Origin of the sequence: Agrobacterium sp. OT33 (assembly GCF_017313365.1) — a bacterium.
GTDB classification, from domain to species: Bacteria; Pseudomonadota; Alphaproteobacteria; order Rhizobiales; family Rhizobiaceae; genus Agrobacterium; species Agrobacterium rhizogenes_A.
In genome coordinates, this window is record NZ_JAFLMZ010000011.1 from 57,672 (window position 1) to 173,014 (window position 115,343).

Genomic DNA, 115,343 nt, shown 5'->3' on the forward strand with positions numbered 1-115,343 from the left:
GGCTTCTTCACTTCCATGAGATACATGTCGTGGATCATGCGGCCATTGGCGGCCACATGGCCATCCTTCGAGAAGACGTCGTTGACGGGCATTTCCTTCATGGCCTTGGCGACGGCATCGGCATCGTCGGTGCCGGCCTTTTCGATGGCCTTCAGGTAGTGCAGCACGGCGGAATAGGTGCCTGCATGAACCATGTTCGGCATGGCGCCGGTGCGTTCCTTGAAGCGTTCGCCGAACTTGCGCGATTCATCGTCGCGGTCCCAGTAAAAACCTTCCGTCAGCGTCAGGCCTTGAGCCGCCTCAAGGCCGAGGCCGTGGACTTCGGCGAGCGTGAAGAGGAGAGCGGCAAGCCGCTGGCCGCCGGCGACGATGCCGAATTCGGCCGCCTGCTTGATGGCGTTGGAGGTATCGAGACCGGCATTGGCAAGGCCGATGACCTTCGCGCCCGAAGACTGCGCCTGCAGCAGGAAGGAGGAATAATCCGTCGTGGCCAGCGGATGGCGCACGGAACCCAGAACCTTGCCGCCATTGGCCTTGACGAAATTGGCGGTGTTTTCTTCCAGCGAATAACCGAAGGCATAATCGGCGGTCAGGAAGAACCAGCTGTCGCCACCCTGCTTGACGAGCGCGCCGCCGGTGCCGACCGCCAGCGAATAGGTGTCATAGGCCCAGTGGAAACCATAGGGGCTGCACTGCTTGCCGGTCAGTTCGGTGGTTGCCGCACCGGTATTGATGGTGATCTTCTTTTTGTCCTTGGACAGCGCCTGCACGGCAAGGCCCACCGAAGACGAGGTCAATTCCATGATCGAATCGACCTGTTCGGTGTCGTACCATTGCCGGGCGATGTTGGAGGCGACGTCCGCCTTGTTCTGGTGGTCGGCGGTCACCACTTCCACCGGCGCGTCCAGCACCTTGCCGCCAAAATCCTCGACCGCCATCTTCGCGGCTTCATAAGAGTATTTGCCGCCGAAATTGGCGTAGACGCCCGACTGGTCGTTCAGAATGCCGATCTTGACCTTGCCGTCCGAAATCTCGGCGGCATAAGCGGCGGTGCCGGCGGCCAGTGCCATGGCCGTGGATAAAACGATACTCCTGCGCATGACTTCTCCTCCCAGAGATGATTGCGAGCCTCAGATTGTCTGTGCAGGGGTGAACGAAACCCCGTAGCGGGCTTCTTCATCCTTGCAGCGAAACGGTCACGCCGCCCTCCTCAAAGCGGCGCATCCTGAGCCTAGACTTCTCGAATTCGGCCGTTGACACAAGAGCGGGGCATCATCAAATTGCGAACAGGAACTGTTCATTTTTGAACAGAACTTGTGACGGAGACGGAAATGGCCACGCCTTTTACCTGGGACGACCTGCAATATTTCCTGGCCGTGGCCCGCACGGGACAACTTTCATCTGCGGCGAGAAGCCTGCGCACCAGCCACGCCACCGTCTCCCGCCATATCGACCGGCTGGAATTCTCGCTTAAAACCAAGCTGTTCGAGCGCAACCCGCGCGGTTACGAACTGACGACGGTGGGACGGCGGCTGGTCGATACGGTCGAGCGCATAGAGGCGGAAGCCGAAAGGCTGCAATCGGATATTTCCGAAAGCGGCAGCCTGCTGCGCGGCGTGGTGCGCTTAAGCGCCCCTGAAGGTTTTTCCAATTTTTTCTTTGTGGAAAGGCTGAAAGACTTCGCCGTGACCCATCCCCACATCATGGTGGAAATGGTGACGATCCAGCAAATCATGGCGCTGTCCAAAAAGGAGGCGGATGTGGCGGTAACGCTCGATCCGCCAAAGGCCGGTCCCTACATCAATGAACAGATCATCGATTACACGCTGCATATCTATGCCTCGCGTTCCTATCTCGCCGGGCGGCCGAAAATCGTAAAGCGCGAGGACCTGCTCGACCACTTCTTCATCGGCTACGTACAGGACCTGATCTTCTCACCGGGCCTCGATTATATGCGTGACGTGCTGCCGGGTCTGCGGCCGAGTTTCCAGTCCTCAAGCATTTTTGCGCAGCTGACCGCAACGCTGAGCGGCAGGGGGCTGTGCATCTTGCCGAATTTCATCGCCGCCCGCTTTCCGGATCTGCAAATGGTGCTTCCCGGTGAAGTGGAGCTGCGGCGAGGCTATTGGCTGACGAGCCACCAGGACCTTGCCAACGTGCCGCGGGTGCGCTCGCTCATGGATTTCATTCTCACCACGGCCCGCGCCCACCAAAATCTCTTCGTTCTCGACCGAAAGACGACCGCCTGAGCGGCATCGTTCACATTTCGGCGACACCGTGTTTACGGGTGGCCGATTGGAGGATGCGCCCGGTTGCCTATATGAATGACAACAACGAAGCCGGTTTGTGAAAGCCGGCATCCTCCGACATCTGGAAGGTCATCATGAAAAAGATCGGATTCCTGTCCTTCGGCCACTGGACACCCTCACCCCAGTCGCAGACCCGTTCGGCGGCCGACACGCTGCTGCAATCGATAGACCTCGCCGTGGCCGCCGAAGAACTGGGCGCCGACGGCGCCTATTTTCGCGTGCATCATTTCGCCCGCCAGCTTGCCTCACCCTTTCCGCTTCTGGCCGCCATCGGCGCCAGAACGAAAAAGATCGAGATCGGCACCGGCGTCATCGACATGCGTTATGAAAACCCGTTCTACATGGCGGAGGATGCCGGTTCGGCCGACCTCATCGCCGGTGGGCGCCTGCAACTCGGCATCAGCCGTGGTTCACCGGAACAGGTGATCGATGGCTGGCGTTATTTCGGCTTCCGCCCGGCCGAGGGCGAGAGCGAAGAAGACATGGCGCGGCAGCATACCGAGGTCTTCCTGGAGCTTCTGAAGGGCGACGGTTTCGCCCAGCCGAACCCGAGACCGATGTTCCCCAACCCGCCCGGCCTTTTGCGGCTGGAACCCCATTCCGAAGGGCTGCGTGAGCGCATCTGGTGGGGTTCAAGTTCCAACGCGACAGCGGTATGGGCGGCAAAGCTTGGCATGAACCTGCAAAGCTCCACCCTGAAGACGGATGAAACGGGCGAGCCTTTCCACGTCCAGCAGGCGCAGCAGATCCGTATCTTCCGGGAAGCCTGGAAGGAAGCCGGACATGCCCGCGAGCCGCGTGTATCCGTCAGCCGCAGCATCTTCGCCCTCGTCAGCGACCGTGACCGGGCCTATTTCGGTTACGGCAATGAAGGCGACGACAAGATCGGTTATATCGACGACAAGACGCGCGCGATCTTCGGGCGCAGCTATGCCGCCGAGCCTGAAGCGCTGATCGAACAGCTGAAAGCCGATGAAGCCATTGCCGAGGCCGACACGCTGCTCCTGACCGTGCCGAACCAGCTGGGTGTCGACTACAACGCCCATGTCATCGAGACGATCCTGAAGCAGGTGGCGCCGGCTCTTGGCTGGCGCTAACGGCTGGTCCTGAAAATGAGCAAGGCGGCGCAGTCTCTGCGCCGCCTTTTTTATTTCACCGCCTTGCCATAACGGGAAAAGCTTTCCGCCAGCGGCGTCGTGCTGGCGCCCGGCTGCTCCGGCCTCCTGTAAACACCATCCCGCACATGGATCGGCTCTTCGAAATGATCCTTGATCCACGGAATATATTCGAGAATGGTCGAAGCCGGATGCCAGTAGCTCAGATGCACATGCACCTGGCTCATCTCACCCGCATGCGGCACCACCGGCAGGCGATGGGCGAGTGCAAGATCAGCCACCTGAATATATTCGGTGATGCCGCCAAGCCGGGTCACATCCGGCTGGACATAAGCGACCGCGCCGGCATCGATGAATGAGCGGAATGCATCCACCGTATAAAGCTGCTCGCCCAGTGCAATGGGAATGGATGTATTGCGCGCCAGCCGGGCGTGACTGGTGACATCGTCGTACCACAGCGGTTCCTCGAACCAGTAGATATCCAGATCCTTCGCCGCGGCGCAGAAGCGCTGGCATGTCGGCAAATCCCACTTGCCATTGCCGTCAATGGCGATGCGGATGGAGGAGCCGACGCGCTGGCGGACGGCGGCAAGCCGGGCAATGTCGATATTCGGATCATCATGACCGACCTTGAGCTTCAGGCGGGTGAAGCCATCCTCCTCCACGGCCTTTGCACTGCCGGCCAGCAGGTTTTCCAGCGTAAAGGAAAGCCAGCCAATATCGGTGTTATAGGCTTCCACGCCTGCCGTGCGCGCACCGCCGAGATATTGCCAGAGCGGCACGCCCGCCTTTTTCGCCTTCAAATCCCATAGCGCCACGTCGATGGCGGCAAGCGCCAGATGGGTGATGCCGGCCCGGCCGACCCATTGCAGCGAGGGGTAACGGGCAAGTTTCATCCAGAGCCGTGAATGGTCGGACGCATCCTCACCCAGCAACAGGGGAGTATAACAATCGCTGATGCAGGAGGTGATCAGCCTGTCGGACGGCAGATGCGCGTGGGTGCCGGTGAAACCATAACCCTCAATGCCGTCACTCGTCGTGATTTTTGCCCCGACGACGCCCCAATGGGTGATGCTGTGGGTGGAATCGGAGATAGAATCCGACGTGAGCGGCAAATGCAGGATGAAAGGTTCGACAGCGGTAATTTTCATGATCGGTCATTCCTCGATGCTTGAACGCTTCTGGGGAGGAAAGGCGGAAGTCCCTTTTCTGAGCGGCGCTTCGCCGATTGGCGGGTGAAGTCGCGTCATTGTCCCGCGCCCAATGGTTGCGGAAATTGAACCGTCAGGGGATCGCCGGACCACCCTCCTCCGGCAGCCGGCTTCCGATGGCAGATAGAGCTAACGGAAAAACGGATTTTGTAAAATAAAAAATTTTTTATTTTTAATATTTGATCATTGCCTGCTTCACAAAGCTGAGCAATGATACGGCCATGAACACACTCGTCAAAGTCACGCTCGCCGAACAGGCGCACCGGGAACTGCGCGCGCGCATCGTCAGCGGCAAATTGCGCGGCGGCGAAAGGCTGCTGCCCAACGAGCTTGCCGCCGATCTCGGCATCAGCCCCACCCCGGTCAAGGAAGCCTGCGTGAAACTCGAGGCCGACGGGCTGGTGGTCAATTCCTCAAGGCGCGGCATGGTGGTGCGCGATTTCACGGTGGAGGATGTGGAAGAGCTCTACGCCGCCAGAATGCTGCTCGAAAAGGGCGCCGTCGAAGTGGCTTTCGATGCCGGGCAACTGGACGGAACGCTGCATGCGCAGCTGCTGGAAAGCCTTGCCAAACATCGCGAATTCGCCAAAGGCCCGACGCTCGACGAATTGTCGAAAGCGCTTTTTTACGACCGCAACTTTCACACGACACTGGTTTCAGCCGCCCGCATTCCGGTCATCTCCGGCTCGCATGAACGTATCCTCGACCAGACCCATACGGTTTTCGTATCGATTCTCGGTGATTACGCCCGTTCGGTGGAAGAGCACCAGAATATTGCCGACGCCATCGCCGCCGGCAGCAAGGCCCAAATCGTCGATGCCCTGTGGCGGCATCTCGAGCGCAGCCGCCAGAACACGCTGCGTCAGGTCCGGCTGCTCAAAGAAGCCGGTGCCTGATCCATTCAGAAAGCAGGGGAGGAACTGACATGCGCGAAAACCCGAGCGCCGTAAGTCCGGCGGGGTGAACCACAACTGGCTCGTTCCAGACGGAGATTTCGCATCGATGACAGACCGCCCTTCCGCTGCCGCCCTTCCTCGCCTGCCGCAATCTGTGGCAAGGCCCGCCTATGACCGCCAGATGGTCACACCCGGCATCGTGCATCTCGGCGTCGGAGCGTTTCACCGGGCACACCAGGCGGTTTTCATTGATGACTGCCTCAATCGCGGCGAGACGCAATGGGGCATCGTCGCCGCATCGCTGCGCAGCCCGGAGACGCGCGACGCCATCGAGCCACAGGACAATCTCTACACGTTCTGCCTGCGCGACGGAAAGAGCGAGCGCCTGCGCATCATCGGCTCCATCATGGAAACCATCGTCGCACCGGAAAATCCCGAACGGCTTGTGGACAGGATGTCCGATCCGCGCGTTCTCATCGTTACCCTGACCGTGACGGAGAAGGGTTATGTCACCAATCTCGCCTCCCGCAGCCTGCTGCGCGATCACCCCGATATCGTCCACGATCTTGAAAACCCGGACCGGCCACGCTCCATCTTCGGTTTCATTCTGGCTGCCACACGGCGCAGGCGCAAGGAAGGCTCCCTGCCGCTAACGCTTCTTTCCTGCGACAACCTGCCCGCCAACGGACATGTGTTGCGAAAGCTGCTGCTGGAATTCGCCGCACTTACCGATCCCGAACTGGCCCCGTTCATCGAAGCCAATATCGCCTGCCCCTGCTCCATGGTGGACCGCATCGTTCCCGCAACCACCGACGCGGATCGGGACGCGATATCGGCAGCACTTGGGGTGCGCGATGCCTGGCCCGTGGTGGCGGAGCCCTACTTCCGCTTCGTCATCGAGGACAATTTTCCGCATGGAAGACCGGCGCTCGAGAGATCGGGCGTGGAGTTCGTCAGCAACGTCGAGCCATATGAACATATGAAGCTCCGAATGCTGAACGGCTCCCACAGCGCCATCGCCGCCATAGGCCAGATCGCCGGCCTTGCGACGGTTGCCGACGCATGGGGCGAAAAAACCGTGCGTGATTTCATCGATGCCTATTGGCGCGAAGTCGACCGGACGCTCGATCCCGCCGTCGACGGCACCGAATTTGCAGCCGGTCTCAGGGAGCGCTTCGCCAACCCCTCCCTGCAACACAAGACGATGCAGATCGCTTCCGATGCCTCGCAGAAGGTGCCGCTGCGTATTCTTGGCCCCTTGCGCGAATTGCTGGAAGAAGAGGCCGCCAGTCGCGCCGTTATTTTTGCCGTCGCTTTATGGATCAGATCCTGCGCAGACCGGGATGAAAAGGATCAGCCGATCACCATACTCGACCCCGCTTTCAAGGAATGGGATGCGCCGGACCAGCTGGCAATGGCGCCGGATGCTGTCGTGGACCGGTTCCTCACCTTCAGGCGCACATTCGGCGATGACCTGCCGGGCAACGAAAACTTCGTGTCGACACTGAAAGCCGCTTATCGCGACATTCGGGAACTTACTGCGCTGGGCGCCATTGAGCGTTTTTTGAAGTCCTGAAAATGAGTGGGCGAGAAACGCTCCATCGTCATGCTCGGGCCTGTCCCGAGCATCTGCGCCGTTCCGATTTACGATACGTGCGTGGATCCTCGGGACAAGCCCGAGGATGACGTCGCGTGTGAGGGAAGTCTGTCAGCAGCCTAAGCCGGGAGGCTTAGCCTGCAACTACAATCCCGCCGCTCAGGCCGTGGCGGCCTGCCGCGCCGCCTTGCGGCGCTCCACACGGGCGCGGATGGCATCGACATCCGTGATCGGTGTCGCCGCAAAGAGCTGGCGCGTATAGGGGTGCTTCGGATCGGCGAAGAGTTGCTCGCGCGTTCCCTGTTCGACTGCCTCACCCTTGGAAATGACCATCACATCGTCGGCGATGTAACGGACCACCGAGAGATCGTGGCTGACGAAGACATAGGTCAGCTCGAATTCCTCCTGCAGATCCCGGAGCAGGTTCAAGACCTGCGCCTGCACCGAAAGATCGAGCGCGGAAACCGGCTCGTCCAGCACCAGCAGCGCCGGATTGAGCATCAGCGCGCGCGCAATGGCGATGCGCTGGCGCTGGCCGCCGGAGAACATGTGCGGATAACGGTTGAAATGTTCAGGACCGAGGCCGACCTTCACCAGCATGGCTTCGGCCCGCTCGCGGCGCTCGGAGGCTGGTATTTTCGTGTTGATGACCAACGGTTCCATCAGCACGTCACCCACCTTCTGGCGCGGATTGAGGCTGCCATAGGGATTCTGGAACACCATCTGCACCTTGGAGCGCATCTGCGTGTCCGGACGTCGCCTGGCGATATCGACCGGCTGGCCGTCGATCTTCAGCTCACCGCCGGATGCCGGGTCGATCAGGGCGATGATGCGGGCAAGCGTCGACTTGCCCGAACCGGATTCGCCGACAATCGCCAAAGTCTTGCCCCGCTCGACGGCAAAATCGATGCCCTTCAGGGCCTGAACAGTCTTGGCGCCGCCGAACAGGCCGCCGGGAACGTGATAGTCGCGGGTGATGCCCTTGCCTTCGACAACGATACTCATTGAACGCCCTCCTTGCCGAAGAAATCGGAAACCGTGGGCAGGCGGTCGCCGGTGGCGTTTTCCGGCAGGGCCGAAAGCAATGCCTTGGTATAGGGATGCTGCGGAGCTTCAAAGAGGCTCAAGACATCCGCCTCCTCCATCTTGCGGCCCTTATATTGCACCACGACGCGGTCTGCGGTTTCCGCCACCACGCCCATGTCATGGGTGATGAGGATCAGCGCCATGCCGTATTCCGCCTGCAGGTTCATCAGGAGATCGAGGATCTGCTTCTGAATCGTTACATCGAGCGCGGTTGTCGGCTCGTCGGCAATCAGGAGACGCGGTTTGGAAGCAATCGCAATCGCGATCATCACACGCTGGCACTGGCCACCGGACATCTGGTGCGGATAGGCCTTGAGCTTGGCTTCCGGCTCGGGAATGCCGACCGCGCGGAACAGTTCCAGCGCCCGCGCCCGGGCGGCCGAGCCGCTCATGCCGAGATTGAGGCGCAGCACCTCCTCGATCTGGAACCCGACCGTGAAGGACGGGTTGAGCGAGGCGACCGGTTCCTGGAAGATCATGGTGATCTCGCGGCCGATCACCCTGCGGCGCTCCTGCGGCGACATGGTCAGCAGGTTCTTGCCGTCGAAGGTCATCTCATCGGCGGTAATCGTTGCCGTATCGGGCAGAAGCCCCATGACGGCGAGCATCGATACCGACTTGCCGGAACCGGATTCGCCGACAATGGCCAAGACTTCGTGCTTGTCGACGGAGACATCGATGCCGTTGACGGCGGTGAAGGCGCCGGTGGCGGTGGCGAATTTAACCGTGAGGTTCTTGATTTTCAGCAGGCTCATCGCTCAGCTCCGCTTCAGTTTGGGATCGAGCGCATCGCGCAGGCCGTCGCCCATCAGGTTGATGGCGAGCACCGAGATCAAGATCGTCAGGCCGGGAAGGGTGACAACCCACCAGGCGCGCAGAATGAACTCACGCGCTTCGGCCAGCATCGTTCCCCATTCGGAGGCGGGCGGCTGGGCGCCCATGCCGAGGAAGCCGAGGGCGGCCGCATCGAGGACCGCGGACGAGAAGGACAGCGTTGCCTGAACGATCAGCGGCGCAAGGCAGTTCGGCAGGATGGTCTTGAACATCAGCCGGAAATTGCCGGCACCCGCGACGCGCGCAGCGGTGACATATTCGCGCCTGAGCTCACTCATGACAGCAGCACGCGTCAGACGCGCGAAATGCGGCTGGTAAACGATGGCGATGGCGATCATGGCATTGGTGAGCCCCGGCCCGAGGATCGCGACCAGCACCAGCGCCAGCAGCAGCGACGGAAACGCCAGGATGACGTCCATCACGCGCATGATGACGGTATCCACCCAGCCGCCGAAAAAGCCGGCGACGAGGCCGATGACGATGCCGCCGACAAGGGCGATGGAAACAACGACGATGCCGATGAACAGCGAATATTGCGCGCCGTAGATCAGGCGGGACAGCATGTCGCGACCGACGGCATCGGTGCCGAAGAAGAAGCCGGCGCGGCCGCCTTCCTGCCAGACCGGCGGGACGAGCAGCGCATCGCGATATTGCTGTGTCGGATCATGTGGCGCGATCAGCGGCGCGAAAACCGCCACCAGCACCAGGAGAATGAAGACGGCAAGGCCGATGACGGCACCGCGGTTCTGACGGAAGTAGAACCAGAAATCGGCGAGCATCCGGCGGCGGATGGCGGCGTCCGAAAGGCGGACGCCGGGGGTGGTGGTCACATCGCTCATTTGTGACGGATCCTCGGATTGATGAGGCCATAGGTCAGATCGACAAGCAGGTTGACGACCATTACCAGACCCGCGATCAGCAGCAGGCCGCTCTGCACGACCGGATAGTCGCGGCGCGAGATGGAATCGATCATCCACTTGCCGATGCCCGGCCAGGAAAAGATGGTTTCGGTCAGGATGGCACCCGCCATCAGCACGCCGATCTGCAGGCCGATGGTGGTGATGACCGGGATCATGGCGTTGCGCAGCGCGTGTACGCCGACGACGCGGGAGGCCGACATGCCTTTTGCCCGTGCCGTGCGCACATAATCCTCACCCAGGACTTCCAGCATGGCCGAGCGCGTCTGGCGCGCGATGACGGCAAGCGGAATGGTGGCAAGCACCACCGACGGCAGGATGAGATGCGACAGGGCCGAGACGAAAGCGCCCTTCTGCCCCGAAATCAGGCTGTCGATCAGCATGAAGCCGGTGACGGAGGGGAAGAAATACATCAGCGAGATGCGTCCCGACACCGGCGTCCACTGCAGGATGCCGGAGAACATGATGATCAGCAGCAGGCCCCACCAGAAGATCGGCATGGAGAAACCCACCAGCGCCGTCGTCATGGAAATCTGGTCGAACCACGACCCACGGCGGATGGCGGCGATGATGATGGCAACAAGACCAAGCTCGACCGTCGCGGGGAAGAGCGACAGGAACTCGGTCAGAACAGGTTTCTTGGTGACCAGCGAATTGCCGAGATCGCCCTGAAGCAGCCGTCCGAGGAAATGAAGATATTGCTGCCAGACAGGCTGGGCAAAGCCGAGCTGTTCGGCAAGCTGCGCATGCCTTTCAGGCGATATGCCGCGTTCACCCGCCATCAGCAGCACGGGATCGCCCGGCAGGACGCGCACGAAGGCGAAGGCGACAATGGTGATCCCGAGGAATGTCGGAACGAGATAAAGAAGTTTGCCGAGAATGAACCGGATCATGGTTTTTTCCTGAAAAGACGCGCGGAAGAACAGGGTTCTTCCGCGCGTCCGGTTGTTCGGGATTACTCCGCGATGTCGACGTTTTCGAAGGTGAAGTCGCCAAGCGGGCTCATGGTGAAGCCGGAAACCTTGGCGGACATCGGAACGAACTGGGTGGAGTGCGCAAGCGTCGCCCACGGAGCCTGTTCCTTGAAGATCACCTGCGCCTGCTCATAAAGCTTGGTGCGCTCGGCAACATCAGTGGTCTGCTTTGCCTTGGAAAGCAGCTCGGAGAACTCCTTGTTGCACCACTGCGCACGGTTCGCACCGCCTTCGCCGGTTGCGGCGCAGGAGAGCAGAACGCCCATGAAGTTGTCCGGGTCACCGTTGTCGCCGGTCCAGCCGAGGATGACGGCGCCGTCGCGGTTCACTTCGGTCGACTTCTTGAGGTACTCACCCCACTCGAAGGAGACGATCTCGGCCTTGACGCCAACCTTGGCGAAATCCGACTGGATCAACTCGGCCGTGCGGCGTGCGTTCGGCATGTAGGGACGCTGAACCGGCATCGCCCAGATCTTCATCGACAGATCCTTGACGCCAGCGGCTTCGAGAGCCTTCTTGGCGGCTTCCGGATCGTACGGATCGTCCTTGATGCTGTCGTTATAGGACCACATTGTCGGCGGGATCGGGTTCTTGGCAACCTGGCCGGCGCCCTGGAACACGGCGTCGATGATCGCCTGCTTGTTCATCGCCATGTTCAGCGCCTTGCGGACTTCCGGCTTGTCGAAAGGCGCAACGGTCGTGTTGTAGGCGAAGTAGGCGACGTTCAGACCCGGCTGCTCATCGAGCTTGAGGTTGGAATCGGCGCGGATGGCGGCAAGGTCAGCCGGGGCCGGGTAAGGCATCAGGTGGCATTCGCCGGCCTTCAGCTTCTGCAGGCGCACGGCGGCGTCAGGCGTGATCGCGAAGATCAGATCGTCGATCTTCGGCGCTTCGCCCCAATAGTCGGCGTTCTTCTGGTAGCGGATGACCGCGTCCTTCTGATAGGCGACGAACTTGAACGGACCCGTACCGATCGGCAGGTTGTTGAAGTCTTCCTTGGTGCCGGCCTTATCAAGCGTATCGGCATATTCCTTCGATACGATCGATGCGAAAGGCATGGCGATATTGGCGAGGAACGGCGCTTCCGGGCGCGTCAGCACGAACTTGACGGTGTAATCGTCGACCTTGACGATTTCCTTGATCAGCGACGGCATTTCCATGGAATTGTAATATTCGTAGGTGATGCCTGCGATATACTGGTTCCACGGGTTTTTCGCGTCGCCCTGGCGGTTGTAGCTGAAGATCACGTCATCAGCGTTGAAATCGCGGCTCGGCGTGAACTTCTCGTTGGAGTGCCACTTCACACCCTTGCGCAGGTGGAACGTATATTCGAGACCATCGCTCGAAACATCCCATTTCTCGGCAAGGCCCGGCTCAACTTCGGTCGTGCCCTTCTTGAACTCGGTCAGACGGTTGTAGACCGGATGCGCGGAAGCGTCGAAGGTGCCGCCGGCGGTGTAGGGCGACGGATCGAAGCCTTCCGGCGATGCCTCGGAGCAATAAACGAAGGTCTTCGCCATGGCAGGCATGGCGGAAGTGATCGCAATCGCAGAGGCGATAAGCAAACTGCGGGTCAGCGTTTTCATCTGGTGGTCCTTTCCCTCTTTTTCTGAGTTCCTGCGGCCCCGTTCGGGGGCCTACCTCTTCTGGTCAGCGGCGACGCGCAACCCGTGTCGCCGTTCGGTCCTTTGCCTCCCGACCAATTACCCGGCGACCGGCTGAAACAGCCGGTCGAGGTTCGTTTCCGGCGGGCAGAACCAGCGCGGTCCCGCCTCCGTCATATATACGATATCTTCGAGACGGACGCCGCATTCGCCATAAACGCACAGCATCGGCTCGATGGAAAAGCACATGCCCGGTTGAAGAGCCGTGGCATTTCCAGCAACGATATAGGGTTCTTCGTGAATATCCAGCCCAAGCCCGTGGCCTGTGCGATGCGGCAGGCCGGGAAGCTGGTAATCCGGGCCGAAACCGGCCGCTTTCAGGCTGTCGCGCGCGGCCCTGTCCACATCGGAACAGGCAGCGCCGATACGGGCCGCCGCGAAGGCCGCCGCCTGCGCGTCGCGCTCGGCGTTCCAGAGGAAACGCTGACGCTCGGTCGGTTTGCCGAAGACATAGGTTCGGGTGATATCGGAACGATAGCCGTGAAGAATGGCGCCGAGATCGACCAGCACCATATCGCCTTCGTTCAGCGTCTGCGCATAGGGCACGCCGTGCGGATAGGCCGTCGCCTCGCCGAACTGCACCGCCACGAAAAGCGGTTTCAGGCCAAGCGCGATATGGGCGGCGTTGACGAAATCCGCCACTTCAGTGGTGGAAATGCCCGGGCGCAGCCCTTCGAACACCGCCTTCTGCACGCCGTAGCTTGCATCCATCGCCGTCTGGATGAGGGCGATTTCAGCGGCGGACTTGACCTGCCGCTGGGCAACGATCAGCGGCTGGGCGGAAATGATCCGCCCTTCCAGACGCTGCATCAGGGCCGATGCGAAAACGAAGGGCGTTGCGGGATCGATGGCGACAAGATGACCGGGACAGGCAAGAGAGCCGATACGCCCCGCCATCAGATCGAAAGGACTTTCATCCTCTTCCCAGACAGCGACCTCGCCCGGAATACGGATCAGGGTCTGGAGTTTCGGCTCTTCAAAAGTCGGGCTGATATAGACCGGCGCGCCTTCGGCCGGCACTAGGGCGCCATGAATGCGCTCCGAAAGGCCAAGCGACAGGCCGGTATAATAGGTCAGCGACGATGATGCATCGAGCCAGACCGCCTTCACATTCTGCTGGATCATCCGCGCCTGAAGTCCGCGCAGCCGCAAACTGAATTCGTCTTCAGCGATCGATGAAACCGCGATCGGCTGAAACCGCTTCAGCGCCTCTTGAAAGTCTGCCATTCTCTCCCCGCCGCTTTCGGGCGCACAGGCACAACGTGCCGGCAACCTCCCAAGCGTTCTTTTGCCCATGCTTAACCACAGGCCGGAGGCTAAGCAATGGGCCTGCACCTTCCACCGCCACAAAACTGTGCATATTTATCTAGACATAACGAAATCGTGATCGACGCGCGTCCGATTCCCGCACTCGTCACCTTGACGGAGGAATCCAAAATCCCCCGGAAATCCAAGGGGAAGACGCCGGAGTCCCCGCGACGCATATCCGGCGCGCGGAAACGTGCGGATGAAAACACTTCAAAAAAAGGCCCTGAAAAGGAAAAAGCCTGCCGCGGGAGGAGGTGCGGCAGGCTTCAAACTTGATCGGCGACTGGGAGGAGGAGTGTCACCGATCCACATCGAGCGACGCTGGGAGGAGGAGTGCGTCGCTTCGATGATTGGAATATAGCGACATCGGCGATTTTTAACAGAGCAAGTCTCGCAATGCAGCATTGCATTTCTGCATAGCTTGAGAATTCCTGCTTGGTTTTTCAGCACTCCCGCCAAACCCGAAGGAGATCAGCTTTCCCGGTGCACCTGAAAACCGGCAAAGGACTGGTTGACCGGCATGAGTTCGAGACTGTTGATGTTGATATGTTTGGGCTGCGAGGCGACCCAATAGATCGTGTTGGCGATGTCGTCGGCCGTGATCGGGTTCACGCCCTTATAGAGATTGTCCGACACATCCTGATTGCCGCCGGTGCGCACCAGCGTGAACTCCGTTTCGCACATGCCGGGTTCGATCGAGGTTACCCGCACACCCTTGCCATGCAGGTCGGAGCGGAGGCCAAGCGAGAATTGCCGCAGGAAGGCTTTTGTCCCGCCATACACATTACCGCCGGTATAGGGCCAATGCGCCGCAACCGACGAAAGGTTGACGACAATGCCCCGGCGTTTGATCAGCGTCGGCAGAAGATGATGGGTGATATTCAGGAGACCGGTGATATTGGTGTTCACCATGGTCTGCCAGTCCTTGAGCGGCACCTGCGGTGCAGGCGCGGTGCCAAGCGCTAGGCCGGCATTGTTGACGAGAATATCGATATCCCGGAAACCTTCCGGCAAAGCGGAAAGCGCCTTTTCGGTCGCGGCCTCATCCGTGATATCGAAGGCGGCGCCATAAAAGGCCGAACCGAGTTCAGCCGCCAGCGCCTCCAGCCGTTCCGCGCGCCGGCCCGTGCCGATGACCTTCCAGCCTTCCTTGACGAAACGCCGCGCCGTGGCCTGTCCGAAACCGGACGTCGCGCCTGTGATAAGGATGGTGCCGCTCATGATGATGCCTCCGCTAGCTTCGTTCTGTCAGAATCAGTCTGTCCCAATAATCTTTCCGCTGCCGCCGCAAGACAGCGCCTGTAGGCGTCGAGATCCGTATACAGGGCCTCTTCAGGCGCATTGCCGACAATGATCACGCCGCCGCGCCGCAGGATACCGCCGTGCAGCATCAGATTGTCGACCATGTCGAAATTCTCGATCGACAGCCCGTCCGGCCCGCGATAGCGGCCCGTCTCATCCATGGCGGCAACGCCGCCGTAATGCGCCTTGATACGGGCGAAATGATTGGCCGCGACATTGGTGTAGGCGAAAACCGGCTTGCCCAGAGCGCACATGAAGCCCAGCTCGTAACTCGTTCCGGTATCGGCGGCGATGCCGCGAAACGGCGTGAGATTGGCGATCACCGCATCCGCCTCCAGCATCATCCGTTCATCGACTTCATTGATGTTGCAGCCATGGCCGATCCGGGTGTCTGCCGGCGGAATCTGCAAATCGCCCGGCGAAAGCGGCGTAAAACCGGCTTCCCGCGCAAGCGATGCCTTGAGATCGAGCATTTCCCGCGCGTTCGGGAGGAAGACTTCCGGTCCGGCGAGATAGATTTTCTTTGTCATCGGGAATTCATGCAATCTGGAAGAATGGAATTTCCCGAACCTAACCCGGGGGCTTTCGCAAAGGCAAGCCGAAGCAGCACGGAAACAACCTATAAAAGCGGTATCGTCCGGCCGCTCTTTCCGTTATAGCCGGAGCAACGAACTGGAATTCCTGGAGCAAGACATGGCCGCACCCATCCGTTACCACGAAGGCGATATTTCCGCCGAAGACGCCGCGCGTTACACCGGCGCCATCGCAATCGATACGGAAACCCTGGGGCTGGTACCACGCCGCGACCGTCTGTGCGTCGTCCAGCTTTCGCCGGGTGACGGCACGGCGGATGTCATCCGCATTGCCGCCGGCCAGAAGGAGGCCCCCAACCTCGTTCGCATGCTTGCCGATCCCGCGCGCCAGAAGATCTTTCATTACGGCCGTTTCGATATCGCCGTTCTGTTTCACACATTCGGCGTGACGACCACGCCGGTTTTCTGCACCAAGATCGCCTCGCGCCTCACCCGCACCTATACCGACCGGCACGGGCTGAAAGACAATCTGAAGGAAATGCTGGAGGTCGATATCTCCAAGGCGCAGCAATCATCCGACTGGGCGGCGGAGACGCTGTCGCCCGCGCAGCTCGAATATGCCGCCTCCGACGTGCTCTACCTGCACGCGCTGCGCGACAGGCTGACCCAGCGCCTTGTGCGCGACGGTCGCCTCGAGCACGCCGACGCCTGTTTCGCGTTTCTGCCGACCCGCGCGAAGCTCGATCTTCTCGGCTGGGAAGAAACCGACATTTTCGCCCATAGCTGAGCGTTTTCACGCTTCGTTTAAGCTCTGATTTACCGAAATTGCCTATTCTCGGCCGCAACTTTGGGCGGCCGGGGACTTTCCAGATGATTACTCCGCTACAGCAGACGGCGGGCATAGCAGTCAGCGATCTCATGCGGTCGATGGTGCAAGCCATCGAGGAACGCCAGCGCGAAGAGCAGGAAAAGGCGAACGGCACCAAAAAGGACGATGCGGTCAAGACACAGCCGCAACCCGACCAAAGCCAGCGGGTCGCCAATGAAAAGATAAGCGCCTATCTGTTCGGCTTCATGAAGCAGGACCCCGATGCCTTCGTCTCGCTTGTCTTCCGTTTCTCGTCTGCCCTCGGCATCACCCAGGAAGCGGACGAATCGAGCTTCTCCTTCGCACGGAGGCTTCAGGACGCGCTGACCCTGACCGAAAGTTTCGGAAAGACCGACGCACAGGGAAAAGCCACGACGATCTCCCTGACATCCTTCGGTGTTTCGGAAGCGCAGGTCGTGGACGTGCTGAACAACGGAGCAACCGCCAAAACCGATCCCATGGCCGCCCTTGCAGCCCGCATCGCCCAGAGCGCCGGCCTGACGGGCAAGGAAGAGGATTTCGGCGGCGAGATGTCAAAAGCCATCATGGACATGCGCGCGACCGCGCCGAAAAACGTGACCGAACTCGAAAAAGCCACCGGCCTCAAGGAACTCGGCATTTCAGCGCAACAGATGATCGCCGCCATCGCCAATCCCTTCGGTGACGCGGCGCGTGCGGTCAAGGATGCGCTGAACGATCAGGCGCAGGGCACCCGCTTCATGACGCGCGAGGCCCTGAAGGTCATCCAGCGGCTGGAAGATGTCGCTGACCCCAAGACCAAGGAAGAATTGCAGGCCGAACGCGGCGAGGATCGCATCGGCGAAATCAACGATGCCGAAGTAAAGGCCGAGCGGGAACAGGATATCCAGACCCGCGATGCGCAGGGCAAACTCGAGGATGTGCAGGAACTTCAGGACGTCGTGAAGGAGCATGTCGACACTTCCGCCGATGACAAAACGGATGGTGCCGAAGGGCAGGGCCCGGTCGATATCTCATCGGAAATCACCCTCATCTCCGTGCTTGCCGCCGCACCGGCCGAGGAAGCCGTCCCGGCTAAAAACGATAACACCCCATCCAAGGCAGACGCAGCCGCCACGCCGGCCGAGGCGGAGGATGACGCAGAAAAGCTGCTCGATGCGCTGGCGGTTGTCGATGACGCCCGCAACGCCATCGTGCCGATCTCTATCGATGACAATGGTCTTTATGAACTGCTGAAGAAAAAGGCGGCATGATTGCCGCTTCCAACAGTCTTTGAGCGAAACATGATGTGAGTTCAGACATGTCCGATATTTCCGCCCTATCCGGCAACACCGGCCTCGATGCCGAACCGAATGCAGCACAGGCGCTGCTCTCCATGGCCGCCCCGCCGCTCGCCCCGGATAACGCTGCCTTCCTTACTTCCGGCGAGGACGACAATCCCGTCGATCCCGTGGAAACCCGCCCGGAGAGAAGCTTTCCCAAGGCAAGCTGGCTCGATGCCATGCCGCCGGAGGCCCTGGAAGTGACAGTCAGTGAACCCGATCACATTTCCTCGGTCAATTCCGACGATAACGGGCTTTACCGCATGTTCATCGGCGTTTCGCCCTGAGCGAGATGCGCCGGCGCGACTTTATGGTTAGCCAAATATTAATATCTGCACGGCAAGCTGCGACTTGATGATTCTGTATGTGCGGAAAGCCCGGCATTCGCGCCAGCGGCACATACAGGCGCTCCCGCATGAGCGGGCGAGATGACACCTGTACATCACCGGCGCGGCAACCTCCCAACAGACGGGCCAGATACGGATCAAAGAGCCAGCGGAAATGGCCCTTTCGCAGCCAGCGGCGGTAATCGATAGGAATGGAGCGCACCCATGTTACCGCCTGTACCGAAAATTCCGGCAGCCGATGCCACCTATGGAGCCATGGTTCCGCCGGCGCCGCGCGGGCAGCCGAAAGAAGCCGCAGCGCCGCAGACGGCCAATCCCGCTCCCGACCATAACGGCAGCATTTTTGCCAGAGCGGCGGTCGCTTCCCTGACCAGCGAATTCCAGCTTTCCCGCGGCACCGCCGTCCTTGCGGAAACGCTCGGCAAATTGATGAACCTGCCACGGCGCGACGGCGAGGCGATTGAAACCTATGTGGTACGCCTGACGGATGCCCTGCGCGCCATGCCCGCCGCACAGCGTCTGGCGCTGGAACAGCAGGTCGGCAAGGCCCTGCAGGGGCTGAGCCTTGCGATGCTGGCCGAAATCCTGAAACAGCCCACCGGACCGGAAGCGGCTCGTCTCGCGCTGCTGATCGAGCTTTCCCGCTACAAGGGCACGGATCTCGCGGCAAAGGCGGTGGTTTCTTCCTACCAGCATAATAATCCGGCCAGCCCTGCACCAGCGCAACCGAGACCGCAAAACGCCCAAAACCAGAATGCCACGAGCCAGCCGAATGCGACAGCGACCGCTGCTGCGCAACCGGCAAACGCCGCAACGGCCAACCGGCTTCTGCCGCTGCTCACCAGCCCGCTTGCCCTCGGTGGCGCGGCGATAAAGAGCGTCATCGCGGCGCAGGTGCCGCTACCGGATCTGCCGGCAAACCTTCCCGCCCCGGCCGCAGGCAAACCCGGTTCTTCGCCCCAAACCACAAGGCCGGATGGAAAAGCAGAAGGCACGGCGCCGCAGCCGCAGCCGGCCGCAGGCAGCGTGGCGAAAGATGTTCCGGCGGAAGCGCGCCCGGTGAATTCATCTCGGGTCGAAAACAGCGATATGCGCACCGCACTCCCGCATCGGGAGATGATGAAGGCGGAACAGAAGGAGATGCGTGCCGTCCTGACCTCCCCTTCAGGCCAGCCCGCAGGTGATGCCAAGACCGTGGAAAACCTGCTTCTTGCCACCCTTGCCGGAAAGCTTCCCTCCAGAGCCGCAACCGGTGCACAGCCATTCGCCGCTCCTCAAGCCATACCACCGCAACAGACAGAGCTTCGGCCGGCCGAAAAAACCCCGATGGCGACGCCTGCCCCCGCATCCGGCGAGGAAACGGAAGCGACCGCCGCTCGCCCCGAACCGCTGCCCCTCCCCCGCACCGCGGCCGATCCGGAAACGAGGATGGCGATGCTCGAACAATCGGCTTCGCAATCGCTGGCCGCCGCCGCGCTCGTCAAAGACGGCACGCCGCTGCCGCTCGTCGCCTATCCGCCGGCGGACGAAGACTATGAATCGGAAACACCGCCGCGCGGAGGCGGCCCTTTTTCCGAAGACGAGGCAGAAAGCGAGGCGGAGGGCGAAAATGCCGAAAGCCCGGAAGAGGCGGAGGAACGGGTGGAGGCCGATGGCGAGCCCGGCGAGCCGGAAACCCTTCTGCACGTGGCTGCCGACGACGACAATGCGGAAAATTACTACCTCAAAATGAGCGGGATGCCCTGAATTCCAGAGGGCTGCGCCGCGCCATGCGGTCAAAATCGACGCAAATAAAAAACCCGCCGGAAAATTCCGGCGGGTTCTTCATTTCGAATGATCGAGCGATTATTCGCCGCGGTTCTTCAGAGCCGCGCCGAGGATGTCGCCGAGCGAAGCGCCCGAGTCGGAAGAACCGAACTGTGCGACGGCTTCCTTCTCTTCAGCGATTTCCAGAGCCTTGATCGAAAGCATGACCTTGCGGTCCTTCTTCGAGAAGTTGACGACGCGGGCGTCGACAACCTGGCCAACCGAGAAGCGCTCGGGGCGCTGCTCGTCGCGGTCACGGGAAAGGTCAGCGCGACGGATGAACGAGGTGAGGTCTTCGTGGTTGACGAGCTTCACTTCGATGCCGCCATCGTTGACGCCGATGACTTCAGCGGAAACGACTGCGTTCTTGCGCAGATCGCCGGAAGAAGCGGCTTCGCCGACAGCATCCTTGCCGAGCTGCTTGATGCCGAGCGAGATGCGTTCCTTCTCGACGTCAACGTCGAGAACGACGGCCTTGACGACGTCACCCTTGTTGTACTCTTCGATGACCTGCTCGCCCGGACGGTTCCAGTCGAGATCCGACAGGTGAACCATGCCGTCGACATCGCCCTCGAGGCCGATGAACAGACCGAATTCGGTCTTGTTCTTGACTTCGCCTTCAACTTCAGTGCCGGCCGGATGGCTGTAGGCAAATGCCTGCCACGGGTTTTCCAGCGTCTGCTTGAGGCCGAGCGAGATACGGCGCTTGGACGGATCGACTTCGAGAACGACAACGTCGACTTCCTGGCTCGTGGACAGGATCTTGCCGGGATGTACGTTCTTCTTGGTCCAGGACATTTCGGAAATGTGGATCAGGCCTTCGATGCCCGGCTCCAGCTCGACGAATGCACCGTAGTCGGTGATGTTTGTGACCGTACCGGAGATCTTCTTGCCAACCGGGTACTTGGCGGAGATGCCATCCCACGGATCGGACTCGAGCTGCTTCATGCCGAGCGAGATACGGTGGGTTTCCTGGTTGATGCGGATGATCTGAACCTTGACCTGCTGGCCAATGTTGAGGATTTCCGAAGGATGGTTGACGCGGCGCCATGCCATGTCGGTAACGTGCAGCAGGCCGTCGATGCCGCCGAGGTCAACGAACGCACCGTAATCGGTGATGTTCTTGACGACGCCGTCAACAACCTGGCCTTCTTCGAGGTTCTGAACGATTTCAGAACGCTGCTCGGCACGCGACTCTTCGAGAACCGTGCGGCGCGAAACAACGATGTTGCCGCGACGCTTGTCCATCTTGAGGATTTCGAAGGGCTGCGGGTTGTGCATCAGCGGGGTCACGTCGCGGATCGGACGGATGTCGACCTGCGAACGCGGAAGGAAGGCAACAGCGCCGTCCAGATCGACGGTGAAACCACCCTTGACCTGGTTGAAGATGACGCCTTCGACGCGCTCGCCAGCTTCGAACTTGGCTTCGAGCTTGACCCAGCTTTCTTCGCGGCGAGCCTTCTCGCGCGACAGAACGGCTTCGCCGAGAGCGTTTTCGATGCGCTCGACGTAAACTTCGACTTCGTCGCCGACCTTCAGCGTGCCGTCCTTGGACTTCGCGCCGAATTCCTTCAACGGTACGCGGCCTTCAACCTTGAGGCCGACGTCGACGATGGCAACGTCCTTCTCGATTGCCGTTACGATACCCTTGGCAACATAGCCTTCGGCAAGATCGTTAGAGGCAAAGGATTCTTCGAGAAGCGCTGCGAAATCTTCGCGCGTGGGGGTAGATACTGACATGAAATCTCCTGATTGCATCCGCACGAGGGCGAATACAAAAGCGCCGGTGGGCTGGTGTTGTTGATACCCGAACCCATGCCCGCCTTTTCAAAAAGGCTTTCCGGCGCAAGGACATGTCTTCGGGCAATTCCGGACTAAACGCGGACCGGATGAACGGGTTCCGCGAAAAACCTATTTCTCCAGGGCGGCGTCGATGATCGCCCGCGCGGCCTGAAACGCCGCCTCTATACTCATTTCCGACGTATCTAGCAAGTGCGCGTCTTCCGCGGGCTTCAGCGGGCTGTCGGCGCGGCCCATGTCACGCTCGTCGCGCTTCTTCACCTCGGCGAAGATGGCCTCGTAATCGGCTTCCCCGCCATTGGCGAGAATCTCGTCATAACGGCGTCGCGCCCGCACGTCAGGCGAAGCGGTGACGTAAAGCTTCACCGGCGCATCCGGGCAGACCACCGTTCCGATATCGCGGCCATCCAGCACCGTGCCCGGCTCCTTTGCGGCAAAACGCTGCTGGGCCTTGACGAGCGCGCGTCTTACCGGCGTCATCACCGCAATCCTCGAGGCGGCCTCGCCGATATCATGCCGGGCAAGCACCGAACGGTCGAGGCCGGCAAGGTTCAGCTCCAGCGCCACCTTTTCGGCGACCGCCTCGTCATCGAGCGGCAATCCCGCATCCAGAAGGGCCTTGGCCGTGGCCCTGTAGGTCAAGCCGGTATCGAGATGGTGAAACCCGTAGGTCTGCGCTATCTTGCGCGACAGGGTTCCTTTACCCGCCGCAGCAGGTCCGTCTATGGCGATCGTAAATGTCATTAAGCTTTCTGCCCGTGTGTCTGTCGATTCATATAATATGGCGCGAGAGGGTCTTCCAATCTTTATCAGCAGCCCGGCATATAAGCGCAGCAGCCGGGGCCAACGGCCGAAGTTTGTCTTTGACACGAAAGACCGCAACGATTAAGGGGACCGGCTAGAAATTTTACAGTCTATGCCGGTTTCACGGCGTACACACCGAAACTCATTCGACAATTTGAGGCTTAGACAGTGGCAAAAGCGGAACTTGGTACCAAGCGCACAGACCCCGATACCGGCAAGAAGTTCTACGATCTGAACCGGGACCCGGTCGTTTCTCCCTACACCGGCAAGTCCTGGCCGCTCTCCTTCTTCGAGGAAAGCACGGCGCAGGCAAAGCTCGAGCAGGCTGAAGAAGAGGATGTGGCGGAAGTCGATACCGAAAACACGGAAGTCGAACTCGTATCGCTGGAAGATGCCGATGGCGACAACAGCGGCGACGAGATTCCGGATATGGGCGATGACGACGACGTTGAAATCGACGACGATGACGACACCTTCCTTGAAGCCGACGACGAAGATGACGACGACGACATGTCCGGCATCATCGGCGTAACGGGCGACGACGAAGAAGCTTGATCTTATTGAATAATTCAGCCCGGCGACAAAAAAATGACGCCGGGCTGTTTTTTATGCTTGCACTCGTCGGAAAGCCGCAGTAGTAAGCCGCCACCGAACGGAACAACAACCGCTTCGGTTCCCGGAACCGGACGAAATGCCGGAACCCTTATGGGGCTATAGCTCAGCTGGGAGAGCCCTTGCATGGCATGCAAGAGGTCAGCGGTTCGATCCCGCTTAGCTCCACCAAATCTTCCCGGACAACGACAATCATTCACAGACAGACATCCCCGGACGCCCTATCGGCCGGCTACCGGCATGACCGTCTCCTGCAATAGCGCCCGCACGTCCTGCCCCCTGATCAGGCACTCTACCGCACGAACGCCATTACCCTCCTCCGCCACCCGGCATTCGAGATATTTGCCACGCAACCGGTTCTCCAGTGCCTTGAAGGCATTCAGGCCGCAGGCATAGCGGCGGCCATCGGTGCCGGTGCAGACGCGGTTGCGATCGACATCTTCCACCCCGGCGAGACGGAATTCCTGCCCCTTGAAGGTGAAGCGGTTGCTGGCGATCACGCGCAGGCGCTGATCCGCATGCATTTTGAGCGGATAGGGATCGGGCGGGGTCGGGATGCGTTCATAATTCTGGCGGCGGACATCGATCCTTACCGGGGATGTCGTCCACAGCATCTCTGTGTTCGCCGCAAGGCCGGAGGTTTCGTAGGCATTCTCGCCGTTGAAAAACGAGGCGATGCTTATGCCGGCAATGCCAAGCCCCGTGACCAGCACGATCTGAAACAGCAAAATTGCAATCTGCCGGACCATGTCACCGAAACATAAAAGAGCTGAAACAGGACCCTGCCGCGCGCCGGAGCAGGAGAGGGATGCATTACATCAACAGAAGCCTGCGCGCACTGACATCACGCACCGTACCCATGGCCATGACCGGAACGCCGTCACGATCGTTGATGACCCTTCCCGTCGTCCTCAGCCAGCGAAAGCCGCCGGCCTTGAGCCCGATGCGGTATTCCTGATCATAAAAATCACCGCTTGTCAGCGAATTATGCACCGCCCTTGCCACGCGAGCCCGGTAACAACCGTCCACCTGGGCGATAATGGCCTCCACCGGCATGCCGCGAGACGCCTCCTCAAAGGAAAAATCGCGCAGACGCGACGCCACGGCATCCAGATAGACCAGATTCTGCCCGATGTTCCACGTATAATAACCAACAAGCGTCTCTTCTAGAGATATATCTTCCAACATCGGCTTTCTACACTATATGAGTGCTTATAACGTTTTTATAACATAACAAAAGATGCATGACTAACCACAAGAATTCATGCTTTTGTCTGACGAAGCCCTACTTTAGATTTTACGCAGATATTGAAAGCACTTTCACCGCCCCTTGTTGGCGAAGCGGTTTTCCTGTGCCAAAGAAGGTTGATATCGCCACCGAAGACAGGAGTCGCCGTGACCATCGGGCTTGCCCATGCCGAACTCATCGCCGTCGTCACAGCCATTACCGGAGACGAACCGCGGGTGATGACCGTGCGGGCGGGCGCGGCGCTTCCCTCGGGCCCGTTCGAATTCGGCCACAGGACGCTGCAAAGCGGGCTGCGGGAATGGATCCATGAACAGACCCATCACCCGGTCGGTTATCTCGAACAGCTCTACACATTCGCGGATCGTGACCGGAACAACGACATTCCCGGCGGCAGAACCATCTCCATCGGTTATCTCGGGCTGGTCCGCGAGCAGGAATCCTCCGGCAATGCGCATGCGCTGTGGCACGGCTGGTATGAATATTTCCCCTGGGAGGATCATCGGCAGGGCCGCCCGGCGGTTCTCGGCACCATCATCGACAGGCTGCGCGCCTGGGCGGATTCCGACCCCGCCTGCAGGAACCAGCGCCACCTGCGCGCCGATTTCACCTTCGGCCTCGATGGCGGCGGCTGGAACGAGGAGCTGACCCTGCAGCGTTATGAGCTGCTGTATGAAGCCGGGCTGGTCGAGGAGGCACAGAACGAAAACCGGATCAATTTCGGCCGGCCGATGTTCGCCGATCACCGCCGCATCCTCGCCACCGGCATCGCGCGTCTGCGGGCCAAGATCAAATATCGCCCCGTGGTGTTCGAACTGATGGCGGATGCCTTCACGCTGCTGCAGCTGCAGCGCGCCATCGAGGCGCTGGCCGGACTGACCCTGCACAAGCAGAATTTCCGCCGGCTGATCGAACAGCAGCAGCTGGTGGAAGAAACCGGCGACATGGCGACCGAAACCGGCGGCCGCCCGGCGAAGCTTTTCCGCTTCCGCCAGACCGTCCTTGATGAGCGCGCCCTTTCCGGAACGAAACTGCCCCTCTCCCGCAATTGACATATACTCACAATGAGAATATGCCTTTGCCTTAGATATACTCAAAAAGAGTATAAATGGGAGAGCGCCGTGAACGAACAGATTTCCGCAGCAAGCCTTTATGATCGGGTCAGCCGCGTCATTCCAAAAGCGGAGTGGATGGGTTTTCAGGACGATGTGGAGGCGATCCTCGAGCTCAAACGCAGGCGCAACGCCGTCATCCTCGCCCATAATTACCAGACGCCGGAAATCTTCCATGGCGTCGCCGATATCGTCGGCGACAGCCTCGCCCTTGCCCGCAAGGCAATGGAGGTGGAAGCGGATGTCATCGTTCTGGCCGGTGTGCATTTCATGGCCGAGACGGCAAAGCTGCTCAATCCGGAAAAGACCGTGCTCATTCCGGATATGGGTGCGGGCTGCTCGCTGGCCGATTCCATCACACCCGAGGACATCGCTCTTCTGCGCAAGGCCTATCCCGGCGTTCCCGTCGTCACCTATGTGAACACGTCTGCGGCAGTAAAAGCGGCGTCCGACATCTGCTGCACGTCGGGCAATGCCCGCCAGGTGGTGGAATCGCTCGGCGTGCCGCGCGTTTTGATGCTGCCGGACGAATATCTGGCAAAGAACGTGGCGCGTGAAACCAATGTCGAGCTGATCGCCTGGCGCGGCCATTGCGAGGTGCACGAGCTTTTCACCGCCGACGACATTCGCGAATTGCGCGAAAGCCATCCCGGCGTCACCGTTCTCGCACATCCCGAATGTCCGCCCGATGTCGTGGAAGCTGCGGATTTCTCCGGCTCCACCGCCGTCATGTCGGATTATGTCGGCCGCGAACGCCCTGCCCGCGTGGTACTTTTGACAGAATGCTCGATGAGCGACAATGTCGCCGTGCATCACCCGGATGTCGAATTCATCCGCCCCTGCAATCTCTGCCCGCATATGAAGCGCATCACGCTCGGCAATATCCGCGCGGCGCTGGAGGAAAACCGCCATGAAGTGACGGTGGATCCAGCCATTGCCGTCGCCGCCCGCCGCGCCGTGGAAAGGATGCTGCAGATATGAGCGAGCGTCTTCCCCCGCCGCAGGACTGGACGGTCATTGTCGGCAGCGGCATTGCAGGCCTGATGGCGGCGCTGACGCTTGCGCCGCAACCCGTACTGCTTCTGACACGCGGGGCGCTCGGCGGTGAAACCTCAAGCGCCTGGGCGCAGGGCGGCATTGCCGCAAGTCTCGGCCCTGACGACAGCGTTGCACTGCATCTTGCCGATACGCTCGCCGCGGGCGACGGCCTCTGCGATGCGGAAATGGCTGCGGATATCGTCTCCGCCGCCCCCGCCGTCATCGATGCGCTGGAGCGGGCCGGCGTGCGCTTCGACCGCGATGCCGAGGGAAAGCCCGTCTTCGGGCTGGAAGCGGCCCATAACCGCCGGCGCATACTGCATGCGGAAGGCGATGGCTCTGGCGCGGCCATCGTCAGGGCTCTCGCAGCCGCCGTTCTTCGCACGCCGTCCATTACGGTTCTGGAAGGCACGGAGGCACGCCGCCTGCTGACGGAAGACGGCGCGATCACCGGCCTCGTCTGCATCGGCCCCAAGGGCTGCTTCACCCTGCCGGCCACACAGGTGGTTCTCGCCACCGGCGGTCTTGGCGGGCTTTACGAGGCAACGACCAATCCATCCGGCAATTATGGACAGGGCATCATGCTCGCCGCGCGCGCCGGTGCCGTCCTTGCCGACATGGAATTCGTCCAGTTTCACCCGACGGCGCTTTCCTCGCCCAGACGGCCGCTGGCGCTGGTCAGCGAGGCGGTGCGGGGCGAAGGCGCGCTGCTTCTCAACGAAAACGGCGAGCGTTTCATGGCAGCCGTCCCGGGCGCGGAGCTTGCGTCGCGCGATATTGTCGCCCGCGCCATCGACCGCGAAATCCTGCGCGGCGGCGCGGTCTTTCTCGATGCCCGCAAGGCGCTAGGCCCCGGCTTTTCCAGCCGTTTCCCCTCGATAGACCTGCTCTGCCGCGAGGCCGGAATAGACCCCGCCCGGGAACTCGTGCCGGTTCGCCCCGCCGTGCATTACCATATGGGTGGCGTCGCCACGGATGGCAGAGGCCGAAGTTCGGTGCCGGGCCTCTGGGTTGCCGGCGAAACCGCCTGCACGGGTCTTCACGGTGCCAACCGGCTTGCCAGCAACTCCCTGCTGGAAGCCGCCGCGCTGGGCATGCGCGCCGCACAGGATATCGCCGGCACACAGCCACCCACCACAAGACCGGCAGCTGCGGCGTCGCGAACAGCCCCCGGTTTCGCGGCCGCCGATCCTGCCATCGTCCGCCCCATCGTTTCCCGCCATCTCGGCATTGCGAGACATGCCGCAGGGTTGAGCGAAGCGATCCGGGATCTGCTGCCGTTTGCCGAACAGGAAGGCCCGGCATCCGATCCCGCCCTTGTCGGCCTCGCCATCGCCGTCTTCGCGTTCCTGCGCGCGGAATCACGCGGTGCGCATTTCCGCGACGATTTTCCCGGAAAAAACACGACAGCCGCACGGCGCAGGCTGGACCTGACCGAAGTGATCGCCATTGCCCATGACCTGTCCTCATCCAGCCTTTCCCCTTCCAGCATTGCGCGGAGCGCCTGACATGACCCCTGCCCCCCTGCCACACCTCGTCATCGAACCGCTCGTGCGCAACGCGCTTCTGGAAGATCTGGGACTTGCGGGCGACATCACCTCCGCCGCCGTCATCCCCGCCGATCATCGCTCAGTCGTCGTCATGGCGGCGCGGGAACCGGGTATCATCGCCGGTCTCGATGCCGCGGAACTTGCCTTCCGGCTGGTAGACCCGGCGATCGTCATGAAACGGCATGTGAAGGATGGCGCCGCCGTGGCGCCCGGCGATATCATCGCAACGATCGAAGGTCCCTCGCGCGGGCTTCTGACAGGGGAGCGAACGGCGCTGAATTTCCTCAGCCACCTGTCGGGCATCGCCTCCGTCACCGCCAGAATCGTTGCAGCCATCGCCGGCACCGAAACCTCGGTCGCCTGCACCCGCAAGACGACACCCGGCCTCAGGGCGCTGGAAAAATATGCCGTGCGCGCCGGCGGCGGCATGAACCATCGTTTCGCGCTTTACGATGCGGTTCTCATCAAGGACAACCATATAGCCGTGGCCGGCGGCGTGCGTGAAGCCATCCGCCGCGCAAGGCAGGGCGTGGGCCATCTCGTCAAGATCGAGGTGGAGGTCGATACGCTCACTCAATTGCGCGAGGCCATGGACGAAGGGGTGGACGCGGTTCTTCTCGACAACATGACACCGGAACAGTTGCGCGAGGCGGTAGGAATCGTTGCGGGCCGTGCCATCACCGAAGCTTCCGGCCGCATCAATCCGCAGACGGCGGCGGCCATCGCCGCAAGCGGTGTCGATCTCATCTCCGTCGGCTGGCTGACCCACAGCGCGCCGGTTCTGGATATCGGACTGGATTTTCAAAGTCAGCGCTAAAGAATAGAAGGCCCGGCCCACCCGCACGGAACCAATCGCCCGCATCTTCGTTATCAACCCGCCTGGGGTCTATTCAAGGCGGGGGGATCAGTGCGCGCAAAAGCCTGTCCATATGCCTTTGACCTCTCTCACAAAGGAAAGGCCTGTTATGGAAGACGCACAAGTTGGCTGGATTGCAGCAATCATCATCGGCGGCGTAGCCGGTTGGCTCGCCGAACAGTTCATGAAAAGCAATATGGGTGTTTTCATGAACATCATCCTCGGTATAGTCGGCGCCATCGTCGCCAATTTCCTTCTGGGGCTCGTGGGCATCTCGCTCGGAGGCTGGATTGGCTATCTCATCGCCGGTTTCATCGGCGCCTGCATTCTCATCGCCGTAGGGCGTGCATTTCGCCGATAAGGAGAGGACACAATGAGCTTTTTCGACAAGATCAAAAACGCGATTTTCGGCAAGGCCGAGGCCGCTCCGCAGACTTCTGCTCCGGCCGGGACACCGACGACCACCGCAAGCCCGGCCGCACCGGCCGAACCCGCAGCACCTGCTCCGACAGCCGGCGCCGCACCATCCGCCGGCAGCGTCGACGTCGCCTCCATTCTGGATGCGGCTGTCAAAAAGAACGGCCAGAAGCTCGACTGGAAACATTCGATCGTCGACCTTCTGAAAGCGCTCGATCTCGACAGCAGCCTCAATGCCAGAAAGGAACTGGCGGGCGAGCTCGGCTATACCGGCGACACCTCGGATTCGGCGACCATGAACATCTGGCTGCACAAGGCCGTCATCAAGAAGCTGTCGGAAAATGGCGGCAAGGTTCCAGCCGAACTGCTGCATTGACCATCGGACCGGGAGAGCCGCAATGGACGACTATTCGAGCTTGAGAGAACAGATCGGACAGGATCTCGACACCCTGCAGGGCACCGAGAATCCGAAGTCGATTTTCGAGATTGCCGACGATTATCTTCTGGGAAATCCAAATCTCAAGAGAGCCATCGTCGAAGACATCATCAAGGAAGAAGCGGACAGGCGCGGCATCGCGATCCACTGAACCGCCCTCGTAAGCGCGGTAACTTTATCAAGGGGCGGCGTCTGGTTCAGACGCCGCCCCTTGATTGTCTGAAGCCCTATTTTTCCAGCTTTGCTTCGGCCTTTCTGGCATTTTCCTCCATCAGCTCATACCACATGGCGTTCATGACGGCGAAGATGGCGGCGAGAGGCAGGCCGAGCAGCCAGGCGAAATACCACATGTCGATCTCCTTCTATCGATGTCCTGTTTTTTCGGACGCAGTTGCGGATGAAAAACCGCGTCCTGCTCTTTTGCAGTTGCTTCAGTATGCATGACCGCTGTCGTCGCGGATCGCCTTTTCATCCACCTTGCCCCACAGCACGCGATAGACCCACGAGGTATAGGCAACAATGATGGGGACGAAGATGAGGGCGACGACCAGCATGATGAACAGCGTCATATGGCTGGACGAGGCATCCCACACCGTCAGGCTCGACTTCGGATCGACCGAGGACGGCAGGATGAAGGGAAACATCGAAAGCCCGACGGTGGCGATGATGCCGAAAATGGCGAGCGAGCTGGACAGCAGCGCCAGCACCTCCCGGCGAGCCCTGAACAACAGGAGGGCGACGAGCGGGAAGGCAAGACCAAGCGCCGGCGCCAGCATCATCCACGGATGCGCGGCATAATTCGAGAACCAGACGCCGGTTGCGACTTCGACCGTTTTCGACAAGGGATTGGACGGCCCGTCGGTTACGATTTCCGAGGTGAAACGATAACCATCGACACCGAGCCACAGCAGGATGCCGCCCAGCGCGAAGAGAAGGGTGGTGGCAAGTGCCGCGATGCTGCCGAAGTTGCGGGCGCGGGCGGCCACGGGGCCTTCGGTTTTAAGCACCAGCCAGGCCGCACCGTGCATCACCAGCATGGCGACGGAAACGAGGCCGCACAGAAGGGCATAGGGATTGAGAAGCTCGAACAGCGTCGTGCCGTCATAGAAAATCCTGAGGTCGTCGTTGAAGTAGAAGGGGACGCCCTGCAGCACATTGCCGATCGCCACGCCGAAAATCAGCGCCGGCACGAAGCCGCCGACGAACAGGGCCCAGTCCCAGCCGCTGCGCCATGCCGCACTTTCACGCTTGGAACGGTATTTGAAACCGACCGGCCGCAGGATCAGCGCGAACATGATCGCCGCCATCGCCAGGTAGAATCCTGAAAACGACACCGCATAGAGCGGCGGCCAGGCGGCAAAGATCGCACCGGCACCAAGGATGAGCCAGACCTGGTTGCCCTCCCAGACCGGGCCGACCGCATTGATGACGACACGCCGCTCTATGTCGGTCTTTGCCACGAAAGGCAGCAGCGCGCCCGTGCCGAGATCGAAACCGCCGGTAATGGCAAAACCGATGAGCAGAACGCCAAGCAGCAGCCACCAGATGATGCGGAGGATTTCATAGTCGATGAGTTGGTGCAGGATCATGATGATTTACTCCGCAGCGACGAGTTTTTCAGGAACGAGGGGCGCTTCCGGCTCATGGTCCGGGTCAGGCCCCTTGCGGATCGCCTTCAGCATCAGCCCCATTTCGACGATGAACAGCACCGTGTAGATGGCGATGAAACACAGAAGCGTAATCAGGACCGTCGAGGCGCTGAGGCTGGAGACGGCGGCGGCCGTGGGCAGCACGCCCTCGATGATCCATGGCTGGCGGCCGAATTCGGCCACCACCCAGCCCATTTCCGCCGCGATCCACGGCAGCGGGATGGCGAAGACGGCCACTTTCAGCAGCAACGGATAATGATCCAGCCGGCGGCGGGCCGAGAGATAAAAGAAGGTTGCCGTCAAAAGGATGAAGAACATGCCGAGGCCGACCATGATGCGGAACGCCCAGAACAGCGTCGGCACATGCGGGATGGTATCCGCCGCCGCCTTGGCGATCTGCTCTTCGTTCGCCTGACGCGGATCGTCGACGTAACGCTTCAGCAGCAGGGCATAACCAAGTTCATGGCCGAGTTCGGCAAAAGTGCCGCGCACTTCCTCGGGCAACTCGGCGCCCTTGCCGGTGGCGCGTATCTGCATCAGCGCATCATAGGCCTTGATGCCATCGCGGATACGGGTCTTGGCCTGTTCCACGAGATCGTTGATACCGGGAATTTCCGTATCGAGCGAGCGGGTGCCGATAAGGCCCATCACCCACGGAATCTTCACCGCAAAATGTGTCTCGCGCGCTTCCTGATCGGGAAAACCTATTGCCGTGAAAGGTGCCGGCGCCGGCTCCGTTTCCCACATGGCCTCGATGGAGGCGAGCTTCATCTTCTGGTGTTCGGTGGAAAGATAACCGCTTTCGTCACCCAGCACGACGACGGACAGGGCGGACGCCAGACCGAAGGAGGCAGCGACCGTCATCGACCGCTTGGCGAGATCGACGTGGCGGCCTTTCAGCACATACCAGGCGGAAACGCCCAGCACGAAGATGGAGGCCGTGACATAACCCGCGGAAACCGTATGAACGAATTTCGCCTGCGCGACCGGATTGAACAGGACCGCTGCGAAATCCGTCACTTCCATGCGCATGGTCTGGGGATTGAAAGCCGATCCCGTCGGGTTCTGCATCCAGCCATTGGCGATCAATATCCACAGCGCCGAGAAATTCGAGCCGAGCGCCACGCACCAAGTCGCGACGAGATGGCCCAGTTTCGACAGCTTGTCCCAGCCGAAAAAGAACAGACCGACGAAGGTGGCCTCCAGGAAGAAGGCCATCATGCCCTCGATCGCCAGCGGCGCGCCGAAAATATCGCCGACATAGTGGCTGTAGTAACTCCAGTTCATGCCGAACTGGAATTCCATGACGATGCCGGTGGAGACCCCCAGCACGAAGTTGATGCCGAACAACGTGCCCCAGAATTTCGTCATCTGCCGCCAGATCGCCCGGCCGGTCATGACATAGACCGTTTCCATGATGGCGATCACCACCGACAGCCCGATCGTCAGGGGAACGAACAGGAAGTGATATAAAGCCGTCACTGCAAATTGCAGGCGCGACAGCGCCACTATGTCGAGTTCCATCGTCTTATCCACCTTTTCCGGAAGGCCGCCCGCCCGTTTTCGGAGCGAAACCGGCTCTCAAAAAATACTCAGTCCCGGCGTAATGTTTGCAGCAATACGTCGTATTCCGGCGCCCCGCTTTGACATTCATCAAATTGGCGCCCGTCTTTCAGCATGATGATGCGATCAGCAAATTCCGCCTCACGGCGATTATGGGTGATCATCACGACAGTCTTGCCCTCGGCCCTGGCAAACAGCCGGAAGAGCACGTCGCGCGCCGTCTCGCCGTCCAGTCCCTCCGTCACCTCGTCGAGAAGCCAGAGCGGTTTGTCGATGAGCAGAAAACGGGCAAGCGCCAGCCGGCGCGACTGGCCGCCGGAGAGGCCCTGCCCGGCTTCGCCAAGCCTCGTTTCCAGCCCTGCCGGCAGGCTCCTGACGTGTTCGGCAAGACCCGCGGCTTCAAGGGCGCTCCACAATTCACGCTCGGTGGCGGCGGGTTTCGCCAGCCTCAGATTATCGGCGATGCTGTCGCGGAAAAGCTGGCTGCGCTGCGTCATGGGTAGGGACGGAAGGGCACTGACCGTGCCGGCGGCCGGCCGCAATTCACCCGCCAGAAGCTGGATGAGGCTGGTCTTGCCGGCACCGCTCGGGCCGATGATCGCGACCCTCTCTCCTGCTGCAACCGCAAGATTGATATTCGTCAGGACCGGCTGGTCGTTACCGTCCCGCTCCAGACGCACGCCTTCAAGTTCCGCAGCCATGCCACGGCGGGGCAAAGCCGGACAGTAGGTCTGGGCCAGTGCCGAAAGGCGTGGCGCGATGCGCCTTGCGGAAAACAGGGTACGGCCGAGCTCCATGGCGCCACGCCGCAATGCCGTGAAAGGTTCCAGCGCGGCAAAACAGACGAGCAGGCCGAGCGCCGCGGCCGGCGCGCTCACCGTTCCCTGCTCCGCAAGCCAGGCCATGCCGAGCAGGGCCGCACTCAGAAGCACCGCCGTTGCAAGCCCGAAGGAAAAACCGGCATTCGTTTCAATGCGGTTCAAGGCTTCGTCGCAGGAAAGCAGATAGTCATCGGCCTGTTTCACCGCCGAAACCTGGGCGGACAGACGGGCGGTGGTCAGCAATTCCGCCTGCCCGTTGACGAGATCCGCCGTGCGTGCGCGCAGCGCTTCAAGCCCGACGGCCCGGCGGCGCGAGAATTTTTCCGCCTTCAATGCGGAACGCACTGGAATGCAAAGCCCTGCCGCAACGAGAAAAAGCGCCGCCAGAATGCCCGCGAGCGGATCAAGGAAAGCAAGGCCGATGCCCGTTGCAACAGCCGCAAGGACCGCAACGGCTGCGGGCACCAGCACACGCAGATAAAGCGAATCCAGCGCGTCGATATCCGCGGTCAGCCGGTTCAGCAGGCGGGCAGGCCGTGCCTGCAGATTTTTCGCCGCCTGTGGCGCGGCAAAACCGCGAAACAGCTTTTCACGCAGCGCCGCAAGCACGGAAAGCGTGGCTTCATGGGTGGTCATACGCTCGCCATAACGGGCGGCGGTACGCGACAGAGCGAGGAGGCGAATGGCCGCCGAGGGCGCAAAAACATCGAACGCATAGGCCGTCGCCGGAAGCAGGCCGGCGATTGCGGTGGCGGTGATGAACCAGCCGGACACCCCGAGAAGGCCGATGCCGGCCAGCACCGTGGTGGCGGCCAGAACCGCACCGGCAAGCAACATGCCGCGACGGGCCGACCAGAAGAGGGCAATGACAGGTTTCAATATGGCAAAACGTGCAATCATGACCGGTCTCCCGAATGGATCGCCGTCATATCCACGATCCTGTCCATGCGCGCGGCCAGCACGGGATCATGGGTTGCGACGATCAAGGTTCTGCCCTTTGCGAGTTGCAGCAGGTTTTCCGTAATGAGCGCGGCGGTTTCCCGGTCGAGATGCGCTGTCGGCTCGTCAGCCAGAATAAGGCATGCCGCGGGATCGGCGACGGCGCGCGCAATGGCCAGCCGCACCGCCTCGCCGCCGGAAATGCCATGACCGCCATCGCCGACAATGAGGTGCTGCCGGACGGAAGACAATCTGTCGAGCCCGGTCTGTTCAAGCGCCGTCCCGACCATATCCCGCTTGATGCCGGTGCGGCCGAAACGGACATTCGCCGCAAGCGAACCGGCAAAAAAGAACGGCTTCTGGCCGATCCAGCCGATCGATTTGCGCAGCCTATCCGCCGTTTCGTTATCGAGGGCAATTCCACCGATTTTTATCGTGCCGCTTCTTGCCGGAGCCAGACCGGCAATCAGCGACAGCACGGTGGATTTGCCGCAGCCCGACGGCCCCAGAAGGGCAACCGTCTCGCCCGCCCGAATGTCGAGGTCGAAATTTCGCAACACGGGCGACGCGCCGGGATAAGCGAAGGACAGATCGCTCATCTCTACCGTCGCGGGGCCGGGCAACCCAGCCGGCATCACATCCTCGCCCTTGCCCACAATGGCCGCGCCGGCCTGCGCCAATTTGTCGAGCGCATCGAGCGCCGCCTCACCGGCCGCCCGGTCATGCCAGACCGCGGATAGTTCCCGCAGCGGCTCGAAAAAAGCCGGCGCGAGAAGCAGGATGAACAGACCCTCCGCGAGAGTGAGCTTTTGGCCCCAGGCACCGAAGTCAAGAAAACCGAGAAGGTGGAAGCCGATATAGACCGCCGTCATGGCAACGCCGAGCGCGGCGAAAAGCTCCAGCACCGCCGAGGAGAGAAAGGCGATCCGCAACACCGCCATGGTTCGCTTCTTAAGGTTCTGCGCATCGGCGCTGAGACGCCCAGCGGTCAGATCGACGGCCTCCAGCGCGCGGATCGTTTCCAGTCCGCGCAGACGATCCAGCAGGAAAGCGTTCATATTGCCCGTCTCGGCCAGCTGCTTCTCGCTGGCCGCCTTGGCCTGCCAGCCGATCAGCGCCATGAAGAGCGGGATGGTGGGCATGGCGAGCAGGAGCACCAGCGCCGCAATCCATGTAAACGGCAGGATCACCAGCACGAAAACCAGGGGAATGATGGTGGCCTTCATGCGTGCCGGCTGGAAACGGGAAAGATAGGGCACCAGCGCTTCCGCCGTCTCGGCCACGACGCCTGCGGCCTCGCCGGACGCGGTTCGGGAGAGATCAAGCGGGGAAACCTTCGCCACGGCCTGCAACACGTCCAGCCGCCGCCGCGAAAGGGCGGCGCGTGCAGCCCTGAATGACAGCCGCGCCGCCATCTTTTCGAGGAAAGCCTTGACGAGACCAAGGATGAGAACCGCAACGGCGGCCGGAACGATCGCCATCATCGGCTGGCCATCAGCGATTTTTCCGACTGAAAAGGCAAGCAGGCCCGCCTGCGGCAGCCAGAGCAGGCCCGCCAGAACATGCAGCAGGGCCACGGACCGTCCCACCACTGGCGCACGTGTCGTTTTCACGGCGGCCTTGTCACGCACGCTCCTGCGGTTGGCGCTGCCGAAGAAGCGTCGCCGCGCCGTATCGGGCGAAATCGCGGCGGGCGCGGGACAGCCTGCACCATTGCTATCGGCCGACTGGCGGATCTGTGCGGACATGTTCATGGCCGGTCTCCTCACCCGTCCTTCTTCGCGCCGCGGGGTCTGGCGAGAGAGACGATCTTGTCCTTGGCCTCCAGAAGCTTCGTGACCTTCGAGCCGAGCGCCAGGAGCGACGCCAGCCTTTCCGTCTCCAGCCGCTTCACATCATCATACCAGCCGGTGAGCTGCTCGATCAGCGTCTTCATCTCGTCGATGCGCTTTTGCGCGTGCCGCTCGCCCTCGTTTTCCGGTGTCTCCATCAGAATTTCACGCAGCACGCTGAGCGTCGGATCGATCTCACGCTTCTTGCGCTCTTCGGCAAGCGTGCGGAGAATTTGCCAGACATCTTCCGGTGTCGTGAAGAAGTCGCGCCTGTCGCCGGGGAAATGCTTGAGAATTGCAAGGTTCCACGCCTGAAGCTCCTTCAGGCTCATCGACACGTTGGAACGGGAAATGCCGAGCGCCTCCACAATATCGTCCGCGCAGAGCGGCTGCGGCGAAATATAAAGCAAAGCATAGACTTGGCCGACAGTGCGGTTGATTCCCCAGCGGCTGCCCATCTCGCCAAAATGCAGCACGAAGGACTGAACGAGCGGGGAGAGCGTGGTCGGCATTTCTTTGCTTCCTGAATTTTCAGTAATTTCTGAAATTTCGATAACGCAAAAAACGAAAAGCGGCAAATCACCTTTTTGACCTGCGTCAAAATGTGCAGTCCGTTCGGGGAAGACGTCGGCGGATCGGGGCCGGCTCGCCGGGGAGCAGGAGCAAACCTCTCGCAACCAAATTGATGATACCGATAACATCGGCAGCTATCGGCCGAGACTGAAATCCCGCGATAAAAACCGGCGGCGGAACCATCCGCCGCCGGTCAAAGGACCGCACACAAATACGGGAAGGCGCTCAGGAAAAAGCGATCTGGACCTTCATGGCGCGGCTTCGATCAGAAGCGAATTCGAAGGCCGAAATGGCATCGTCGAGATCGACGGTCTGGGTGATGAAGGGCTTGACGTCGATCAGGCCCTTGCGCATCAACTCGACACCGGTGGCGAATTCTTCGTGGAAGCGGAAGGAGCCGCGCAGATCGAGTTCCTTGGCGGTGATCGCCATCATCGGCAGGCTCATGTCGCCACCCAATCCGAGCTGGACGATGATGCCGCGCGGCCGCAGCGCGGCAATGCCGCCGGCAAGCGCCACGGCGGCACCCGAGCATTCGTAGAGAACGTCGAAAGTACCCTTGTTCGCACCATAGGCGGCAAGCGCATCGGGCTCATCCTTGCTGTTGATGACACGATCCGCACCTGCTTCGCGCGCCTTGGCAAGCGTGAAATCCGACAGATCGGTCGCGACGATTTCAGCCGCACCCGCCCGGCGGGCGGCGAGAATGGACAGGATGCCGATGGGGCCGCAGCCGGTGACGAGCACGCGCTTTCCCAGCAGATCTCCGGCGCGGCGGGTGGCATGCAGCGTCACCGCCAGCGGTTCCGCCATGGCCGCCTCACCGGCGCTCAGACCGTCGGCCGGCACGCACTGCAACGCATCCGCCACCAGAACCTCACGGAAAGCACCCTGAATATGCGGGAAAGGCATGGCGCTGCCATAAAAGCGCATGTTGAGGCACTGGTTGTGCAGGCCTTCCTGGCAGAAGCGGCAGGTCCGGCAGGGACGCGACGGCGACACCGCCACCAGACCGCCGACCTTCAGCCCTTCCACGCCTTCGCCCAGCTCTTCGACGATGGCGGAGACTTCATGACCAAGCACCATGGGCTCACGAAGCCGCACGGCACCGAAACCGCCATGGTTATAATAGTGGAGATCGCTGCCGCAAATCCCGCCGCGGACCAGACGAAGCCGCACTTCTCCCGGTCCCGGCGCTTCCTCCGGCCGCTCCTCGATGCGCACATCCTTTGCCCCATGGGCGACAATCGCTCTCATAAACAACTCCCGTTCAACCGCGCGCCACTGCGGCGCGCCAAAATTTCCGCATCCAGATCGTGACCGCAAGGCGCACATTTCCCCGCCCTGCGGCCTCCTCCCGCGCCGGGTCCGTACCGAAACCGGGCGTTTAAGCCTTGACATCCACGTCTGAAAGGGATGAATGTTATCGATAACATAAACCTGTACGAATGCAATGTCGAGAGACTGGAGGAAACAGTGGGCCTTAATTTGTTCGATCTTTCCGGCCGCCGCGCCCTGATCACGGGTTCGTCCCAGGGCATCGGCTTCGCGCTGGCGCAAGGGCTGGCGGAAGCGGGAGCGGAAGTGGTGCTGAACGGGCGTGACGAAGCCAAGCTGAAGGCAGCCGCCGCCGGCATCAAGGGTGCGAAAACGCTTGCCTTCGACGCTACCGACCATGGCGCGGTGCGCGAGGCCATCGACCGTTTCGAAGCCGAAGTCGGCCCCATCGATATTTTGGTCAACAATGCCGGCATGCAGCACCGCACGCCGCTTGAGGATTTTCCGGCGGATGCCTTCGAGCGCCTGCTGCAGACCAACATCGCCTCGGTGTTCCACGCTGGACAGGCCGCCGCGCGCCACATGATTTCTCGCGGACGCGGCAAGATCATCAACATCGCCAGCGTTCAGACCGCCCTTGCCCGCCCCGGCATCGCGCCCTACACCGCCACCAAGGGCGCTGTCGGCAACCTGACGAAAGGCATGGCGACGGACTGGGCAAAATACGGCCTGCAGTGCAACGCCATCGCGCCCGGCTATTTCGACACGCCGCTGAACGCAGCCCTGGTCGCGGACGAAACCTTTTCGGCATGGCTTGAAAAGCGCACGCCGGCCGGCCGCTGGGGCAAGGTCAAGGAGCTTGTCGGCGCCTGCATCTTCCTGTCGTCTGACGCTTCGTCCTTCGTGAACGGCCATATTCTCTATGTCGACGGCGGCATCACCGCCTCGCTATAAAAACGTCCATTCCGGAATGGCAGGCTGCGGCCGCCATCCGGAATGAACTGACGACACCGCGATCAGCCTGGGAGGAGGCCGTGAACACCATGACCGAGAAGAATAAAGTCGCCCTCATCGGCGCGGGCGCCATGGGCGGCGCAATCGGCACCCGGCTCATCGAAACAGGCAATCAGCTGACGGTTTTCGATCTGGATGCGGAAAAGGTGGCGGCACTGACCAGCCTCGGCGCGCTGAGCGCCGGCACGGCGGCGGAAGCGGCGGCTGTTTCCGATGTCGTGATCCTCAGCCTCAATTCGCCGAAGATCGTCCGTATCGCCGTCTTCGGCAAGGATGGCGTGGCGGCAGGGGCGCGGCCCGGCACGCTGATCATCGACATGTCCTCCATCGATCCGGAAGCGACCAAGGAACTGGCCGCCGATGCCGCCGAGAAGGGGCTGCGCTGGGTGGACAGTCCCCTTTCGGGCGGCGCGCCCAAGGCACTCATCGGGCAATTGACGCTGATGGCGGGCGGCAGCGAGAAGGATGTGGCCGATGCCCATCGCGTGCTGCAGCACGTGGCCAGCAACTACACCCATATGGGGCCCTGCGGCGCCGGGCAGACGACCAAGCTGATCAATCAGGTTCTCTGCGGCCTGAATTTCCTTGCTGTCGCGGAAGCAACGCAGCTTGCGCTCGACGCGGGCGTCGATGCCGCCAAAATCCCGCAGGCGCTGAAGGGCGGCCGGGCGGACAGCGCCATCCTGCAGGAATATATGCCGCGTTATGTGGCGAAGGATTACCGCCGCACCGGCCGCATCGACAATATGGTGAAAGACCTGAACGGCGCGCAGGATCTTGCCCGGCGCACCAACACCGCCATGCCGCTGACGACGCTTTGCGCCGAGGTGCACCGCATGCTGACGGCTGCGGGACTAGGCGGCGAGGATCAGGCCGCGCTGATGGAATTTTTCAGCGGCGCGAAACGCACCTTCCCGGACTGATTGCGGCCACGGGCCAGAGCATTTTCGGCAAAAATGCGTAGCGGTTTTACGTCCGGAAAATGCGGAAAAATAAAAGCCTCGAACACGTTCGACGCTTCCGCCAGACCGGACGTGCTCAACGCTGACACGTCGCAGCGGCGGCAGCCCTGTTGATGCAGCCCGTTATCGCCATTGCGAAATCGTCGCGCAGCGAAGATGATCGGGCGAATCGGCGCGGCGACTGCCCCGGCGACCGCAGATGCACGCATGCAGAGGATAATTTCCCGATGACCACCTCCGCGACCGGCACGGGGATTACAGGTATCGCCGTTTCCGGCAAGGGTTTCAGCGCCGAGATCGCTTATGAGGGCGCAACGCTTCTGAGCTGGCGGCCGCGGCCTGCCGATGGCGGCGAAGGCGAAAACCTTGTCGATGGTTATCTGACGCCCGCCGAGCTGCAATCACAGAATGGCGTCAGAAACGGCATTCTCGCGCCTTTCACCAATCGCATCACGGATGGCCAATATGGCTTCGGCGGTGAAACGCACCACCTCGAACCCGTCCTTTCCCATGAGGCGCTCGTCTTCCACGGATTTGCCAGGGCCCTGCCCTTCGCGCTTGTGCAATCTTTCGAAGAATCCGGTGCACATATCCTCGTTTTACGTGCTGAAATATCGCCGACCGATTTCAGGGGTTATCCCTATCGGCTTGCCATCGAGGTGGAATATCGCTTTGCCGGCCACGAGGTCACCCTCGACATACGCGGCATCAATCGCGGCGACCGGCCCCTGCCTTTCGCCGCTGGCTGGCATCCCTATTTCCGCCTGCCCGGCATGACGTCCATCGACGATCTCCTTCTGACGCTGCCCTCGCGAACGGCGATTGAAACGGACGAGGATTTGATCCCTCTGCGGGCTCCTCAGACGGGAATAGTCAAACGGGACGATCCCCGCTTTCTCCATGCGCCGCTGGCAGGCCATGTGCTCGATGTCTGCTTCACCGACCTTGTCGCATCCGAAAACGGGTTTTACGAGACGGTACTGGAGAACCGCCATGACGGTTCGAGCCTCACGGTCTGGCAGGAGCGTGGGCACATGCATGTCTTTACCGGCGACACACTGGCCCGCGACAGGCGACAATCCATCGCGCTCGAACCGGTGGAGACGCCCACCAATGCCTTCAACCATCAGGAACTTGCGGATGCGATGACGCTGCAACCGGGCGAGACGCGAAGTTTCCGCTTTGGCGTCCGTTTTGTGGCGGCGCGCTGATCAGGGTTCAATGAACCCTCAGATATGCGTCGTCGGCAGTGACGACGATAGTTTCACCGTCTCCATGGAGATATAGGCTGACATGTCGTAAAGCTGCACGCGGCGCAGGATCTGTTTGTAGATCGTGTCGTAATATTCGACATTCGGCAGCACGAGTTTCAGAATATAGTCGAAATTGCCGGTGAGCCGGTGAACCTCGACGATTTCCGGTATGGTGCTGACGGCGGCATGAAACCGGTCCAGCCAGTCCTCCGCGTGCAGGCCGGTTCTCACCAGCAGGAAAACCGTGGTCGGCAGGTTGATCTTCCGCCGGTCGAGCAACGCCATCGTGCCGGTCACGTAACCTTCCGCCCGCAGCCGCGTGATGCGGCGCGAGCACGCGGATAACGACAGCGAAACCTCCTCCGCGATGTCAGTGAGCGGCGTTTCGGCATTTTCCTGGAGAATCGCAAGGATTCGGCGGTCACGGTCATCAATCATCCGCCGACAATGCACCGGTTAACGCAATGGCGCAAGAAATTTGCGATATTTTCTCATAAAGCGCATCATGTTTGCATCATTGCTGCGCAATCCCTTAAAAAACGCATGCCGTTTTCGTGCCCGTGATGGCATTCTTGTCTTCAATCAAACTTGATAAGGGAACTCTTATGAAACGGATCGGCCTGATCGGCGGCATGAGCTGGGAATCCACCGCAACCTATTACCGCATGATCAACGAGGCCGTGCGCGACAGCCGCGGCGGGCTGGTCTCGGCCGATATCGTCATGCATTCGCTCGATTTTTCCGAAGTCGTCGCCCTTCAGAAGGCTGACCGCTGGGACGAGGCCGGCGCGCTTCTGGGTGCTGCCGGTGCGCGCCTTGCCAATGCGGGTGCCGATTGCGTGCTGATCTGCACCAACACCATGCATCTCGTCGCTGAACAGGTGGCGAAAATGTCGGGCGTGGCGCTGATCGATATCATCGACGAAACCGCCGCAACGCTGAAGGCGGACGGACGCCGCAAGCCGCTGTTGCTCGCCACCCGCTACACGATGGAACATGGCTTTTACACCGACCGCATGCGCCGCCACGGTGTCGAGGTGGTCGTGCCCGATGCGGAAGACAGGGCTGCGATCCACGACATCATCTTCGGTGAACTCTGCCAGGGCGAGATCAAGTCCTGCTCGCGCGAGCGCTATCTCGCGGTCATCGAGAAGGCCCGCGCACTCGGCGTCGATTCCGTCATTCTCGGCTGCACCGAGATTTCCCTGCTGATCGACCCCGACGCCCTGCCGCTGCCGGGTTACGATTCGACCGCCATTCACGCAAAGGCCGCCGTCGGCTTCGCGCTCGGAAACAAGGCCCTGAACAGAGCCGCATGAATGTGCCGACTCTTTGCCTACTCCGGTAAACCGGTCTGGCTCGACAGCCTGCTGATCGAGCCGGAAGCATCGCTGGTCAGCCAGTCCATGGCCGCAAGGGAAGCGAAAACCGTCGTCAATGGCGATGGTTGCGGCCTTGGCTGGTATGGCGAACGCGGAACGCCCGGCGTTTTTCGCGATACCAGACCCGCATGGTCCGATGCCAATCTGGCGGCACTTTGCCATCAGCTCCGCTCGGGCATGTTCATGGCCCATGTCCGCTCCGCCACATCAGGCGAGGTTTCCCGCGCCAATTGCCACCCCTTTTCCCATGGCCAATATCTGTTCATGCATAACGGCCAGATCGGCGGTTACGAACAGATAAGGCGCGATATCGATTCCCTCATTCCCGACGATATCTATGCATCCCGGCGCGGCACCGGCGACAGCGAAGCGATCTTCCTCATCGCCGCCGGCCTTGGCCTCGATGCCGATCCGGTGCTCGCCATTTCCACCGCCCTTCGCCTCTGTCAGGAAAAGATGATCGCGGCTGGCGTCTCCTCGGCGCTGCGGTTCAGCGCCGTGCTGATGGATGGCGATTGCGTGCACGCCTTCCGCTGGTCGAGCGATGACAAGCCGCCGACACTCTACTGGCGCGGGCTGGAAGAAGGCATTGCGTTGAGTTCCGAACCCTTTTCCTTCGATTGCACTCCCTGGTGCGCCGTTCCACCGAATACCAGCGTGACGATCCGCGCCGGGGAAATGACCGCGCGACCTTTTTGCCTGCCGTAAACATCCGCTTTCACCACCGTATTTTCCGGTTTTCACACCGCCGCCGGCCGCGACCGGCGCAGCCGCGGCAACGCCCCATTTATTTTCATTGAATTTTCGCAGCCGCGAAGGCTAGTGTGTGATCCATGGCGTCGGATCGAAATATGCACGATCTTCGGTTCGACGCGGAAAACAGAATATTTGAGCGAAACAGATTTCAGGACCGGTGAACCATTTAAAAGTGTTGCAGCCCCTCTCCCTTTCTTGAACGATGCCCGCCATCGCAACGACTATGCAGACCCGTTCGGGAACGGCGCATAATGGGCCGGCAATGCCTTCGGCGATCCTTGGAACGCAGAAGAAAAAGTCTTATTTTTCATAAACCTACGCTCTTAAACTTTCCGGAAAAATTGCTGTTGCCACACCTCCATATCGATGCATAAACTGGCATCAGCAAAGGCAACACGGATCGACCTCATCAGACCCTCTCCTCCCACCAAGGTGCTGACCGACCAATGATCAATAATCTCAACGCCGCCGATCTTCCCCGCCCCGCCCCGCGCAGTTCCAACCCGGAAATCATGGCGTCGGAAATCATCGAACGCCTGACCTACCGCATCGGCAAGGACGTCAAGGTTGCAAAACCGCACGACTGGCTGACCGCAACCATCCTCGTCGTGCGCGACCGCATCATCGACAAGTGGATGGAATCCACCCGCAAGGCCTATGCCAACAATTCCAAGCGCGTTTATTACCTGTCGCTGGAATTCCTGATCGGCCGCCTGATGCGCGACGCCATCTCCAATATCGGCCTGATGCATGAAATCCGCGACGCGCTGTCCTCGCTCGGCGTCGACCTTGACGTCATCGCCGGGCTGGAGCCGGATGCCGCGCTTGGCAATGGCGGCCTTGGCCGTCTCGCCGCCTGTTTCATGGAATCCATGGCGACCGTCGACATCCCCGCCTATGGCTACGGCATTCGTTATGTGCACGGCCTCTTCCGCCAGCAGATGGCGGATGGATGGCAGGTGGAACTGCCGGAAACATGGCTGGCGCACGGCAACCCCTGGGAATTCGAGCGTCGCGAAAGCTCCTATGAAATCGGCTTCGGCGGATCGGTGGAGACAATCGGCGGTTATGAAGATCCGCAGCGTTTCGTCTGGAAACCGGCCGAACGCGTCATCGCCATGGCTTACGACACACCGGTCGTCGGCTGGCGTGGCACCCGCGTCAATACGCTCCGCCTCTGGTCGGCGCAGCCTATCGACCCCATTCTGCTGGCCGCCTTCAATGCCGGCGACCACATCGGCGCATTGCGCGAAAGCAACAAGGCGGAAAGCCTGACGCGGGTTCTCTACCCTGCGGACGCAACGCCCGCCGGTCAGGAACTGCGCCTCAGACAGGAATTCTTCTTCTCCTCCGCCTCGCTGCAGGACATTCTGCGCCGCCATCTGCAGCAGTACCCGGATTTCACCTCGCTGCCTGAGAAGGTCTCGATCCAGCTCAACGATACGCATCCGGCCATTTCCATCGCCGAAATGATGCGTCTTCTGTGCGATGTCCACGGGCTGGAATTCGAGGAAGCGTGGAAGATCACGCAGGGCACCTTCTCCTACACCAACCACACGCTTCTGCCGGAGGCGCTGGAAAGCTGGCCCGTGCCGCTGCTCGAGCGTCTTCTGCCAAGACATATGCAGATCGTCTACGCCATCAACGCCAATACGCTGCTCTTTGCCCGCAAGGAAAAGAAGATGGCGGATCAGCAGATCCGTTCGATCTCGCTGATCGACGAAGGCGGCGAGCGCCGGGTGCGCATGGGCAACCTCGCTTTTATCGGCTCACATTCCATCAACGGCGTTTCCGCCCTTCATACCGACCTGATGAAGGAAACGGTCTTTGCCGACCTGCACAGCCTTTATCCCGACCGTATCAACAACAAGACCAATGGCATCACACCGCGCCGCTGGCTGATGCAGTGCAATCCCGGCCTCACCGGCCTGCTGCGCGAGACGATCGGCGACGATTTCCTCGACGATGCGGAAAAGCTCACCGCGCTCGACCGTTTCGCCGACGATGCCGGTTTCCGCGAGAAATTCGCCGAGGTGAAGCGTCTGAACAAGGTGCGACTGGCAAACACGGTGGCGCAGCGCATGGGCATCCGCGTCGATCCCTCGGCCATGTTCGACATCCAGATCAAGCGTATCCATGAATATAAGCGCCAGCTTCTGAACCTCGTGGAAACGGTCGCGCTTTACGACCAGATCCGTTCCCACCCGGAACTGGATTGGGTACCACGCGTTAAGTTCTTCGCAGGCAAGGCGGCGCCGAGTTATCACAACGCGAAGCTGATCATCAAGCTTGCCAACGATATTGCCCGGGTCATCAACAACGACCCGGCCGTGCGCGGGCTTCTGAAGGTGGTGTTTATTCCGAACTACAACGTTTCGCTTGCGGAAATCATGGTTCCCGCCGCCGATCTTTCGGAACAGATTTCGACCGCCGGCATGGAAGCCTCCGGCACCGGCAACATGAAATTTGCGCTGAACGGCGCGCTGACCATCGGCACGCTCGATGGCGCGAATGTCGAAATGCTGGAGCATGTCGGTTCCGACAATATCGTGATCTTCGGTATGACGGCGGATGAAGTGGCCAAGGCGCGTGCCGAAGGCCACAATCCCCGCGCGATCATCGAAGGATCGGCCGAGCTGTCGCAGGCGCTGTCTTCCATCGCCTCCGGCGTTTTCTCGCCGGATGACCGCTCACGTTTCGCCGGCCTGATCGACGGTATTTACAACAGCGACTGGTTCATGGTCGCCGCCGACTTCGACGCCTATGCCAATGCACAGCGCGAAGTGGACGCGATCTGGAGCGATCCGGATAGCTGGTATGCCAAGACAGTGCGCAACACGGCGCGTATGGGCTGGTTCTCGTCCGACAGGACGATCCGCCAATATGCCACCGAGATCTGGAGAGCCTGATGAAAAAACCGCTCAATTCGGCCGAAGAGAAAAAGACTGGCGACATCACGAAGGCTGAAATCGAGGCGATCAAGAGCGGTTTGCATTCCAATCCCTTTGCCCTTCTCGGCGTGCACGAAACGCCGGAAGGGTTTTCCGCCCGCTGTTTCATTCCCGGCGCCGAGGAGGTTTCCGTCCTGACGCTGGACGGAAATTTCGTGGGCGAATTGAAGCGGCTCGATCTGGACGGCTTTTTCGAAGGCCGGATCGATCTTTCGAAGCGACAGCCGGTGCGGTATCGCGCCAGCCGCGACGATGCCGAATGGGCGGTGACCGACCCTTACAGTTTCGGCCCGGTTCTCGGCCCCATGGACGATTATTTCGTCCGCGAAGGATCGCATCTGCGGCTCTTCGACAGGATGGGCGCGCATCCGCTGAAGCTCGAGGGCGTGGAAGGTTTCCATTTCGCCGTCTGGGCGCCCAACGCACGGCGCGTTTCCGTCGTCGGCGATTTCAACAACTGGGATGGCCGCCGGCATGTGATGCGGTTTCGCAAGGATACCGGCATCTGGGAAATCTTCGCGCCTGACGTCTATGCCGGCTGCGCATACAAGTTCGAAATCCTCGGCGCGAACGGCGAGCTTCTGCCGCTGAAGGCCGATCCCTATGCCCGTCGCGCCGAGTTGCGGCCGAAGAACGCTTCCGTCACCGCGCCGGAACTGACGCAGAAATGGGAAGACCAGGCCCACCGCGAACATTGGGCGCAGGTGGACCAGCGCCGCCAGCCGATCAGCATTTACGAGGTGCATGCCGGCTCCTGGCAGCGCCGTGAGGACGGCACGTTCCTCAGCTGGGATGAACTCGCCGCCCAGCTCATTCCCTATTGTACCGATATGGGCTTCACCCATATCGAATTCCTGCCGGTTACCGAACATCCCTATGACCCCTCCTGGGGTTACCAGACGACCGGGCTTTATGCCCCAAGCGCCCGTTTCGGCGATCCGGAAGGCTTTGCGCGTTTCGTCAACGGCGCCCACAAGGTTGGTATCGGGGTGATCCTCGACTGGGTTCCGGCGCATTTTCCAACCGACGAGCACGGCTTGCGCTGGTTCGACGGAACGGCGCTTTACGAACATGCCGATCCGCGGCAGGGTTTTCACCCTGACTGGAACACGGCCATCTATAATTTCGGCCGCATCGAGGTGATGTCCTACCTCATTAACAATGCGCTTTATTGGGCCGAGAAATTCCATCTCGACGGGCTGCGCGTGGATGCGGTCGCCTCCATGCTCTATCTCGATTATTCCCGCAAGGAAGGCGAGTGGATCCCCAATGAATATGGCGGACGGGAAAATCTCGAATCCGTCCGCTTCCTGCAGAAGATGAATTCCCTCGTCTACGGCACCCATCCGGGTGTCATGACGATTGCCGAGGAATCCACCTCCTGGCCGAAAGTATCGCAGCCCGTCCACGAGGGCGGCCTCGGCTTCGGCTTCAAATGGAACATGGGCTTCATGCACGATACGCTGAGTTACTTCTCGCGCGAGCCGGTGCATCGCAAGTTCCACCATCAGGAACTGACCTTCGGCCTGCTTTACGCCTTCAGCGAAAATTTCGTGCTGCCGCTTTCCCATGACGAGGTGGTGCACGGCAAGGGATCGCTGATCGCCAAAATGTCCGGCGACGACTGGCAGAAATTCGCCAATCTGCGGTCCTATTACGCCTTCATGTGGGGTTATCCCGGCAAGAAGCTGCTGTTCATGGGGCAGGAATTCGCACAATGGAGCGAATGGAGCGAAAAGGGCTCGCTCGACTGGAACCTGCGCCAATATCCGATGCATGAGGGCATGCGTCGCCTCGTGCGCGATCTCAACCTCACCTACCGTTCAAAACCCGCTTTGCACGCCCGCGACTGCGAACCGGAAGGTTTCCGCTGGCTTGTGGTGGATGACCACGACAATTCCGTCTTCGCCTGGCTGCGCATGGCGCCGGGTGAAAAGCCGGTGGCGGTCATCTGCAATCTCACCCCGGTTTACAGGGAAAACTATTATGTGCCGCTTCCGCTTGCGGGGCGGTGGCGGGAGATTCTCAACACCGATGCCGAAATTTATGGCGGCAGCGGCAAGGGAAATGGCGGACGCGTTCAGGCGGTCGATGCCGGCGGCGATATCGGGGCGATGCTCGTCCTGCCACCGCTTGCCACGATCATGCTTGAGCCGGAAAACTGACAGACAGAGAGGGAGGACACCATGTCGGAAAAAAGAGTTCAGCCTTTGGCACGTGATGCAATGGCCTATGTCCTCGCAGGCGGCAGAGGAAGCCGCCTGAAGGAGCTGACGGACCGCCGGGCAAAACCCGCCGTCTATTTCGGCGGCAAGGCGCGCATCATCGATTTTGCGCTTTCCAACGCGCTCAATTCCGGCATTCGCCGTATCGGCGTCGCCACGCAATACAAGGCGCACTCCCTCATCCGCCACCTGCAGCGCGGCTGGGACTTCTTCCGTCCCGAGCGTAACGAAAGCTTCGATATTCTGCCGGCCTCCCAGCGCGTGTCCGAAACGCAATGGTATGAAGGCACGGCCGACGCCGTCTACCAGAACATCGACATCATCGAGCCCTATGCGCCGGAATATATGGTCATCCTCGCCGGCGACCATATCTACAAAATGGACTACGAATACATGCTGCAGCAGCATGTCGATTCCGGTGCCGACGTGACGATCGGCTGCCTTGAAGTACCACGCATGGAAGCGACCGGCTTCGGCGTGATGCATGTGAATGAAAAAGACGAGATCATCGATTTCATCGAAAAACCGGCCGATCCGCCGGGCATTCCCGGCAATGAGGGTTTCGCGCTCGCCTCCATGGGCATCTATGTCTTCCACACGAAATTCCTGATGGAAGCCCTGCGCCGCGATGCCGCCGACCCGACCTCCAGCCGCGACTTCGGCAAGGACATCATTCCCTATATCGTCCAGCACGGCAAAGCCGTCGCCCATCGCTTCGCCGATAGCTGCGTGCGTTCGGATTTCGAGCATGGCCCTTACTGGCGCGACGTCGGCACCATCGACGCCTATTGGCAGGCCAATATCGACCTGACGGATGTGGTGCCGGACCTCGATATCTACGACAAGTCCTGGCCGATCTGGACCTATGCGGAAATCACCCCGCCGGCGAAATTCGTGCATGATGATGAGAACCGCCGCGGTTCGGCCGTGTCATCGGTCGTCTCCGGCGACTGCATCATTTCCGGCGCCTCGCTCAATCGCAGCCTCTTGTTCACAGGCGTGCGCGCCAATTCATACTCCCGCCTTGAGAATGCCGTAGTACTGCCGAGTGTGAAGATCGGGCGTCATGCCCAGCTCAGCAATGTCGTCATCGACCATGGCGTGGTCATTCCGGAAGGACTGATTGTAGGAGAAGACCCAGAACTGGATGCCAAACGTTTCCGCCGCACCGAAAACGGCATTTGCCTTATCACCCAATCGATGATCGACAAGCTGGACCTGTAGAGCCGATGAATGTCCTTTCGGTTTCATCCGAAATCTATCCCCTGATCAAGACCGGAGGGCTCGCCGACGTTGCCGGCGCGCTCCCCATCGCGCTGGAAGCCCATGGCGTCAAGACGCGCACATTGATACCCGGATATCCGGCGGTAAAAGCCGCCGTGACGGACCCCGTAAAATGTTTCGAATTTACCGATCTGCTCGGCGAAAAAGCCGATGTGCTCGAAGTGCGGCATGAGGGGCTCGACCTCCTCATTCTCGATGCGCCCGCCTATTACGAGCGCTCCGGCGGCCCCTATCTCGACCAGACCGGCAAGGATTACCCTGACAACTGGAAGCGTTTCGCGGCGCTGTCGCTGGCTGCCGCCCGCATTGCCGCCGGCGCGCTTCCCGGCTGGCGGCCGGATATGGTGCATGCCCATGACTGGCAGGCCGCGATGGCGCCGGTCTATATGCGTTATGCTGAGACGCCGGAGATTCCGAGCCTTCTCACCATCCACAACATCGCCTTCCAGGGCCAGTTCGGCGCGAATATTTTCAGCAAGCTTGGCCTGCCCGCCCATGCCTTCGGCATGGAAGGCATCGAATATTACAACGATGTGAGTTTCCTGAAGGGCGGCCTGCAGACGGCGACGGCGCTCAGCACCGTCAGCCCGTCCTATGCCGAGGAAATCCTCACCCCGCAATTCGGCATGGGCCTGCACGGCGTCATCGGCAGCCGCGCCCATGTGCTGCACGGCATCGTCAACGGCATCGATGCCGATGTCTGGAACCCGGCAACGGACCATCTGATCCACGACAATTATTCAGCCGCCAATCTCAAGAACCGCGCGCTGAACAAGAAGGCGGTGGCCGAACATTTCCGCATCGATGATGATGACAGCCCGCTTTTCTGCATCATCTCCCGCCTCACCTGGCAGAAGGGCATCGATCTCATGGCCGAAGCTGTGGACGAGATCGTTTCCCTCGGTGGCCGCCTCGTGGTGCTGGGCGCAGGAGAAGTGGCGCTGGAAGGCGCGCTTCTGGCGGCCGCATCCCGCCACCATGGCCGCGTCGGTGTTGCCGTCGGTTATAACGAGCCGCTGTCGCATCTGATGCAGGCGGGCTGCGATGCGATCATCATTCCCTCGCGTTTCGAACCCTGCGGCCTCACCCAGCTTTACGCGCTGCGCTACGGCTGCATTCCGGTCGTCGCCCGCACCGGCGGCCTTGCCGACACGGTGATCGACGCCAACCATGCCGCCATCGCCAATAAATCGGCGACCGGCGTGCAATTCTCACCCGTCACGCTCGATGGTCTGAAACAGGCGATCCGCCGGACCGTCCGTTATTACCACGACCCGAAACTATGGACACAAATGCAGAAACTCGGAATGAAATCCGACGTTTCCTGGGAAAAGAGTGCCGGCCTTTACGCCGCGCTTTACAGCCAGCTTATTTCGAAAGGCCATTGAAACAATGATCAAGACCGTTCAGACGAAGCCCTATCAGGACCAGAAGCCGGGCACTTCAGGCCTGCGCAAGAAGGTGCCAGTCTTCGCCCAGGAAAATTACGCCGAGAACTTCATCCAGTCGATCTTCGACGCGCTTGAGGGCTTTCAGGGCCAGACGCTGGTGATCGGCGGCGACGGCCGTTATTACAACCGCGAAGTCATCCAGAAGGCGATCAAGATGGCCGCCGCCGCCGGTTTCGGCAAGGTTCTGGTCGGTCAGGGCGGCATTCTTTCCACGCCAGCCGCCTCCAACGTCATCCGCAAATACAAGGCTTTCGGCGGCATCGTGCTCTCCGCCAGCCACAACCCCGGCGGACCGAACGAAGATTTCGGCATCAAATACAATATCGGCAATGGCGGCCCCGCACCGGAAAAGATCACCGATGCGATCTATGCGCGCTCGAAGGTCATCGACAGCTATAAAATCTCCGACGCCGCCGATATCGATCTCGACAAGGTGGGCAACTTCAAGGTGGACGAACTGACGGTCGAAGTGATCGACCCGGTTGCCGATTACGCCGCCCTGATGGAAGAGCTGTTCGATTTCGCCGCCATCCGCGCGCTGATCGCCGACGGTTTCAAGGTCGTGGTCGACTCCATGAGCGCCGTCACCGGCCCCTATGCCGTGGAAATCATCGAAAAGCGCCTCGGCGCGCCGAAGGGTTCCGTCCGCAACGCAACGCCGCTGCCGGATTTCGGTGGCCATCATCCCGATCCGAACCTTGTCCACGCCAAGGAGCTTTATGACGACGTCATGAGCCCGGAAGGCCCCGATTTCGGCGCCGCTTCCGATGGCGACGGCGACCGCAACATGGTGGTCGGCAAGGGCATGTTCGTCACCCCGTCCGACAGCCTCGCCGTCATCGCGGCCAATGCCAAACTGGCCCCCGGTTATGCCGCCGGCATTTCCGGCATCGCCCGCTCGATGCCGACGAGTGCTGCAGCCGACCGTGTCGCCGAGAAGCTCGGGCTTGGCATGTATGAAACGCCGACCGGCTGGAAATTCTTCGGCAATCTCATGGATGCCGGCAAGGTGACGATCTGCGGCGAAGAAAGCTTCGGCACCGGCTCCAACCATGTGCGCGAAAAGGACGGCCTGTGGGCCGTGCTCTACTGGCTGAACATCGTCGCCGCGCGCAAGGAAAGCGTGAAGGACATCGTCACAAAGCACTGGGCCGAATATGGCCGCAACTATTATTCCCGCCACGACTATGAAGAAGTGGATTCGGACGCCGCCAACACGCTGGTCGCCACCCTGCGCGAAAAACTCGCCACGCTTCCCGGCACCAGCTATGGCAATCTGAAGGTCGCGGCGGCGGATGATTTCGCCTATCACGATCCGGTCGATCAGTCGGTCAGCAAAAATCAGGGCATCCGCATCCTGTTCGAAGGCGGCTCGCGCATCGTGCTGCGCCTTTCCGGCACGGGCACTGCGGGCGCCACGCTTCGCCTTTATGTCGAGCGTTACGAACCGGATGCGGCCCGTCACGGCATCGAAACGCAGGAGGCGCTCGCCGATCTGATTTCCGTTGCCGATACGATCGCCGGCATCAAGGCCCATACCGGCCGCAACGCACCGAGCGTTATTACGTAAGGGCTTGCCGCCCGCTCATGAGGGACGCACTGAAAGCGTTCCTCACTCGGCCTTGCCTCCCTTTTCCATTCTGGAAGAGAAACACCATTTCCCGGAGAGACAGACCATGCAGACACCTTCCGTTTTCCCCAAAGGTGCAATCCAGACGGAAAACGGAACGGAATTCACGGTCTATTCCCGGCACGCCTCGCAGATCGATCTCTGCCTTTTCGATGCGAAGGGCGAAAAAGAAACGGCCCGTTTGCCGATGGCGCGCGGTGAAGATGACGTTCACCGGTTGACCGTCTCCGACGCCGGCCCCGGCACACGATACGGCTTTCGCGCTCACGGCATTTACGCCCCCGAACACGGCCTCTGGTTCGATCCTGCGAAACTGCTGCTCGACCCCTATACCACGGAGATCGACCGCCCCTTCCGGCACGATCCAGCGCTTTACGCCTTTGGTGCGGAGACCGGCGGGATCATGCCGAAGGCGATCCTTTCGCAGCATGAGCCGGTCCGGCGTCAACCGCCGCTTTTTGCCGAAGGCGGACTGATTTACGAACTGGCGGTCAAATCCTTCACCCGGCTGCACCCTGAAGTGCCGGAAGAGATCAGGGGCACCGTTGCCGCACTTGCCCATCCCGCCATTGTCGCGCACTTGAAAAAAATCGGTGTCGATGCGGTGGAGTTGATGCCGATCACCGCATGGATCGATGAGCGCCACCTGCCGCCACTCGGCCTTTCCAATGCCTGGGGTTATAATCCCGTCGGCTTCATGGCGCTCGATCCGCGCCTCTGCCCCGGCGGCGTGCGGGAATTGCGGGATACGGTTGCGGCGCTGCATGCGCAAGGCATCGGCGTCATTCTCGATCTGGTCTTCAACCATACGGGCGAAAGCGATATCGAAGGTTCTATCCTGTCGTTGCGTGGGCTCGATAACCTCACCGCCTTCCGCCACCCACCGGGAAAGCCGGGTGTGCTGGTCAACGATACCGGCACTGGCAACACGGTCGCCTGCGACCATCCCTATATTCGCCAGCTCATCATCGATTCCCTCAGACATTTCGTTCTGAATACCGGCGTCGACGGCTTCCGCTTCGACCTCGCGCCCGTGCTCGGGCGAACGGCCAATGGCTTCGACATGGCAAGCGAAACGCTCGCGGCCATGCATTCGGACCCGGCACTTTACGACCGCCTGCTGATCGCCGAACCATGGGATATCGGCCCCGGCGGATATCAGCTCGGCAATTTCCCCGAAAGCTTTCTGGAATGGAACGACCGCGCCCGCGACGATATGCGCCGCTTCTGGCGCGGCGACGCCGGCACCACCGGGGCGCTGGCCGATGCGCTTTCCGGGTCTTCGCCGATCTTTTCCCGCCATGGCCGCCTAAACAGCCGCAGCGTCAATTTTCTCGCCGCCCATGACGGTTTCACCCTGTTCGATCTCGTCAGCCACGAACACAAGCACAATGAAAAAAACGGCGAGAACAATCGCGACGGCCATAATGAAAACCACTCCTGGAACAATGGTTTCGAAGGCCTGACGGATGATCCTGCCATTGTCGCCGCCCGCATTGCGGATGTAAAGGCGCTGCTTTCCACCCTGTTCGTCAGCCGCGGCGTCTTGATGCTGACCGCTGGCGATGAGGGTGGCCGCAGCCAGCAGGGCAACAACAACGCCTATTGTCAGGACAATGACATCACCTGCGTCGACTGGTCATCGCTTGTCCCCGAGCTGATCGATCACACGGCGTTTCTCGCAGCGCTTCGCAAACGCTTCAGCGTCTTTTCTCAGACCGGTTTCTTCTCTGGTCGCGGCGACGTGACATGGCTTGCCCCGGGCGGGGAGCCCATGACAGTCACCGACTGGGAAAGGCCGGATGGGCCTTCCTTCGCCATGCTGCTTTCCACCCCGGACCGGGAGGCTGGCAAGGAGGCCGAGCTTGCCGTGCTCATCAACCGCAGCCGGGAAATCGTGCCTTTCACCCTGCCCGGCGACGACTGGCGCGCGATCGGCACGGACTTCGGCAATCCCGCATTCCTGCCGGCCCGTTCGGTGGTGTTTTATCTGAGAGCAAAACCATCGAATTGACCGGGAGTATGCTGTCCCCGACAAGACGGCGGGAACAGCAGGGTCAGACACGGCTCACGCCGAGGCCGGTGTCGCTGTCGCAATGCCCTCCAGACAAAGCCAATGGTGCATGCGCTCCGGCCAATGCAACATTCTGGGCGGAGGGAAATCCGCCTCCCCGAAACAGCCAGCGGAAACGGAAATCGCGCCGGCCAATGCCTCGGCGCTCATAAAGACGACCGTTCCGCAATCGGTGCAAAAGTGCTGCTCAAGCCAGCGCCCCGATGTTCCCGTGCGCCGCCATGCCTTCGTATCGCCCCTTCGCCTGATGATCGCAGTCTCCGGATAGATGGCGCGATAGGCGAAGGCCGTGCCGGTGCAACGCTGACATTCGTTGCAGGCGCAGGCATAGACCGATCGCGGCTCGCCGTTCAGTTCAAGTTCCACGTTTCGGCAGGAACAGCTTGCCTTGCGCAGCTTATGCATTCGCCACACAAACATCTGGTTTCATGATGTCTCTCTTTGCTAGATATCTCTCTCAAGGTTTGGGCGAGCGCTCGCGGTGAAACTATCGTTTTCACACGGCGCCATGAAGTACGCACCTTGAGGTTCGTGCCTAAATCTGTCAGGAGGCGACACATGACCAGCGGCCAGAAGGGCGATACCGAAGAATGCGGCTTTGCCGGAGCCTTGAAGGCAATCGGTGGCAAATGGAAACCGTCACTCTTGTGGTCCCTGCATATTCGGCCGCATCGTTTCTCCGAACTGCGGCGATCCTTGCCGGGTATCAGCGAAAAGGTTCTCACCCAGCATCTGCGGCAAATGGAGAGCGACGGGCTGATCAGCCGCCATGATTATGGTGAAGTGCCGCCACGGGTCGAATATTCAATCACACCGCACGGCTTCAGCTTGAACGACGCTGTCACCGCCATGTCAAAATGGGGTAAGCAGCATGAAAACTGGAAATCGCAGAGAACGACCGAACCATTGACGAGGTAACATGGCAAAAGACATAGGGCTGGCGGAGATGAAAAATCTGGTCGGCACGGAAATGGGCGTTTCCGACTGGATCATGGTCGACCAGGCGATGATTGACGCCTTCGGAAAAGCGACGTTGGATGAGCAGTTCATCCACACCGACCCGGAACGCGCCAAAGCGGAAAGTCCGTTTGGCGGCACCATCGCGCATGGGTTCCTGACGCTGTCCCTGCTGTCGGCGCTGAATTACGATGCCCTGCCCCGCATCCGCGAACAGACCATGGGCATCAATTACGGCTTCGATGCCGTGCGCTTCGTCACACCGGTCAGGAGCGGCGCGCGGGTGCGTGGCCGTTTCACGCTGGCGGAAGCGCGGTTTCGCGGCGCGGCGATGCTGATGACGACCTATGATGTGACGGTGGAAATCGAAAACGAGAAGAAGCCGGCGCTCACCGCCCGCTGGACCACCATCAGCCAGTTCAACCCGGAAGACAGGCCGGAAGACGGCTGAGACCGGGCACATGCCCGCCGCCACGCTGCAAATCTGGCAATGCGGCGGGAAGGTCGGGAATGGTGCGAGGGGGGGTAGTTCCGCCAGATGAGGAGGGTTTGCCTCCTCATCCGGCTTTTAGGGGTCTCTTCTCCCCGGCGGGGAGAAGAGAGAAGCCATAAGCTTCGTGCGAGATTGCGCTGCAGTCGGACACGATCCGCGTTTAAACCGCTACGTCCGCAGCCGCCTCCTGCAACAGCCCGCCAACATATTCGGCAAAAGAGCGCCAGCATTCCACCCGGAACGTATCGTCCGCCGTGCGCAGCAACACCACCTCCGCCTTGCCGAAAACAGTTCGCGAGCAGGCGCCGACCGGGAACCTTGTCAGGGAAAGATCCTGCGGGCAGCCGGCATTGAGTGCCGCTTCCGCACCGGGACCGGAGACGATGATGGCCGTGTTACGGTGGGAAATATCGGTTGCCGAAAACAGGCCGGAAACGCCGGAGAGCACCGCCATCAGGTCGCTTTCACCCTGATCGATCACCAGCCATTCATCCGGGCCGAGCCACAAAGCGGATCGCAGGCCCGAGGTGACGGAGCTTTTCGGGCCGGTGGGCAGGGCAAGACCGAGCGCTTCCGACAGGGCCGTCACGGCACTTTCCCGGGCGCGCAGCGACAACCGCGAGGCGGAGGCGGCCGGTTTCAGCGAAACGAAGGGCGAGCCGCCGTGAAAATCCTCAAGCACGGATTTGCGTTTTGCGTGAAGTTTGTCAGCCATTGAGACGGGCTCCTTCCTTGTCGAGGAAGACCATGTCGGTCACTTCGACGGCAATGGTTTTATCGGCGAGCGGAATGTAGAGCGTTTCGCCCATGCGCGCCCTGCCATCCGCCACCAGCGCGAAAGCGATGGAATGGCCGAGATTTTCCGACCAATAAGCGGAGGTGACATGGCCGAGCATGGTCATGGGTTTCGGCTGGTTCGGATCGACGACGATCTGGCCGCCCTCGTCCGGAACGGTCAGCCGGTCCTTCGTTTTCAGACCCACCAGCTGCTTGCGGCCGGAGCGCGTGAGATCGGGGCGTTTGAGGCCACGAATGCCGACGAAATCCGTTTTCTTCTTGGAAACGGCCCAGGCAAGCCCGGCATCGTCAGGTGTCACCGTGCCGTCCGTATCCTGCCCGACGATGATATAGCCCTTTTCCGCACGCAGGATATGCATGGTCTCGGTGCCATAAAGGCAGCCGCCGACGGCTTCCGCCCTTTCGCGGATCGCCGACCAGACGGCTGCGCCATAATCGGCCGGAACGTTGATTTCGAAACCGAGCTCGCCCGTGAAAGACACGCGGAAAAGCCGTGTCGGCACGCCGCAGAAGGTGCCTTCAGCCACCGCCATATGCGGGAAGGCCTCCGGCGAGAGATCGATGCCCTCGACGAAGGGAGCGATAACCTCACGCGCCTTCGGCCCCTGCACGGCAATCACGGCCCATTGTTCGGTGGCCGAAGTGAGCCAGACATTGAGGTCGGGGAATTCGGTCTGGAGATAATCCTCCATGTGCTGGAGAACGCGCGGCGCGCCGCCCGTCGTCGTCGTCACATGGAAACGATCTTCGGCAAGACGGCCGACAACACCGTCATCGTAAACAAAGCCGTCTTCGCGGGTCATGATGCCGTAACGGCAGCGGCCGGGTTTCAGCGTGTCCCAGGCATTGGTGTAGATGAGGTTCAGGAACTTCGCCGCATCCGGGCCGACCACTTCGATCTTGCCGAGCGTGGAGGCATCGAAAACGCCGACGCTTGTCCGAACGGTCTTGCATTCGCGGTTGAGCGCCTCATGCATGTCCTCGCCCGCCCGCGGGAAGAACCAGGCGCGTTTCCAGTTGCCGACATCCTCGAACACCGCACCGGCCGCAAGTTCTTCCTCGTGCATCGGCGTCTTGCGGGCCGGGTCGAACAGTGCGCCGCGCGAATGATTGATAAGCGTGCCGAAGGTGACCGGCGTATAGGGCTGGCGGAAGGTGGTGAGCCCGACCTTGGGCAAGTCCCGGCCGAGCGCTTCAGATGCGATGGCAAGGCCATGCATATTGGACATCTTGCCCTGATCGGACGCCATGCCATTGGTGGTGAAGCGCTTGATATGCTCGACGGAATGCATGCCCTCGCGCACGGCAAGGCGGATATCCTTGGCGCAGACATCGTGCTGGAAATCGATGAAGGCCTTGACGCCGGTGCCCTCACCCGCGCCTTCGGCCGCACCGATCATACCGCCGGTCCAAATCCTGGCATTCTCGCCGGAAAACTCCACGACGCCGCCACCGGCAGCCGCAGCCTCGGCGATCAGCACGGAAAGATCGTCCGTGCCGTTGCAGGCGCCGATGGAAACACCATTCTGCACATGGATATCGGGCAGGAAACGCTGGTTAGCCGCGTCAAACTTCAGCTTGCCACGCGATTGCGAGAAGAGATGCACCGAAGGCGTCCAGCCGGCGGAAACGACAAGCGCGTCGATGGCGATCTTGCGCTTGTTGGAGCCGCCATTGCGGCCAACGGTCATGGAAGACACACGCAGGCGGCCGGCGGTGTTGTAGACGCTATGGCCAGCCAGCACTTCGATGCCGAGCGCCCGCGCCTCATCCAGCAGGCGCTGATCCGGGTTCTCGCGGCAATCGACGATGGCAGCGATCTTCACCCCGGCCTTTTTCAGATCGAAGGCCGTCTCATAGGCCGAATCATGGGCAGTGTAGACCCCGACATTGTGGCCGACGGCCACACCGTACTGGTTGAGATAGGTGCGTGCGGCCGAGGCCAGCATGATGCCGGGGCGGTCATTATTGGCAAAGACCATGTGGCGCTCGATCGCACCCGCCGCCAAAACGACCTTTTTGGCGCGCACCTGCCACAGCCGCTCGCGCGGCTGGTGTCTGGCGGGCGTGGCGAGATGATCGGTCACCCGCTCGGCCAGCGCCACGAAATTGTGGTTGTAATAACCAAAAGCGGTGGTGCGGGTCAGAACCCGCACATTGGGCAGGGACTTCAGTTCGGCAAAAACCTTTTGCGCCCATTCGTAACCGGGCAGGCCGTCGATGACAGTACCAGTGTCGAAACGCAGCGCGCCGCCGACTTCGGCATTTTCATCCACCAGAATGACGCTGGCGCCGGTTTTCGCGGCAGCAAGCGCCGCCGTCAGACCAGCGACGCCGGCACCGGCCACCAGCACGTCACAATGGGCGTAGCGGCCGGAATAATGATCCGCATCCGGCTCGCCCGGCGCCTTGCCGAGACCGGCGGCGCGGCGGATCAGCGGTTCGTAAATCCTGTGCCAGGCGGCCTTCGGCCACATGAAGGTTTTATAATAAAAACCGGCCGCGAACATCGGCGACAGGAGGTCGTTGATCGCGCTCAGATCGAAGGATAGCGACGGGAAACGGTTCTGCGAGGCGATGATCGCGCCGTCGAACACTTCCTGCACCGTGGCACGCACATTGGGCTGCTTGCGCAGGCTGTCGCGGGAAACGTCGATCAGCGCATTCGGCTCTTCCGGCCCGGCGGACAGGAAGCCGCGCGGCCGGTGATATTTGAACGAGCGGCCGATCAGATGCACGCCATTCGCCAGAAGCGCGGAGGCGACCGTGTCCCCCTCCAGCGCCTGATAAATCTTGCCATCGAAGGTGAAGCGCGCGGTTCTGGCCGGGGTGAGACGACCGGCCCCCTTGATACGATAATCGCCGCTCATTGCCCGGCTCCCTTTTCTGCGGAAAGGACCGTTTCAGCGTCCGGCTTCGGTTCACCTGCCTTGTAGGTCATCAGGAATTTGTCGCTGACCGAATCGCGGGCGGCGTTGAAGAAGCGGCCGCAGCCGTGAATATGACGCCAGCGCTCGAAAACGAGGCCCTTGTCATTGTCGCGGATGAAGAAATAGTCAGCGAAGGCCTCGTCGGAAATATCGGCGATGTTTTCCGGCCGGGCAATATGGGCTTCGCCCGCCCAGCGGAATTCCAGTTCGGAACGGTCTTCCCCGCAATAGGGGCAATGGATCAGAAGCATCGTCGCTCCACCTAGAGAGAATTTTCCGGAAGCGCTGTTCCGGCGGGTTGGTCACACAGCCGCTTTCCCATGGCTACGAAAGGGGAAAGCCGCTTTAAAAGCTGCTCGAAATTATCGAAAGGGCGTAGCGCCGAGGCCCGGCCCATATTGACGATGGCAACCGCCATCATGTCGGTGTCGATCGCGAAGGGGTAATCCTGCTCGCCATCCTCCTTCTCGCCGACAAAATAAACCATTTTGTTCGCGAGACTCGGAGCACAGAGAAGCAGGCCTTTTTCCGCCATGAAGGGCCAGTCTTTCTCACCCTGCATCTTCGCAATCTTCTGGCTGCGAAAATCCCTGGCCTCGGGAATGACGCTGCCGACGGGCACGGCCACAGCCGCGCCTGATATGGTGATCGCAAGCATGGCCGCCGCCAGCATCAATGCGCCACCGCGGCAGCGGCAGCCTCATCGATAAGACGGCCGGTGCGGAATCGGTCGAGCGTCAGCCCCGCCGCCAGACGATGCGGTTCGCCCCGCGCAATGAGATGCGCGAAAAGATTCGCCGAACCCGGCGTCGCTTTGAAGCCGCCCGTGCCCCAGCCGCAATTGACAAAGAGGTTCGGCACCGGCGTCACGCTCTGGATCGCCGAGCGGTCGGGCGTGTTATCGGTGATGCCGCCCCATTGCCGCATCATCTTGACGCGGCGGAAAATCGGGAACAGCTCGCAGATGGCGTCCAGCGTATGAGTGATGATCTGCAGGCCGCCGGTCTGGGAATAGGAGTTATATTGGTCGGTGCCGGCGCCGATGACCAGCTCGCCCTTGTCGGATTGCGAAATATAGGCGTGGACCGTGTTGGACATGACCACGCAGGGGAAGATCGGCTTCAGCGGCTCCGACACCAGCGCCTGCAGCGGGTTGGAATGCAGCGGAACGCGCACATCCGCCATTTTCATGATGACGGAGGAATGACCGGCGGCGGAAACGCCGATTTTTTTCGCGCCGATGAAACCGCGATTGGTCTCCACACCCGTCACCGCCCCGTCCGGTCCACGGCGAATGCCCGTGACCTCGCAGTTCTGGATGATGTGCACGCCGCGGTCGGAGGCCGCGCGGGCATAACCCCATGCAACGGCATCGTGGCGCGCCGTGCCGCCGCGGCGCTGCAGGGCAGCGCCGTTGATCGGATAACGCGCATTGCCTGATATATCGAGCGGCGGGCAATAGGCTTTCGCCTGCTCCGGCGTCAGCCACTCATTATCTATGCCGTAGAGACGATTGGCATTGATATGGCGGCTAAAGGATTGCCGGTCATGGATATTGTGCGACAGCATCATCACGCCGCGCGCCGAATACATGACGTTGTAATTGAGATCCTGGCTCAGGCCTTCCCACAGTTTCAGGGAATGCTCATAAATATCCATGCTCTCTTCATAGAGATAGTTGGAGCGGATGATGGTGGTGTTGCGGCCGGTATTGCCGCCGCCGAGCCAGCCTTTTTCCAGAACCGCGACATTGGTGATGCCGTGCTCCTTGGCAAGATAATAGGCGGCACCGAGACCATGGCCACCGCCGCCGATGATGATGACATCGTAATCCTTGCGCGGCTCGGGTGAGGACCATTGCGCATCCCACCCCTTGTGACCCCTGAGCGCCTCGCGCGCCACGGCGAAAACGGAATATTTGCGCATTCGCAGTCTGCTCCTTAAGAACCGGCCTGATGCCGGAAGCATGGTTCCGGCCCGTATCATACACATGGCAAATCGGGATGGGAGGCAATATCCATTTTGCGACGCCGCAATGCTTTTGTTTCGACATCGCAGGCACAATGCCGGGGAGGCTGCATTTTACAGGCTGATTATGCGCTACCGGCTGGACTTGCTGCAAATGATCTGTTATTGCACGTCACCAATCGCCCGGCTCGACAGCCGAACGAACGATTTTTTATTTGCGTGCGAATACCTTATTCACATAGCAAATTAACCAAACCAAAGGAACGGGATTCACGTGCAGGTACTAGTCCGCGACAATAACGTTGATCAGGCGCTCCGCGCCCTGAAGAAAAAGATGCAGCGCGAAGGCATTTTCCGTGAAATGAAAATGCGCGATTACTACGAAAAGCCCTCCCAGAAGCGCGCTCGCGAAAAGGCTGAAGCCGTTCGCCGCGTTCGCAAGCTGGCACGCAAGCGTGCACAGCGCGAAGGTCTGGTTGCAGGCCCCCGCGCAGGCCGTTAATAGGCCGTCTTTTGGACGTTTTTGAATGCTTGTTGGGCGGGGGCGATCAATTCGCCGCCGCTCTTTGTGTTTGTGGCCGGAGAACGCTCTTGAAAACGACCGTGAGACCGGCCTGCGAGGGAACCCACACCGAATGATCGCTGTCGACGCCTGTGTTGTGAAAAACTCCGATGCCTCCACGCGCCGGGTGCCATTGAAAAACAACAGAGGGTTCCGCGCTTCTCTGGTCGTCTGTACCGTCCTTGCCGGTCTTTCCGGCTGTGCGACATCCAACCAGACGGAAGATGTCTTCAGGATCGACCGTGCCCAGGGTTCGCAGGAAAACATCGCCTCGCTCACCTCGGTCATCAACGCCAATCCGCAGGATCCCGAAGGCTATAACGTCCGTGGCTCGGCTTACGGCCGCGCCGGCGATTCGCGCCGCGCCATCGAGGATTTCAACAAGGCGCTGCAGCTCAACCCGCGCTTTTATCAGGCCTATGCCAACCGCGCGCTGGTCTATCGCAACTCCGGGCAGCAGCAGCAGGCCCTGCAGGACTACAACGCCGCCCTGCAGATCAATCCGAGCTACGATGTGGCGCTGATCGGCCGTGGCAATCTTTACCGCCAGTCCGGCCGTGTGAACGAAGCCTTCAACGATTTCTCCCGCGCCATCGAGCTTGAAACCACCGACGGACGCGCCTGGCACAATCGCGGCCTGATCTACCAGCTGCGCAACCAGCATGCCCAGGCCATCGAGGACTTCTCCAAGGCAATCTCGTTGTCATCGACATCGCCGGAGCCCTATAACGGCCGCGGCCTTTCCTATGTCGCGCTGAATGACGACGAAAACGCCTTCGCGGATTTCAACCACGCCATTTCGCTTGACGACAAGGTGGCGGAATCCTGGGCCAACCAGGCGCTGGTCTATGAGCGTCGCGGCGAGATGGCCAAGGCCGCCAAGTCCTATTCGCACGCGGCACGGCTCGATCCGAAATACAAGCCGGCGCTCGATGGCGTTGCCCGCACACGCGGCGCCAGCGCTTCCTGAAGCCAGAAAAAGGCTAACAAAAAAGCCGGCGGTGCAAGGCACCCGCCGGCTTTTTTATGGGAAAAGCGCAGGCCTCAATGGCTGTCGCGGCGCGCCTCGGGGGCGGCGGCACCCGACCACAATTCGGCCTGCACGGCGTTTTGAAATTCCATGACCTCGCGCCGCATGGCAGCGTCCTCATAGCCCAATCCCGTCAGATAGGCGGCCAGCTCGCGGCATTCCCTGCGCCAGAAATCATTCGCCTCCACACCATGCAGACGGTCAAGCATGGTTGCGCACCGTTTTACATCGGCAATGCGGTTCTTTGCCGGAAAGGCGATTACTTCTGAACTCGTCGTCACGCGGGCACCCTGCTCTTCGAGGAATCAATACCGACTTTTTAAAGGCGAGATGGTTAACGAAGTCTGCAGAGCGATGGAGACAGCCGGTAAAGGCCGGCCGGAGAGCGATTCTTCGCCTGTTCGGAGCGCAAAATCATGTTTCAAGGTCGCCCCGACCAGGAGGAATCATCGATTACTAAGGAATTTACCAATCAAGATTACCGAAATTTCATGCCGCGGCAGATAGAAGAAGTATATGTGTGTTGAAACAACACCAGTCTCATCGTATATTTCTTGCAAAGAAAAAAAATGCCGCAGCGCAGCCATAAATGGAGAAATCGTTCTCGGGAGGAGAGCACCATGTATGCACCTCGTGTTTTTTTCAGCATGATCGGTGCATTGCTTGCCTTTGCGGTTGCCACATACTTCATTCACGGATCTTTCTATACGGCATTCATCCAGACGCTCATCTGTGCCGTCATTCTGCAAATCGGTTATTTTATTGCGATTCTCGTGCTCGTTGCCCGCGAGAAGCGGCGGATGCGGGAAACCTTCGCGCGCGAGCGCGGCGCCGAGACACTGCAGGCCGACACGGCCAAGAGCCCGCCGCCGCATGGCGCCAAACTGACGGATATGTAGGCTTCAGGCGCCGGCTTTTATTGCGTCGCAAAAAAATCGCTTGCATCCACACCCATGACACTTTCTGCTGGCCAAATCCTGACGGTTCGTCAAAGCAGAAGGACAACACATGGTGAGCGGTTCACAGCCCATTTGCGTCATCATCGCTGCGAAAAATGCATCCGAAACGATCGATATCGCCATACGCTCCGCACTTGTCGAGCCGGAGGTCGCCGAAGTCGTGGTCATCGACGACGGTTCCACCGATACGACAAGCGATGTGGCACATGCGGCCGATGACGGTACCGGCCGTTTGCGGGTCGTGCGATTCGAGGTCAATCGTGGCCCCTCGGCTGCACGCAACCATGCGATTTCGATTTCATCGGCACCGCTCATCAGCATTCTCGATGCGGACGACTTCTTTTTCCGGGGCCGTTTCGCCGCCATGCTGGCCGATGACGACTGGGACCTCGTGGCCGACAATATCGCCTTCATCCAGCAGTCGGTTCCGGGCGCCTCCTCCATGCAGCCTGCCCGTTTCGAACCCCAGGCCCGCTATCTGTCACTCACGGAATTCGTGGAAGGCAATATTTCCAGGCCCGGCATCGAGCGTGGGGAAACCGGGTTTCTGAAACCGGTGATACGCCGCGCTTTTCTCGACAAACATGCGCTGCGTTATGACGAAGCCATGCGGCTCGGTGAGGATTACGAGCTTTACGTGCGCGCACTTGCCGCCGGCGCCCGTTACAAGGTAATCCGCCATTGCGGTTACGGCGCGATCATACGCGGCAACTCGCTGAGCGGCCGCCACAGCACCGAGGATCTCCGCCGCCTATACGAGGCGGACAAGGCCATACTGGCCGGCTGCAGGCTTTCCGCTGCGGAAACCGCGATCCTGCGCGAACACGAAAAACACATCCGTGCCAAATTCGAGCTTCGCCATTTCCTCGATGCGAAAAAGCAGAAGGGCATGGGCGGCGCGCTGAGCCACGCCCTTACGCGGCTGCCCGCCTTGCCCGCCATAACGCGCGGTATCTGGACCGACAAGACAGCCCGATTCCGTAAATCCCCGCCGGTGCGGGATGTGCGTTATCTGCTGGACGGTACGCCGGTTTCGTAGGGGCAGATTCACTGCTGCAAGAACGACGACAAGTCCGCCTTTCGTTCCTCCGTCATGCCGGTCCCCGGAACTAGCCCGAGGATGATCCGGCATCCAGCCACGGCGCGTCTGCGCCGTGAAAGAGTCTTTCGCGATCAATGACTTGATCGCGCTGGACCCCGGATCAAGTCCGGGGTGACGGCCTGCGGATTTTCCGCTTTCGCCAAACACATAGGTGCCGCTACACCTTGTCCCTGGCGCGAAAGGAAGCACAACCGCCGACTATGTTAGATCACCCTCAGAGATAATCCCGCTTTACCGTTTCCAGAACGGCGGCAAAGCGCTCCTTGCGCTCCTCCAGCCGGCCATCCGGGCTAAGGCGCGGTTCCGCGCGGCTTGCCTGCCAGAGCGCCAGCGTGGAAGGCGCGGCCAGCACCTGCTTGGCCAATTTGCGCAATGACCGGGACTGCGTTTCCTGCGGCCGCACCAGCACGTCGCCCTCATGCGCCGAGCCCTCATGCGCCGGAACGGAACCGGTCTCGGCAATGACGGGGCCGGGCGGCGGCGGGAAGCTCATGCCCCAGAAGCGCGAGCCCTTTTTCGCCGCCTCGGCGCGGGTCGAAACCGGCACGTAACGCGGCTGATATTCGACACCCACGCTGCCGGCCCAGTCGCTCCATTTGAAGCTGTTGATCGACGGCGAGGTGCTGACCGCGACCCATGGCACGCGGAAGGCATCGGCAAGGATTGCGCCATGCATGGATTCTGCGACGATGAATTCCGACTGGGCGATGGCGCGGATCACCGCTTTTGCCTCGCCACGCGGGTCGAGATAGGTCAGCCCCGCTGGTTCACAGACGGTTTCCCACATGCCGAATTCCGCCGATTCCCAATGGGGAACGAAGGTCTTTTTGTAGAGCTTCGGCAGACCTTTGAAATCAGGCATCTCGGTGACCATGACGGCCGGGTCGACGATGCCCTTTTCAGGCGCGAGCCCCAGTTTGGCGGCGGTTTTTTCGCCGCGCACGCAGCGAATATCCCAGAACTCGGTGCTGGTATCCGGCACCGCGCCATAACCATAGCCGCTGCCGATCACCAGCTTGCGCTGCCTTGCGGGCAAAAGAACGTCGTTCAGCACGGTGCCGACGCCGACGAGCATGACATCGTCATGCACATCGCGCAGGCCCGGAAGCAGAAAATCCCACAGCCACAGGTTGAGATCGTCACCGAAATTTCCGTGATGAGATTCCCAGTGGTAAGGTTTCATGAGGTCACTCCTGGGTGAAAAAACATATAAATTCTTGCGGGCGAGAATTCGCTCATCTGGAGCGCACGATTTTTCCAGCACCGAGTTCAAACGCGGCGCGCAGCAGTGCCGGATCGCGCATCGCCCATTTCAGGAGTAGCCCGAATTCGGGCGCCTTGCGCCGTTTCAGATTGCCCGCCTGGCTCCACAGCGCCTGTTTACGCGCCGTGTTTTTATAGGAAGCGATGGAGGCGACATCGTCCGGCCGGCGTGAAAAACGCCCCTCCAGCGTATCGAGCGCCACCCAGGTATTGAACTGCTGGCGCAGGAATTCCGGCGAGGTATTGTCGATGCTGTGGAAGATATTGACGCCCATGCCGCGCATCGCGCCGGCGTCGTCACACAGAAGCGTGCGCTTCGATGCGAGGATGGAATCGCAGAAAAACAGCACGTCTTCCGCCGCCAGACGAAGCGCCGGGTCGAAGCGGATTTTCTCAAAAAGAGCACGGCCGATCACCATGCAGGAGAGATGCAGGAAGCTCCAGTTGCGCAGCATGACGCTGGCGAGATCCGGCAGTTCGATCACCAGCGGCTTCTCGGAAAGACGTGCCGCGCCCTCATTCTTCTCCAGTTCGGAAATGGCGAAATGATAATAAAATTCGTCACTTGCCTGCATGGATGCCCAGTAGCACTCACCGCCATAGGTCTGAAGCGCGAAGGCCGCATTCTGCAGGTGGTCGGGTGTCCAGATATCGTCGGAATCAAGAAAAGCGACATAGTCGGTGCCGTCAGGCACATTGTCCAGACCGGTGTTGCGGGCGCCGCCCGGGCCGGCATTGGCCTGCTTAATGACGAGAATCCGGTCTTTCTCACCCTGCGAAAGTTCCGCAAGTTCCTGATCGATCGGGTATGGCGATTCGTCATCGACGATGACAAGATCGAAATCCTGGTAAGTCTGCGCAAAAACCGATGCGAGTGCACGTCCAAGGACACCGTGCTGCTTTTGGTAGTAGGGAATGACGACAGTAAATCTTGCCATTGTTTCGCCCCTTGCGTTGATCAAGAAGTGTCGGGCCCGATCCTAAAAGCGGCCCCGATGGTATCGGCAACTCCCAACCGGCTTTCCTCCCGCCGGCCTCCAGAAACAGGATGCTTGTATGCCCCCAGCGCCAAATGTAAAGACCATCACCACGAATGTCGGCTGGAGCGTTTTATCAAAAACAGGGACATTCGGGCTTAAATTTGTCACGGTCCCCATTCTCGCAAGACTGCTTTCCCCGGAGGAATTCGGGGTGGTGGCGGTAGGACTAACGGTTGTACAGTTTCTGACGATGATCGCCGGCGCGGGGCTGACCTCTGCCCTCATCGTCGAAAAGGAAGAGGATATGGAAACGATCCATACCGTCTTCTGGGCCAATCTGGCGATCTCCTGCACCATGGCCGCCGCCCTCTACATCTGGGCGGAGTTTTTCGGCGGGCTGCTGGGCGCGGTGGAAAGCGCTTACCTGCTGCGCATCATGGCGTTCCTCATTCCGCTGCAGCTTGCCGGCGATGTCGCTTATTCGCTGCTCGCCCGGCGCATGAATTTCAGCAAGGACGCGCTCTGGAGCATGGCGTCTGAAAGCATCGCGGCCATCGTCGCGGTGGCGCTCGCCTTCATGGGCTTCGGCGTCTGGGCGCTGATCATCCAGCTTTTTGCCGCGGCCCTCATCCGGCTTGTCGGGCTTTATGCCGTTTCCCGCTATTGCCCGCGCTTCGTCATGAAACCGCGCCGGCTGGTGCCGCTTCTCGGCTTCAGTTCGGGGCTGATGGGCTCGGAAATCGCCAATTTCGTCACCTTCCAGTCGCCGATGGTGGTCATTGCCCGACACCTCGGCCTGGCGGATGCCGGCGCCTATTCCGCCTCCAACCGCTTTGCCAGCATTCCCAATCAGGTGGTTCTGTCGGCCGTCATGGGCGTTCTGTTTCCCGCCTTCAGCCGCATGATGGACGATCCGCAGCGCCGGCGCGATGCGCTGATGTTCAGTACGCAGGTGCTGACCGTGCTCTTGGCACCGATGATGTTCGGCCTCTGGGCGGTGGCGGAGCCGGCCATGCTTGTCATCTTCGGGCAGAACTGGGCCTATGCCTGGCCTGTCCTCGGTCTGCTCGCCCTGTCCAAGGCCATTCTGACGCCGTGCAGCACCTTCATCCCGTATTTGAAGGGTGCAGGTTACGGCCGCGTGCTGTTCTGGTCGGCGACGATCCGCGCCATCGTCACCACCGTCGCGGTCTGGCTCGCAGCACTTTATGGCACCCTGATCGACGCGATGGTGTGGCTCTGCATCGTCAATGCGGTAACGCTGGTCGCCTATTCCTGGGCGGTGTTCAAGGCAAGCGACACGCCGTTTTTCCGCGGCCTTTATGTCAGCAGCAGGCCGATGATCGCGGCGCTCATCATGGCCGTTGCGGTGCGCTATCTGCTGCACATTCTGGCTGAGCGCATTCCTAATGCCACCCTTCAGGTCCTCATCGGCGCTGCCGTCGGCGGCCTCATCTATGCGGTGCTGATCCTGCTGACCGAACGGGCGCTGCTCGGGAAAATTCTCGGAATGGTCAAATCGCGGCGCATGCGGGGAACTGCAACCCAAGGTTAGTCAAGCCACAGGAAAACGCGCCTCATTTCTGCCGTTAACCAACCTTTTCCGCGGTGATTTCCCTCACCGCGGCAAGGTCGGATAGCCGTTCATTTTGCAGCGCAGCATCACGACAAATGACATTTTCACACGCTTGAGCGATTTTTAATATTGTCCAGATTTATGAAAAAATAAGTTATATCAGTATCTTGATTTTTCGAAGCGGCGAGAATGGCCGAAACGCCAGACATTCACCCGCAAAATCTAAGCTTGTGTTTTTCCCGCGTCGCCACATTTTATCCCAAAGTCGAAACCAGACTTTCCAGTGCGGGCTTAAGTTCGCTCTGGTTGCAACGCGGCGTGGGTGGACGCCGCCCAATAGGGGTGACTGATGTGACTGTCGATCAGAACCTATCCTCCCGTATCAATTTGATGCGCATATTGCTGATTTCAGGAATCGTGTTCGTTCATGTGCCGCACGATGCCGAAACCAGCCCGTTTCTCGGCCTTTACGGCTTCTTCGACTGGCTGCGGGTTTTCCTGGGCGATGCGCTGTTCCGCATCGGCGTGCCCTGTCTCAGCGCCATTTCCGGCTACCTGCTGTTTCGCCGCGGCATGAGCGGTTTCGATTATCCCGCGACGATCCGTTCCAAGTCGAAAACCGTGCTGCTGCCCTTCCTTCTGTGGAATGGAGCGCTGTTTGCCGCCGTGCTGCTGATCCAGCTGTTCGATGTCGGCGTCGGTTATTTCCCCGATCTGTGGAATGCCAGCCCGCGTGAAATCATCAGCCATGGAACAGCGCTTGAGGAACTGCCGGTGAATGTGCCGCTGTATTTCCTGCGCGATCTCTTCGTCTGCATCCTGCTGTCGCCGGTGCTCGCTTTTCTGATGCGCCGTTTCGCGCTGCCGACACTTGCCATCCTGCTCGTCATCACCGCCATGCCTGACCTGACGATCTTCATCGTCCAGAAGAAATCCATCCTCTTCAGCTTTTCGCTCGGCATCGCGCTCGCGTTGCACCGGGTCGATGTCAAGGCGCTTGATCCCTACGCCTTGCCCATCATGGTGCTGACCTTCGCCGCCTCCGCCATATTGGCCACCGGCCTTTATTTCACCGGCCCGGAATTCACCTTCTGGCTGAACATCTCACGCAATCTGCTCGCGGTCTTCGGCGCGCTCGGTTTCTGGGTTTCCTCCGCCATCCTGATCCGCAGCCGGCTGGGTCAGCGACTTGCCGAAACCGGCAGCCTGAGCTTCTGGATTTTCTGCGCTCATTACCCCTTGCTCGTGATCATGTGGATGATCTGGAACAAGGGCGGGCCGGACTTCTATCCTGCCTTCTATATCAGCGCGACGCTTTCCGCCTTCGTCATTCTGGTGATCAGCAATGCCCAGATCCGCAAATACCTGCCCGCCGTTTATGCCGTGCTGACCGGAAGCCGCAGCGGCAAACGCAAGGCCAGCGCCGAACTCACGGCAAAACGGCCCGCCACGATAGGCCCGCCGAAATCCGAAACGCTTTATTCGCAACGACAGAGGTGAACCAATGACAACATTTGTCACCCGCGTTCAGACACGCATTTTTCTTGCCGCAGCCCTTTCGGCCACCGCTTTTGCAGCACCGGTCCATGCGCAGGAAGGCAACGGCACATCCTTCATCGAGAATTTCGATTCCATGGACCGGTCCTTCTGGTACGTCTCAGACGGCTGGAACAACGGTTCGCATCAGAATTGCACCTGGTCGAAGAAACTGGCGACGGTGGAAAACGGCCAGCTCACGCTCGGTTTCGAGGAAGCCAAGGCTGGCGATCGCAACTTCGCCTGCGGCGAGATCCAGACCAAGGGGCGTTATCGCTACGGCACCTATGAGGCACGGATGAAGGCCGCCACCGGCTCGGGCCTGAACTCCGCCTTTTTCACCTATATCGGCCCGACCGACAAGAAGCCGCATGATGAAATCGACTTCGAGGTTCTGGGCAGGAATACGGGCCAGGTGCAGCTCAACCAGTATATTTCCGCCAAGGGCGGCAATGAGAAGCTGGTGCCGGTGGAAGGCGGAGCCGATGCCGGTTTCAACGATTACGCCTTCGTCTGGGAGCCGCAGCGCCTGCGTTATTACGTCAACGGCAAGCTCGTCCACGAAGTGACCGACGAGACGAAAATCCCCCAGAATGCCCAGAAGATTTTCTTCAGCCTGTGGGGCACCGACACGCTGAAGGACTGGATGGGCCGTTTTTCTTATGCCGGACCATCGCAGATGATCGTTGACCGGTTTGCCTTCACGGCGCTCGGCGACAAATGCCAGTTCCCGGAATCCATCGCCTGCGCCCTCAACTGATTTTTTGAACCAAATCGTACGCCGCGGCGTCTCCGACGCATGAACCAACCGGACCCTTGCATGACCCATGTTCTATATCTCGCGCATGATCTGTCGGACCCCGCCATTCGCCGGCGGGTGCTGACCCTGCTTGCGGGCGGGGCGCGGGTGACGCTGGCGGGTTTCCGGCGCGGACAGAACCGGTTGGCGGAGATTGAAGGCGTCGTACCCGTCGTGCTCGGGGAAACCGCCGACGGGCAGTTTCTGCAACGCCTGGCGGCGGTGGCGAAAGCCAGCCTCTCGCTGGGCAAGACCCTGAACGGTATCCCCGCCCCCGACGTCATCCTCGCCAGAAATCTGGAAATGCTGGCGCTGGCAAAGCGGGCCATGTCGATCTATGCTGGGCAGCCGGCGCTGGTTTACGAGTGTCTCGACATTCACCGCCTGCTTCTCAACAAGGGCAAGCCCGGACAGATGCTGAATGCCGCGCAGCGTTATTTCGCCCGTGACGCCAAGCTGCTGGTGACGAGTTCCCCGGCTTTCGTGGAGCATTATTTCAAGCCGGTTTCCGGCCTCAACCTCCCCGTTTTGTTGCAGGAAAACAAGGTGCTGGCGCTTGACACCACCGTTGCCGCCACGCCGCAACCGCGCGCTCCCGCCCCCGGCGAACCATGGAAAATCGGCTGGTTCGGCGCGCTTCGCTGCCGCAAGTCGCTAGCAATCCTCGCCGACTTTGCAAGGCGCATGGAAGGCAGGGTCGAAATCATCCTGCGCGGCCGGCCGGCCTATTCGGAATTTGCCGATTTCGACGGCTTCGTGGCCACTGCCCCGCATGTGCATTTCCATGGGCCTTACAAGAACCCCGAAGACCTTGCCGCCATCTATAACGAGGTGCAGTTCACCTGGGCGATAGACTTTTTCGAGGAAGGCCAGAATTCCAGCTGGCTGCTGCCCAACCGGCTTTACGAAGGCTGCCTTTATGGCACCCTGCCGATTGCGCTTGCCGGCACGGAAACCGCCCGCTTCATCGACAGGCGCGATATCGGCTTCGTCCTGCAGAATGCACGTCCGGACGACCTCGCCGCCCTGTTCGGCCAGATGACGCCGCAAACCTATGCGGACGCCTTCAACACCCTCTCGGCTCTCGACAGGAAACAATGGCTCACCGACCGCGACGATTGCCGCCAGCTGGTCCAGCAATTGTCCTCTCTCGCCAAATCCGCCTCCGGCCATGCCCGTGAAGCGCAGTTTTCACCCGTGTAATGCGTAGGGGGCAAATCATGGAAGGTCGTGGCAATTCCGGCATCAGAACATTGATCGTCATTCCCTGCCTCAACGAGGCAAAGACGATTGAGGGGCTGCTCAACAAGTTCACCGTCGCAATGCAGGGCCGGCTTTTCCGCATCGTGGTTGCCGATGGCGGCAGCACGGATGGAACACGCGATATCGTCACCGCCTTTGCGGCGGCGGATGACCGCGTGACGCTTCTTCCCAATCCGAAGCGCATCCAGAGCGCCGGCATCAACCTTGCCGTCGCCACCTTCGGTGAGGATTTCGATTACCTCATCCGCATCGACGCCCATGGCGATTATCCCGATGATTATTGCCAGCGGCTGATCGAGGACGCCGAGCGCACCGGCGCGGATTCTGTCGTCGTCGCCATGGATACCGTCGGCCACGGCCTGTTTCAGAAGGCGACGGCCATCGCCCAGAATTCCAAGCTCGGCAATGGCGGCTCCAAGCATCGCGAAGGCGCGAAAGGCCACTGGATCGACCATGGCCACCACGCGCTGATGCGGATTGCCGCTTTCGATGCCGTCGGCGGTTATGACGAGAGCTTCAGCCACAATGAGGATGCCGAGCTGGACTTCCGGCTGCGCAAATCCGGTTTCCGCATCTGGATGACCGACAAGACCCGCATGACCTATTATCCGCGCGCCAGCGTCCTGCCGCTGTTCCGGCAATATCTCGCCTATGGGCGCGGCCGGGCGAAGAACCTCCTGAAACACCGCTCCATCCCGAAAATCCGCCAGATGATTCCGCTCGCCGTGCTGCCGGTCTTCATCTTCGCCTTGCTGTCGCTTGTGCATTGGGCCGCACTTATTCCGCTTGGCCTCTGGATCGCCGCATGTGTGGGTTATGGCTTGTGGATGGCAATAGGTCAGAAAAACCCATACGGCCCGCTCGCCGCCTTTTCGGCGATGGTGATGCATCTGGCCTGGTCCACCGGCTTTTGGCTGGAACTCCTGAAATTCCGGGGAAGAAAGGCTGTCTCATGACCGACAACACCGTCACCCGCCCGCATGATTCGAAAACCGTCGATATCGGCATCTGCACCTACAGACGCCCCGCACTCGTCGCCACACTTCTGTCACTCTTCGAACTCGACGTGCCGGAAGGTGTGAAAGTTCGGCTGATTGTTGCGGATAATGACGAGGAGCCAAGCGCCAGGGCGAGTGTGGACCGCTTGCGCGAAACCGCGCCCTTTGAGATCACCTATGTCCATTGCCCGAAATCGAATATTTCGATTGCCCGCAATGCCTGCCTGTCGGAATGCAAGGCGGATTATCTGGCCTTCATCGACGATGACGAAACCGCCCCGCCGCACTGGCTCACCGCCCTTCTGGAAAAAGCCGACGAGACCGGTGCGGAAACCGTTCTCGGCCCCGTGACGGCGGTTTACCGGGACAATGCGCCGGGCTGGATGAAACGTGGTGATTTCCACTCGACCGTTCCGGTCTGGGTCAATGGCGAAATCATCACCGGTTATACCTGCAACACATTGCTCAGGATGGATGCGCCCTCGGTGAAGGGCCGGCGTTTTGCGCTGGCGCTCGGCCAGAGCGGCGGCGAAGACACCCATTTCTTTTCGCATCTTCACGCCGCAGGCGGCCGTATCGTTTTTGCGGAAGACGCCATGCTGTCCGAACCGGTGCCGGAAAATCGCGCCAGCTTCATGTGGCTTGCCAAACGCCGCTTCCGCTCCGGCCAGACCCATGGCCGCGTGCTGGCGGACAGGAAACCCGGTGTACGCCGCGTGGTGCAGGTGCTGAAGGCAGGTTCGAAAGTGCTTTATTGCGCCGTCTTCGCCGCCTTGAACGGTTTCAACGCCGTGCGCCGCAACCGTTATGCGCTGCGTGGCGCGTTGCATATGGGCTCGATGAGCGGCGCTTTCGGCGTGCGTGAAATCCGCCAGTATGGCGCGGTGGAGGCGACCTGATGGAAAACCTTGCCTCGCCGCCCGATATCAGCTTCGTCATCGCCGCCTATAATGCCGCCGATACGATCGAAGCCGCCATTCAAAGCGCGCTCGACCAACAGGGTGTGACGCTGGAAGTGATCGTCGTCGACGACCGTTCCGCCGATGACACCATTGCGCTCGTGGAAGGTATCGCCATCATCGACCCGCGTGTCCGTCTGCTTGCACTTGCCGAAAATCTCGGTCCGGGCGGAGCACGCAATGCCGGCATCGAAGCCGCGACCGGACGCTGGATCGCCGTACTCGATTCCGACGATGTCATTCGCCCGGAACGTTCCGCCTGCATGATGTGCCGGGCGGAAGCCGCCAGTGCGGCGATTGCGGTCGATAATCTCGATGTGGTCTATACCGACGGCAGGCCCATGGAGACGATGTTTCCGGAAGAATTTCTGGAGGAACGGCCGGTTCTCACGCTTGAGGACTTCATTTCCTCCAACATTCTTTTCCGCGCCACTTTCAACTTCGGCTACATGAAGCCGATGTTCCGGCGCGACTTCCTCAATAGCGAGGAATTGCGCTTCCGCGAGGATATCCGCATCGGCGAGGATTATATCCTGCTCGCCTCGGCGCTCGCCGCTGGTGGCCTCTGCGTCATCGAGCCCAAACCGGGTTACATCTACAATATCCGCGAAGGCTCGATTTCACGCGTGCTCGAACTTCATCACGTCGAAGCGATGATGCGGGCGGATCAGGAATTCCTGAGCCATTACACATTGCTGCCGGCCGCCATGGATGCGCAGCAGGCGAGAGCCCGCAGCCTGCGGCTGGCGCATAATTTTTTGACATTGGTGGAAAACATCAAGAGCCGTTCGGTACTCGGCGCCTTGAAGACCACGATAAGAGATCCTGCCGTGCTGGGGCATTTGCGAATGCCGATTGCAGTGCGGCTGAGGAGGCTGCGGGACGCGATGTTTGCGCCTGCGGCAAATACCGGGGTGAAAAGACAGATTTCGTGAATTTTGCGCGTGGACGAAATCTGCGCGGGGACTGGGGACAGATCAAACCTTGATGAAGGAGAACGCGATGGACCTGAACAGAACTGTCAGAAAAGCCGTCATTCCCGTAGCCGGCAACGGCACACGATTTTTGCCCGCCACCAAGGCGATGCCGAAGGAAATGCTGACGATCGTCGACCGGCCGGTCGTGCAATATGCCGTTGACGAAGCCATGCAGGCCGGCATCGAGCACATTATTTTCGTGACGAGCCGCAACAAGACGGCCATCGAAGACTATTTCGACAGCGCGCCGGAACTCATCAACACGCTGACCCGCTCCGGCAAGACCGTGCAGGTATTGCAGCTTGAAAAGATGCTGCCCGTTGCCGGTACGGTGAGCTACACGCGCCAACAGGTGCCGCTCGGTCTCGGCCACGCCGTCTGGTGCGCGCGCGAACTGGTGGGCAAGGAGCCTTTCGCCCTGCTTCTGCCTGACATGGTCTCCTATGGCGCACGCGGCTGCATCGCTGGCCTGATGGAGCTTTACGATGAAGTCGGCGGCAATATTCTCGGTGTCGAGGAATGCCTGCCGGAAGAAGTCTCGTCCTATGGCGTCGTCGGCGTCGGCCAGAAGGTCAATCATGGCTTCGCCGTCACCGAAATGGTCGAAAAGCCGGAACCATCCAAGGCGCCTTCGAATTATTACCTGAATGGCCGTTATATCCTGCAGCCGGAAATCTTCGATATTCTCGCCAAGCAGGAGCGCGGCGCGGGCAATGAAATCCAGCTGACCGACGGCATGAAGCGGCTTGCCGAAAAGCAGTCTTTCCATGCGCAGAAATATAGCGGCCGCACCTTCGACTGCGGCAGCAAGCAGGGCTTCATCGCCGCCAACGTCGCCTTCTCGCTGCTGCGCGCCGACATGGAGGCGCAGGTTCTCGCTTCCGTGAAGGAACTGGTGGCAAACCACGAAAGCCGCGTCCAGGCGGCCTGACTTTAATCGCGCCGCCGGGGGAGGCGGCCGGCGCACCAATAACGGGGGGCGGGAAGGCGAGCATTGTTCGGCTTCCCGCGTACCATTTTAATTCACAAGGTAGGTCCATGCACCACAAGACCTTTAAATCCAATATCGGTTTTCCGGAGTCCGGCAAGGATTCCGACACGTTCATCGACCTCGACCGCCTGTGGGCCGCCGTGGTGCGCCGTGCCAATGTCATCGCCGCATCGGTCATCGCCGCCGTGGTTCTGGCCGGCCTTTATCTGGTGCTTGCGACCCCCGTTTACACCGCGATGACGCAGGTGCTGCTGGATGAAAGCCTTTCCCGCTACGCGGAAGAGGAATCGCCGGTGCCCGCCGCGCAGATCGTCGACAACCGCATCGCCAGCGCCGTGGAAATTTTGAAATCCAAGGAAATGGCGCTGACGGTGGTCGACAAGGCCAAGCTCGATGAGAACGACACCATCGTCAATCCGCCGATGTCGCCGGTCGAGCTCGTCAAATCCTCCGTGCGTGGCATTCTCGATCTCGTCCTGCCGGGCGATCCGCCGGTCTCCGAAGCCGCAATCCGCGCCGGACGCCGCGAAAAGGCCGCCGCCGTTCTGCAGCAGTCGCTGACGGTGGAACGTGTCGGCCGCAGCTCGGTCATCGCCATCTCCACCCGCTCGACCGACCGCCAGCTTGCCGCGCAGATCGCCAAGACCTATGCGCAGGCCTACCTCACCGAACAGCTGAATGCCAATTTCGACGCCAGCGAGCGCGCCTCGGTATGGTTGCAGGAACGCATGACGGACCTTAACCAGCGCGCCCAGGCGGCTGAACTGGCAGTGCAGAAATTCAAGTCGGACAACAACATCGTCTCCTCGCGCGGCGAGCTGATGTCCGAAGGCCAGCTTGCCGATCTGAACGGCCAGCTGATCGCCGCGCAGGCCGATGCCGCGACGGCCTCTGCCCGTTACAACCAGTATAAATCGATCATCGACCGCGGACCGGATGCGGCTGTCGACAATGCCGTGGTTTCGGCCCGCGACACCGACAACTCGGTCATTCAGGATCTGCGCAAACGCTACATCACCATTTCCGACCGGCACCAGGGCATCGTCCAGCAATTCGGGGCCGATCACCCGCAGGCGGTCGCGCTGGACGCCGAAAAGAAAGAGGTTTCGCGGCAGATTTATCAGGAACTGCAGCAGCTGACCGGCAGCCTGAAGAACGAATACGACGTCACCAATTCCCGCGTGCAATCGCTGCGTGACAATATCGATCGTGTTGCAGGCCGCAATTCCGAGGCCAACATCACCATGGTCCAGCTGCGCGAACTCGAGCAGCGGGCAACGGCGCTGCGCACCCTCTACCAGTCCTATCTCGGCCGCTTCGAGGAAGCATCCCAGAAGCAGTCGCTGCCGATTGCCAAGGCGCGCATCATCTCCGAAGCGGGTCTGCCGACATCGCCTTCCAGCCCGAAAAAGACCATGACCATGGCGCTTTCGGTCATCCTCGGCCTGATGCTGGGCGGCGGTATTGCAGCGCTTCTCGAGTTCCGCGATCGCTTCTTCCACACCGGCAACGATGTGCGTGACAATCTGCGCATGCGTTTTCTGGGTTACCTGCCGTTTATTGGCGAGAGGGGCGTGGAAACCGCAAAACCCGGCACCAGCGCCGCCACCCCCGGCAGCGAAAACGCCACGCTTGACGAAAGCGGACAGGTTTCGTTCCAGAAAATGCTGCGCCTTGCCGTCGACAGCCCGCGCTCCAGCTTCGCCGAGACGCTTCGCAATGTGAAACTCACGGCCGATGTCGTCATTCAGGAACGCCAGTGCCGGGTCATCGGTGTCATTTCCTGCCTGCCGAACGAAGGCAAGTCGGTCGTGGCGCTCAATCTCGCCGGGCTGATCGCCTCCACCGGCAAGCGCACGCTGGTGGTGGATGCCGATATCCGCAATCCCGGCCTCAGCCGCATGTTGACGACACGGCAATCCGCCGGCCTGGTGGAAGTCGTGCTCGATGAAGTTCCGTGGACGCAGGCGGTAAAGGTCGATACGCGCACGAAGATGGGCATCCTGCCGGTTTCCACCAGCAACCAGTTCGCCCATTCCAGCGAGCTGCTCTCCTCCTCCGGCATGCGCAAATTCATCGAATCTGCCCGCGAAGCCTGCGATTACATCATCGTCGACCTGGCGCCAGTGGTTCCCGTCATCGACGCCAAGGCTTTCGCGCCGCAGGTGGACGGTTTCGTGTTCGTCACCGAATGGGGCAAGACACCGATCCAGATGGTGCAGAACCTGATGGCGAACGAACCGCAGATCGCCAACAAGACGCTGGGCATCGTGCTGAACAAGACCGACATGACGGAATTGCAGCGTTATGCCGGCCCCGGCGGTTCAGAGCATTATCACGAGAGCTTCTCGGCCTATTACGGTGACGCAAAGCCACCGGTGAAGGAAAACGCGTGATCGTGAAACGGCCCGGTGAAAACCGGGCCGTTTTATTCTGTTGACGATTCCAACGACAAACCGATGGTATTGCCCGCCGAAATTGCGCATTGATGGCGTAAGGCTAAAATCGCAAGCAGGATCAGTCCCATGCCATCACCCATCGCCTTTGTTTCGCGGATGAACGCGGAAGCGGAAGCCGTCTGGAAACAGGCGCTGCGCGCCGCCATGCCGCAGGAGGAAATCCTCTCCTTCGCCGAATTGACCGACGACCAGAGACGGGCCGTGGATTTCGCCATCGTCGCCAATCCCGATCCGGCCGATATTGCCGCACTGCCGGGCCTCACATGGATCCACAGCCTGTGGGCAGGCGTCGAGCGGCTGGTGCTGGAGCTGGGCGACAAGGCCCCGCCCATCGTCCGCCTGAAGGACCCGGAGCTTTCGCGCGTCATGGCCGAAGCGGTACTGGCATGGACCTATTATCTGCAGCGCGACATGCCGGCCTATCGCGAAAACCAGCAAAAAGCCCTCTGGCAGGAGCTGGACTACCGCGATCCGGGCGAGATGACCATCGGTCTCCTCGGCCTCGGGGCACTCGGCACGGCCGCAGCGGAACGCCTCACCCATGCCGGGTTCAACGTTGCCGGCTGGAGCCGCTCGGCCAAGGCGATCGGGAACGTGGAAACGCTGACCGGTGACGATGGGCTGCAGGCATTGCTGGAAAAAAGCGATATCCTCGTCTGCCTCGTGCCGCTCACCGATGCGACGCGCGGTTTGCTCGATGCTCGCCGTCTCGCATCGATGAAACAGGGAGCAGCGCTTGTCAATTTCGCCCGTGGCGCCGTGATCGTCGCCGACGACCTGATTTCCGCACTCGATTCAGGCGGGCTCTCGCATGCCGTTCTCGATGTCTTCGAACAGGAACCGCTACCTGCCTCTTCGCCATTCTGGCGGCACGCGAAAGTCACCGTCCTGCCGCATATTTCCGCGCCGACGAGCCGGGAAAGCTCTGCGCGGATCGTGGCCGGCAATGTTCGCACATGGCGCGAGACGGGCAAATTGCCGGAAACAGTCGATATGGCACGCGGTTACTGAACCGGCAGCAAGAGGCGGGCGGCCTATTCGGCCGCCACCACCCTGCCTGGTGGCACCAATTCGGTATCCCGACACCACATATCTGGAGATCGCACCCGCCAGATCGGGTCATTGATTGACAATTGCCATCCTCAATACGCCAGAAATTGCCGCAAACGGAACGGCCACAAAGGAATTATTAAGCCTCAATACGGGCGCTGACGGTCGCGGTGCCGTCCGCGCCCGGGTCTTCGCCACACCGCGACCAGAGGGAACAACAATGAAAATACTTTTGGGTGCCACAATTCTTTCCGCCGGCTTCGCCTTTTCAGGCGGCGCAGCCCTTGCCGCCGACTGCGGAAACGTGACGATCGCCAGCATGAACTGGCAATCCGCCGAAGTCGCCGCCAATCTCGACAAGTTCATTCTTGAAAATGGCTATGGATGCTCCGCCGAAATCGTCACCGGCGACACCGTGCCGACATTGACCTCCATGGCCGAAAAAGGCCAGCCGGATATCGCGCCGGAAGCCTGGGTCAGCCTGCAGCCGGAAATCGTCAAGCAGGGGCTGGAAGGCGGCAAGGTCGTCGCGGCTGCGAAAATCCTCTCCGACGGCGCGGTCCAGGGCTGGTGGATCCCGAAATATGTCGCCGAAGCCAATCCTGACCTCAAGACCATTCCGGACCTTTTCAAGCATCCCGAACTCTTCCCCTCGCCGGAAGACAAGGCAAAGGGCGCTGTCTTCAACGGCCCGCAGGGCTGGGGCGGCACCGTCGTCACCGCGCAATTGTTCAAGGCCTTCGGTGGTGAGAAGGCCGGCTTCACCCTGGTCGATACCGGCTCCGCCGCAGGTCTCGACGGCTCCATCGCCAAGGCTTACGAGGCCAAGCAGCCATGGGTCGGTTATTACTGGGCGCCCACCTCGCTGCTCGGCAAATATGAGATGGTGAAGCTCGGCTTCGGCACGGAGTATGATGCCGCTGAATGGAAGCGCTGCACCTCGATTGCCGATTGTCCGGACCCGAAGCCCAACGCATGGCAGGTGGACGATGTGCAGACGCTGGTCAGCAAGACCTTCGCCGACCGTGCCGGCCCGGCCATGGATTATCTGAACAAGCGCGCCTGGACCAACGACACCGTCAACAAACTGATCGCCTGGATGACCGACAACCAGGCGACCGGCGAAGATGGCGCCAAGCACTTCCTGAAGGAAAACGAGGCTCTGTGGACGGGTTGGGTGTCTTCTGACGTCGCGCAAAAGGTCAAGGCCGCCCTTTAAGGCGGATCCGACACATCTGCCCGGCACCCGGCGTTCGTCACAGGCGGCGCCGGGCGGCATCGATGCCGAAAACCACGCGGTTTTCTGAGGGCGCGATGCACCGGCTCAACAGGATGGAGCGTTCAGCCCGGCATCCCCGAAGATGCGGCCGCGCTCTGGCGACTTTACTCCCGGAGCGCGGAGGATATCGGTCCCCGCCTCCGGTTCGTCATGGAGAACAGGATATGGAATGGCTTTTCAAATTTCCGACCATGAATGACGATGCTCTGCGCGCGCTGAAAAAAGTCATCGACGAAGGCTTCCGGGCATTTACCCGAACCTATGGCAGCGCAATAGAGGGGCTGTTCACACCCCTTCAGAGCTTCCTCATCTGGGCGGAAAGGCTTTTGATCGGCGCGCCCTGGCCGGTCGTTATTCTTATTGTCGGTGTGCTCGCCTGGTTCGCCAGCCGCAGCGCCACCATTGTTGCCCTCTGTTGCGGCATTCTCTTCGCCATCGGCTGGTTCGGCATGTGGGAAGACACGATGAAGACGATTTCGATGATCTTCGTCTGCGCCGTGCTGTCCATCGTCATCGGCCTGCCGATCGGCATCGCCATGGCGCGCTCCAACCGCCTGCAGAATGTGGTCAATCCCGTTCTCGACGTGATGCAGACGATGCCGAGTTTCGTCTATCTCATTCCCGTCGTCATGCTGCTCGGCATCGGCCGCGTGCCCGGCGTCATCGCCGTCGTCATCTACGCCATTCCGCCGATGATCCGTCTCACCAATCTCGGCATCCGCATGGTCGACCGTGATGTGCTGGAGGCGGCGGACGCTTTCGGTTCTTCGAAGCGCCAGAAGCTTTTCAAGGTGCAACTGCCGCTGGCGCTGCCCACCATCATGGCCGGCATCAACCAGACCATCATGATGGCGCTCGCCATGGTCGTCATCGCCTCCATGATCGGCGTACAGGGCCTCGGCCAGCCGGTGCTGAAGGCCATCGCCAACCAGTATTTCACGCTCGGCGTATTCAACGGGCTTGCCATTGTCGGCATCGCCATCATCTTCGACCGCATCAGCCAGGCCTATGGCCTTCGCCTGCAAAAACACCGGGAAGTGGCGCATGGCTAGTCAATCGATCGAAATTCGCAGCCTCTACAAAATTTTCGGCTCCAAGGCGGCAGATTTTGTCGAACCCGTCAGGGCCGGCATGTCCAAGGCGGAACTCAACGCCAAACACGGCCATGTGCTTGGCCTGCGCGATATCAACATCACCATGCCGGGCGGGCAGATCACCGTCATCATGGGCCTTTCCGGCTCCGGCAAATCGACGCTGATCCGCCACGTCAACCGGCTGATCGACCCGACGGCCGGCGAAATCCTCTATGGCGGAGCCGATGTCTGTCGCCTGAACGAAACGGAGCTTCTGGAATTCCGCCGCCACAAGACGGCAATGGTGTTCCAGAAATTCGGCCTCCTGCCACATCGCAACGTGCTGCAGAATGTCGTCTACGGCCTTGAAGTGCAGGGCATCGACAAGCGCGAGCGGGAAGAACGCGCCGAAGTCTGGATCAGGCGCGTGGGGCTGGAGGGATTTTCCAGCCACTATCCGAACCAGCTTTCCGGCGGCATGCAGCAGCGTGTTGGCCTTGCCCGGGCGCTGACCAACAATGCCGAAATTCTGTTGATGGACGAAGCCTATTCGGCGCTCGATCCGCTCATTCGCGTCGACATGCAGACGGTGCTGCTGGAATTGCAGAAGGAACTGAAAAAGACCGTGGTCTTCATCACCCACGATCTCGATGAGGCGCTGCGGCTGGGCGACAAGATCGCCATTCTACGCGACGGCGAAATCATCCAGCAGGGCACGGCGGCCGAAATCGTCATGTCGCCGGCCGACAGCTATATCGAGGCCTTCGTTGAAGAGGTCAATCGCGGCCGGGTCATCCGCCTCGGCGCCATCGTCCAGCCGGAATTTTCCGGCCAGTCGCGGCTTCAGCTCGATGCGGATATGACGGTTGAAGAAGGCCTGCGCGCACTCGTGCGGGAAAATGTCGGCAGTGCCACGGTCGTTGGAGAAAACGGCAAGTCGCTCGGCGCCGTCACCACCGATGCCATCATGCGCTGCCTCGTCAGGACCGCACATGGCGAGGAAGGCGGCATGTCTGAGCGCCTTTCAGGCTGAGCCTTCAAGCCATCCGGCCATCCCCTTCGCCGCCGCCTTGCCGGTGGCGAAACAGGCGGTCAGCAGATAACCGCCGGTCGGTGCTTCCCAATCCAGCATTTCCCCGGCAACGAACAGGCCGGGGAGCTTTTTCAGCATGTAGTTTTCATCAAGGCCGCTCCATGCGATACCACCGGCCGATGAAATCGCTTCGGCAATCGGCCTCGGCCGCAAGAGCGGTATTTCCGCATGTTTTATTCTCGCGGCGACGAAATCGTCCGGCATGGCCGCGATGTCGGGAAAGATTTCCCGCAGAAGCCCGACCTTCACAGCCGATAGGCCCGCCGCCTTGCGCATGCGGTTTGCAAAACTCTCCTTCCGCCCGAGCTTCGCCAAGTCCCGGCTGAGGCGTTCCACCGTACGTCCGGGGGCAAGATCAATGGCAAGCGAGGCCTTGCCCGCCTGCTCCAGCCGGTCGCGCAGGGCGGCGGAATGGGCATAGACCACGCTGCCCTCAATGCCGTGCTTGGTTATCACGAACTCGCCCTGAAACGCTCCGGCCGGTGAAATGGTGATGGTGGATTTCACCGCCTCACCGGCAAAACGCTGGCGGAAGACATCACTCCATTCGACGTCGAAACCACAATTGGCAGGACGGAAAGGGGAAATCTCCACGCCCTTTGCCGCAAGCGGGGGAACCCATGCGGCATCCGAGCCCAGACGCGGCCAGCTTGCGCCGCCAAGGGTCAGAAGAACGGCATCGGCCTCAATGGCGAGATCGCCCTCCGGTGTCGCAAAAACCAGCCGCTCGCCGGAAAAGCCCGTCCAGCGGTGCCGCGTCCTGATGGTCACACCCTGCGCCTCCAGCCGGGCGAGCCAGGCCCGCAGCAGCGGTGAGGCTTTCATGACTTTGGGGAACACCCGGCCCGATGTGCCGACGAAGGTTTCCTGCCCCAGCCCATGCGCCCAGTCGCGCAACATGTCAGGTGTGAAATCATCGAGAGCGGCGTGTAGCGCCGGTTCGGCATCGCCAAACCGGTGGCGGAAACTGTCGTAGTCTTCGGCATGGGTGATGTTGAGGCCGGATTTTCCAGCCATCAGCAATTTGCGCGCCACGGTTGGCATCGCCTCGAACACAGTCACGACATGGCCTGCGGCCGAGAGCATTTCGGCCGCCATCAACCCCGCCGGTCCGCCACCGACAATCGCGACCTGCCTCGCCTTTGCCAAAACCCTCTCCATCACCATCTTCACCATTGAGAGCCTTATACCGATTTCCGTATGTGAATATATGCGATATTGAACGGCCATGTTCACGCTCGACCGCCCCGTTACCTTTTCACAGGATATCAAGAAAAGCCGCTTCATCGCCTTTGCCGCGCCGATAACCGGCGAGGAGGATGCAAAAAGCTTCCTCGTGGCGCATTCGGACCTCGATGCCAACCACAATTGCTGGGCGTGGCGCACCGGTCAGACCTATCGTTTCAGCGATGACGGCGAACCCTCGGGGACAGCCGGGAAGCCGATCCTTCAGGCCATTGACGGCCAGGCGCTGGATAATGTCGCCGTTCTCGTCATCCGCTGGTTCGGCGGCATCCTGCTCGGCAGCGGCGGCCTGATGCGCGCCTATGGCGGCACGGCGGCGGCCTGCCTTCGCCTTGGTGAGACCTCGCCGGTCATCGCCTATGTCAGTGCCACGCTGAGCTGCCCCTTTTCCGATCTGGCGCTCGTAAAATCCCGCCTTGCCGCCACGCAGAACCTGCGGCTGGAGAGGGAGGATTTCACCGGCACCGGTGCGGATATGCTGCTCTCAGTTCCGGCCGGGGAAGCCGAACGTCTCACCCGGCTTTTAAGCGACCTGACCAGCGGGCGCGTCAATCTCCATATTCCCGACTAAGCACGCCTGTCCGAATGCGAGATTCGTGCTAAGGAAGCGCCATGTCATCTGAGCTTTCCAACCCCATCTACAATCCGCCGCTCGAGCCCTGGCTCACCATTGTCCACCGGGATGACGATCTGCTGGTGCTGGACAAGCCGAGCGGGCTTCTCTCCGTGCCGGGGCGCGATCCGGCGCTCTTCGATAGCCTGATGACGCGGGTGCAGAAACAGTTTCCGAAAGCGCTGATGATCAACCGGCTCGACAAGGACACATCGGGCATCGTGCTGATGTCGTTGAACCGCAGGGCCCACGCCGCCATCGCCGCCCAGTTCGAGAACCGCGAGACACGTAAATCCTATGTGGCCGTCGTGTGGGGTACGGTCGCGGATGAAGCGGGCGAGGTGGACCTGCCGCTGGCGATCGATCCCGATAACAAACCTCGCCATCGCGTGGACCACGAAAATGGCAAGCCGGCGCAAAGCCTGTGGCGAGTGCTGGAACGATTGCCGCTTCCGGCGACAAGGCTGGCACTCACGCCCCTCACCGGTCGCACCCACCAGTTGCGGGTGCATATGAAGGCGCTCGGCCATCCGATCCTCGGCGATGAATTTTATGCCGATGGCGAGGCGCTCGCGGCCGCGCCACGCCTGATGTTGCATGCGCAGGAGATCGGCTTCCGCCATCCCGATGGCCGCGACGTCACCTATACCGTGCCCTGCCCGTTCTGAAGGCCTCCGATGAAAGAGCAAGACGAAAGCTTCGTGGTGGATTTTGTCGGCGGTGCGGTCGGGCACCGTTTCCGCTCCGGCGAAGGGCGCGGGCAGGCCCTGCCCAAAGCCGCCGGTTTCACCAAGGGCCGCACGCCAAAAATCGTCGATGCCACGGCGGGGCTGGGGCGGGATGCCTTCCTGCTCGCGTCGCTCGGGGCGGAGGTTACCCTCATTGAACGCTCACCGGGCATGCACGCCCATCTGGCGGACGGTATTCGCCGCGCCCTTGAAGCGGGCGGCGCCTATGCCGAGGCAGCTGCGCGCATGACGCTCCTCAATGGCGATTCCCGTTATCTGCTGAAAGAGCTTTCACCCGAGGTGGTGATCGTCGATCCCATGCATCCGCCGCGCCACAACACGGCGCTGGTGAAAAAAGAGATGCGGGTGCTGAGAGAACTGGTGGGTTCCGATCCCGATCAGGTGGAACTGATGGAGGCGGCGCTGGAGAATGCGACGAAACGGGTGGTTCTGAAATGGCCGCTGCGCGCCGATCCGATGCCGGGCATTCGCAAGCCCTCGCATCAGATAATGGGCAAGAATACCCGTTATGATGTCTTCATGATCTTCGGAAAATCTCTCGATCCCGAGGAATGATCAGCGGAAGCTCGGCTTGCGCTGCGCATTCATCAGAAGCTCGTGCCGCGAGGCGAACTCGCCGAACAGCTTTCTGAGCCTCGTCTCTTCCGCCTTGTCCAGCCGGTAACGGCGGCAGAATTCCGCGACGTTCAGGATCGGCTTGGTTCTGTTCCCGTTTATTGTCTTGTTGTCGATGATTTGCATGGCGTCCTCCGTCTGACAGAGGCCAAACGTGACGGCGGGCTTCCGGTTCCCTATCAATTCGCATGGATGAAAAAAGGGCGCGTGACAGCACACGGCCTCATCAAGTTTTCTTGAAACTCTCGCAGGAAACGAAATCCTCCCCAAATGGTTCTCTGCCTGACGTAAACGAAGGAAGGGAGACCCATGTTCCACAACAACCGATTTCTGAGTTCGACGATCCTGTGCGCGCTGCTTGCCGTGCCACTTGCCGGCGCTGCCCATGCACAGACCGCCCCGGCTGCCGAGACGAAACGGGCCAATGCGCCGGATCAGAAGCCGGCTTTCGAGGGCCAGACGCGCGCGCCGCAGGCTGACGCCCAGCCAAACATTGAAAAAACCGTTGTCGCCGAGGGTCTGCCGCATCTCTGGTCGATGGAATTCCTGCCCGATGGCCGCATGATCGTCGCCGCCAAGGAAGGCGCCATGCATATCGTCGCTGATGGCAAGGCAGGCCCCGCGATAGGGGGTGTGCCTGAGGTGGCATCCGCTGGACAGGGTGGTCTCCTCGACATCGCGCTGGCTCCCGATTTCGAGACATCGCGTAAAATCTTCTTTTCCTTCTCCGAACCACGTGATGGCGGCAACGGCACCTCCGTCGCCTCAGCCAAGCTGACCGAAGATGGCGGTGCGGCAAAACTGGAAGATGTCTCGGTGATTTTCCGCCAGATGCCCACCTATGACGGCGACAAGCATTTCGGCTCGCGCCTCGTCTTCGGCCCTGACAACGAGCTTTACGTCACCGTCGGCGAACGTTCGGATGCCACACCGCGCGTTCAGGCGCAGGATCTGTCGAGTGGTCTTGGCAAGGTCTTTCGCATTGATGCCGAAGGCAAGGCTTTCAAGGGCAACCCCTTCGCCGGCCAGCAGAATGCGCTGCCGGAAATCTGGAGCTATGGCCACCGCAACCTGCAGGCCGCAGCACTTGATGGAGAGGGCAGGCTCTGGACCGTGGAACATGGCCCGAAGGGCGGCGATGAGCTGAACATGCCGAAAGCGGGCCTCAATTACGGCTGGCCGGTTATCACCTACGGCGTCGAATATAGCGGCCGGTCGGTTGGCGAAGGCGCCACCGCCAAAGAAGGCATGGAACAGCCGGTCTATTATTGGGACCCCGTCATCGGCCCTTCCGGCATGGCCTATTATGGCGGCGACCAGATTCCCGAGTGGAAGGGCGCCTTCATTGTCGGTGGTCTGGTGAGCCAGGGTCTCGTCATCCTGCATATCGATGGCGACAAAGTCGCGACCGAAAGCCGGCTACCGCTCGAAGCGCGCATCCGCGACGTCAAGATCGGGCCGGATGGCGCGGTCTATGCCGTAACCGAACAGCGGGGCGGCAACTCGCAGATTCTCCGGATTGCCAAAGCCAGCTGAAAAACGATCGGCTGCAAAAACTGATGATCAAAGCAACAGGCCGCCGGAACGAAGGCGGCCTGTTTTTCGTTTGCCGCAGCGTAAAACCTGCCGGAAAAACCATGCCACAACCGCCTACCCGCCTTCTTGCCAAAATCGGACTTACCTATGTCAATGATCAGGAGCCGGGTATTTCCCGCGAAAAACGCGGGCGTGGTTTCTGTTACCGGCTGCCGGGCGGCGAACTTCTCTCCGACGGCATCGAACTGAAGCGCATCAAGTCGCTCGGCGTGCCGCCCGCCTACCGGGACGTCTGGATATGCATCGATCCATCAGGGCATTTACAGGCCACCGGCTTTGATGCGCGTGGGCGAAAACAATATCGGTATCATCCCGACTGGCATGCGCTGCGTGGTGAGACGAAATTCTTCCAGCTCAAGAGTTTCGGCAAGGCGTTGCCCGCCATTCGTCGCCGCGCGATAGCCGATATTGGCAAGCAGGACCATGGGGAGGAAATGACGCTGGCAGCGCTCACCCTCCTTCTTGACGCCGCCTATCTGCGCGTCGGCAACCGCTCCTATCTCGAAACCAACGGCACCTATGGCGCGACGACCCTGCTCAAACGGCACGTCTCCTTCGGTGAAACCATCGAATTGCGCTTCGCCGCCAAGGGCGGGCAAAAAGTGAAGCGGCAATTGCGCCATCCCCGCCTTCAAAAAATCCTCGAGGAAATCGCCGATCTGCCCGGCAAGGAGCTCTTCGTCTGGCAGGATAGCGAAAACCGGGTGCATTCGGTCGATTCCAGCGATCTCAACGCTTACCTTTCCCGCACCGGCGGAGCCGGTATTTCCGCCAAGACCTTTCGCACCTGGGGCGGCACGCTTGCGGCCTTCTGCGATGCGATGGAGCATGTGGCGGCAGGGGGAAAACCAAGCATAAAGGGCATGTGTCAGGCGGCAGCGACTGAGCTTTCCAATACCCCTGCCATCTGCCGCAAGAGTTACGTGCACCCTGCCGTTCTTGAGATTGCGACGGAGGAAAAGGCACAGAAAAAGCTTGGCCGTATTTTGAAAGTCGGGGCAAAGCCCGTCTCCGGCCTCAGGGCGGATGAAAGACGGCTGCTTGCCTTCCTGCCGTGAGGCTCAGCGGCTACCCGCCCACTCCGCCAGTTCCCGCTCGGCCCTTTCCAGCGCGCTGTAATTCAAAAGCTTGCGCAGGAAGGCCACCGTGACGGCGCGGGTTCGAAGATTATACCGGCCTTCCGCATCGTCATCACCCGGCGCCTGATGCACGTTCAGCTTTTCATAGAGGCTTTGCAGCCGGTTCTGCACGCTGCGCAGCGACAGGTTGCGGCGGCGCGCAATCGCCTTGTCGGTGAGGCCGAGTGCGACATCGACAAGGATTTCATATTCGGAATCGGTAAAACCATGCGCCTTTCCAAGGCTCTTTTCCTGCAGACCACGCACTTCCCGGTCGATCACGCATTGCGCCTCGATAAAGATGCTACGCAGCGCCAGCCGCAACCGGTCATCGGAGGCCGATTTCAGCACGTAACCATAGGCGGCACCCTCGGGCACGATGCGGGAAACACCGCGCACATAGGCCTCGTCGGAATAGTTGGACCAGAACAGGATGCGGGTATCCGGCCTCTCCTTCCAGATGGTGCGCGCCGCCTCGATGCCGTTGCGCTCGTTCATCTGCAAATCCATGACGATATGGGCGGCCCGGTTCTCCCGCGCCAGCTTTTCGCCGGTTCTGCCGTTGGCTGCTTCCAGCACCTTGTCACATTCCGGCAGGGCGGCGCGCACGGCCTCATTGAGATAGGCGCGGTGCAGCGCATCGTCCTCGACGATCAGCACATCCATGTCACACATCCTCCCGCCGGTCGAAAGCGCCTTCCGGCAGCGTTACGGTCATGCGGGTTCCGGCTCCCGCGCCGTTGCCGCCGATATCGAACCGCGCCGAAATCAGCCGCGCCCGCGTCTTCATGTTGCCGATGCCGAGACCGCCGGAGGCCCCGCCTCCACCGCCGCCGCTGCCGTCATCACTGACAGTCACCCGCAAACCGCCATCGACGGAGGAAAGCGTCACGGCAATGGTTTCCGGCTGGGCATGGCGAATGGCATTATTGACCGCCTCCTGCACGATGCGGAACAGCGAGATGGCCACCGTCTTGTCGAGCGTTTCCACCAGCCCATCGGTCTCATCGGTTACCGACCATTCAATCATATATCCGCTGTCACGAACGGAGCGGTCAACATAGGTCTCGATCGCCTGCACGACGCCGAACAATTGCAGGATGGAGGGTTTTGCCTCCTCGATGATCTCGCGCAGGTCCTGCATGCAGTGCTGCAGGCTGCGCACCACCGGCTCCAGCATCTCGCCCGAAACATCGGCGGCATGGCTCATGCGTTCGATGCGCCGCGCCAGCCGTGTGAGATCCGCCAGCGTCTGGTCGTGCAAATCCATGCCGATGCGCTGCCGCTCGGCCTCCAGCGCCTCGGTCAATTGCAGGGCGCCCAGCCGCAGGCCCTCCTCGCGGGCATTGGCGCGCGCCTCCTCGATGGCCGAACGCTTGGCCTGCTCGGCGGCGCGAATGGCATAGAAATAGGGTGCCAGCAAATCCGCAACCGCGCGGGCATTGGCGACATCCTCCATCGAATAGGCATCCGACTGATGTGAGGAGCAGCTGAGCGCGCCGATGATATCACCATGCACCTTCATCGGCACATGCAGGCGGCTATGCAGGCCAAGTTCGATGATCGGGCTTGAAAACGATCCTTCGAAATGAAAACGCGGATCGGCGCAGGCATCGCCGCTCAAAAGATATTCGACCGCACCTGACAGCAGGGATCGGATCGGGCTACCGGTCAGAAGGGCGGGCGGCTGCCGGCTCCAGGCGCTGACCAGACCGCTCTCATAGGCGATGTGATATTTGTCATCCAGCTGCTTGATGCAGACATCCATATGGTCATGCGGGATAATATGGCTGATCTCGGTGGCGACAGCCTGGATGATGGCATTGAATTCCAGCTGCCCGGCAAGCAACCGCGAAATGCCCATATAGTGGTGAAAGAGCGCGCTTTTCGGCGTATCCAGCATGTGCGGACGCCCTCCCAAGCGCCTGCCTTCGACCATTGCGGCTGAGATGACCCGTCAGAACGCCGCGTCATCCATTCTGCGCTCGGCAAGGCCGTTTCGTCCTGCGGGTTCCCGCATGCTTTCTGCGGAAACCCGCAGGAAGATTGCCGTGATCCGCCTGTACAAGCCAAATCTTCTTGGTCATTCTCGCTTGTACTGGGGAACGGAGCTCCAGTGCAACGGGATTTCGTCTGCTGCCGAGGAGATTTGCGGCGGGTGAGGGTTCCGGCCCCGAAAGGGCAAGCCACCAGGGAGGAAAATCAATGGCTTTCAGGAAGATGCTTCTGGCGTCGGCCGCTGTCGCGTGCGCAGCCTTGCCGATCACCGCTCATGCCGATACGTCGGCCAAAAAAATCGCGCTTTCGAACAATTACGCAGGCAATTCCTGGCGTCAGGCGATGCTGACCAGCTGGGACAAGATCACCAAACAGGCTGTCGTCGACAAGCAGGTCGCGGCCGCCGACGCCTTCACGACCGCCGAAAACCAGGCGACTGAACAGGCGGCGCAAATCCAGAACCTCATCTTGCAGGGTTATGACGCCATCGTCATCAATGCCGCTTCACCGACTGCCCTCAATGGCGCGGTGAAGGAAGCCTGCGATGCCGGCATTACCGTCGTTTCCTTCGATGGCATCGTCACCGAACCCTGCGCATGGCGTATCGCGGTGGATTTCAAGGCGATGGGCGAAAGCCAGATCGACTATCTGGCCAAGGCCATGCCGAAGGGTGGCAATCTGCTCGAAATTCGCGGTCTTGCCGGCGTTTCGGTGGATGACGAAATCCATGCCGGCATCGCCGCCGGTGTCGCCAAGAACCCGCAGTTCAAGATCGTTGGTTCGGTGAATGGCGACTGGGCACAGGATGTCGCGCAGCGTGCCGTTGCCGGTATCCTGCCAAGCCTTCCCGAAGTTGCCGCCGTGGTGACACAGGGTGGTGACGGCTACGGTGCCGCACAGGCTTTCGCCGCCGCCAAGCGCCCGACGCCGACCATCGTGATGGGCAACCGCGAAGACGAGTTGCAATGGTGGAAACAGCAGAAGGATGCCAGCGGTTACGAGACCATGTCCGTCTCCATCGCCCCCGGCGTTTCGACGCTGGCTTTCTGGGTGGCGCAGCAAATCCTCGACGGCAAGGATGTGAAGAAGGATCTGACCGTTCCCTTCCTGCGCATCGACCAGGCCAATCTTGAGGAGAACCTCAAGACCACCCAGAAGGGCGGCGTGGCGAATGTGGAATATTCGCAGGCGGACGCCCAGAAGGCCATCGCCGCCAAATAAGCGGGCCGGTTCACGACAGATAGCTGCGGCGCTCCGAAACGGGCGTCGCAGCCACTACCGATATTATCCGATTTTCACATCACTGGCGTAATTGCTCATGAATGACATCATCGAGGCGGAAGAGGTCGTCGCCGCGCGCGGCGTGAAGGTCGTGTTCGGCGCCGTGCGCGCGCTGGATGGAGCCGACCTCATCATCCGCGCCGGGGAATGCCTCGGGCTCGTCGGCCATAATGGCGCGGGAAAATCCACCATCGTCAACGTCATCAATGGCGGGCTGACGCCACATGAAGGTTCCGTTTCCTATCGCGGCGAGCAAGGCCGGCATGGCATCGCCGCCGCCCGCGCCAGTGGCGTGCGCTGTGTGTTTCAGGAACTATCGCTCTGCCCGAACCTCACGATCAGCGAAAATGTCCGCATCATGCATGCCGCAATCGGCGGCCGGAACTGGCGCGGCCGGGCGCTGACGACGATCCGGCAGACACTGGACGAAATTTTCCCCGGCCATGGCATCGATTGCGAGCTGACGATTTCCGAACTGTCCATCGCCGAACGGCAGATGGTGGAAATCGCCATCAATTTCTGCCGGACCCCAGAGGCGCCAAGACTGGTGATCCTCGATGAGCCGACGTCTTCGCTCGACGCCGGCCTTGCCGAACAGTTGATGGATTATGTCCGCCGTTTCGTGCGCGAGGGTGGCTCCGTCCTGCTGATCTCGCATATTCTCGGGGAAATTCTTTCGACGGCCACCCGTATCGTGGTGATGAAGGATGGCCGGGTGGTGGCCGACCGGAATGCGGCGGAGTTCACCACCCGCTCGCTGGTCGAAGCCATGGGCAGCGTCGTCAAGGAACAGGACAGGCGACGGGGCGAAAGCCGCAAGGCAGGCGAAAAAGTGCTTTCCATGCCGGCACGCCGGGGCGAAGGCTTCGCCTTCGAGGCCTTTCGCGGCGAGATCATCGGCCTTGCCGGCCTTGGCGGCCACGGCCAGACCGAAGCATTGCTCGATCTTTATCTCGCGCAGAACAACAGCTGGCTGCCGTCGCGAAAGACCGATATCGCCTTCGTGGCGGGCGATCGCAGTCTGAACGGCACCTTCCCGCTCTGGAGTATCCTGAAGAACCTTTCCATCGCCTCGCTCAAGGATATTTCATCGGCAGGCATGGTGGACAGGGACAAGGAAAATGCGGTCGGCGCGCAGTGGAAACAGCGCATCGAAATCCGCACGCCCGATATGGGCAACAAGATCCTCTCGCTCTCCGGCGGCAACCAGCAGAAGGTGCTTTTCGCCCGTGCGCTTGCCACCACCGCCAGCACGGTTTTGATGGACGACCCGATGCGCGGCGTCGATATCGGCACCAAACAGGAGGTCTATGACATCTTGAGAACCGAAGCTTCCCACGGCCGCACCTTCATCTGGTATTCCACCGAAATGGATGAAATCCGCCTTTGCGACCGGGTTTATGTCTTCCGCGACGGCGCCATTCAGGCGGAACTCGTCGGCGATGACATTACCGAGCAGAATGTGCTGGCCGCCTCCTTTGCCGGCGAGGACCACGCATGAAACTCTCGGCAAACGCCCTTCGTCTCATCATTCCCGCCGCCTCGCTCGCCTTCCTGCTTGCCGCCGTCTTTTACATGCAGCCGCGCGCCATGAGCTATACCGGCATGAACCTGCTGTTCAATCTGGCGGTGCCGATCGCACTTGCCACCATTGCGCAGATGCTGATCATGTCGGTCAACGATCTTGACCTGTCGATGGGCACCTTCGTCAGTTTCTGCGCCTGCGTCACCGCCACCTTCCTGCAGACGACGCCGCTGCTGGGGATCGCGATTTTCGCTGGCGCGATTGCGGTTTATGCCGCACTCGGGGCCATCATCCATATCCGCGCCCTGCCCTCCATCGTCGTCACACTCGGCATGAGCTTCGTCTGGGGCGGTCTGGCCGTGCTCATTCTGCCCTCGCCGGGTGGTCAGGCCCCCGCCTTCATTCGGGCACTGATGACAGCCAAACCACCGCTGGTGCCGATCGCAATCGTCGCCAGCATCCTGATCGCGGTCGTCGCGCATTACATCGTCATGCGCTCCTCTTTCGGCGTTTTGATGCGCGGCGTCGGCGGCAATTTCCGCTCCGTCGAGCGTTCCGGCTGGTCGGTGGTCGGCATCCGCGCTGCCACCTTTGCGCTTGCCGGTTTCTTCGCGGTGCTGTCGGGCATCGCCCTTGTCGGACTGACGACCGCGGCCGATGCCAATATCGCCCTGCGTTACACGCTGCTGTCGATTGCCGGCGTGATCCTCGGTGGCGGTGAATTCGTCGGCGGAAGGGTGTCGCCCATCGGCGCCGTCATCGGCGCGCTGACGCTGACGCTTGCCGGCTCTTTCCTGTCCTTCATGCGCATTTCGCCGGACTGGCAGATCGGTGCGCAGGGCGCGATCCTCATCATCGTGCTTGCCTTGCGCATCCTGCTCAACCGTCTTGAAAAGCGGGAGAAAAATCAATGAACGGGCTGTCATCCCTTACGAAAAAACCGTGGATCTGGTCGTTCGCCGCAACAGCTGCGGTGTGGATCATCACCGTGCTTTTCACCGGCGGCGCAAGCTCCTTCGGCCTGTCGCATGCGGCGCTGACCTTCGCGGCCTTTTCCGTCATCGTCGGCATCGGCCAGATGTTCGTCATCACGCTCGGGCCGGGCAATATCGACCTCTGTGTTCCCGCGACAATGACACTGTCAGGCACGCTGGCGCTGAAATTCATGGATGTGTCCGATGGTCTCATTCTGCCCGGACTGCTGATCGCCATCCTGATCGGCATCGCCATCGGCATCGGCAATTATGCGCTGATCAAGCTCTTACGCATCCCGCCAATCATCGCGACGCTGTCGATGAGCTTCATCGTGCAATCCATCGCCATCTGGTCGAACCGCGGTCTGCGCATCAAACCGCCGGAAACATTGGCGACATTCGCGATATCAAGCTCTTTCGGCATTCCGAACGTCGCACTTGTCGCATTGCTGCTCTCGGTCGTCGCCTGGCTGCTGCTAGATCGCACTTTCTATGGGCGCTGGATTTCCGCCATCGGCCAGAGCACCTTTGCCGCCCGCATGACCGGCATTCCGGTGGATGGCACCCGTTTCGTCACCTATGTGCTCTGCGCGGTGCTGGCGGCGATTGCCGGTTATCTTCTCGCCAGTTTTTCCGGCGGTGCTGCGCTCAACATGGGCTCGGAATATCTGCTGATGTCCATCGCCGTCGTCGTCATCGGCGGAACGGCGGTGGCGGGCGGCGATTCCAATGTGCCCGGCATCTGGGGCGCCTCGCTCTTCATGTTCCTGGTGGTTTCGATGCTGAATACCTATGGTTTCGGCGCCGGCATCCGTCTCATCCTCACCGGCCTCATCATCATCTCCGTCATTCTTCTGGCAAGCGGCCCCAAGGCCACGCGCTGACCCCAAACAACAAGCCCACAAGCGGACCACGCTCATGACCACAGACAACACCTCCCCTTACGAAATCCACGACGACCGCTTCCGCCATCTGATCGTCGGCAATGCCGAGCTGGAAGAGCTTTATTCCGGCTGCCGCTGGGCCGAAGGCCCGGTGTGGTTCGCCGATCTGAACTGCCTGCTGTTCAGCGACATTCCCAATCAGCGCATGCTGCGCTGGGTGCCGGATGGCGGCATCTCGGTGTTCCGCCACCCCTCCAACTTCACCAACGGCAACACACGTGACCGGCAGGGACGACTGGTTTCCTGCGAACATGGCGGCCGCCGCGTTACCCGCACCGAAGTCGACGGGTCGATTACGGTTCTCGCCGACAGCTATGGCGGCAAGCGGCTCAATTCGCCCAACGATGTGGTGGTGAAATCGGACGGCAGCATCTGGTTCACCGACCCCACCTACGGCATCCTCTCCGACTATGAGGGCTACAAGGCCGAGCCGGAACAGAAGACTCGCAATGTCTACCGGCTCGATCTCGCAACCGGCAAGATCGACATCGCCATCGATGACTTCGTGCAGCCGAACGGCCTTGCCTTCTCACCCGATGAAACGAAGCTCTATATCGCCGACAGTTCCTACAGCCACGATGTCTCCCGCCCCCGCCATATTCGCGTCTTCGACGTGGTGGACGGCATAAAGCTCACCAATGGCCGGGAATTCTGCAATCTCGACAATGGCCTGCCGGACGGATTCCGTCTGGATACGGCCGGCAATCTCTGGACCAGCGCCGGTGATGGCGTTCACTGCTTTGCGGCCGATGGCACGCTCATCGGCAAGATCAAGGTGCCGCAGACGGTTGCAAACCTCACCTTTGGCGGCCCGAAAAAGAACCGGCTGTTCATCACCGCAACGAAATCACTCTATTCGGTGTATGTGGCCGCAACCGGTGCGCAGACACCCTGAGACGCTGAAAGCGTAGAATTCAGACCGGCAAGGAACTGGCAAGACGGCTTTGCCGCGCTATAAATGCGGCATGAGTGACGATTCCAGCCCCTTCCTGACTGATGACATGGAGTTCGACGGCGAAGCGCAGGCCGTTGAGCCCACCAGCCGAATGCTGTCCTGGGCACGAAATTCCGCCCTCTACCGGCTGGAACAGCGGATGATGACGGAAAGGCAGCTGCGCGATGCCATCATGCGCAAGGCACGGGAAAAATTCGAGGAGATCAGCCCGGCGCAGGTAAAGGCGCTCGGCGAATTTGCCGTGACCTTTGCCTATGGCATCAAGGCACTTGATGATACGGCCTATGCGGAAATTGCCGTGCGAAGCGGCCAGCGCAGCGGTAAATCGAAGCGTGGGCTGGCGCAGAAACTTCAGATCAAGGGCATCGCCCGGGAAACGGCAACAGCCGCGTTGCAGGAGACCAATGATCTGGTCGCCGCCGTCATCTTCGCGCGCAAGCGCGCCTTCGGGCCGTTTCGCCATGTCGAACTCGACGAGAAACGAAAGGGCAAGGAGTTTTCCGCCTTCGCCCGCAATGGCTTCGGCTTCGAGATCGGCGCGAAGGTTATGGCGATGACCTTCGAAGAGGCGGAAGAGATCATCGCGGAAGCACCGCTCTGACGATTATTGCGGCAGGGGATGCGTTTTCAGATAGGCGATCAGGTCCGTTATATCGGTTTCGCTCCACAGCCCGAAAAAGCGCATCGCATTTCCCGGGATCGCCTTCTTCGGGCTGGCGATGAATTTCTGCAATTCGTCTTCCGTCCAGACCCGGCCAGCCGCGCCGGCATCCTTCAGCGCCTGCGAATAATGGCCGTAATCGGCCACCGAAGCCATCGGCCTGCCGACCACACCCATCAGATGCGGACCCATGCGGGTGCGCGGCGTATCGGCACTGTGACAGGTGGAACAGCGGCTGAAAACCTTTTCCCCATGCGCCGCATCGCCTTCGGCAAAGGCGCTCGCCGCAAGAAGGGAAAACACAGTCGCTGCCGCAATATATCTGGATACGGAAATCATGGCCCGGATAATACAACGCCCTCCCCGTCTGACAACGAAGAGGGCGTGTTTTGACATGCGACAGAATGCCCGGTCAAAGCACCGGGCGCTTTGCCAATCAGTTCATGGCCGTCAGCGTAACCGAGGTGCCGGTGGCGGCAAGGTTGAGACCAACCTGACCCGTCACGCTGACCGTCTGCAGCTGGATCGAGCCGGAGGTGCCGCCAACGAGGATGTTGGTGCCAACGCCGAGACCGACGGTGACTTCAGCCGTTGCGCCCTGATAAAGGCCGCCTAGCGAACCACGGTGGTAACCGGCGGTCGGGGCGAAAACGGCCCAGACCAGACGGCCCTGTGTGGTGAAGCCGAGGTCAACGCCCATCTTGCGGATGGCGCCGGTGTAATGGTCGGTGCGGCGTGCGCCCATCGTGGACTGGAAGGTGCAGTCCAGTTCCTTGGCGGAACCGAGAACATAACCGACACCACCGCCGATATCGCAGGTGAGATAACCGATCTTGACGCCGTTGCGGTCGTCCTGTTCTTGGGGAGCCGGTTCGTATCTCGCAAGGTCGGCAGCGAGTGCGGATGCAGCCCCGCCGAGGCCCATCGTCAATGCGGCAAAAGTTACGGCAACAGCCTTTTTCATCTTGTTTTCTCCTGTTTTATTCCTACCCGCAGCAGCCCTTCTTGCCCTCTCCGGATATTGAATTCCGCACTGTTAACGTTTGTTCCCTGAAATCGATCCAAAACAACTTAATTGGATGCAAGGAAAGCAAAGCGGTTAACAATGTCTAATGGCGGTAGGATGCCATTAAGACATTGTTAGGGCGGAAAATGCGTTGAAAATTCCTGTCAACAACAAGCGCTTTCAGGCGTTGTTTTGCTGCAACAAACTCAAAGCGGCAGCGCGACGGGCAAGCCGGTGGCGGCATGCGTCATGACATCCATGCGCACCCCATAAATCCGCTCCAGCGCCTCCGGCGTCATGATCTCCTGCGGGGTTCCTCTTTCAATCAGATTACCGGAATGCAGGGCGACGATCTCGTCGCAGAAGCGTGCCGCCATGTTGACATCGTGCAGCACCACGATGACGCCGAGACCCTTTTCGCGCGAAAGTCTCTGCACTAGCGACAGCACTTCGATCTGATGTGCGAGATCAAGCGCCGATATCGGTTCGTCCAGCAGCAGGCTTTCGGCATTCTGGGCCACCAGCATGGCAAGCCATACGCGCTGGCGCTCGCCACCGGAAAGCGTGTCCACAAGCCGGTCGCGAAAGGCCACGGTGTCGGTCAGCTCGATGGCCTCGTCCACCCTCTCCTGATCCGCCCTGGTGAACTGGCCGAGCGCGCCATGCCAGGGATAACGACCGAGCGCCACCAGCTCCTTGGCGAGCATGCCGGAGGCGGCCGGCGTATATTGCGGCAGATAGGCGAGTTTCCGCGCAAACTCCCGATTGCCCCAGTCACCCAGCACCTTTCCCTCAAACGACACTTTACCCGCCGTTGGCTCCTGGATCCGCGCCAGAATCTTGAGCAGCGTCGATTTTCCCGAACCATTATGGCCGATCAGGCCGATGGTCTTGCCGGTCGCGAAACTTGCCGTCAGCGGCTGCAGCAATGTTCGGCCGGGCACCTCCATCGTCACGCCTTCCAGCGAAAAAAGCGGCGTATCGTCGTAGCCGGCGGCAAGCGCTGCCTCACCCATGGTTTTTATCTCCGTAAATGCCCAGACACATCATTGGCGCCTGCCTGAAAGCCAGATCAGGTAAGGCGCACCGGCCAGCGCCGCAAAAAGCCCAAGCGGCAGCTCATAGGGGAAGGTGACCGTTCGCGCTCCGAGATCGGAAAGCGCCATCAGTACCGCTCCGAAAAGGAATGAAGCGAACAGATGGTCGCGCGGCGTGGTGAAGCCGGCGCGAAGCGCGATATGCGGCGCCATCAGCCCGACGAAACTCAAGGGACCGACAAGCAGCGAGGCCGCACCAGTGGCGATGCCGGCGACCGCGATGACGGCAATGCGTGCGAGACTGAGCGGCAGCCCGAGGGACAGCGGCACATCCCGGCCGAGCGGCAGGATTGTCAGCCAGCGCGTCACCGACAGCGCACCTGAAAGCAGAACGACGGAGAGCACGGCAAGAAAAATCGCCGAAGCGGGCGTCGCCGTCGAACCCGAACCGCTGAGCCAGGCGAGAATCTGCCAGGCGCGCTGGTCACCAATGGCAAGCAGGGCCGAAAGCACCGCCGAGCAGAGCGAACTGACGGCAATGCCCGCAAGCAGTATTTTCTCAGGCGCCAGATACCGGCGCACCGCAAAGAACAGCACGAGGGTCATGACCGCCGCCGAGCCGATGCCGGCACCCGCGAACAATTCAAAGAGGCCTGCCGCCGGAAAAATCGTGATGGCGGCGGCAAAACCGAGGCCGGCGCCGCCGCTGACGCCGATTACCTCCGGGCTTGCCATGGGATTGCCGGTCAGCCGTTGAAGAAGTGCGCCGGCCATGGCCAGCAGACCGCCGGCGGCAATGGCCGCCACCAGTCGCGGCCAGCGGAAAGGCAGAAGGCTTTGCAGGTCACCGGCACCCAGCACCGTCCAGCCATCCGGGCCTTTGCCGATGGCAAGCGCTGCAAAGATCAGCACAGCCATGATCACAAGCACCGGCAGCAGCGCGGCAAGCCGGCGTCTTGCCGCAACATCGCCGCCTTCGCTGCGATGGACATCGGTCGGCCGGATTTTCGGCAACAGCCACAGAAGCAGCGGTCCGCCGATCAGCGCTGTTACCGCGCCCGTAGGGAAAACTTCGGCCGTCGTGCTCGCCAGAAGCTGAATGAGACCATCACAGAACCAGAGCAGCAGCCCGCCCAGCAGTGGTGAAACCATGAGCACGGCGGATGACCGCCGCACGCCGAGTGCCCGGGTGAGCGCCGGTGCGGCAAGGCCGATGAAACTGACGAGGCCGACCGCGGCGGCAACGAAGGCGGCAAGCGCGACCGCAACGGCCGCGACCGCCAGCCTGATCGAAAACAGCGATACGCCGAGCGATCGAGCGCCGGCATCACCGAGACCAAGAACCGTCAATGGCCTTATCAGCAAACCGGTCAGCGCAAGGCCGGCGAGAAGCTGGAAGGCAAGAGAAAAGGCATTCGACCAGTCCTGCTGGCTGAGCGAGCCGCCGTTCCAGACGACAAGCGACATCAGATATTCGCCCTGCGCCAGCGTCAGCGCCGCCGAAACGGAGGCGGCAGTAATGCCAACCAGAAGCCCAGATACCACCATGGTCACCGGTTCGAAGGACCGCCGCCAGCCGAGAAGGAAGACAATGGCGGCGGCAGCGGCAGCGCCCGTGAGTGCCACAAAGGGGCGGTTACCATCCAGCACCGAGGGAAAGAACAGGGTCGCGATGACGATGGCCAGCTGCGCGCCGGCGGAAATGCCAAGCGTCGAAGGATCGGCAATCGGATTGCGCAACAATTGCTGGAGAAGCGCACCGGACAGGCCGAGCATCGCGCCCGCCAGAATGGCGACAGCTGCACGCGGCATCAGGCTGAAGGCGAAAATCACCTGATCCATCGACAGCTTGGCGGCATCGAATGGCAGGCCGGGCCATGCGCTGAAAGGTAGCCGTTGCAGGCCGGCATGCAGCGAAAGCCCGCAGGCCAGAACGAACAGAAGCCCGAAGAAAAGCTGGAGAGGCCGCGCCGTCACAGGGCTTCTCCCTGCGCCGTCAAAGCCTCGGTCAGAAGCCGCGCAAAACGCATGCCGGCGGTGATGCCGCCATAGGGACCGATATTGCCGAGCGTCACCACGCGGTTTTCCCGCACGGCCGGAAGAGCCCGCCAGATGGCGCTGTTGCGCAGGCTCTCGCGGGCTTCCACCGGAATATCAGAGACGATGACGATACGCGCCTCCGGCGACGCGGCGAGATTTTCCAGCGGCACCGGCGCTGCGAAAGTGAATTGCGAACGATCCACCCAGGCATTGGCGAGCCCCAGCCGACCAAGCACATCCCCGAACATGCTATCAGCACCAAACGCACGAAAATGCCGGGCGTCACCAATATTGATCACATAGGTCGGCCGCGCGGAAAAACCGGCAAGGCGGGTGCGCATGGCTTGCAGCGCCGCGTCCGTTTCGCTCAAAACCCTGCGCGCCTCATCAGCCCGGCCGAGCTTTTCACCAAGAGCCGACACTGCCGCAAGCGCCTTTCCGAAAGGCGGCTCGCCCTTCATGTAAAAGGGCAGCGAGAAGACCGGCGCAATCGCTTCCAGCCTGCCGGTATAGCGCGTGTAGAAAGGCGAGATCAGGATGAGATCCGGCCGGGTCAATTGCAGCAGCTCGAAATTCGGTGCGCCGCGCAGACCAAGATCAGCAACGCTCTCAGGGATTTCCGGCTCGACCGCACCGACCCTGAACTGGATGAGCTCGGTTGCAGCCACCGGCATGATGCCGAGCGCCACGGAGGTTTCGAGCATGGCCCAGTCGATTGCGGCGATGCGGGACGTCACCGCCGCCCGCGCCTTGCCTGCAAGAGCCGAAGCGGCGAGCAGGCCTAAAAATTCCCGCCGCCCCCAAAGGGGGGACATCCATAGATCCTTGCGCGTCATGCCCCTGCTGCTTCACTTGATATGGCGTCACCAACGATAGGTCAGCTTGCCCATAACCGTTCTTCCGTCACCGTAATAGCATCCGAAAGTGGAGCAACTAGAAATATATTCTTTATCAGTCAAGTTTTGCACGAGGAGCGAAGCGCGATAGCCGTTCTTCTCGTAATGCACGCCGAGATCGAGCAGGGTGAGACCCTTCATCTCGAATGTATTGGCGGCATCGCCATAACGCTTTCCGACAAAACGGACGCCGCCACCGATACCGAAGCCTTCAAGCGCCGTATCCTCTGCGAATGTATAATCGAACCAGAGGCTCGCGGCATGCTGCGGTGCATTGTCCAGTTCCCTGCCGTTGTTGACGCGGCCCGCCACTTTGCTGTCCATGTAGGTATAGGCCGCACGCAGATCGAGCCCGTCGGCAATGCTTGCAACGCCTTCAAGCTCGAGACCTTTCACGTGCGCCTCGTCCATCTGCTGCGTCACGCCGCCCACCGTCGTCGTCACGTTCTTCTGCTTCAGATCATAGATCGCCGCGGAGAAGAAACCGTCGAAACCTTCGGGTTGGTATTTGATGCCGGCTTCCCATTGCTCGCCGGTGGTCGGCTTCGGCGCATCGCCGACAGCCGGCTGCGGCACCGGCTCGAAGGACGTGGCATAGCTGACATAGGGTGCGATGCCGCCATCGAAGAGATAGCTGACGCCGACGCGACCGGTAAGCTTGTGGTCGTCCTTGTCGAGTGCACGATAGGTCGTGCCGTTGAAGGTCGTGCCGCCGGTGCTCGCCCAGTCCTGCCGCAGACCGGCGGTGATGCGCCAGTTCTCAATCGCCATCTCGTCCTGCGCATAAAGGCCGATCTGCGAGATATCCGTCTTCACATCGGCATAAAGCGTGCGCGAGGTCAGGCTGACCGGTCCGCCATAGACGGGATTGACAGGGTTGAGTGGCGTCGCGGCCCAGAATTCGGTTTTGACGTTATTGTCGAAATAACGGTAATCCAGCCCGACAAGCAGGGTGTGATCCACCGGCCCTGTGGAAAAATCCGCCTGCAGGCTGTTGTCGATGTTGAACGTGTTCAGCAACTCGTCCTGAAACGTCGCATTGCGGCGGATGAGATTGCCGATCATGCCGCCGCTGCTCGAAGACATGCCGAGCGCCCGGTAGGACCAGTCGAAATTGGAATAGCGCGCATTTTGCCGGAAGGTGAAGGTCTCGTCGAAACGGTGCTCGAACTCATAACCGATATTGGTGAACTTGCGGTTCGACGTATCAAAGGACGGATCGCCGACATAAAAGCTGCGGTCCAGCATATTGCCGGGCCGAGCATAAGTCAGCGCCGGTGGCAGACCGGAAGGCGAACTTGGATTATCGTGCTGATAGGACGCGAGAACCGTCAGCTTCGTATCCTCATCCGGCTGCCATGTGAGAGCCGGGGCGATGAAATAACGATCATTCTGCAGATTGTCGGTCTGGGCATGGGCATTGCGGGCAAGGCCGGTCAGGCGATAGGCAAAGCTGTCGCTATTCGCCACCGGGCCACCAATATCGAACATCGACTGATAATAATCGAAGCTGCCGATTTGCGCGCCCACTTCACCGAAACGCTCGAAGGTCGGCCGCTTGCTGACGAGATTGATGAGGCCACCGGGATTGCCCTGACCATAAAGCACCGAGGCTGGCCCGCGAATGACCTCCACCCGCTCCAGGCCATAGACTTCGTAGGAGGGCGCGCCGGCCGTGCGCATCAGCCGCAGACCATTGAGGAACTGCAGCTGGTTTCCCGCAAACCCGCGAATACGCGGCGCATCAAAGCGCGGATCGGAACCTGAAGGCTGCGCGACGACGCCAGGCACATAATTCAGTGCTTCGCTGAGATTGCGGACAGTCTGCGCCTCCATCTGGTCCCGGGTGATGACGGAGACGGATTGTGGTGTCTCGATCAGGGAGCGGCCCGTCTTGGTGGCGCTGGCACTGCTTTTGGCCACATAACCTTTCACCGGTGCCTTGGGGTCCTGCTTTTTACCACCTTCCACGGTGATGGTCTGCAGCACCGTCGTTCCGGCTTCCTGCGCAAGGGCGGGAAGCGGGGACAAAAACGCCACATAGGCAATGGCGGCGCAACCGCCCGCCAGAATGGAAATGTGTTTGGTTTTTCCCTGCACGCCAAGACCCTTCATCACCCGCGCCGTCACAAGACGGATAGTTTTCTGGAGAAATTAAGTCATCTTATTACGCAAGGTGCAGATTGTGATCCAATAAGCGCAGCCGGTTTTTTTCAGAACTATTGATTATGAAAATAGGCGCCGATAATAGCTTGGAATTATTCAAATCTGGCAGGAGAGGCCGCGACGATGGGCAGGAAACCGGCAAGCCGGGCGGACACATTCGAATTGCGTCACCTGCGCTATTTCACCACGCTGGTGGATGAGCGCAATTTCGAGCGCGCCGCCGCCCGCCTCGGCATTGCCCAGCCCGGTTTGAGCCAGCAGATCATGGCGCTTGAGGATATTGTCGGCATGCCGCTGCTCGACCGGACACGCCGGTCGGTAAAGCTTACCACTCCGGGCCAGCTTCTCTATGAGGATGCCCGGAAAATCCTTGCCAATGCCGAGGCGACCCTTGCCGCACTCAAACGTGTCGATCGTGGCGAAACCGGTCGCATCTCCATCGGTTATGTCGCCTCCGCCGCCTATTCCGGCCTGCTGATAAAGTCCATCGCCAGTTTTCGCGCCTCCCACCCCGATGTTGAATTGCAGTTGATCGAGATGGAAATGCGGCTGCAGCTGGCCAAGATTGCCGATGGCAATCTGGATTTCGCCTTCATCCGCCCGCCAGCCCCTATCCCCGAAGGGGTTACGACCCATGTGGTTCTGCGAGAGCCGCTGATGGCGGCCCTGCCGGAAAATCATCCCCTGGCCTACACATTGCAAGTCGATCTCAGGAACCTTGCCGGCGAAACCTTCATCACGCCACGACAGCCGCCGGATGTCGGCTTTCACTACAATACGATAGAAGCCTGCAACGAAGCCGGGTTCCAGCCGGCGATAAGCCCGGAAGGCCGCGACTACACCACCATCGCCAGCATGGTGGCGATCGGCCTCGGCGTCGCGCTGGTGCCACGCTCGCTCGATTGCCTGAGGTTGCCCGGCTTGCGCTACGTGCCGCTTGCTGCAAGCTCCACAACCTCGGATCTCGCCATCGCCCACCGGAAAACGGAAGCCTCTCCCGCCGTCAGGGCCTTCATTCTCCACACCCGCAGCTGAAGCGGAGGGCATTCATCTCCCACCCCACTCCGCTCTCGGACGTGGATGCAAAATCCGCCACATCCGACGGAATAGCGGTAATGGCGATGCGGCCGGTGAAGCCAACCGCATGAGATTGCTGAGGGAACGCCGGTGTTTCGGAAGACCGGATGCGGAAATAAAGGCCAACCTCACATATATCGTTCCCGCTTTTCCCCGCAGCTCCCGCCCGTTGCATAATCACCGCAGATTTCGATTTACGGGAGACAGCAATGGCTGAGACTTACGAACACTACGCCGCCGGCCTGGAATCGCCGGCATCCCACGGTTTCGACATCGTTCCCGACGATACGACCCCGCTTCCTTCACCAACGCGCGCCCTTTATATCGGCCATGGCGGTCAACTCTGCCTCACCCTGCTTTCAGGAGCGACGGTCACCTTTCAGAACATTCCCGCAGGCTGCCTGCTGCCCGTCAGGGCTACGCGTGTATTTTCAACGCGCACCACTGTGACGGGTATAATCGGGCTCGGTTAGGTGATATATTCGTGTCACCTGACCATCGGCCTGAAAACACGACCGCCCTCATGTGACGGTTTCATGACAAAGCTTTCAGGTTGATGTCAGCTAAATGACGCATCCGCCATCAATCGGCCCTAGCGGCAGCGTGAACAGAGGCATTTTGCCCCGTTTCGCGCCGCCGCCGGCACATGTGAAATCTGGTGGACTTGGCAGTGGCTCTTTTTACCGCGAAAGCGACAGGCATTGAATCGTATCGTCCGGAAATAGGCAGCGTGCCGCTCAGCCTGCTGACGGGCGCCTATCTGCTGTTTTTCATGAACCAGACATTCTGGTCGAAGGTCCATACCTATCTTTCCGCTTATCCGGTTGCCATCGTTGCACTTTATGTCGCCATGGCGGCGCTTTTCGGCGCCCTCATCACGATTTTTTCCGCCAAATATCTCATCAAGCCGTTTCTGATCTTCCTGGTATTCGCCGCCGCCGCCGCATCCTGGTTCATGGACCGCTACGGCATCATCATCGACAGCGATATGATCCGCAACGCCATGGAAACGACGCAGGCGGAAGCCGGTAATCTGATTACCCCCGGCTTTCTCTGGCATATGGCGATTTACGGGCTGGTTCCATCCATCGTCATCATCGCCATCCGCATCCGGCATCGGCCGATTCTCGAGAAGCTGCTGTGGAACACCATCAGCATCCTGGTCTGTCTCACCATCGCGGGCATCATCAGCTTTGCGAATTCAAAGACATTCACCACCGCCGTCCGCCAGCACAAGGATATCGTCAAGAGCGTCAACCCGCTGTCGCCGATGATGTCCACCATTCACTATTTCACGCAGGCTGGCCAGGAAGCCGAGATACAGGTCAGCCCCCTCGGCAAGGATGCAAGGCTTCTTCCGGCGCTCGGCGGCGTGCGCAAGCCGCGCATTACCGTCATCGTGGCTGGCGAGACCGCGCGCGCCGCGAATTTTTCCCTGAACGGTTACGAGCGCGACACCAATCCGGAACTCGCCAAGCGCAACGTGATCTATTTCCCCAGCACCACCAGCTGCGGCACGGCGACGGCGATTTCCATTCCCTGCATGTTCTCGAAGTTCCCGCGCTCGGAATACAGCCACAGCAAGGCGCTCGCCAACGAGAACGTCATGGATGTCCTCGTCCACGCCGGCGTCGGCGCCACATGGCTGGACAACAACACCGGCAGCAAGAACGTCGCCGACCGCATTCCCTATTTCGACCTGCCCTCCACCAATGACAGCCGCTTCTGCACCGGTGGAGAATGCCGCGACGACATCTTCTTCGACAAGCTCGACTCCTGGCTCAACAACGTCAAGAAGGACAGCGTCATCGTATTGCACCAGATGGGCAGCCACGGGCCGACCTACTACCTGCGCTACACCGACGAGTTCCGCAAATTCACCCCGGATTGCCGCACCGCCGAGCTTGGCAATTGCAGCGATGCCGAGATCGTCAATTCCTACGACAATACGCTGCTTTACACCGACCATTTCCTCTCGACCGTGATCGACAAGCTGAAAGCGCGCTCCGACACTCTGGCGACGGGCATGATCTACGCATCGGACCACGGCGAATCCCTTGGTGAAAACGGCGTCTACCTGCATGGAGCGCCCTATCTGCTCGCCCCGGATCAGCAGACCCATGTGCCGTTTCTTGTCTGGTTCGATGACGATTTCGCCAAATCCATGGGGCTGGACCGGGCATGCCTTGCAAAAACCGCAGCAGAGGGCGGGCGCTCCCACGACAACTATTTCCACAGCATTCTTGGCATGATGAACGTCTCCACTTCCGTCTACGATCCCTCGCTCGATGTGTTCGGTGGGTGCACCCAGCGCCAAAACAGCTGAACAGACAGTGCTTGACGCTTATCCCGTGAAAGCGATACGCAGGACGACGCGATAGAGGGAGCTGTCTTGCGGGTTCTGCTTGTTGAAGACGATCATGTCCTGGGAGAGGCGTTGCGAGACCATGTCGCGGCGGCCGGGCACGCTGTGGACTGGTTCAAGACGCTCGGCGACGCCATGGCGGCGACGCTGACCATGGCGTATGGCCTGATCCTGCTCGACATGCGCCTGCCGGATGGCGAAGGCATCACCCTTCTGCAAGCGCTGCGCAGGCGCGACGATGCGACGCCGGTGATCATTCTGACGGCACATGACCAGGTTTCCGACCGGATAGCCGGGCTGAATGCCGGTGCGGACGACTATCTGGTCAAGCCTTTCGACCTCGACGAGCTTTCCGCGCGCATGCTGGCGGTCTCGCGCCGTTACGAGGGCCGCTCGGCCCCCGTCATCCGCCTGCCCGGCATCGAGATCAATCAGGTGGCACGCAATATCACGGTCGATGGAACGGCGCAGACGCTGAGCGCCCGCGAATGGGCCGTATTGGAAAAACTGGTCGAACATCCCGGTGCGGTCGTCTCCAAAGCGCAGCTGCACGACACGCTCTACGAATTCGGCGCGGAAATAGAAAGCAACACGGTCGAGGTCTATATCAGCCGGCTGCGCAAGAAAATCGGCCATGACCGCGTCGAGACGGTGCGCGGCGTCGGCTACACGATCAAGTGAACCAGACGGCAAGTGAACCAGACAGCAAGTAAGCCGGACGGCGAGCAGGCAGATAACAAGTAGGCACAGATGGCCAGACCGACCAGCATGACCCGCAAGCTCGTGACGGCGCTGACCAGCGTCGTCGCCATATCCTGGCTTCTCGCCTGCGGGCTGGGCGTCATGGTGATGCAGGACGAATTTGCCGAGATTTTCGATGCCGGCGTGCAGGAAACCGCCGAAAGGCTTTTGCCGCTTCTGGCCGACGATCTCAGGGAAAACAATACGGCGCCGGCCTCGCGCAAGCTCAACCCTTCGGCGGAAGGCGCGGAATATCTGACCTATCAGGTGCGCGACCGGGAAGGACAGGTCGTGCTGCATTCACATGACAGTTCGACGGAACCTTTCGAGGTGTCGCTCGACCCCGGCTTTTCCGAAACGGCGACACAGCGCATCTATACGGTCGTGACACCGGACGGCAATTATTTCCTGCAGGTCGCAGATGCCTTCGCCAACCGGCGCGAAGCCATCGAGGAGGCGGGCAGCGCGCTGCTTCTGCCCGTTCTCATCCTCATACCCGCCAGCATCTTCGCCGTCATCGTGGTGGTGCGCAGAACCCTGCAGCCGATACAGACCCTGCGCGACGAGATCGGGAAAAAGGATGGCGGCAATCTGGCGCCACTCGAAACACAGCCTTTTCCGGGCGAACTCCATCCCATCGCCCGCTCGGTCAATCTGCTGCTCGGACGCCTGCGGTCGGCAATCGACGCGGAGCGGGAATTCACCGCCAACAGCGCCCACGAATTGCGCACGCCGATTGCCGGCGCCCTGGCGCAGGCGCAACGGCTCCACGCCGATATTCCGCCGGAACTGGCGCCAAGGGTGGAAAATATCGAAAAGTCCCTGCAGCATCTCGGCCATCTCGCTGAAAAACTGCTTCAGATGTCACGGGCCGAAGCAAGAATCGGCGTGACCGATACGGCAACCGATCTCATTCCCGTTCTCGAACTCGTCATCGATGACATGATGAGAACGGCGATCGGCACCTCCCGCATCCGCTTCACCAATCATTGCGAGGACGGCCTGCTCTGCAGGATGGGCGCGGATGCCTTCGGCATCATCATCCGCAATCTCCTCGAAAACGCCCTGATCCACAGCCCGGCGGAAAGCCCGGTGCAGATATTGGCCGAACAGGACGGGACGATCCGCATCGTCAATTCCGGACCGGCAATCGACAGGGCGCTGCTGCCCAAGCTGACGACACGTTTTGCCAGGGGCCCGACCACCGCGGATGGCACCGGCCTTGGCCTTGCCATTGTCAAAAGCCTGGTGGAACAGACCGGCGGCGAACTGGTGCTTTCCTCTCCCGCACCCGGCCGGAAAGACGGCTTCGAGGCCCGCGTGGTTCTTCCTGTCCAAACCGCCTGAAGGCGTTGAAAACAAAAAAGCCCCGTCAGGAACGGGGCTTTTTCCGGATCGGATCGTGTCGCTCAATCCTCGTGGATATGGCTGTGATCGCGCGTGTCGCGCATCTTCACATAAACCACCAGCGACAGCGCGATCATGATCGTCACATACCAGAAGAACCAGTTTTCATGGCCGATCTGCTTGAATTTCAGGGCCACGAATTCCGCCGTTCCGCCAAAAATGGTGTTCGCCAGCGCATAGGGCAGAGCCACGCCGAGCGCGCGGATATGGGCGGGGAACATTTCCGCCTTCACCACCGCATTGATGGAAGTGTAACCGGTCACGATCAAAAGGCCGACCAGCACGAGGGCGAAAGCCATGATCGGATCGGTCGTCGTCGCCAGTGTACTGAAGATCACGTAGGTGAACAGCGTTCCGAGAATACCGAAGCCGACCATCAGCGGCTTGCGGCCAACCTTGTCCGACAGCGCGCCGGCGAGCGGCTGGCACAGCATGAAGACGAAAAGCGCCGCCGTGGTGATTTCGGTCGCGCTTTCCTTGCTGAAACCTGACGTGTTGACCAGGAATTTCTGCAGATAGGTGGTGTAGGCATAAAAGGCGAGCGTGCCACCCGAGGTCAGCGCCATGACCATCAGCGCTTCCCGCGGATAGTGCTTGAACAGCGCCCATCCGCTGGATTTCGGCTTGTCGGCCTCACCGGCCTTGGCGTTTTCGAAAGACTGCGTCTCGGCAAGGCCACGACGGATATAAAACACCGCAATCGCCAGAATACCGCCGATGAAGAAGGGAATGCGCCAGCCCCACTCGCCAAGCTGTGTCGGCGTCAGGGCGCGCTGTAGCACCAGAAGCACCGCCAGCGCCAGAAGCTGGCCGGAAATCAGCGTCACATACTGGAAGCTGGAGAAGAAACCGCGGCGGTTCCTGCCGGCCATTTCGCTGAGATAGGTCGCGCTGGCGCCATATTCGCCGCCGACGCTGATGCCCTGCAGAAGGCGGGCAAAAACCAGAATGGCAGGTGCCGCGATGCCGATCGTCTCATGGCCGGGCGTGATGGCGATCAGCAGCGAGCCGAGACACATCAGCGTGACGGAGAGTGTAAGGCCCGCCTTGCGGCCCTTGCGGTCGGCATAGGTGCCCATGAACCAGGCCCCGATGGGCCGCATCAGAAATCCGACGGCGAAAACGGCGGCCGCGCTCAACAGTTCGGCGGTCTGGTTTCCCGAAGGAAAGAACACCGGCGCGAAATAAAGGGTGAAGGCCGAATAGACATACCAGTCGTACCATTCGACGAGATTGCCCGCCGATCCGCCGATAATGGATTTCAAACGGGTTTTCTGGTCCGGCGCGGTGGCGGGACCATTTGCCATAATATTCACGGTAAACTCCAATTCATCTTCGTCTGGAGATGGAAGGGCGAACGGAAGGTGTGATAATTTGTCGCTCTCGGCGAGGGTATATACCCGCCATGTTGCAATGCGCAAGCTTATGCCGCACCGCAACAAAGCGGCAAGAACGGCGATAGAGGCCCGCATCGTCGTGATTCCCGGCCCTCCACACCGGTTCGCGCAACAGGATCGGGGCGATGATAGCGGGAAAAGCAGAACCGGACCATTGCAATCCGCCTTGTAAGCCAGGCTTGCCCAAACTAAAAAATATCAATGATTTATGAGATATCGGACATCCAGCTGGAAAAGCTTCTCATCGCCGCCGCCCGTGCGGGCGAAGCGCTGGCGCGGCTGGACGAACGTATCAGCCGTTCGCCGATGAGGCACGGTTTCATCGAAAGGCAGGATTTTACCGACGCCATTTCCTCCATGTGGGTCGATGGCGAACTGGTCCATATGGAAGATCTCGTCCTGCATGATGCCCATATGGACGTGCGCGCACCGACTCACGAGATGACCGCGGCGCACCGGATACTCCGTTCGAGGCGGCTGATCTTCTCCAGTGGCGTCGGCTGGGCCTTCACGGCGCCGGGACTTTCCAGATTGCGGGGCAGAGCGGCGCTTGCAGTCGAAGAGGCAACGCCTCCCCGGGAAATCGTGGATAGCTCCCGCAGCGATGAGACCGAATCAGACGAGGAAGCCTCGCTGAACGGCGCCTTTTCCGAGCTGGACGCGCTGCTGGCGCGGAGTTCAGCGACACTGGACGCGATTACCGCCGGTCACATGCCAGCACCCCTGCTGCGGCAGGAAAGCAATCCGCTCGTCAACGAGCCCGATTGGGATGAGGAAGAACGGCTGGAAGAATGGCTGAAGGTGCAGGCGCGGACGGAGGAACTGCCGGCGATCCTGCGAAGCGCCATTCTGCTCGATGCCTGGAACATGATCGAGGTGCTGCAGCGCAGCCCCTGGCTCGGCCGGCTTCTGGCCGCCGCCTTTCTGCGCGACGGCGCCGTCACGCCCGATCACCTGCCAGCCCTCAGCACCGGTCTTCGCGCCGTTCCGCGCGAGCGCCGGCACGCCAGAAACCAGACTCAGCGGCTCCTCGCCCTTCTGGAAAGCTTTTACGAGGCGGCGCAGGCCAGCCTGAAGGAACATGACAGGCTGTCCCATGCGAGAGAGCGCATGATGCGCAAGCTGACCGGCCGTCGTTCCTCCTCGCGCCTGCCGGAACTGGTGGAGCTGGTGGTTTCCCGGCCGGTGGTCTCGGCGGCGATGATCGTCAAGGAACTCGGCACCACGCCGCAGGGCGCGATCGGGCTCGCAAATCAGCTGGAATTACGTGAGGTTACAGGTCGTGGCCGCTTTCGCGCCTGGGGGATGCTCTAGCAGCCGCACTTCCGCCAGACCGGGGAAAACAGAAAAAACGGCAGGTATCGGCGTCTCTTTCATCATGGAAAAATCCCGCAAAAATGCGGCGATCACGAATCTTAACAAAATTTAACTATTGCGTAGGTGGGCGAAGCGTCTATGTTCCTCGCTGCGTTGCAACATGATTTCTTCTCCGGCAACGCGGTCGCATTCGGCCCGGCAACGTTTCTGTGCCGCCCGCATTTAAGTGTCCATTATGAGGGAGATGCAATAATGACAATTTCAGTCACACAACCTGATTCCGATCACGAAACCGATGCTCCTTTTGCCAAAAAGGTTCTGACCGCACGCACGCTTGCCGGCTATACGGTCGAACAGCTTGCCGTCACCTGCGGCCTGACCACCAGCGAAATCCGTGCGCTGGAAGACGGAACCGACAGCGATCCGCTGCGTATCCGGCGCGTTGCCGCCGCTCTGCAGATTCCTGTCGAAACCGTTATCTGATCGTTCGCAACGATCACGAGAAACTCAGCGCCGCCGGGGACGATGTTCTCAAGAACATCCGGGCGGCGCGCGTGGCCTGAGGCCGCCAATGTCTTTCGGAACATTTTCCGCCGCGCTCTCTTAACATTTTCGTTATCCGGCACCACATGGGGTTCACGAGCGGCCATGTTCGGCATGACTGCGCCCGTGCGAGAGCAGCAACAACCTCCGGAATCCTGCCATGACACTAAGTCTCGACACCGAAGAACGGGTTTCTTCCGCATTGGATGAATTGTGGCCGGCGGAGAAGACCGAAATTCTTGACTGGCTCGTCACCGGCACCAAGGACGAACGCTTTATCGACGAGATATTCGTGGAGCTTTGCAGCAGGTTGCGGGCGAGCGGGATTTCCGTTGCAAGGGGCGTCCTTGCATTCCGCATTCGCCATCCGCAATGGCTCGGCGCGCGAATATTGTGGAAAGCCGGC

Annotated in this window: 108 protein-coding genes and 1 tRNA gene (2 of these 109 cut by a window edge); 66 read left to right on the forward strand and 43 right to left on the reverse strand. The window is 60.6% G+C overall.

The genetic code is table 11. The features are described 5' to 3' along the window. Positions 1–1,100, reverse strand: partial view of an ABC transporter substrate-binding protein gene (locus JZX88_RS23175; protein ID WP_206914885.1) — the 5' portion only. 109 nt of this gene lie to the left of the window's left edge; only the first 1,100 of its 1,209 coding nucleotides appear in the window; its start codon is at positions 1,098–1,100; its stop codon lies beyond the left edge, outside the window. Positions 1,101–1,331: 231 nt separating this feature from the next. Between JZX88_RS23175 and JZX88_RS23180 the strand changes: the two genes are divergently transcribed. Continuing rightward, positions 1,332–2,249 (forward strand): LysR family transcriptional regulator, encoded by a 918-nt coding sequence (locus JZX88_RS23180; RefSeq protein ID WP_080820005.1) that lies wholly within the window; start codon positions 1,332–1,334, stop codon positions 2,247–2,249. 134 nt (positions 2,250–2,383) lie between these two features. After that, entirely contained in the window at positions 2,384–3,406 is a 1,023-nt protein-coding gene (locus tag JZX88_RS23185) for an LLM class flavin-dependent oxidoreductase (protein ID WP_174032845.1), read from the forward strand. Between the two features lie 50 nt (positions 3,407–3,456). On the opposite strand, the gene JZX88_RS23190 is transcribed toward JZX88_RS23185, so the two are convergent. Then, on the reverse strand, positions 3,457–4,575 hold the full coding sequence (locus JZX88_RS23190) for a mandelate racemase/muconate lactonizing enzyme family protein (protein WP_206914886.1): 1,119 nt from the start codon (positions 4,573–4,575) through the stop codon (positions 3,457–3,459). A gap of 281 nt (positions 4,576–4,856) precedes the next feature. On the opposite strand from JZX88_RS23190, the gene JZX88_RS23195 reads away from it, so the two are divergent. Both JZX88_RS23195 and JZX88_RS23200 read left to right on the forward strand, forming a co-directional pair. Next, positions 4,857–5,531 carry a GntR family transcriptional regulator gene (locus JZX88_RS23195; protein WP_206914887.1) on the forward strand — a complete coding sequence of 225 codons (675 nt, stop codon included), beginning with the start codon at positions 4,857–4,859 and terminating at the stop codon, positions 5,529–5,531. 106 nt (positions 5,532–5,637) lie between these two features. Beyond that, complete coding sequence (locus tag JZX88_RS23200) at positions 5,638–7,107, forward strand: mannitol dehydrogenase family protein (RefSeq protein WP_206914888.1); 1,470 nt, start codon at positions 5,638–5,640, stop codon at positions 7,105–7,107. A 180-nt stretch (positions 7,108–7,287) separates the two neighbouring features. Here the strand turns inward: JZX88_RS23200 and JZX88_RS23205 are convergent, their stop codons facing one another. The 8 genes from JZX88_RS23205 to JZX88_RS23240 form a co-directional block, all read right to left on the reverse strand. After that, a complete protein-coding gene (locus tag JZX88_RS23205; protein ID WP_206914889.1) occupies positions 7,288–8,133 on the reverse strand; it encodes an ATP-binding cassette domain-containing protein in 846 nt (281 codons plus the stop codon). Then, positions 8,130–8,969: an ABC transporter ATP-binding protein gene (locus JZX88_RS23210; protein WP_110759116.1), complete on the reverse strand. Its 840-nt coding sequence runs from the start codon at positions 8,967–8,969 to the stop codon at positions 8,130–8,132. The genes JZX88_RS23205 and JZX88_RS23210 overlap by 4 nt, the downstream gene beginning before the upstream one ends. Positions 8,970–8,972: 3 nt before the next feature. Beyond that, positions 8,973–9,887 (reverse strand): ABC transporter permease subunit, encoded by a 915-nt coding sequence (locus JZX88_RS23215; protein WP_065116355.1) that lies wholly within the window; start codon positions 9,885–9,887, stop codon positions 8,973–8,975. Continuing rightward, positions 9,884–10,858 carry an ABC transporter permease subunit gene (locus JZX88_RS23220; protein WP_206914890.1) on the reverse strand — a complete coding sequence of 325 codons (975 nt, stop codon included), beginning with the start codon at positions 10,856–10,858 and terminating at the stop codon, positions 9,884–9,886. The genes JZX88_RS23215 and JZX88_RS23220 overlap by 4 nt, the downstream gene beginning before the upstream one ends. A 62-nt stretch (positions 10,859–10,920) precedes the next feature. After that, a complete protein-coding gene (locus JZX88_RS23225) occupies positions 10,921–12,525 on the reverse strand; it encodes an ABC transporter substrate-binding protein (RefSeq protein ID WP_065116353.1) in 1,605 nt (534 codons plus the stop codon). A 117-nt stretch (positions 12,526–12,642) separates the two neighbouring features. Next, entirely contained in the window at positions 12,643–13,830 is a 1,188-nt protein-coding gene (locus JZX88_RS23230) for a Xaa-Pro peptidase family protein (protein ID WP_110759114.1), read from the reverse strand. Positions 13,831–14,382: 552 nt separating this feature from the next. Continuing rightward, positions 14,383–15,132, reverse strand: a complete 750-nt coding sequence (locus JZX88_RS23235; RefSeq protein WP_206914891.1) for an SDR family oxidoreductase — start codon at positions 15,130–15,132, stop codon at positions 14,383–14,385. Continuing rightward, positions 15,129–15,743, reverse strand: a complete 615-nt coding sequence (locus tag JZX88_RS23240; RefSeq protein ID WP_206914892.1) for a nucleoside 2-deoxyribosyltransferase — start codon at positions 15,741–15,743, stop codon at positions 15,129–15,131. Before JZX88_RS23240 ends, JZX88_RS23235 begins: the two co-directional genes overlap by 4 nt. Positions 15,744–15,906: 163 nt before the next feature. Between JZX88_RS23240 and JZX88_RS23245 the strand changes: the two genes are divergently transcribed. From JZX88_RS23245 to JZX88_RS23260, 4 genes are all read left to right on the forward strand, one after another. Continuing rightward, positions 15,907–16,533, forward strand: coding sequence for a ribonuclease D (locus tag JZX88_RS23245; RefSeq protein ID WP_110759108.1), 627 nt, complete (start codon positions 15,907–15,909; stop codon positions 16,531–16,533). A gap of 83 nt (positions 16,534–16,616) precedes the next feature. Beyond that, positions 16,617–17,846: a hypothetical protein gene (locus JZX88_RS23250; RefSeq protein ID WP_206914893.1), complete on the forward strand. Its 1,230-nt coding sequence runs from the start codon at positions 16,617–16,619 to the stop codon at positions 17,844–17,846. 47 nt (positions 17,847–17,893) lie between these two features. After that, positions 17,894–18,202: a hypothetical protein gene (locus JZX88_RS23255; protein ID WP_065116347.1), complete on the forward strand. Its 309-nt coding sequence runs from the start codon at positions 17,894–17,896 to the stop codon at positions 18,200–18,202. A 264-nt stretch (positions 18,203–18,466) separates the two neighbouring features. Next, complete coding sequence (locus tag JZX88_RS23260; protein WP_206914894.1) at positions 18,467–20,008, forward strand: hypothetical protein; 1,542 nt, start codon at positions 18,467–18,469, stop codon at positions 20,006–20,008. 99 nt (positions 20,009–20,107) lie between these two features. On the opposite strand, the gene rpsA is transcribed toward JZX88_RS23260, so the two are convergent. Both rpsA and cmk read right to left on the reverse strand, forming a co-directional pair. Continuing rightward, positions 20,108–21,808: a 30S ribosomal protein S1 gene (rpsA, locus tag JZX88_RS23265; protein WP_003522474.1), complete on the reverse strand. Its 1,701-nt coding sequence runs from the start codon at positions 21,806–21,808 to the stop codon at positions 20,108–20,110. A gap of 171 nt (positions 21,809–21,979) precedes the next feature. Beyond that, positions 21,980–22,612, reverse strand: coding sequence for a (d)CMP kinase (gene cmk / locus JZX88_RS23270; RefSeq protein ID WP_065116345.1), 633 nt, complete (start codon positions 22,610–22,612; stop codon positions 21,980–21,982). Between the two features lie 228 nt (positions 22,613–22,840). Here cmk and JZX88_RS23275 point away from each other — a divergent pair, with 228 nt between their 5' ends. Both JZX88_RS23275 and JZX88_RS23280 read left to right on the forward strand, forming a co-directional pair. After that, positions 22,841–23,227, forward strand: coding sequence for a TIGR02300 family protein (locus tag JZX88_RS23275; RefSeq protein ID WP_065116344.1), 387 nt, complete (start codon positions 22,841–22,843; stop codon positions 23,225–23,227). Between the two features lie 152 nt (positions 23,228–23,379). Beyond that, positions 23,380–23,455: transfer RNA gene (locus JZX88_RS23280), tRNA-Ala, on the forward strand. Between the two features lie 50 nt (positions 23,456–23,505). Here the strand turns inward: JZX88_RS23280 and JZX88_RS23285 are convergent. Next, positions 23,506–24,033 (reverse strand): thermonuclease family protein, encoded by a 528-nt coding sequence (locus tag JZX88_RS23285; RefSeq protein ID WP_206914895.1) that lies wholly within the window; start codon positions 24,031–24,033, stop codon positions 23,506–23,508. Between the two features lie 64 nt (positions 24,034–24,097). Beyond that, entirely contained in the window at positions 24,098–24,472 is a 375-nt protein-coding gene (locus JZX88_RS23290; protein ID WP_065116342.1) for a PAS domain-containing protein, read from the reverse strand. Positions 24,473–24,679: 207 nt separating this feature from the next. Between JZX88_RS23290 and JZX88_RS23295 the strand changes: the two genes are divergently transcribed. The 7 genes from JZX88_RS23295 (at position 24,680) to JZX88_RS23325 (ending at position 30,090) form a co-directional block, all read left to right on the forward strand. Beyond that, positions 24,680–25,582, forward strand: coding sequence for a hypothetical protein (locus JZX88_RS23295; RefSeq protein WP_065116341.1), 903 nt, complete (start codon positions 24,680–24,682; stop codon positions 25,580–25,582). A gap of 69 nt (positions 25,583–25,651) precedes the next feature. Further along, positions 25,652–26,623 (forward strand): quinolinate synthase NadA, encoded by a 972-nt coding sequence (nadA, locus tag JZX88_RS23300; RefSeq protein ID WP_206914896.1) that lies wholly within the window; start codon positions 25,652–25,654, stop codon positions 26,621–26,623. Further along, positions 26,620–28,188 carry an L-aspartate oxidase gene (locus JZX88_RS23305; RefSeq protein ID WP_206914897.1) on the forward strand — a complete coding sequence of 523 codons (1,569 nt, stop codon included), beginning with the start codon at positions 26,620–26,622 and terminating at the stop codon, positions 28,186–28,188. The genes nadA and JZX88_RS23305 overlap by 4 nt, the downstream gene beginning before the upstream one ends. Before the next feature lies 1 nt (position 28,189). Next, on the forward strand, positions 28,190–29,047 hold the full coding sequence (gene nadC / locus JZX88_RS23310) for a carboxylating nicotinate-nucleotide diphosphorylase (RefSeq protein ID WP_206914898.1): 858 nt from the start codon (positions 28,190–28,192) through the stop codon (positions 29,045–29,047). A gap of 148 nt (positions 29,048–29,195) precedes the next feature. Beyond that, on the forward strand, positions 29,196–29,447 hold the full coding sequence (locus JZX88_RS23315; protein WP_065116337.1) for a GlsB/YeaQ/YmgE family stress response membrane protein: 252 nt from the start codon (positions 29,196–29,198) through the stop codon (positions 29,445–29,447). 12 nt (positions 29,448–29,459) lie between these two features. Further along, positions 29,460–29,879, forward strand: a complete 420-nt coding sequence (locus tag JZX88_RS23320; protein ID WP_065116336.1) for a DUF3597 domain-containing protein — start codon at positions 29,460–29,462, stop codon at positions 29,877–29,879. A gap of 22 nt (positions 29,880–29,901) precedes the next feature. Further along, positions 29,902–30,090 carry a hypothetical protein gene (locus JZX88_RS23325; RefSeq protein ID WP_065116335.1) on the forward strand — a complete coding sequence of 63 codons (189 nt, stop codon included), beginning with the start codon at positions 29,902–29,904 and terminating at the stop codon, positions 30,088–30,090. A 76-nt stretch (positions 30,091–30,166) separates the two neighbouring features. On the opposite strand, the gene cydX is transcribed toward JZX88_RS23325, so the two are convergent. The 7 genes from cydX to JZX88_RS23360 all read right to left on the reverse strand — a co-directional run bounded on the left by cydX (position 30,167) and on the right by JZX88_RS23360 (position 38,573). Continuing rightward, positions 30,167–30,289 (reverse strand): cytochrome bd-I oxidase subunit CydX, encoded by a 123-nt coding sequence (cydX, locus tag JZX88_RS23330; protein WP_035223662.1) that lies wholly within the window; start codon positions 30,287–30,289, stop codon positions 30,167–30,169. 81 nt (positions 30,290–30,370) lie between these two features. Next, complete coding sequence (cydB, locus tag JZX88_RS23335) at positions 30,371–31,528, reverse strand: cytochrome d ubiquinol oxidase subunit II (RefSeq protein ID WP_065116334.1); 1,158 nt, start codon at positions 31,526–31,528, stop codon at positions 30,371–30,373. Between the two features lie 6 nt (positions 31,529–31,534). Then, positions 31,535–33,112, reverse strand: coding sequence for a cytochrome ubiquinol oxidase subunit I (locus tag JZX88_RS23340; protein ID WP_065116333.1), 1,578 nt, complete (start codon positions 33,110–33,112; stop codon positions 31,535–31,537). Positions 33,113–33,180: 68 nt separating this feature from the next. Then, the gene (cydC, locus tag JZX88_RS23345; RefSeq protein WP_206914899.1) at positions 33,181–34,872 is read right to left on the reverse strand and encodes a thiol reductant ABC exporter subunit CydC; all 1,692 of its coding nucleotides are present in this window, start codon (positions 34,870–34,872) and stop codon (positions 33,181–33,183) included. Then, positions 34,869–36,659 carry a thiol reductant ABC exporter subunit CydD gene (cydD, locus tag JZX88_RS23350; RefSeq protein WP_206914948.1) on the reverse strand — a complete coding sequence of 597 codons (1,791 nt, stop codon included), beginning with the start codon at positions 36,657–36,659 and terminating at the stop codon, positions 34,869–34,871. The genes cydC and cydD overlap by 4 nt, the downstream gene beginning before the upstream one ends. 17 nt (positions 36,660–36,676) lie before the next feature. Then, positions 36,677–37,255: a GbsR/MarR family transcriptional regulator gene (locus JZX88_RS23355; protein WP_065116406.1), complete on the reverse strand. Its 579-nt coding sequence runs from the start codon at positions 37,253–37,255 to the stop codon at positions 36,677–36,679. Positions 37,256–37,541: 286 nt separating this feature from the next. Next, complete coding sequence (locus JZX88_RS23360) at positions 37,542–38,573, reverse strand: L-idonate 5-dehydrogenase (protein ID WP_110759084.1); 1,032 nt, start codon at positions 38,571–38,573, stop codon at positions 37,542–37,544. 219 nt (positions 38,574–38,792) lie between these two features. Here JZX88_RS23360 and JZX88_RS23365 point away from each other — a divergent pair, with 219 nt between their 5' ends. Both JZX88_RS23365 and JZX88_RS23370 read left to right on the forward strand, forming a co-directional pair. Beyond that, the gene (locus tag JZX88_RS23365) at positions 38,793–39,548 is read left to right on the forward strand and encodes an SDR family oxidoreductase (RefSeq protein WP_206914900.1); all 756 of its coding nucleotides are present in this window, start codon (positions 38,793–38,795) and stop codon (positions 39,546–39,548) included. Positions 39,549–39,637: 89 nt separating this feature from the next. After that, positions 39,638–40,531 (forward strand): NAD(P)-dependent oxidoreductase, encoded by an 894-nt coding sequence (locus JZX88_RS23370; RefSeq protein ID WP_206914901.1) that lies wholly within the window; start codon positions 39,638–39,640, stop codon positions 40,529–40,531. Here JZX88_RS23370 and JZX88_RS23375 read toward each other — a convergent pair. Next, the gene (locus JZX88_RS23375; RefSeq protein WP_206914902.1) at positions 40,477–40,779 is read right to left on the reverse strand and encodes a hypothetical protein; all 303 of its coding nucleotides are present in this window, start codon (positions 40,777–40,779) and stop codon (positions 40,477–40,479) included. The genes JZX88_RS23370 and JZX88_RS23375 overlap by 55 nt on opposite strands. Before the next feature lie 18 nt (positions 40,780–40,797). On the opposite strand from JZX88_RS23375, the gene JZX88_RS23380 reads away from it, so the two are divergent. Beyond that, positions 40,798–41,781, forward strand: coding sequence for an aldose 1-epimerase (locus JZX88_RS23380; protein ID WP_206914903.1), 984 nt, complete (start codon positions 40,798–40,800; stop codon positions 41,779–41,781). Between the two features lie 18 nt (positions 41,782–41,799). Here the strand turns inward: JZX88_RS23380 and JZX88_RS23385 are convergent, their stop codons facing one another. Then, on the reverse strand, positions 41,800–42,261 hold the full coding sequence (locus JZX88_RS23385) for an Lrp/AsnC family transcriptional regulator (protein WP_065116327.1): 462 nt from the start codon (positions 42,259–42,261) through the stop codon (positions 41,800–41,802). 167 nt (positions 42,262–42,428) lie between these two features. On the opposite strand from JZX88_RS23385, the gene JZX88_RS23390 reads away from it, so the two are divergent. The 8 genes from JZX88_RS23390 (at position 42,429) to glgX (ending at position 55,516) form a co-directional block, all read left to right on the forward strand. Continuing rightward, the gene (locus tag JZX88_RS23390) at positions 42,429–43,142 is read left to right on the forward strand and encodes an aspartate/glutamate racemase family protein (RefSeq protein ID WP_206914904.1); all 714 of its coding nucleotides are present in this window, start codon (positions 42,429–42,431) and stop codon (positions 43,140–43,142) included. Then, positions 43,143–43,913 (forward strand): class II glutamine amidotransferase, encoded by a 771-nt coding sequence (locus JZX88_RS23395; RefSeq protein ID WP_206914905.1) that lies wholly within the window; start codon positions 43,143–43,145, stop codon positions 43,911–43,913. A gap of 494 nt (positions 43,914–44,407) precedes the next feature. Continuing rightward, on the forward strand, positions 44,408–46,870 hold the full coding sequence (locus tag JZX88_RS23400) for a glycogen/starch/alpha-glucan phosphorylase (RefSeq protein WP_142858635.1): 2,463 nt from the start codon (positions 44,408–44,410) through the stop codon (positions 46,868–46,870). After that, positions 46,870–49,077 carry a 1,4-alpha-glucan branching protein GlgB gene (glgB, locus tag JZX88_RS23405; RefSeq protein WP_206914906.1) on the forward strand — a complete coding sequence of 736 codons (2,208 nt, stop codon included), beginning with the start codon at positions 46,870–46,872 and terminating at the stop codon, positions 49,075–49,077. Before JZX88_RS23400 ends, glgB begins: the two co-directional genes overlap by 1 nt. 21 nt (positions 49,078–49,098) lie before the next feature. Then, a complete protein-coding gene (glgC, locus tag JZX88_RS23410) occupies positions 49,099–50,361 on the forward strand; it encodes a glucose-1-phosphate adenylyltransferase (protein WP_065116322.1) in 1,263 nt (420 codons plus the stop codon). Positions 50,362–50,366: 5 nt separating this feature from the next. After that, positions 50,367–51,809: a glycogen synthase GlgA gene (gene glgA, locus JZX88_RS23415; RefSeq protein ID WP_135398612.1), complete on the forward strand. Its 1,443-nt coding sequence runs from the start codon at positions 50,367–50,369 to the stop codon at positions 51,807–51,809. A gap of 4 nt (positions 51,810–51,813) precedes the next feature. Next, complete coding sequence (locus JZX88_RS23420) at positions 51,814–53,442, forward strand: alpha-D-glucose phosphate-specific phosphoglucomutase (protein ID WP_206914907.1); 1,629 nt, start codon at positions 51,814–51,816, stop codon at positions 53,440–53,442. Between the two features lie 106 nt (positions 53,443–53,548). After that, positions 53,549–55,516: a glycogen debranching protein GlgX gene (gene glgX, locus JZX88_RS23425; RefSeq protein ID WP_206914908.1), complete on the forward strand. Its 1,968-nt coding sequence runs from the start codon at positions 53,549–53,551 to the stop codon at positions 55,514–55,516. Positions 55,517–55,570: 54 nt separating this feature from the next. Here glgX and JZX88_RS23430 read toward each other — a convergent pair whose 3' ends face one another. Continuing rightward, positions 55,571–55,981, reverse strand: coding sequence for a GFA family protein (locus JZX88_RS23430; protein WP_206914909.1), 411 nt, complete (start codon positions 55,979–55,981; stop codon positions 55,571–55,573). Positions 55,982–56,134: 153 nt separating this feature from the next. Here JZX88_RS23430 and JZX88_RS23435 point away from each other — a divergent pair, with 153 nt between their 5' ends. Then, on the forward strand, positions 56,135–56,494 hold the full coding sequence (locus JZX88_RS23435; RefSeq protein ID WP_065116318.1) for a helix-turn-helix domain-containing protein: 360 nt from the start codon (positions 56,135–56,137) through the stop codon (positions 56,492–56,494). Between the two features lies 1 nt (position 56,495). Continuing rightward, positions 56,496–56,984: a MaoC family dehydratase gene (locus tag JZX88_RS23440; RefSeq protein ID WP_206914910.1), complete on the forward strand. Its 489-nt coding sequence runs from the start codon at positions 56,496–56,498 to the stop codon at positions 56,982–56,984. A gap of 202 nt (positions 56,985–57,186) precedes the next feature. Here the strand turns inward: JZX88_RS23440 and JZX88_RS23445 are convergent, their stop codons facing one another. From JZX88_RS23445 to JZX88_RS23465, 5 genes are read right to left on the reverse strand one after another with little or no spacing between them, the layout of a single operon-like run. Then, a complete protein-coding gene (locus JZX88_RS23445; RefSeq protein ID WP_110759060.1) occupies positions 57,187–57,741 on the reverse strand; it encodes a sarcosine oxidase subunit gamma in 555 nt (184 codons plus the stop codon). Continuing rightward, positions 57,734–60,694, reverse strand: a complete 2,961-nt coding sequence (locus JZX88_RS23450) for a sarcosine oxidase subunit alpha (protein ID WP_206914911.1) — start codon at positions 60,692–60,694, stop codon at positions 57,734–57,736. The genes JZX88_RS23445 and JZX88_RS23450 overlap by 8 nt, the downstream gene beginning before the upstream one ends. After that, positions 60,691–61,005: a sarcosine oxidase subunit delta gene (locus JZX88_RS23455; protein ID WP_110759057.1), complete on the reverse strand. Its 315-nt coding sequence runs from the start codon at positions 61,003–61,005 to the stop codon at positions 60,691–60,693. Before JZX88_RS23455 ends, JZX88_RS23450 begins: the two co-directional genes overlap by 4 nt. Positions 61,006–61,016: 11 nt before the next feature. After that, positions 61,017–61,427, reverse strand: coding sequence for a hypothetical protein (locus tag JZX88_RS23460; RefSeq protein ID WP_065116313.1), 411 nt, complete (start codon positions 61,425–61,427; stop codon positions 61,017–61,019). Further along, a complete protein-coding gene (locus tag JZX88_RS23465) occupies positions 61,427–62,680 on the reverse strand; it encodes a sarcosine oxidase subunit beta family protein (RefSeq protein WP_065116312.1) in 1,254 nt (417 codons plus the stop codon). Before JZX88_RS23465 ends, JZX88_RS23460 begins: the two co-directional genes overlap by 1 nt. A gap of 316 nt (positions 62,681–62,996) precedes the next feature. On the opposite strand from JZX88_RS23465, the gene rpsU reads away from it, so the two are divergent. Continuing rightward, a complete protein-coding gene (gene rpsU, locus JZX88_RS26225; RefSeq protein WP_003508541.1) occupies positions 62,997–63,224 on the forward strand; it encodes a 30S ribosomal protein S21 in 228 nt (75 codons plus the stop codon). A 133-nt stretch (positions 63,225–63,357) separates the two neighbouring features. Continuing rightward, a complete protein-coding gene (locus tag JZX88_RS23475; protein ID WP_110759053.1) occupies positions 63,358–64,254 on the forward strand; it encodes a tetratricopeptide repeat protein in 897 nt (298 codons plus the stop codon). Between the two features lie 74 nt (positions 64,255–64,328). Here JZX88_RS23475 and JZX88_RS23480 read toward each other — a convergent pair whose 3' ends face one another. Next, complete coding sequence (locus JZX88_RS23480; protein WP_065116310.1) at positions 64,329–64,595, reverse strand: DUF6074 family protein; 267 nt, start codon at positions 64,593–64,595, stop codon at positions 64,329–64,331. 339 nt (positions 64,596–64,934) lie between these two features. On the opposite strand from JZX88_RS23480, the gene JZX88_RS23485 reads away from it, so the two are divergent. Continuing rightward, positions 64,935–65,213, forward strand: coding sequence for an exopolysaccharide production repressor protein (locus JZX88_RS23485; RefSeq protein WP_065116309.1), 279 nt, complete (start codon positions 64,935–64,937; stop codon positions 65,211–65,213). Between the two features lie 109 nt (positions 65,214–65,322). Beyond that, entirely contained in the window at positions 65,323–66,312 is a 990-nt protein-coding gene (locus JZX88_RS23490) for a glycosyltransferase family 2 protein (RefSeq protein ID WP_142858621.1), read from the forward strand. A gap of 277 nt (positions 66,313–66,589) precedes the next feature. Here JZX88_RS23490 and JZX88_RS23495 read toward each other — a convergent pair whose 3' ends face one another. Then, a complete protein-coding gene (locus JZX88_RS23495) occupies positions 66,590–67,558 on the reverse strand; it encodes a polysaccharide pyruvyl transferase family protein (RefSeq protein ID WP_206914912.1) in 969 nt (322 codons plus the stop codon). A 52-nt stretch (positions 67,559–67,610) separates the two neighbouring features. Further along, positions 67,611–68,576: a glycosyltransferase family 2 protein gene (locus JZX88_RS23500; RefSeq protein ID WP_142858617.1), complete on the reverse strand. Its 966-nt coding sequence runs from the start codon at positions 68,574–68,576 to the stop codon at positions 67,611–67,613. 118 nt (positions 68,577–68,694) lie between these two features. On the opposite strand from JZX88_RS23500, the gene JZX88_RS23505 reads away from it, so the two are divergent. The 13 genes from JZX88_RS23505 (at position 68,695) to JZX88_RS23565 (ending at position 84,611) form a co-directional block, all read left to right on the forward strand. Further along, the gene (locus JZX88_RS23505; protein ID WP_142858615.1) at positions 68,695–70,173 is read left to right on the forward strand and encodes a lipopolysaccharide biosynthesis protein; all 1,479 of its coding nucleotides are present in this window, start codon (positions 68,695–68,697) and stop codon (positions 70,171–70,173) included. A gap of 372 nt (positions 70,174–70,545) precedes the next feature. Further along, a complete protein-coding gene (locus tag JZX88_RS23510; protein WP_077768045.1) occupies positions 70,546–71,694 on the forward strand; it encodes an acyltransferase in 1,149 nt (382 codons plus the stop codon). 4 nt (positions 71,695–71,698) lie between these two features. Beyond that, a complete protein-coding gene (locus tag JZX88_RS23515) occupies positions 71,699–72,490 on the forward strand; it encodes a glycoside hydrolase family 16 protein (RefSeq protein ID WP_065116303.1) in 792 nt (263 codons plus the stop codon). Between the two features lie 60 nt (positions 72,491–72,550). Then, positions 72,551–73,732, forward strand: a complete 1,182-nt coding sequence (locus JZX88_RS23520; protein ID WP_206914913.1) for a glycosyl transferase family 1 — start codon at positions 72,551–72,553, stop codon at positions 73,730–73,732. Positions 73,733–73,749: 17 nt separating this feature from the next. Continuing rightward, positions 73,750–74,748, forward strand: coding sequence for a glycosyltransferase family 2 protein (locus JZX88_RS23525; RefSeq protein ID WP_065116301.1), 999 nt, complete (start codon positions 73,750–73,752; stop codon positions 74,746–74,748). Continuing rightward, positions 74,745–75,689: a glycosyltransferase family 2 protein gene (locus JZX88_RS23530; protein WP_174032773.1), complete on the forward strand. Its 945-nt coding sequence runs from the start codon at positions 74,745–74,747 to the stop codon at positions 75,687–75,689. The genes JZX88_RS23525 and JZX88_RS23530 overlap by 4 nt, the downstream gene beginning before the upstream one ends. Next, entirely contained in the window at positions 75,689–76,684 is a 996-nt protein-coding gene (locus JZX88_RS23535) for a glycosyltransferase family 2 protein (RefSeq protein WP_174032770.1), read from the forward strand. The genes JZX88_RS23530 and JZX88_RS23535 overlap by 1 nt, the downstream gene beginning before the upstream one ends. A gap of 67 nt (positions 76,685–76,751) precedes the next feature. Next, positions 76,752–77,657 carry a UTP--glucose-1-phosphate uridylyltransferase gene (locus JZX88_RS23540; RefSeq protein WP_174032767.1) on the forward strand — a complete coding sequence of 302 codons (906 nt, stop codon included), beginning with the start codon at positions 76,752–76,754 and terminating at the stop codon, positions 77,655–77,657. Positions 77,658–77,764: 107 nt separating this feature from the next. Further along, positions 77,765–80,113, forward strand: coding sequence for a polysaccharide biosynthesis tyrosine autokinase (locus JZX88_RS23545; RefSeq protein WP_174032764.1), 2,349 nt, complete (start codon positions 77,765–77,767; stop codon positions 80,111–80,113). A gap of 129 nt (positions 80,114–80,242) precedes the next feature. Beyond that, on the forward strand, positions 80,243–81,187 hold the full coding sequence (locus tag JZX88_RS23550; RefSeq protein ID WP_206914914.1) for a glyoxylate/hydroxypyruvate reductase A: 945 nt from the start codon (positions 80,243–80,245) through the stop codon (positions 81,185–81,187). A gap of 259 nt (positions 81,188–81,446) precedes the next feature. Next, complete coding sequence (locus JZX88_RS23555) at positions 81,447–82,445, forward strand: ABC transporter substrate-binding protein (protein WP_206914915.1); 999 nt, start codon at positions 81,447–81,449, stop codon at positions 82,443–82,445. Between the two features lie 224 nt (positions 82,446–82,669). Further along, a complete protein-coding gene (locus JZX88_RS23560) occupies positions 82,670–83,557 on the forward strand; it encodes a proline/glycine betaine ABC transporter permease (RefSeq protein ID WP_206914916.1) in 888 nt (295 codons plus the stop codon). Further along, positions 83,550–84,611, forward strand: coding sequence for a glycine betaine/L-proline ABC transporter ATP-binding protein (locus JZX88_RS23565; RefSeq protein ID WP_110759185.1), 1,062 nt, complete (start codon positions 83,550–83,552; stop codon positions 84,609–84,611). The genes JZX88_RS23560 and JZX88_RS23565 overlap by 8 nt, the downstream gene beginning before the upstream one ends. Here the strand turns inward: JZX88_RS23565 and JZX88_RS23570 are convergent. Then, the gene (locus JZX88_RS23570) at positions 84,603–85,847 is read right to left on the reverse strand and encodes a TIGR03862 family flavoprotein (RefSeq protein ID WP_206914917.1); all 1,245 of its coding nucleotides are present in this window, start codon (positions 85,845–85,847) and stop codon (positions 84,603–84,605) included. The genes JZX88_RS23565 and JZX88_RS23570 overlap by 9 nt on opposite strands. A gap of 52 nt (positions 85,848–85,899) precedes the next feature. Here JZX88_RS23570 and JZX88_RS23575 point away from each other — a divergent pair, with 52 nt between their 5' ends. Genes JZX88_RS23575 through JZX88_RS23585 form a run of 3 tightly spaced genes read left to right on the forward strand, consistent with a single transcriptional unit; the run spans position 85,900 to position 87,833 of the window. Continuing rightward, positions 85,900–86,487 carry a YigZ family protein gene (locus tag JZX88_RS23575; RefSeq protein ID WP_206914918.1) on the forward strand — a complete coding sequence of 196 codons (588 nt, stop codon included), beginning with the start codon at positions 85,900–85,902 and terminating at the stop codon, positions 86,485–86,487. Between the two features lie 41 nt (positions 86,488–86,528). After that, the gene (locus tag JZX88_RS23580) at positions 86,529–87,197 is read left to right on the forward strand and encodes a pseudouridine synthase (protein WP_206914919.1); all 669 of its coding nucleotides are present in this window, start codon (positions 86,529–86,531) and stop codon (positions 87,195–87,197) included. Positions 87,198–87,206: 9 nt separating this feature from the next. After that, entirely contained in the window at positions 87,207–87,833 is a 627-nt protein-coding gene (locus JZX88_RS23585; RefSeq protein WP_206914920.1) for a class I SAM-dependent methyltransferase, read from the forward strand. On the opposite strand, the gene JZX88_RS23590 is transcribed toward JZX88_RS23585, so the two are convergent. Continuing rightward, positions 87,834–88,019 carry a hypothetical protein gene (locus tag JZX88_RS23590; RefSeq protein ID WP_065116289.1) on the reverse strand — a complete coding sequence of 62 codons (186 nt, stop codon included), beginning with the start codon at positions 88,017–88,019 and terminating at the stop codon, positions 87,834–87,836. A 183-nt stretch (positions 88,020–88,202) separates the two neighbouring features. On the opposite strand from JZX88_RS23590, the gene JZX88_RS23595 reads away from it, so the two are divergent. Both JZX88_RS23595 and JZX88_RS23600 read left to right on the forward strand, forming a co-directional pair. Beyond that, positions 88,203–89,429: a PQQ-dependent sugar dehydrogenase gene (locus JZX88_RS23595; protein ID WP_206914921.1), complete on the forward strand. Its 1,227-nt coding sequence runs from the start codon at positions 88,203–88,205 to the stop codon at positions 89,427–89,429. A 101-nt stretch (positions 89,430–89,530) separates the two neighbouring features. After that, complete coding sequence (locus JZX88_RS23600) at positions 89,531–90,547, forward strand: DNA topoisomerase IB (protein WP_206914922.1); 1,017 nt, start codon at positions 89,531–89,533, stop codon at positions 90,545–90,547. 3 nt (positions 90,548–90,550) lie between these two features. Here JZX88_RS23600 and JZX88_RS23605 read toward each other — a convergent pair whose 3' ends face one another. Together JZX88_RS23605 and JZX88_RS23610 are read right to left on the reverse strand one after the other, a co-directional pair. Further along, positions 90,551–91,273 carry a response regulator transcription factor gene (locus JZX88_RS23605; RefSeq protein ID WP_010973515.1) on the reverse strand — a complete coding sequence of 241 codons (723 nt, stop codon included), beginning with the start codon at positions 91,271–91,273 and terminating at the stop codon, positions 90,551–90,553. A 1-nt stretch (position 91,274) separates the two neighbouring features. Next, entirely contained in the window at positions 91,275–92,510 is a 1,236-nt protein-coding gene (locus JZX88_RS23610; protein WP_206914923.1) for a GAF domain-containing sensor histidine kinase, read from the reverse strand. Positions 92,511–92,812: 302 nt separating this feature from the next. On the opposite strand from JZX88_RS23610, the gene JZX88_RS23615 reads away from it, so the two are divergent. The 6 genes from JZX88_RS23615 to recX all read left to right on the forward strand — a co-directional run bounded on the left by JZX88_RS23615 (position 92,813) and on the right by recX (position 98,885). Next, positions 92,813–93,826: an ABC transporter substrate-binding protein gene (locus JZX88_RS23615; RefSeq protein WP_206914924.1), complete on the forward strand. Its 1,014-nt coding sequence runs from the start codon at positions 92,813–92,815 to the stop codon at positions 93,824–93,826. 97 nt (positions 93,827–93,923) lie between these two features. Continuing rightward, entirely contained in the window at positions 93,924–95,387 is a 1,464-nt protein-coding gene (locus JZX88_RS23620; protein ID WP_206914925.1) for an ATP-binding cassette domain-containing protein, read from the forward strand. Next, on the forward strand, positions 95,384–96,325 hold the full coding sequence (locus tag JZX88_RS23625) for an ABC transporter permease (protein WP_142842503.1): 942 nt from the start codon (positions 95,384–95,386) through the stop codon (positions 96,323–96,325). Before JZX88_RS23620 ends, JZX88_RS23625 begins: the two co-directional genes overlap by 4 nt. Beyond that, on the forward strand, positions 96,322–97,269 hold the full coding sequence (locus JZX88_RS23630; protein WP_065116281.1) for an ABC transporter permease: 948 nt from the start codon (positions 96,322–96,324) through the stop codon (positions 97,267–97,269). Before JZX88_RS23625 ends, JZX88_RS23630 begins: the two co-directional genes overlap by 4 nt. Positions 97,270–97,303: 34 nt before the next feature. Next, a complete protein-coding gene (locus JZX88_RS23635) occupies positions 97,304–98,224 on the forward strand; it encodes an SMP-30/gluconolactonase/LRE family protein (protein ID WP_206914926.1) in 921 nt (306 codons plus the stop codon). 70 nt (positions 98,225–98,294) lie between these two features. Beyond that, on the forward strand, positions 98,295–98,885 hold the full coding sequence (gene recX, locus JZX88_RS23640) for a recombination regulator RecX (RefSeq protein WP_206914927.1): 591 nt from the start codon (positions 98,295–98,297) through the stop codon (positions 98,883–98,885). Positions 98,886–98,888: 3 nt separating this feature from the next. Here recX and JZX88_RS23645 read toward each other — a convergent pair whose 3' ends face one another. From JZX88_RS23645 to JZX88_RS23670, 6 genes are all read right to left on the reverse strand, one after another. Beyond that, positions 98,889–99,284, reverse strand: coding sequence for a cytochrome c family protein (locus tag JZX88_RS23645; RefSeq protein ID WP_161991799.1), 396 nt, complete (start codon positions 99,282–99,284; stop codon positions 98,889–98,891). 97 nt (positions 99,285–99,381) lie between these two features. Next, positions 99,382–99,909: a DUF992 domain-containing protein gene (locus JZX88_RS23650; protein ID WP_065116278.1), complete on the reverse strand. Its 528-nt coding sequence runs from the start codon at positions 99,907–99,909 to the stop codon at positions 99,382–99,384. 248 nt (positions 99,910–100,157) lie between these two features. Next, on the reverse strand, positions 100,158–100,967 hold the full coding sequence (locus JZX88_RS23655; RefSeq protein ID WP_206914928.1) for an ATP-binding cassette domain-containing protein: 810 nt from the start codon (positions 100,965–100,967) through the stop codon (positions 100,158–100,160). A gap of 30 nt (positions 100,968–100,997) precedes the next feature. Continuing rightward, positions 100,998–102,965: a Fe(3+)-hydroxamate ABC transporter permease FhuB gene (fhuB, locus tag JZX88_RS23660; RefSeq protein ID WP_206914929.1), complete on the reverse strand. Its 1,968-nt coding sequence runs from the start codon at positions 102,963–102,965 to the stop codon at positions 100,998–101,000. After that, positions 102,962–103,864 carry an iron-siderophore ABC transporter substrate-binding protein gene (locus tag JZX88_RS23665; RefSeq protein ID WP_206914930.1) on the reverse strand — a complete coding sequence of 301 codons (903 nt, stop codon included), beginning with the start codon at positions 103,862–103,864 and terminating at the stop codon, positions 102,962–102,964. The genes fhuB and JZX88_RS23665 overlap by 4 nt, the downstream gene beginning before the upstream one ends. 27 nt (positions 103,865–103,891) lie before the next feature. Then, positions 103,892–106,054, reverse strand: coding sequence for a TonB-dependent siderophore receptor (locus JZX88_RS23670; RefSeq protein WP_206914931.1), 2,163 nt, complete (start codon positions 106,052–106,054; stop codon positions 103,892–103,894). 159 nt (positions 106,055–106,213) lie between these two features. Between JZX88_RS23670 and JZX88_RS23675 the strand changes: the two genes are divergently transcribed. From JZX88_RS23675 to JZX88_RS23695, 5 genes are all read left to right on the forward strand, one after another. Further along, complete coding sequence (locus JZX88_RS23675; protein ID WP_065116273.1) at positions 106,214–107,125, forward strand: LysR family transcriptional regulator; 912 nt, start codon at positions 106,214–106,216, stop codon at positions 107,123–107,125. Between the two features lie 251 nt (positions 107,126–107,376). Next, entirely contained in the window at positions 107,377–107,640 is a 264-nt protein-coding gene (locus JZX88_RS23680; protein WP_065116272.1) for a hypothetical protein, read from the forward strand. 185 nt (positions 107,641–107,825) lie between these two features. Beyond that, positions 107,826–109,493, forward strand: a complete 1,668-nt coding sequence (locus JZX88_RS23685) for a phosphoethanolamine--lipid A transferase (protein ID WP_174032715.1) — start codon at positions 107,826–107,828, stop codon at positions 109,491–109,493. 66 nt (positions 109,494–109,559) lie between these two features. Then, on the forward strand, positions 109,560–110,213 hold the full coding sequence (locus JZX88_RS23690; RefSeq protein WP_065116270.1) for a response regulator transcription factor: 654 nt from the start codon (positions 109,560–109,562) through the stop codon (positions 110,211–110,213). Positions 110,214–110,282: 69 nt separating this feature from the next. Then, positions 110,283–111,620 (forward strand): HAMP domain-containing sensor histidine kinase, encoded by a 1,338-nt coding sequence (locus JZX88_RS23695; protein ID WP_174032712.1) that lies wholly within the window; start codon positions 110,283–110,285, stop codon positions 111,618–111,620. A 62-nt stretch (positions 111,621–111,682) separates the two neighbouring features. Here the strand turns inward: JZX88_RS23695 and JZX88_RS23700 are convergent, their stop codons facing one another. Further along, on the reverse strand, positions 111,683–112,987 hold the full coding sequence (locus JZX88_RS23700; RefSeq protein ID WP_110759005.1) for an MFS transporter: 1,305 nt from the start codon (positions 112,985–112,987) through the stop codon (positions 111,683–111,685). A 291-nt stretch (positions 112,988–113,278) separates the two neighbouring features. Between JZX88_RS23700 and JZX88_RS23705 the strand changes: the two genes are divergently transcribed. The 3 genes from JZX88_RS23705 to JZX88_RS23715 form a co-directional block, all read left to right on the forward strand. Continuing rightward, entirely contained in the window at positions 113,279–114,391 is a 1,113-nt protein-coding gene (locus JZX88_RS23705; RefSeq protein ID WP_206914932.1) for an RHE_PE00001 family protein, read from the forward strand. A gap of 255 nt (positions 114,392–114,646) precedes the next feature. After that, complete coding sequence (locus tag JZX88_RS23710; protein WP_065116266.1) at positions 114,647–114,877, forward strand: helix-turn-helix domain-containing protein; 231 nt, start codon at positions 114,647–114,649, stop codon at positions 114,875–114,877. Positions 114,878–115,097: 220 nt separating this feature from the next. Beyond that, positions 115,098–115,343: the start of an adenylate/guanylate cyclase domain-containing protein gene (locus JZX88_RS23715; RefSeq protein WP_206914933.1), read on the forward strand. 1,005 nt of this gene lie beyond the right edge of the window; the window shows 246 of its 1,251 coding nt (coding positions 1–246); the start codon lies at positions 115,098–115,100; its stop codon lies beyond the right edge, outside the window.

Coding starts and splice junctions, on each gene's coding strand:
- JZX88_RS23635 (WP_206914926.1), top strand. CDS start 97,304: ATGACCACAGACAACACCTCCCCTTACGAAATCCACGACGACCGCTTC.
- JZX88_RS23430 (WP_206914909.1), bottom strand. CDS start 55,981: ATGCATAAGCTGCGCAAGGCAAGCTGTTCCTGCCGAAACGTGGAACTT.
- JZX88_RS23525 (WP_065116301.1), top strand. CDS start 73,750: ATGGAAGGTCGTGGCAATTCCGGCATCAGAACATTGATCGTCATTCCC.
- JZX88_RS23420 (WP_206914907.1), top strand. CDS start 51,814: ATGATCAAGACCGTTCAGACGAAGCCCTATCAGGACCAGAAGCCGGGC.
- JZX88_RS23475 (WP_110759053.1), top strand. CDS start 63,358: ATGATCGCTGTCGACGCCTGTGTTGTGAAAAACTCCGATGCCTCCACG.
- JZX88_RS23325 (WP_065116335.1), top strand. CDS start 29,902: ATGGACGACTATTCGAGCTTGAGAGAACAGATCGGACAGGATCTCGAC.
- JZX88_RS23675 (WP_065116273.1), top strand. CDS start 106,214: ATGGGCAGGAAACCGGCAAGCCGGGCGGACACATTCGAATTGCGTCAC.
- JZX88_RS23665 (WP_206914930.1), bottom strand. CDS start 103,864: ATGACGCGCAAGGATCTATGGATGTCCCCCCTTTGGGGGCGGCGGGAA.
- JZX88_RS23705 (WP_206914932.1), top strand. CDS start 113,279: ATGATTTATGAGATATCGGACATCCAGCTGGAAAAGCTTCTCATCGCC.
- JZX88_RS23565 (WP_110759185.1), top strand. CDS start 83,550: ATGGCTAGTCAATCGATCGAAATTCGCAGCCTCTACAAAATTTTCGGC.
- JZX88_RS23225 (WP_065116353.1), bottom strand. CDS start 12,525: ATGAAAACGCTGACCCGCAGTTTGCTTATCGCCTCTGCGATTGCGATC.
- JZX88_RS23320 (WP_065116336.1), top strand. CDS start 29,460: ATGAGCTTTTTCGACAAGATCAAAAACGCGATTTTCGGCAAGGCCGAG.
- JZX88_RS23605 (WP_010973515.1), bottom strand. CDS start 91,273: ATGGATGTGCTGATCGTCGAGGACGATGCGCTGCACCGCGCCTATCTC.
- JZX88_RS23625 (WP_142842503.1), top strand. CDS start 95,384: ATGAAACTCTCGGCAAACGCCCTTCGTCTCATCATTCCCGCCGCCTCG.
- JZX88_RS23540 (WP_174032767.1), top strand. CDS start 76,752: ATGGACCTGAACAGAACTGTCAGAAAAGCCGTCATTCCCGTAGCCGGC.
- JZX88_RS23190 (WP_206914886.1), bottom strand. CDS start 4,575: ATGAAAATTACCGCTGTCGAACCTTTCATCCTGCATTTGCCGCTCACG.
- JZX88_RS23220 (WP_206914890.1), bottom strand. CDS start 10,858: ATGATCCGGTTCATTCTCGGCAAACTTCTTTATCTCGTTCCGACATTC.
- JZX88_RS23200 (WP_206914888.1), top strand. CDS start 5,638: ATGACAGACCGCCCTTCCGCTGCCGCCCTTCCTCGCCTGCCGCAATCT.
- glgA (WP_135398612.1), top strand. CDS start 50,367: ATGAATGTCCTTTCGGTTTCATCCGAAATCTATCCCCTGATCAAGACC.
- JZX88_RS23645 (WP_161991799.1), bottom strand. CDS start 99,284: ATGATTTCCGTATCCAGATATATTGCGGCAGCGACTGTGTTTTCCCTT.
- JZX88_RS23390 (WP_206914904.1), top strand. CDS start 42,429: ATGAAACGGATCGGCCTGATCGGCGGCATGAGCTGGGAATCCACCGCA.
- JZX88_RS23680 (WP_065116272.1), top strand. CDS start 107,377: ATGGCTGAGACTTACGAACACTACGCCGCCGGCCTGGAATCGCCGGCA.
- JZX88_RS23315 (WP_065116337.1), top strand. CDS start 29,196: ATGGAAGACGCACAAGTTGGCTGGATTGCAGCAATCATCATCGGCGGC.
- JZX88_RS23545 (WP_174032764.1), top strand. CDS start 77,765: ATGCACCACAAGACCTTTAAATCCAATATCGGTTTTCCGGAGTCCGGC.
- JZX88_RS23210 (WP_110759116.1), bottom strand. CDS start 8,969: ATGAGCCTGCTGAAAATCAAGAACCTCACGGTTAAATTCGCCACCGCC.
- JZX88_RS23555 (WP_206914915.1), top strand. CDS start 81,447: ATGAAAATACTTTTGGGTGCCACAATTCTTTCCGCCGGCTTCGCCTTT.
- JZX88_RS23560 (WP_206914916.1), top strand. CDS start 82,670: ATGGAATGGCTTTTCAAATTTCCGACCATGAATGACGATGCTCTGCGC.
- JZX88_RS23490 (WP_142858621.1), top strand. CDS start 65,323: ATGGTGAGCGGTTCACAGCCCATTTGCGTCATCATCGCTGCGAAAAAT.
- cydX (WP_035223662.1), bottom strand. CDS start 30,289: ATGTGGTATTTCGCCTGGCTGCTCGGCCTGCCTCTCGCCGCCATCTTC.
- JZX88_RS23455 (WP_110759057.1), bottom strand. CDS start 61,005: ATGCTTCTGATCCATTGCCCCTATTGCGGGGAAGACCGTTCCGAACTG.
- JZX88_RS23185 (WP_174032845.1), top strand. CDS start 2,384: ATGAAAAAGATCGGATTCCTGTCCTTCGGCCACTGGACACCCTCACCC.
- JZX88_RS23630 (WP_065116281.1), top strand. CDS start 96,322: ATGAACGGGCTGTCATCCCTTACGAAAAAACCGTGGATCTGGTCGTTC.
- JZX88_RS23695 (WP_174032712.1), top strand. CDS start 110,283: ATGGCCAGACCGACCAGCATGACCCGCAAGCTCGTGACGGCGCTGACC.
- JZX88_RS23445 (WP_110759060.1), bottom strand. CDS start 57,741: ATGGCTGACAAACTTCACGCAAAACGCAAATCCGTGCTTGAGGATTTT.
- JZX88_RS23205 (WP_206914889.1), bottom strand. CDS start 8,133: ATGAGTATCGTTGTCGAAGGCAAGGGCATCACCCGCGACTATCACGTT.
- JZX88_RS23575 (WP_206914918.1), top strand. CDS start 85,900: ATGTTCACGCTCGACCGCCCCGTTACCTTTTCACAGGATATCAAGAAA.
- JZX88_RS23580 (WP_206914919.1), top strand. CDS start 86,529: ATGTCATCTGAGCTTTCCAACCCCATCTACAATCCGCCGCTCGAGCCC.
- JZX88_RS23620 (WP_206914925.1), top strand. CDS start 93,924: ATGAATGACATCATCGAGGCGGAAGAGGTCGTCGCCGCGCGCGGCGTG.
- JZX88_RS23260 (WP_206914894.1), top strand. CDS start 18,467: ATGTTACCGCCTGTACCGAAAATTCCGGCAGCCGATGCCACCTATGGA.
- JZX88_RS23235 (WP_206914891.1), bottom strand. CDS start 15,132: ATGAGCGGCACCATCCTTATCACAGGCGCGACGTCCGGTTTCGGACAG.
- JZX88_RS23550 (WP_206914914.1), top strand. CDS start 80,243: ATGCCATCACCCATCGCCTTTGTTTCGCGGATGAACGCGGAAGCGGAA.
- rpsA (WP_003522474.1), bottom strand. CDS start 21,808: ATGTCAGTATCTACCCCCACGCGCGAAGATTTCGCAGCGCTTCTCGAA.
- cydB (WP_065116334.1), bottom strand. CDS start 31,528: ATGATCCTGCACCAACTCATCGACTATGAAATCCTCCGCATCATCTGG.
- JZX88_RS23530 (WP_174032773.1), top strand. CDS start 74,745: ATGACCGACAACACCGTCACCCGCCCGCATGATTCGAAAACCGTCGAT.
- cmk (WP_065116345.1), bottom strand. CDS start 22,612: ATGACATTTACGATCGCCATAGACGGACCTGCTGCGGCGGGTAAAGGA.
- recX (WP_206914927.1), top strand. CDS start 98,295: ATGAGTGACGATTCCAGCCCCTTCCTGACTGATGACATGGAGTTCGAC.
- JZX88_RS23535 (WP_174032770.1), top strand. CDS start 75,689: ATGGAAAACCTTGCCTCGCCGCCCGATATCAGCTTCGTCATCGCCGCC.
- JZX88_RS23500 (WP_142858617.1), bottom strand. CDS start 68,576: ATGGCAAGATTTACTGTCGTCATTCCCTACTACCAAAAGCAGCACGGT.
- JZX88_RS23655 (WP_206914928.1), bottom strand. CDS start 100,967: ATGGGTGAGGCAGCGCTTGCCGCCGGCTACGACGATACGCCGCTTTTT.
- JZX88_RS23375 (WP_206914902.1), bottom strand. CDS start 40,779: ATGCGTGCATCTGCGGTCGCCGGGGCAGTCGCCGCGCCGATTCGCCCG.
- JZX88_RS23570 (WP_206914917.1), bottom strand. CDS start 85,847: ATGGTGAAGATGGTGATGGAGAGGGTTTTGGCAAAGGCGAGGCAGGTC.
- JZX88_RS23370 (WP_206914901.1), top strand. CDS start 39,638: ATGACCGAGAAGAATAAAGTCGCCCTCATCGGCGCGGGCGCCATGGGC.
- JZX88_RS23255 (WP_065116347.1), top strand. CDS start 17,894: ATGTCCGATATTTCCGCCCTATCCGGCAACACCGGCCTCGATGCCGAA.
- JZX88_RS23355 (WP_065116406.1), bottom strand. CDS start 37,255: ATGCCGACCACGCTCTCCCCGCTCGTTCAGTCCTTCGTGCTGCATTTT.
- JZX88_RS23250 (WP_206914893.1), top strand. CDS start 16,617: ATGATTACTCCGCTACAGCAGACGGCGGGCATAGCAGTCAGCGATCTC.
- JZX88_RS23380 (WP_206914903.1), top strand. CDS start 40,798: ATGACCACCTCCGCGACCGGCACGGGGATTACAGGTATCGCCGTTTCC.
- JZX88_RS23230 (WP_110759114.1), bottom strand. CDS start 13,830: ATGGCAGACTTTCAAGAGGCGCTGAAGCGGTTTCAGCCGATCGCGGTT.
- JZX88_RS23290 (WP_065116342.1), bottom strand. CDS start 24,472: ATGTTGGAAGATATATCTCTAGAAGAGACGCTTGTTGGTTATTATACG.
- JZX88_RS23245 (WP_110759108.1), top strand. CDS start 15,907: ATGGCCGCACCCATCCGTTACCACGAAGGCGATATTTCCGCCGAAGAC.
- JZX88_RS23700 (WP_110759005.1), bottom strand. CDS start 112,987: ATGGCAAATGGTCCCGCCACCGCGCCGGACCAGAAAACCCGTTTGAAA.
- JZX88_RS23595 (WP_206914921.1), top strand. CDS start 88,203: ATGTTCCACAACAACCGATTTCTGAGTTCGACGATCCTGTGCGCGCTG.
- JZX88_RS23385 (WP_065116327.1), bottom strand. CDS start 42,261: ATGATTGATGACCGTGACCGCCGAATCCTTGCGATTCTCCAGGAAAAT.
- JZX88_RS23305 (WP_206914897.1), top strand. CDS start 26,620: ATGAGCGAGCGTCTTCCCCCGCCGCAGGACTGGACGGTCATTGTCGGC.
- JZX88_RS23520 (WP_206914913.1), top strand. CDS start 72,551: ATGACCCATGTTCTATATCTCGCGCATGATCTGTCGGACCCCGCCATT.
- glgC (WP_065116322.1), top strand. CDS start 49,099: ATGTCGGAAAAAAGAGTTCAGCCTTTGGCACGTGATGCAATGGCCTAT.
- glgB (WP_206914906.1), top strand. CDS start 46,870: ATGAAAAAACCGCTCAATTCGGCCGAAGAGAAAAAGACTGGCGACATC.
- JZX88_RS23515 (WP_065116303.1), top strand. CDS start 71,699: ATGACAACATTTGTCACCCGCGTTCAGACACGCATTTTTCTTGCCGCA.
- JZX88_RS23240 (WP_206914892.1), bottom strand. CDS start 15,743: ATGACAAAGAAAATCTATCTCGCCGGACCGGAAGTCTTCCTCCCGAAC.
- JZX88_RS23440 (WP_206914910.1), top strand. CDS start 56,496: ATGGCAAAAGACATAGGGCTGGCGGAGATGAAAAATCTGGTCGGCACG.
- JZX88_RS23435 (WP_065116318.1), top strand. CDS start 56,135: ATGACCAGCGGCCAGAAGGGCGATACCGAAGAATGCGGCTTTGCCGGA.
- JZX88_RS23495 (WP_206914912.1), bottom strand. CDS start 67,558: ATGAAACCTTACCACTGGGAATCTCATCACGGAAATTTCGGTGACGAT.
- JZX88_RS23215 (WP_065116355.1), bottom strand. CDS start 9,887: ATGAGCGATGTGACCACCACCCCCGGCGTCCGCCTTTCGGACGCCGCC.
- JZX88_RS23400 (WP_142858635.1), top strand. CDS start 44,408: ATGATCAATAATCTCAACGCCGCCGATCTTCCCCGCCCCGCCCCGCGC.
- JZX88_RS23710 (WP_065116266.1), top strand. CDS start 114,647: ATGACAATTTCAGTCACACAACCTGATTCCGATCACGAAACCGATGCT.
- JZX88_RS23585 (WP_206914920.1), top strand. CDS start 87,207: ATGAAAGAGCAAGACGAAAGCTTCGTGGTGGATTTTGTCGGCGGTGCG.
- JZX88_RS23610 (WP_206914923.1), bottom strand. CDS start 92,510: ATGCTGGATACGCCGAAAAGCGCGCTCTTTCACCACTATATGGGCATT.
- cydD (WP_206914948.1), bottom strand. CDS start 36,659: ATGTCCGCACAGATCCGCCAGTCGGCCGATAGCAATGGTGCAGGCTGT.
- JZX88_RS23590 (WP_065116289.1), bottom strand. CDS start 88,019: ATGCAAATCATCGACAACAAGACAATAAACGGGAACAGAACCAAGCCG.
- JZX88_RS23465 (WP_065116312.1), bottom strand. CDS start 62,680: ATGCGCAAATATTCCGTTTTCGCCGTGGCGCGCGAGGCGCTCAGGGGT.
- JZX88_RS23340 (WP_065116333.1), bottom strand. CDS start 33,112: ATGGAACTCGACATAGTGGCGCTGTCGCGCCTGCAATTTGCAGTGACG.
- glgX (WP_206914908.1), top strand. CDS start 53,549: ATGCAGACACCTTCCGTTTTCCCCAAAGGTGCAATCCAGACGGAAAAC.
- JZX88_RS23360 (WP_110759084.1), bottom strand. CDS start 38,573: ATGAGAGCGATTGTCGCCCATGGGGCAAAGGATGTGCGCATCGAGGAG.
- JZX88_RS23395 (WP_206914905.1), top strand. CDS start 43,143: ATGTGCCGACTCTTTGCCTACTCCGGTAAACCGGTCTGGCTCGACAGC.
- JZX88_RS23600 (WP_206914922.1), top strand. CDS start 89,531: ATGCCACAACCGCCTACCCGCCTTCTTGCCAAAATCGGACTTACCTAT.
- JZX88_RS23285 (WP_206914895.1), bottom strand. CDS start 24,033: ATGGTCCGGCAGATTGCAATTTTGCTGTTTCAGATCGTGCTGGTCACG.
- JZX88_RS23615 (WP_206914924.1), top strand. CDS start 92,813: ATGGCTTTCAGGAAGATGCTTCTGGCGTCGGCCGCTGTCGCGTGCGCA.
- JZX88_RS23650 (WP_065116278.1), bottom strand. CDS start 99,909: ATGAAAAAGGCTGTTGCCGTAACTTTTGCCGCATTGACGATGGGCCTC.
- JZX88_RS23180 (WP_080820005.1), top strand. CDS start 1,332: ATGGCCACGCCTTTTACCTGGGACGACCTGCAATATTTCCTGGCCGTG.
- JZX88_RS23450 (WP_206914911.1), bottom strand. CDS start 60,694: ATGAGCGGCGATTATCGTATCAAGGGGGCCGGTCGTCTCACCCCGGCC.
- cydC (WP_206914899.1), bottom strand. CDS start 34,872: ATGATTGCACGTTTTGCCATATTGAAACCTGTCATTGCCCTCTTCTGG.
- JZX88_RS23460 (WP_065116313.1), bottom strand. CDS start 61,427: ATGCTGGCGGCGGCCATGCTTGCGATCACCATATCAGGCGCGGCTGTG.
- JZX88_RS23485 (WP_065116309.1), top strand. CDS start 64,935: ATGTATGCACCTCGTGTTTTTTTCAGCATGATCGGTGCATTGCTTGCC.
- JZX88_RS23505 (WP_142858615.1), top strand. CDS start 68,695: ATGCCCCCAGCGCCAAATGTAAAGACCATCACCACGAATGTCGGCTGG.
- JZX88_RS23195 (WP_206914887.1), top strand. CDS start 4,857: ATGAACACACTCGTCAAAGTCACGCTCGCCGAACAGGCGCACCGGGAA.
- nadC (WP_206914898.1), top strand. CDS start 28,190: ATGACCCCTGCCCCCCTGCCACACCTCGTCATCGAACCGCTCGTGCGC.